This window comes from Pseudomonas kairouanensis, from assembly GCF_004682055.1.
In the GTDB taxonomy this organism is placed as follows: Bacteria; Pseudomonadota; Gammaproteobacteria; order Pseudomonadales; family Pseudomonadaceae; genus Aquipseudomonas; species Aquipseudomonas kairouanensis.
In genome coordinates this window covers 344,695-460,037 of record NZ_QUZU01000001.1, presented here as the reverse complement: position 1 = coordinate 460,037, position 115,343 = coordinate 344,695, and the positions used below count along the sequence as shown (strand labels likewise).

At 60.6% G+C, this 115,343-nt stretch carries 96 protein-coding genes (2 of these 96 only partly in view); 46 read left to right on the top strand and 50 right to left on the bottom strand.

Translation table 11 applies throughout. The features are described 5' to 3' along the window. The 4 genes in view from DYL59_RS02075 to DYL59_RS02060 are tightly spaced (each overlapping or abutting the next) and all read left to right on the top strand, a layout consistent with a single transcriptional unit that may run on beyond the window. Positions 1 to 176, top strand: partial view of a hypothetical protein gene (locus tag DYL59_RS02075; RefSeq protein ID WP_135287662.1) — the 3' portion only. The gene continues 109 nt to the left of window position 1, outside the view; only the last 176 of its 285 coding nucleotides appear in the window; its start codon lies off the left edge, out of view; its stop codon occupies positions 174 to 176. After that, complete coding sequence (locus DYL59_RS02070; RefSeq protein WP_135287661.1) at positions 173 to 1,918, top strand: DNA cytosine methyltransferase; 1,746 nt, start codon at positions 173 to 175, stop codon at positions 1,916 to 1,918. The genes DYL59_RS02075 and DYL59_RS02070 overlap by 4 nt, the downstream gene beginning before the upstream one ends. After that, a complete protein-coding gene (locus DYL59_RS02065) occupies positions 1,915 to 2,112 on the top strand; it encodes an excisionase (protein ID WP_135287660.1) in 198 nt (65 codons plus the stop codon). The genes DYL59_RS02070 and DYL59_RS02065 overlap by 4 nt, the downstream gene beginning before the upstream one ends. Further along, on the top strand, positions 2,079 to 3,332 hold the full coding sequence (locus DYL59_RS02060) for a site-specific integrase (protein ID WP_135287659.1): 1,254 nt from the start codon (positions 2,079 to 2,081) through the stop codon (positions 3,330 to 3,332). The genes DYL59_RS02065 and DYL59_RS02060 overlap by 34 nt, the downstream gene beginning before the upstream one ends. A gap of 20 nt (positions 3,333 to 3,352) precedes the next feature. Here the strand turns inward: DYL59_RS02060 and DYL59_RS02055 are convergent, their stop codons facing one another. The 3 genes from DYL59_RS02055 to DYL59_RS02045 are packed head-to-tail and all read right to left on the bottom strand — an operon-like array spanning position 3,353 to position 5,285. After that, positions 3,353 to 3,853, bottom strand: a complete 501-nt coding sequence (locus DYL59_RS02055; RefSeq protein WP_135287658.1) for a hypothetical protein — start codon at positions 3,851 to 3,853, stop codon at positions 3,353 to 3,355. A 3-nt stretch (positions 3,854 to 3,856) separates the two neighbouring features. After that, a complete protein-coding gene (locus DYL59_RS02050; RefSeq protein WP_135287657.1) occupies positions 3,857 to 4,177 on the bottom strand; it encodes an STAS-like domain-containing protein in 321 nt (106 codons plus the stop codon). After that, positions 4,170 to 5,285 carry a hypothetical protein gene (locus tag DYL59_RS02045; RefSeq protein ID WP_135287656.1) on the bottom strand — a complete coding sequence of 372 codons (1,116 nt, stop codon included), beginning with the start codon at positions 5,283 to 5,285 and terminating at the stop codon, positions 4,170 to 4,172. Before DYL59_RS02045 ends, DYL59_RS02050 begins: the two co-directional genes overlap by 8 nt. 266 nt (positions 5,286 to 5,551) lie before the next feature. Between DYL59_RS02045 and mutS the strand changes: the two genes are divergently transcribed. Both mutS and fdxA read left to right on the top strand, forming a co-directional pair. After that, entirely contained in the window at positions 5,552 to 8,131 is a 2,580-nt protein-coding gene (mutS, locus tag DYL59_RS02040; protein WP_167496646.1) for a DNA mismatch repair protein MutS, read from the top strand. A gap of 142 nt (positions 8,132 to 8,273) precedes the next feature. Beyond that, entirely contained in the window at positions 8,274 to 8,597 is a 324-nt protein-coding gene (fdxA, locus tag DYL59_RS02035; RefSeq protein ID WP_003208688.1) for a ferredoxin FdxA, read from the top strand. A gap of 440 nt (positions 8,598 to 9,037) precedes the next feature. Here fdxA and apbC read toward each other — a convergent pair whose 3' ends face one another. Beyond that, complete coding sequence (gene apbC / locus DYL59_RS02025; protein WP_135287653.1) at positions 9,038 to 10,132, bottom strand: iron-sulfur cluster carrier protein ApbC; 1,095 nt, start codon at positions 10,130 to 10,132, stop codon at positions 9,038 to 9,040. Positions 10,133 to 10,303: 171 nt separating this feature from the next. On the opposite strand from apbC, the gene metG reads away from it, so the two are divergent. The 4 genes from metG (at position 10,304) to DYL59_RS02005 (ending at position 14,643) form a co-directional block, all read left to right on the top strand. Then, on the top strand, positions 10,304 to 12,355 hold the full coding sequence (gene metG / locus DYL59_RS02020; RefSeq protein ID WP_135287652.1) for a methionine--tRNA ligase: 2,052 nt from the start codon (positions 10,304 to 10,306) through the stop codon (positions 12,353 to 12,355). 113 nt (positions 12,356 to 12,468) lie between these two features. Then, on the top strand, positions 12,469 to 13,632 hold the full coding sequence (gene rsxB / locus DYL59_RS02015) for an electron transport complex subunit RsxB (protein ID WP_135287651.1): 1,164 nt from the start codon (positions 12,469 to 12,471) through the stop codon (positions 13,630 to 13,632). Between the two features lie 82 nt (positions 13,633 to 13,714). Then, complete coding sequence (nth, locus tag DYL59_RS02010; protein ID WP_135287650.1) at positions 13,715 to 14,353, top strand: endonuclease III; 639 nt, start codon at positions 13,715 to 13,717, stop codon at positions 14,351 to 14,353. Between the two features lie 107 nt (positions 14,354 to 14,460). After that, entirely contained in the window at positions 14,461 to 14,643 is a 183-nt protein-coding gene (locus DYL59_RS02005; protein WP_135287649.1) for a PA3496 family putative envelope integrity protein, read from the top strand. 84 nt (positions 14,644 to 14,727) lie between these two features. Here the strand turns inward: DYL59_RS02005 and DYL59_RS02000 are convergent, their stop codons facing one another. From DYL59_RS02000 to DYL59_RS01990, 3 genes are all read right to left on the bottom strand, one after another. After that, positions 14,728 to 15,360: a response regulator transcription factor gene (locus DYL59_RS02000; protein ID WP_135287648.1), complete on the bottom strand. Its 633-nt coding sequence runs from the start codon at positions 15,358 to 15,360 to the stop codon at positions 14,728 to 14,730. Positions 15,361 to 15,954: 594 nt separating this feature from the next. Further along, positions 15,955 to 17,172 (bottom strand): argininosuccinate synthase, encoded by a 1,218-nt coding sequence (locus tag DYL59_RS01995; RefSeq protein ID WP_012722490.1) that lies wholly within the window; start codon positions 17,170 to 17,172, stop codon positions 15,955 to 15,957. Between the two features lie 129 nt (positions 17,173 to 17,301). Further along, entirely contained in the window at positions 17,302 to 18,210 is a 909-nt protein-coding gene (locus DYL59_RS01990) for a flagellar protein MotY (protein ID WP_135287647.1), read from the bottom strand. A gap of 156 nt (positions 18,211 to 18,366) precedes the next feature. On the opposite strand from DYL59_RS01990, the gene pyrC reads away from it, so the two are divergent. Further along, on the top strand, positions 18,367 to 19,413 hold the full coding sequence (gene pyrC, locus DYL59_RS01985) for a dihydroorotase (protein ID WP_135287646.1): 1,047 nt from the start codon (positions 18,367 to 18,369) through the stop codon (positions 19,411 to 19,413). Continuing rightward, positions 19,410 to 20,081, top strand: coding sequence for a ribonuclease T (gene rnt / locus DYL59_RS01980; protein ID WP_135287645.1), 672 nt, complete (start codon positions 19,410 to 19,412; stop codon positions 20,079 to 20,081). The genes pyrC and rnt overlap by 4 nt, the downstream gene beginning before the upstream one ends. Positions 20,082 to 20,146: 65 nt before the next feature. On the opposite strand, the gene DYL59_RS01975 is transcribed toward rnt, so the two are convergent. Then, on the bottom strand, positions 20,147 to 20,749 hold the full coding sequence (locus tag DYL59_RS01975) for a peroxiredoxin (protein ID WP_071487543.1): 603 nt from the start codon (positions 20,747 to 20,749) through the stop codon (positions 20,147 to 20,149). Between the two features lie 243 nt (positions 20,750 to 20,992). On the opposite strand from DYL59_RS01975, the gene DYL59_RS01970 reads away from it, so the two are divergent. Both DYL59_RS01970 and bfr read left to right on the top strand, forming a co-directional pair. After that, positions 20,993 to 21,211, top strand: coding sequence for a bacterioferritin-associated ferredoxin (locus tag DYL59_RS01970; RefSeq protein ID WP_010564137.1), 219 nt, complete (start codon positions 20,993 to 20,995; stop codon positions 21,209 to 21,211). A gap of 201 nt (positions 21,212 to 21,412) precedes the next feature. After that, on the top strand, positions 21,413 to 21,886 hold the full coding sequence (gene bfr / locus DYL59_RS01965) for a bacterioferritin (protein ID WP_135287644.1): 474 nt from the start codon (positions 21,413 to 21,415) through the stop codon (positions 21,884 to 21,886). 70 nt (positions 21,887 to 21,956) lie between these two features. Here bfr and grxD read toward each other — a convergent pair whose 3' ends face one another. Together grxD and DYL59_RS01955 are read right to left on the bottom strand one after the other, a co-directional pair. Then, entirely contained in the window at positions 21,957 to 22,295 is a 339-nt protein-coding gene (gene grxD / locus DYL59_RS01960; RefSeq protein ID WP_135287643.1) for a Grx4 family monothiol glutaredoxin, read from the bottom strand. A 77-nt stretch (positions 22,296 to 22,372) separates the two neighbouring features. Next, complete coding sequence (locus DYL59_RS01955) at positions 22,373 to 24,481, bottom strand: molybdopterin oxidoreductase family protein (RefSeq protein WP_135287642.1); 2,109 nt, start codon at positions 24,479 to 24,481, stop codon at positions 22,373 to 22,375. Positions 24,482 to 24,915: 434 nt separating this feature from the next. On the opposite strand from DYL59_RS01955, the gene argF reads away from it, so the two are divergent. Both argF and DYL59_RS01945 read left to right on the top strand, forming a co-directional pair. Next, positions 24,916 to 25,836: an ornithine carbamoyltransferase gene (argF, locus tag DYL59_RS01950; RefSeq protein WP_135287641.1), complete on the top strand. Its 921-nt coding sequence runs from the start codon at positions 24,916 to 24,918 to the stop codon at positions 25,834 to 25,836. Further along, entirely contained in the window at positions 25,833 to 26,942 is a 1,110-nt protein-coding gene (locus DYL59_RS01945; RefSeq protein WP_135287640.1) for an ABC transporter ATP-binding protein, read from the top strand. Before argF ends, DYL59_RS01945 begins: the two co-directional genes overlap by 4 nt. A gap of 160 nt (positions 26,943 to 27,102) precedes the next feature. On the opposite strand, the gene ybaK is transcribed toward DYL59_RS01945, so the two are convergent. Then, positions 27,103 to 27,573 carry a Cys-tRNA(Pro) deacylase gene (gene ybaK / locus DYL59_RS01940; protein WP_057021816.1) on the bottom strand — a complete coding sequence of 157 codons (471 nt, stop codon included), beginning with the start codon at positions 27,571 to 27,573 and terminating at the stop codon, positions 27,103 to 27,105. A gap of 327 nt (positions 27,574 to 27,900) precedes the next feature. Between ybaK and DYL59_RS01935 the strand changes: the two genes are divergently transcribed. The 11 genes from DYL59_RS01935 to DYL59_RS01885 all read left to right on the top strand — a co-directional run bounded on the left by DYL59_RS01935 (position 27,901) and on the right by DYL59_RS01885 (position 40,402). Beyond that, positions 27,901 to 28,758, top strand: a complete 858-nt coding sequence (locus tag DYL59_RS01935; RefSeq protein ID WP_135287639.1) for an MIP/aquaporin family protein — start codon at positions 27,901 to 27,903, stop codon at positions 28,756 to 28,758. 77 nt (positions 28,759 to 28,835) lie between these two features. Next, a complete protein-coding gene (gene glpK, locus DYL59_RS01930) occupies positions 28,836 to 30,341 on the top strand; it encodes a glycerol kinase GlpK (protein ID WP_135287638.1) in 1,506 nt (501 codons plus the stop codon). Positions 30,342 to 30,424: 83 nt separating this feature from the next. Then, complete coding sequence (locus DYL59_RS01925) at positions 30,425 to 31,180, top strand: DeoR/GlpR family transcriptional regulator (protein ID WP_135287637.1); 756 nt, start codon at positions 30,425 to 30,427, stop codon at positions 31,178 to 31,180. A gap of 303 nt (positions 31,181 to 31,483) precedes the next feature. Next, positions 31,484 to 33,022 (top strand): glycerol-3-phosphate dehydrogenase, encoded by a 1,539-nt coding sequence (gene glpD / locus DYL59_RS01920; protein ID WP_135287636.1) that lies wholly within the window; start codon positions 31,484 to 31,486, stop codon positions 33,020 to 33,022. Between the two features lie 367 nt (positions 33,023 to 33,389). Then, entirely contained in the window at positions 33,390 to 34,316 is a 927-nt protein-coding gene (locus DYL59_RS01915) for a glutamate/aspartate ABC transporter substrate-binding protein (protein ID WP_135287635.1), read from the top strand. A 194-nt stretch (positions 34,317 to 34,510) separates the two neighbouring features. Further along, entirely contained in the window at positions 34,511 to 35,257 is a 747-nt protein-coding gene (locus tag DYL59_RS01910; RefSeq protein WP_065906793.1) for an amino acid ABC transporter permease, read from the top strand. Continuing rightward, a complete protein-coding gene (locus DYL59_RS01905; protein ID WP_135287634.1) occupies positions 35,257 to 35,928 on the top strand; it encodes an amino acid ABC transporter permease in 672 nt (223 codons plus the stop codon). Before DYL59_RS01910 ends, DYL59_RS01905 begins: the two co-directional genes overlap by 1 nt. Then, positions 35,925 to 36,659 (top strand): amino acid ABC transporter ATP-binding protein, encoded by a 735-nt coding sequence (locus DYL59_RS01900; RefSeq protein ID WP_017526340.1) that lies wholly within the window; start codon positions 35,925 to 35,927, stop codon positions 36,657 to 36,659. The genes DYL59_RS01905 and DYL59_RS01900 overlap by 4 nt, the downstream gene beginning before the upstream one ends. Before the next feature lie 169 nt (positions 36,660 to 36,828). Further along, complete coding sequence (gene aauS, locus DYL59_RS01895; protein ID WP_135287633.1) at positions 36,829 to 38,730, top strand: two-component sensor histidine kinase AauS; 1,902 nt, start codon at positions 36,829 to 36,831, stop codon at positions 38,728 to 38,730. After that, positions 38,727 to 40,064: a two-component response regulator AauR gene (gene aauR / locus DYL59_RS01890; RefSeq protein ID WP_135287632.1), complete on the top strand. Its 1,338-nt coding sequence runs from the start codon at positions 38,727 to 38,729 to the stop codon at positions 40,062 to 40,064. Before aauS ends, aauR begins: the two co-directional genes overlap by 4 nt. Next, positions 40,064 to 40,402 carry a GlpM family protein gene (locus DYL59_RS01885; RefSeq protein WP_135287631.1) on the top strand — a complete coding sequence of 113 codons (339 nt, stop codon included), beginning with the start codon at positions 40,064 to 40,066 and terminating at the stop codon, positions 40,400 to 40,402. Before aauR ends, DYL59_RS01885 begins: the two co-directional genes overlap by 1 nt. Before the next feature lie 123 nt (positions 40,403 to 40,525). On the opposite strand, the gene DYL59_RS01880 is transcribed toward DYL59_RS01885, so the two are convergent. From DYL59_RS01880 to DYL59_RS01855, 6 genes are all read right to left on the bottom strand, one after another. Beyond that, positions 40,526 to 41,923, bottom strand: a complete 1,398-nt coding sequence (locus DYL59_RS01880) for a sigma-54-dependent transcriptional regulator (RefSeq protein ID WP_135287630.1) — start codon at positions 41,921 to 41,923, stop codon at positions 40,526 to 40,528. Beyond that, positions 41,913 to 43,682, bottom strand: coding sequence for a HAMP domain-containing sensor histidine kinase (locus DYL59_RS01875; protein ID WP_135287629.1), 1,770 nt, complete (start codon positions 43,680 to 43,682; stop codon positions 41,913 to 41,915). Before DYL59_RS01875 ends, DYL59_RS01880 begins: the two co-directional genes overlap by 11 nt. Further along, on the bottom strand, positions 43,682 to 44,806 hold the full coding sequence (locus DYL59_RS01870) for a GNAT family N-acetyltransferase (RefSeq protein WP_135287628.1): 1,125 nt from the start codon (positions 44,804 to 44,806) through the stop codon (positions 43,682 to 43,684). The genes DYL59_RS01875 and DYL59_RS01870 overlap by 1 nt, the downstream gene beginning before the upstream one ends. Positions 44,807 to 44,967: 161 nt before the next feature. Next, positions 44,968 to 45,846, bottom strand: a complete 879-nt coding sequence (locus DYL59_RS01865; protein WP_135287627.1) for an alpha/beta hydrolase — start codon at positions 45,844 to 45,846, stop codon at positions 44,968 to 44,970. Beyond that, positions 45,843 to 47,237 (bottom strand): aspartate aminotransferase family protein, encoded by a 1,395-nt coding sequence (locus tag DYL59_RS01860; RefSeq protein ID WP_135287626.1) that lies wholly within the window; start codon positions 47,235 to 47,237, stop codon positions 45,843 to 45,845. The genes DYL59_RS01865 and DYL59_RS01860 overlap by 4 nt, the downstream gene beginning before the upstream one ends. After that, positions 47,230 to 47,931 (bottom strand): MtnX-like HAD-IB family phosphatase, encoded by a 702-nt coding sequence (locus DYL59_RS01855; RefSeq protein WP_135287625.1) that lies wholly within the window; start codon positions 47,929 to 47,931, stop codon positions 47,230 to 47,232. The genes DYL59_RS01860 and DYL59_RS01855 overlap by 8 nt, the downstream gene beginning before the upstream one ends. 227 nt (positions 47,932 to 48,158) lie before the next feature. On the opposite strand from DYL59_RS01855, the gene DYL59_RS01850 reads away from it, so the two are divergent. Next, on the top strand, positions 48,159 to 48,929 hold the full coding sequence (locus tag DYL59_RS01850) for a MipA/OmpV family protein (protein WP_135287624.1): 771 nt from the start codon (positions 48,159 to 48,161) through the stop codon (positions 48,927 to 48,929). A gap of 129 nt (positions 48,930 to 49,058) precedes the next feature. Here the strand turns inward: DYL59_RS01850 and DYL59_RS01845 are convergent, their stop codons facing one another. The 5 genes from DYL59_RS01845 to DYL59_RS01825 all read right to left on the bottom strand — a co-directional run bounded on the left by DYL59_RS01845 (position 49,059) and on the right by DYL59_RS01825 (position 52,665). Further along, positions 49,059 to 49,451, bottom strand: coding sequence for a DMT family transporter (locus tag DYL59_RS01845; protein WP_135287623.1), 393 nt, complete (start codon positions 49,449 to 49,451; stop codon positions 49,059 to 49,061). Beyond that, complete coding sequence (locus DYL59_RS01840; protein WP_135287622.1) at positions 49,448 to 49,828, bottom strand: DMT family transporter; 381 nt, start codon at positions 49,826 to 49,828, stop codon at positions 49,448 to 49,450. Before DYL59_RS01840 ends, DYL59_RS01845 begins: the two co-directional genes overlap by 4 nt. Then, on the bottom strand, positions 49,825 to 50,745 hold the full coding sequence (locus DYL59_RS01835; RefSeq protein ID WP_135287621.1) for an arginase family protein: 921 nt from the start codon (positions 50,743 to 50,745) through the stop codon (positions 49,825 to 49,827). Before DYL59_RS01835 ends, DYL59_RS01840 begins: the two co-directional genes overlap by 4 nt. Before the next feature lie 191 nt (positions 50,746 to 50,936). Further along, complete coding sequence (locus DYL59_RS01830) at positions 50,937 to 51,590, bottom strand: DsbA family oxidoreductase (protein ID WP_135287620.1); 654 nt, start codon at positions 51,588 to 51,590, stop codon at positions 50,937 to 50,939. A 55-nt stretch (positions 51,591 to 51,645) separates the two neighbouring features. After that, positions 51,646 to 52,665 carry an alpha/beta fold hydrolase gene (locus DYL59_RS01825; RefSeq protein ID WP_135287619.1) on the bottom strand — a complete coding sequence of 340 codons (1,020 nt, stop codon included), beginning with the start codon at positions 52,663 to 52,665 and terminating at the stop codon, positions 51,646 to 51,648. Positions 52,666 to 52,847: 182 nt separating this feature from the next. Here DYL59_RS01825 and metR point away from each other — a divergent pair, with 182 nt between their 5' ends. After that, entirely contained in the window at positions 52,848 to 53,765 is a 918-nt protein-coding gene (gene metR / locus DYL59_RS01820; protein WP_135287618.1) for a transcriptional regulator MetR, read from the top strand. 52 nt (positions 53,766 to 53,817) lie between these two features. Here the strand turns inward: metR and DYL59_RS01815 are convergent, their stop codons facing one another. The 3 genes from DYL59_RS01815 to DYL59_RS01805 form a co-directional block, all read right to left on the bottom strand. Next, entirely contained in the window at positions 53,818 to 54,324 is a 507-nt protein-coding gene (locus tag DYL59_RS01815) for a GNAT family N-acetyltransferase (protein WP_135287617.1), read from the bottom strand. Further along, positions 54,321 to 54,728 carry an NUDIX hydrolase gene (locus DYL59_RS01810; protein WP_135287616.1) on the bottom strand — a complete coding sequence of 136 codons (408 nt, stop codon included), beginning with the start codon at positions 54,726 to 54,728 and terminating at the stop codon, positions 54,321 to 54,323. Before DYL59_RS01810 ends, DYL59_RS01815 begins: the two co-directional genes overlap by 4 nt. Before the next feature lie 204 nt (positions 54,729 to 54,932). After that, entirely contained in the window at positions 54,933 to 55,205 is a 273-nt protein-coding gene (locus DYL59_RS01805; protein WP_135287615.1) for a type B 50S ribosomal protein L31, read from the bottom strand. A 208-nt stretch (positions 55,206 to 55,413) separates the two neighbouring features. On the opposite strand from DYL59_RS01805, the gene bglX reads away from it, so the two are divergent. After that, positions 55,414 to 57,651, top strand: coding sequence for a beta-glucosidase BglX (bglX, locus tag DYL59_RS01800; protein ID WP_135287614.1), 2,238 nt, complete (start codon positions 55,414 to 55,416; stop codon positions 57,649 to 57,651). Between the two features lie 81 nt (positions 57,652 to 57,732). Next, positions 57,733 to 59,352 carry an FMN-binding glutamate synthase family protein gene (locus DYL59_RS01795; RefSeq protein WP_135287613.1) on the top strand — a complete coding sequence of 540 codons (1,620 nt, stop codon included), beginning with the start codon at positions 57,733 to 57,735 and terminating at the stop codon, positions 59,350 to 59,352. On the opposite strand, the gene DYL59_RS01790 is transcribed toward DYL59_RS01795, so the two are convergent. Genes DYL59_RS01790 through DYL59_RS01780 form a run of 3 tightly spaced genes read right to left on the bottom strand, consistent with a single transcriptional unit; the run spans position 59,349 to position 62,289 of the window. Further along, on the bottom strand, positions 59,349 to 60,959 hold the full coding sequence (locus tag DYL59_RS01790; RefSeq protein WP_135287612.1) for a glycosyltransferase family 39 protein: 1,611 nt from the start codon (positions 60,957 to 60,959) through the stop codon (positions 59,349 to 59,351). The two genes, DYL59_RS01795 and DYL59_RS01790, sit on opposite strands and share 4 nt — an antisense overlap. Further along, on the bottom strand, positions 60,956 to 61,918 hold the full coding sequence (locus DYL59_RS01785) for a glycosyltransferase family 2 protein (protein ID WP_135287611.1): 963 nt from the start codon (positions 61,916 to 61,918) through the stop codon (positions 60,956 to 60,958). Before DYL59_RS01785 ends, DYL59_RS01790 begins: the two co-directional genes overlap by 4 nt. Continuing rightward, positions 61,915 to 62,289 carry a GtrA family protein gene (locus DYL59_RS01780; protein ID WP_135287610.1) on the bottom strand — a complete coding sequence of 125 codons (375 nt, stop codon included), beginning with the start codon at positions 62,287 to 62,289 and terminating at the stop codon, positions 61,915 to 61,917. Before DYL59_RS01780 ends, DYL59_RS01785 begins: the two co-directional genes overlap by 4 nt. Before the next feature lie 226 nt (positions 62,290 to 62,515). Between DYL59_RS01780 and DYL59_RS01775 the strand changes: the two genes are divergently transcribed. Both DYL59_RS01775 and DYL59_RS01770 read left to right on the top strand, forming a co-directional pair. Beyond that, positions 62,516 to 63,631: an OpgC domain-containing protein gene (locus DYL59_RS01775; protein WP_135287609.1), complete on the top strand. Its 1,116-nt coding sequence runs from the start codon at positions 62,516 to 62,518 to the stop codon at positions 63,629 to 63,631. Positions 63,632 to 63,700: 69 nt separating this feature from the next. Beyond that, positions 63,701 to 70,213, top strand: coding sequence for an NEL-type E3 ubiquitin ligase domain-containing protein (locus tag DYL59_RS01770; protein WP_135287608.1), 6,513 nt, complete (start codon positions 63,701 to 63,703; stop codon positions 70,211 to 70,213). Positions 70,214 to 70,216: 3 nt separating this feature from the next. On the opposite strand, the gene DYL59_RS01765 is transcribed toward DYL59_RS01770, so the two are convergent. Continuing rightward, positions 70,217 to 71,635: an amino acid permease gene (locus DYL59_RS01765; protein ID WP_135287607.1), complete on the bottom strand. Its 1,419-nt coding sequence runs from the start codon at positions 71,633 to 71,635 to the stop codon at positions 70,217 to 70,219. Positions 71,636 to 71,927: 292 nt separating this feature from the next. On the opposite strand from DYL59_RS01765, the gene DYL59_RS01760 reads away from it, so the two are divergent. From DYL59_RS01760 to DYL59_RS01745, 4 genes are all read left to right on the top strand, one after another. Next, positions 71,928 to 75,041 (top strand): transglycosylase domain-containing protein, encoded by a 3,114-nt coding sequence (locus tag DYL59_RS01760; RefSeq protein ID WP_135287606.1) that lies wholly within the window; start codon positions 71,928 to 71,930, stop codon positions 75,039 to 75,041. A 98-nt stretch (positions 75,042 to 75,139) separates the two neighbouring features. Next, entirely contained in the window at positions 75,140 to 79,978 is a 4,839-nt protein-coding gene (locus DYL59_RS01755; protein ID WP_135287605.1) for an NEL-type E3 ubiquitin ligase domain-containing protein, read from the top strand. A 45-nt stretch (positions 79,979 to 80,023) separates the two neighbouring features. After that, the gene (locus tag DYL59_RS01750) at positions 80,024 to 80,545 is read left to right on the top strand and encodes a PadR family transcriptional regulator (protein ID WP_135287604.1); all 522 of its coding nucleotides are present in this window, start codon (positions 80,024 to 80,026) and stop codon (positions 80,543 to 80,545) included. Then, a complete protein-coding gene (locus tag DYL59_RS01745; RefSeq protein ID WP_135287603.1) occupies positions 80,542 to 81,309 on the top strand; it encodes a siderophore-interacting protein in 768 nt (255 codons plus the stop codon). Before DYL59_RS01750 ends, DYL59_RS01745 begins: the two co-directional genes overlap by 4 nt. Positions 81,310 to 81,420: 111 nt before the next feature. Here DYL59_RS01745 and DYL59_RS01740 read toward each other — a convergent pair whose 3' ends face one another. Both DYL59_RS01740 and DYL59_RS01735 read right to left on the bottom strand, forming a co-directional pair. Continuing rightward, a complete protein-coding gene (locus DYL59_RS01740) occupies positions 81,421 to 82,047 on the bottom strand; it encodes a Pr6Pr family membrane protein (RefSeq protein ID WP_135287602.1) in 627 nt (208 codons plus the stop codon). Positions 82,048 to 82,051: 4 nt separating this feature from the next. Next, complete coding sequence (locus DYL59_RS01735; RefSeq protein ID WP_135287601.1) at positions 82,052 to 82,285, bottom strand: VF530 family protein; 234 nt, start codon at positions 82,283 to 82,285, stop codon at positions 82,052 to 82,054. Between the two features lie 149 nt (positions 82,286 to 82,434). On the opposite strand from DYL59_RS01735, the gene DYL59_RS01730 reads away from it, so the two are divergent. Both DYL59_RS01730 and DYL59_RS01725 read left to right on the top strand, forming a co-directional pair. Then, positions 82,435 to 84,453, top strand: a complete 2,019-nt coding sequence (locus tag DYL59_RS01730; RefSeq protein WP_135287600.1) for a TonB-dependent receptor — start codon at positions 82,435 to 82,437, stop codon at positions 84,451 to 84,453. 474 nt (positions 84,454 to 84,927) lie between these two features. Then, positions 84,928 to 87,345, top strand: coding sequence for a glucose/quinate/shikimate family membrane-bound PQQ-dependent dehydrogenase (locus DYL59_RS01725; protein ID WP_135287599.1), 2,418 nt, complete (start codon positions 84,928 to 84,930; stop codon positions 87,343 to 87,345). A gap of 92 nt (positions 87,346 to 87,437) precedes the next feature. On the opposite strand, the gene DYL59_RS01720 is transcribed toward DYL59_RS01725, so the two are convergent. From DYL59_RS01720 to DYL59_RS01680, 9 genes are all read right to left on the bottom strand, one after another. After that, positions 87,438 to 89,774 carry a putative bifunctional diguanylate cyclase/phosphodiesterase gene (locus DYL59_RS01720; RefSeq protein ID WP_135287598.1) on the bottom strand — a complete coding sequence of 779 codons (2,337 nt, stop codon included), beginning with the start codon at positions 89,772 to 89,774 and terminating at the stop codon, positions 87,438 to 87,440. A gap of 195 nt (positions 89,775 to 89,969) precedes the next feature. Then, entirely contained in the window at positions 89,970 to 91,142 is a 1,173-nt protein-coding gene (locus tag DYL59_RS01715) for an ABC transporter substrate-binding protein (RefSeq protein ID WP_135287597.1), read from the bottom strand. Further along, the gene (locus tag DYL59_RS01710) at positions 91,139 to 92,113 is read right to left on the bottom strand and encodes a CobW family GTP-binding protein (protein ID WP_135287596.1); all 975 of its coding nucleotides are present in this window, start codon (positions 92,111 to 92,113) and stop codon (positions 91,139 to 91,141) included. The genes DYL59_RS01715 and DYL59_RS01710 overlap by 4 nt, the downstream gene beginning before the upstream one ends. Before the next feature lie 110 nt (positions 92,114 to 92,223). Continuing rightward, entirely contained in the window at positions 92,224 to 92,526 is a 303-nt protein-coding gene (locus tag DYL59_RS01705; protein WP_135287595.1) for a hypothetical protein, read from the bottom strand. 13 nt (positions 92,527 to 92,539) lie between these two features. Next, positions 92,540 to 93,289 carry an SDR family NAD(P)-dependent oxidoreductase gene (locus DYL59_RS01700; protein ID WP_135287594.1) on the bottom strand — a complete coding sequence of 250 codons (750 nt, stop codon included), beginning with the start codon at positions 93,287 to 93,289 and terminating at the stop codon, positions 92,540 to 92,542. A gap of 137 nt (positions 93,290 to 93,426) precedes the next feature. Further along, on the bottom strand, positions 93,427 to 94,188 hold the full coding sequence (locus tag DYL59_RS01695) for an SDR family NAD(P)-dependent oxidoreductase (RefSeq protein ID WP_135287593.1): 762 nt from the start codon (positions 94,186 to 94,188) through the stop codon (positions 93,427 to 93,429). A gap of 10 nt (positions 94,189 to 94,198) precedes the next feature. Continuing rightward, positions 94,199 to 95,539: an MFS transporter gene (locus DYL59_RS01690; RefSeq protein WP_135287592.1), complete on the bottom strand. Its 1,341-nt coding sequence runs from the start codon at positions 95,537 to 95,539 to the stop codon at positions 94,199 to 94,201. Positions 95,540 to 95,681: 142 nt separating this feature from the next. Beyond that, positions 95,682 to 96,560: a polysaccharide deacetylase family protein gene (locus DYL59_RS01685; protein ID WP_003210406.1), complete on the bottom strand. Its 879-nt coding sequence runs from the start codon at positions 96,558 to 96,560 to the stop codon at positions 95,682 to 95,684. A gap of 11 nt (positions 96,561 to 96,571) precedes the next feature. Continuing rightward, on the bottom strand, positions 96,572 to 97,894 hold the full coding sequence (locus DYL59_RS01680; protein WP_135287591.1) for an amidase: 1,323 nt from the start codon (positions 97,892 to 97,894) through the stop codon (positions 96,572 to 96,574). A gap of 337 nt (positions 97,895 to 98,231) precedes the next feature. On the opposite strand from DYL59_RS01680, the gene DYL59_RS01675 reads away from it, so the two are divergent. From DYL59_RS01675 to DYL59_RS01660, 4 genes are all read left to right on the top strand, one after another. Further along, entirely contained in the window at positions 98,232 to 99,221 is a 990-nt protein-coding gene (locus tag DYL59_RS01675) for a GntR family transcriptional regulator (RefSeq protein WP_135287590.1), read from the top strand. 222 nt (positions 99,222 to 99,443) lie between these two features. Then, complete coding sequence (gene lon / locus DYL59_RS01670) at positions 99,444 to 101,864, top strand: endopeptidase La (protein WP_135287589.1); 2,421 nt, start codon at positions 99,444 to 99,446, stop codon at positions 101,862 to 101,864. A gap of 202 nt (positions 101,865 to 102,066) precedes the next feature. Next, the gene (locus DYL59_RS01665; protein ID WP_135287588.1) at positions 102,067 to 102,456 is read left to right on the top strand and encodes a protease inhibitor I42 family protein; all 390 of its coding nucleotides are present in this window, start codon (positions 102,067 to 102,069) and stop codon (positions 102,454 to 102,456) included. 1 nt (position 102,457) lies between these two features. Next, positions 102,458 to 103,096 carry a lysoplasmalogenase gene (locus tag DYL59_RS01660; protein WP_135287587.1) on the top strand — a complete coding sequence of 213 codons (639 nt, stop codon included), beginning with the start codon at positions 102,458 to 102,460 and terminating at the stop codon, positions 103,094 to 103,096. Between the two features lie 11 nt (positions 103,097 to 103,107). On the opposite strand, the gene DYL59_RS01655 is transcribed toward DYL59_RS01660, so the two are convergent. Next, complete coding sequence (locus tag DYL59_RS01655; protein ID WP_135287586.1) at positions 103,108 to 103,476, bottom strand: hypothetical protein; 369 nt, start codon at positions 103,474 to 103,476, stop codon at positions 103,108 to 103,110. Between the two features lie 228 nt (positions 103,477 to 103,704). Here DYL59_RS01655 and DYL59_RS01650 point away from each other — a divergent pair, with 228 nt between their 5' ends. From DYL59_RS01650 to cmoB, 3 genes are all read left to right on the top strand, one after another. Next, the gene (locus DYL59_RS01650; RefSeq protein WP_135287585.1) at positions 103,705 to 104,127 is read left to right on the top strand and encodes a hypothetical protein; all 423 of its coding nucleotides are present in this window, start codon (positions 103,705 to 103,707) and stop codon (positions 104,125 to 104,127) included. Between the two features lie 143 nt (positions 104,128 to 104,270). Then, positions 104,271 to 105,014 carry a carboxy-S-adenosyl-L-methionine synthase CmoA gene (cmoA, locus tag DYL59_RS01645; RefSeq protein WP_135287584.1) on the top strand — a complete coding sequence of 248 codons (744 nt, stop codon included), beginning with the start codon at positions 104,271 to 104,273 and terminating at the stop codon, positions 105,012 to 105,014. Beyond that, positions 105,011 to 105,967: a tRNA 5-methoxyuridine(34)/uridine 5-oxyacetic acid(34) synthase CmoB gene (gene cmoB, locus DYL59_RS01640; protein WP_135287583.1), complete on the top strand. Its 957-nt coding sequence runs from the start codon at positions 105,011 to 105,013 to the stop codon at positions 105,965 to 105,967. The genes cmoA and cmoB overlap by 4 nt, the downstream gene beginning before the upstream one ends. A gap of 75 nt (positions 105,968 to 106,042) precedes the next feature. Here cmoB and tadA read toward each other — a convergent pair whose 3' ends face one another. From tadA to lptG, 9 genes are all read right to left on the bottom strand, one after another. After that, the gene (gene tadA / locus DYL59_RS01635; RefSeq protein ID WP_135287582.1) at positions 106,043 to 106,540 is read right to left on the bottom strand and encodes a tRNA adenosine(34) deaminase TadA; all 498 of its coding nucleotides are present in this window, start codon (positions 106,538 to 106,540) and stop codon (positions 106,043 to 106,045) included. Then, on the bottom strand, positions 106,540 to 107,916 hold the full coding sequence (locus DYL59_RS01630; RefSeq protein WP_135287581.1) for a multicopper oxidase family protein: 1,377 nt from the start codon (positions 107,914 to 107,916) through the stop codon (positions 106,540 to 106,542). Before DYL59_RS01630 ends, tadA begins: the two co-directional genes overlap by 1 nt. Positions 107,917 to 108,190: 274 nt before the next feature. Then, positions 108,191 to 108,934, bottom strand: coding sequence for a pyridoxine 5'-phosphate synthase (gene pdxJ, locus DYL59_RS01625; protein WP_135287580.1), 744 nt, complete (start codon positions 108,932 to 108,934; stop codon positions 108,191 to 108,193). 51 nt (positions 108,935 to 108,985) lie between these two features. After that, a complete protein-coding gene (recO, locus tag DYL59_RS01620; RefSeq protein WP_135287579.1) occupies positions 108,986 to 109,669 on the bottom strand; it encodes a DNA repair protein RecO in 684 nt (227 codons plus the stop codon). Positions 109,670 to 109,811: 142 nt separating this feature from the next. Further along, a complete protein-coding gene (gene era, locus DYL59_RS01615) occupies positions 109,812 to 110,714 on the bottom strand; it encodes a GTPase Era (RefSeq protein ID WP_028618988.1) in 903 nt (300 codons plus the stop codon). Continuing rightward, positions 110,707 to 111,396, bottom strand: a complete 690-nt coding sequence (gene rnc, locus DYL59_RS01610) for a ribonuclease III (RefSeq protein ID WP_012722401.1) — start codon at positions 111,394 to 111,396, stop codon at positions 110,707 to 110,709. The genes era and rnc overlap by 8 nt, the downstream gene beginning before the upstream one ends. 147 nt (positions 111,397 to 111,543) lie before the next feature. Beyond that, positions 111,544 to 112,398, bottom strand: a complete 855-nt coding sequence (gene lepB, locus DYL59_RS01605) for a signal peptidase I (protein WP_135287578.1) — start codon at positions 112,396 to 112,398, stop codon at positions 111,544 to 111,546. Positions 112,399 to 112,403: 5 nt separating this feature from the next. Next, positions 112,404 to 114,203 carry a translation elongation factor 4 gene (lepA, locus tag DYL59_RS01600; protein WP_003188853.1) on the bottom strand — a complete coding sequence of 600 codons (1,800 nt, stop codon included), beginning with the start codon at positions 114,201 to 114,203 and terminating at the stop codon, positions 112,404 to 112,406. Between the two features lie 151 nt (positions 114,204 to 114,354). After that, positions 114,355 to 115,343, bottom strand: partial view of an LPS export ABC transporter permease LptG gene (gene lptG / locus DYL59_RS01595; protein ID WP_135287577.1) — the 3' portion only. It continues 91 nt past the right edge of the window; the window shows 989 of its 1,080 coding nt (coding positions 92-1,080); its start codon lies beyond the right edge, outside the window; it ends in the stop codon at positions 114,355 to 114,357.

Below are 115,343 nucleotides of genomic sequence, written 5' to 3'. Positions count from 1 at the left end.
CTGCTTCTCTCAGCGCCACTGCCGAGGCACTTGTACCCCACGAAAAGCTGCGCGGGGCAGCGCTCGCTGATGCAACGCTGAACGCTCAGAAACGCGCGCCCGCGCAGCCTGCCGTGGGGTATATGCGCTCTCAATCAGCGGTTGCAGGGCCGATTCTGGATGGGGGTGGCGCATGACAGCCTTCAATCCACGCCCAATCTCATCCGCCGTCAAAACACAGTTCGGCCTCGACTTCGCCGGCGAGATCCGCGTTGACCTCTTCGCCGGCGGAGGCGGTGCGACCATGGGCCAAGAGATGGGCACCGGTATGCCGGTGGACATCGCCATCAATCACAACCCCGACGCCATCAGCATGCACAAGCGCAACCATCCCAGCGCCGAGCACTACATCACAGACGTCTATGACGTGTGCCCACGCTTGGCGACACGTGACCGCCCAGTTGCGCACCTGCACGCCAGCCCTGAATGCACCCACCACAGCCTTGCTGCCGGCGGACAGGCGCGTAGCACCACCAGCCGCTCCCAATCGTGGGTCATCCTCAAATGGGGAGGCCAAGCCAGCCCACGCATGATCACCATGGAAAACGTCGTGCAGATCCTCCAATGGGGTCCACTGATCGCAAAGCGCTGCTCCAAGACTGGCCGAGTGATCCGCCGGGATCTGACCGTTGCCGCTGCCGGCGAGCGAGTGCCGGTGCAGGATCAGTACCTGGTGCCCGATCCAAAGCGTAAGGGACAGACCTGGCGTCGTTTCGAAAGCATCCTGCGCTCCATGGGTTACGACCTGATGTACGGCAAACTCAAGGCTTGCGACTTCGGCGCCGCTACCACCCGCGAGCGCTTGTTCCTGATCGCACGTCGTGACGGACAGCCACTGCGCTGGCCGGAACCAACGCACTTCAAGAACCCGGTCAAGGGGCAGTCTGGGTACCGCACCGCCGCCAGTTGCATCGACTGGTCGATCCCATGCCCGAGCATTTTCCTTACCAAGGAAGAAGGCCGTGCTGCTGGCGTCAAGCGTCCACTGGTGACCAACACGATGGAGCGCCTGCGCAAAGGCGCTAAGCGCTACGTCATCGAGCACAAGACCCCGTTCATCGTCAGCGTGAACCACACAGGCAACGACCTAGCGCGCTGCCAATCTGTGGACGACCCTGCAAAAACAATCACCGGCGCCCACGGGTTTGCCCTTGTCACGCCGCAACTCGCGCCATTCATTACCGAACATGCCAATGGCAGCATTCAGCGCAACATGCCGGGTGATGATCCTCTACGTACCATCTGCAGTGGTGTTAAGGGGGGTCACTTCGCACTGGCCGTTGCCTATGTTGCACAACACAACGGCGGGTACAACGAGACGCCCGGACATCATCCCGTAAAGCCCCTGACTGCCATCACCACCACAGGCAGCCAGCAACAGATCGTCACCGCCCACCTTTCGACTCTTCGCAGGAACTGCGTAGGCAAGGGTATGGACGAGCTGGTGCCCACAATCACGGCCGGCGCCGAACATCACGCCCTGGTCGAGTACAAGCTCGCACCAGAAGTCGAGGCCGGGGCCATGCGCGTCGCCGCCTTCCTGATGGGTTACTACGGCAGCGACAACACCTACGACCTGCGCGACCCAGCCGCAACCATCACCACGCGGGACCGCCTTGCTCTTGTAACAGTGACAATCAAGGGCATGCCGTATGTGATCGTCGATATCGGCATGCGCATGCTCACCCCGCGTGAGCTTTACCGTGCGCAGGGCTTCCCCGACAACTACGTGATCGACCGTGGGCACGACGGACGGAAGTTCAGCAACAAGACCCAGGTGCTGATGGTAGGTAACTCAGTTTCACCGTGGCCGATGATGGCGCTGATCAGTGCCAACAAAGACGTGGACGAAAGTGAACTGATGGGAGAAGCCGCATGAGTTTTCCCCGCTGGGTAATGATCAGCCGCGCTTCCGAACTCACCGGCTACAGCGAAGACGCTATCCGCCACAAAGTGAAGAACGGCACCTGGGCCCAAGGTCGTGTCTGGCGCAAGACGCCGGACGGCCGCATTGCAATCAACATGACGGAGTATGACAAGTGGGCCGAGAGCGCACCTCAGGAAGCGGCCTAGAAATCGAGCTGGCAAAGCACAAGGGCATTGAGATACACGGCGGATATCTGCGCCTGGTATTCATGTGGCGGCGTATACGCTACCGCGAATCCCTTGGTCTTCCGATCACTAAAGCCAATATCAAACACGCCGCCCTTTTAAGGGCGGCGATACTTCACGAGATCAAAACTGGGCGTTTTGACTATGGCAGACACTTTCCGGACTCGAAGCAGTCAACCAGCTACAGCAGTGTGAAAGACGAAAAACTCGGGGCATTGCTGGAGCGATACAAGCCGCTGAAGGCTGTCGACATCACGCCAATGACCGAGGAAAAGTACGGTTATGCCTTGGACATATGCACCGAGTTGGTCGGCATAGATCGCCTTGCTGGCGTGTTGCTACCTGAAGATATCCAGTTGTTGCGAACAATGCTGATCGCCGATAGAGCTCCTTCAACCGTTAACCATTACCTGGCGACATTTGCCGGGTTCTTGAACTGGTGTGAAGCAAATGGGTACTGTCGTAAGGGTTTATCAGAAGCTTGCAATCGTTTTGCCATGCAGGGTCAAGAGCCAGATCCGCTTACTCGTGACGAATTCCAGCTGCTGGTAGATAAAGGATGCCTTCACCCCCAGGACTCTGCAGCGATCACATTGGCGGTTTATACCGGGCTTCGACCGGGTGAACTATGCGCACTTGCCGTTGAAGACATCGACCTGGACGCGGGGCAGATCAACATCACACGCGCCATAACCGCAAACGGCACGTTCAAGGTTCCTAAAACGGGAAAGCCGCGAACTGTTTTATTAATGCCGCCGGCCATCGAGGCCTGCCGGGTTCTGATGTTGCTAGTTGTTGACCACCCTAAGCAATCTATTGAGATTTTCCAAAACAGGCATGAGAGCCGAAAGGATAAAGTTACTCCACTGCTTTCTCCCTCCACCCAAGCACGCAAAAAAATCATCAATACTTGGTACGTCCCCACAGCGTGGAACACAAAGTGGGCAGCCATTCAAAAACGCTCTGGAATACGCCCTCGGCGACCGTACCAAACTCGGCACACCTATGCCTGCTGGTGTCTGACTGCTCGTGGTAATCTCGCATTCATTGCAAAGCAAATGGGTCACAAGGACTTCACCATGCTGGTCGACGTTTATGCGAAGTGGATGGATGATGAGTCAGAGGATGAACTACGCCTCATATGGGCTGGGATCGCGCACGCCAAGAACCGTAGGCCATAAAAAAGCCCGCAACGCGGGCTCTACTTTTGAAAAGTTTTAGCATATGCCGCTTCTAGGGCTGCTATCAGCTCTGCAAAAGCAACATTAACTTGATAAATCGTTGCACAGTCGGGCGCAAGTGCGACTTTCTTAGCGGCTAGCCACGCGTTGTGCCCGGTGACTTTTTCACTAACAGCAATAGCATTGATGGAAGAACCATGCTCACCAGGAAGGTTGAGATGAGATAGCGCTTTCTCAACCCGCATGAGTGCCGGGCCGATCTTTGAGCTTAACCTCTGAGCCTCCGCCTGGCTTGCCGTAAGAAAATAGGATACTGAATCACCCTCAATTTCTTCCAACAGCATTATAGTTCTATCTAAAAACTGACGATTCTCCTTTCGTGTTTCTCGACGGTTGTTATCTCTCGAAACATAAAACCACCCCAGCATAACTAACAGAGCAGGAACCAAAACCCTAGCCAGCTCCCAACTCAACTCCCAGTACTCAAACTGCACCACAACACTCGCTGCTTGCTCAGCCACTCTCTATGCTCTCCGTGCACCATCAATCCGACGCCAAATATCATCGATATAGCTTTGCAACTCAAATCGTATTTCCAGCCGCTTATGCAGTTCTCTGGCGGTAAATCCGTGATTTCGCACTAAACCTGCAAAAGCTTCATCTAAAAACGAAGAACCTAACGCCAAAACGCCTCTCAAATCGACTATGACTTTCGAGTCACTCTTGAGGGCAGGCAAAAGCACGTCCTCTCGAAACTCTTGACCTGAAAAATCACCATCGTCTCTGTTACGGACACATGGCATTTTAGTAAAAGTTTGGCTCACATTGATCATAATGTCACTCATTTATCCCGTCCTGACCAGCGAGATTGAAGGCCGCCACAGGGACCCTCCATTGCACTACTGTACCCATAATACTTTCTGGCTCACTACGGCCGTATGTGCGCGCCGTAGGACCGTCATGACTATAGACACCACTATTACTGTAAATCCCTAAATTCCCAACCCTTTGGGTTGTTACAACCTTCAAAATATCTTTAAGACCTTGACCACGATGATTCAAATTAGTTCTCGACCTACCAAGCTTCATCGCAAACTTTATGAGCTGGTGATCTTCCCGTTTTTTACCAATCATGGTCTTGACAAAATTCTCTAACTCTTCACCTCGAGTCTCAGGAAGCGAACCAGGAATACCCACACCCAGATCACAAATAATCAGGTGGATTTCTTTGTTTTCCTGCTTCGCGAAAATCCACCATTTTTTCGGAGAGTCAATCGCCATACCATCTGGGCGTGCAGAAATGTAGGCATGCTCGCTAGAGTTGGCAACCGCCTCTGCCATCCCACTATTCACCGCGATACGGAGTTCCATATTTCGGCCACTAGTAAGCAGAGCAGGGAGATTACCCACTACCGAATCTAAGTTACCCTCAGTCCCACTTTGATAAAGCCATACAACGACCTTCTCACTGTCGATTGTTTTTATTCTCGGCGGACAACCAAGCTTTTCCAATATAGCTACATGCTGAAAAAGCTGCTCAACAACCTCATCCTCTGGGTATATGGCAGATATCCTAGAGTTATACTTAGGATCTTCCAGGAATCGCTCCAACTCTGCAATTAGCAGAATTGTACCGCAGGGCAATAGCTGGGTAACCTTGGAAAAATCTATAGTAACCATAGACACATTTTTATTACTCAAGTGTTCTCTGAGCAAACTCAAAGCATCTAACAGCAACCCCCGATTATCCGAACGATTGAGACCGATTTCTGCAGGCAGCACGACCTTCCGATTGCTGAATGTCCTATTGCTTCGCTCAGACGCCCGCTCGCGAGCCCTCTCGCTACGCAAGCTCGATTTAGCTTTGCGCATCTGCCGCCGCCAAGCCCTAACCGGCTCAAGCCTTGTCAACCGTTTCAGGCGATTCCTTTCACACTTATCGAGGCGTTTCATACGCTGACCAAAGCTAATTTAAAATGGGCTGATTTTACGCAATCCTACCATGCAGTCAGCCGTTTGTAGTTCCCAGAAATGGGTAGCAACACCATATCTGACGAAAGAGGAGATAGTCGGTCGTGGTAGAATCCGAACCGGGTTCGAAACCGAGGAGCGGATAATGCTGCACGACGATGCCGGAGCACTGCCAATCGTCCGCGTTTTGCCCCATAATTGCCCCACGAAACCTCACAAAAGTCTCCAACTCTTTGATGAACAAGGCAATTACCGATCTGTCCTCCCACACCCCGATGATGCAGCAGTACTGGCGCCTGAAAAACCAGCACCCTGATCAGTTGATGTTCTATCGCATGGGCGACTTCTACGAGATCTTCTATGAAGACGCGAAGAAGGCCGCCAAGCTGCTGGACATCACCCTGACGGCGCGCGGGCAGTCGGCTGGGCAGTCGATTCCGATGTGTGGCATTCCTTACCACTCGCTGGAAGGTTACCTGGTCAAGCTGGTGAAGCTGGGCGAGTCGGTGGTGATCTGTGAGCAGATCGGCGATCCGGCCACCAGCAAGGGGCCGGTGGAACGTCAGGTGGTGCGCATTATCACACCGGGCACGGTCAGTGATGAGGCGTTGCTGGATGAGCGTCGCGATAACCTGATCGCTGCCGTGCTGGGGGATGAACGCCTGTTCGGCCTTTCGGTGCTGGATATCACCAGCGGCAATTTCAGCGTGCTGGAGATCAAGGGTTGGGAGAACCTGCTGGCGGAGCTTGAGCGCATCAATCCGGTTGAGCTGTTGATTCCGGATGACTGGCCCAAGGATCTGCCGGCGGAAAAGCGTCGTGGGACCAAGCGTCGCGCACCGTGGGATTTCGAGCGTGATTCGGCGCTCAAAAGCCTCTGCCAGCAATTCTCCGTACAGGACCTTAAAGGCTTCGGTTGCGAAACCCTGACCCTGGCCATTGGCGCCGCCGGTTGCCTGCTCAGCTACGCCAAGGAAACCCAGCGCACCGCCCTGCCCCATTTGCGCAGCCTGCGCCATGAACGCCTGGATGACACCGTCGTGCTCGATGGCGCCAGCCGTCGCAATCTGGAGTTGGACACCAACCTGGCTGGCGGGCGCGATAACACTCTGCAATCGGTGGTCGACCGTTGCCAGACCGCCATGGGCAGTCGTTTGCTGACCCGCTGGTTGAACCGCCCGCTGCGGGACTTGAGCGTGCTGCAAGCGCGTCAGACCTCTATTACCTGCCTGCTGGACGGCTATCGCTTCGAGAAACTGCAACCGCAGTTGAAGGAAATCGGCGATATCGAACGCATCCTGGCGCGCATCGGCCTGCGCAATGCGCGGCCTCGCGACCTGGCACGCCTGCGCGATGCCCTCGGCGCCTTGCCACAGCTGCAAGCCGCGATGACCGACCTGGACACCCCGCACCTGCAACAACTGGCCGTGATCGCCAGCACCTACCCGGAGCTGGCTGCGCTGCTGGAAAAGGCCATCATCGACAACCCGCCGGCGATCATCCGTGACGGCGGCGTATTGAAGACCGGTTACGACAGCGAGCTGGACGAACTGCAAGCGTTGAGCGAAAACGCCGGGCAGTTCCTGATCGACCTGGAAGCCCGCGAAAAAGCCCGCACCGGGCTGGCCAACCTGAAAGTCGGCTACAACCGCGTGCATGGCTACTTTATCGAGTTGCCGAGCAAGCAGGCCGAGTCGGCCCCCATCGACTACCAGCGCCGCCAGACCCTCAAGGGCGCCGAGCGTTTTATCACCCCGGAACTCAAGGAGTTCGAAGACAAGGCACTGTCGGCCAAAAGCCGTGCCCTGGCGCGGGAGAAAATGCTCTATGAAGCCTTGCTCGAAGACCTGATCAGCCAACTGGCGCCGCTGCAAGACACCGCCGCCGCCCTGGCCGAACTGGATGTATTGAGCAACCTCGCCGAACGCGCGCTGAACCTGGACCTGAACTGCCCACGCTTCGTGAGCGAGCCGTGCATGCGCATTGTGCAGGGGCGCCACCCGGTGGTGGAGCAGGTGTTGACTACACCGTTCGTCGCCAACGACCTGTCACTGGACGACGATACCCGCATGTTGGTGATCACCGGTCCCAACATGGGTGGTAAATCCACCTACATGCGCCAGACCGCGTTGATTGTGCTGCTGGCCCATATCGGCAGCTTTGTACCGGCAGCCAGTTGCGAGTTGTCCCTGGTGGATCGCATCTTCACGCGGATCGGTTCCAGCGATGACCTGGCCGGTGGCCGTTCGACCTTCATGGTGGAAATGAGCGAAACCGCCAATATCCTGCACAACGCCACCGAGCGCAGCCTGGTGCTGATGGACGAAGTGGGCCGTGGCACCAGCACCTTCGATGGCCTGTCCCTGGCCTGGGCGGCGGCCGAGCGCTTGGCACACCTGCGTGCCTATACGCTGTTTGCCACCCACTACTTCGAGCTGACCGTGCTGCCGGAAAGCGAGCCGCTGGTCGCCAACGTGCACCTCAACGCCACCGAGCACAATGAGCGCATCGTGTTCCTGCACCATGTGCTGCCAGGGCCTGCAAGCCAGAGCTACGGCCTGGCCGTGGCCCAACTGGCCGGCGTACCAAACGACGTGATTCTGCGCGCCCGCGAGCACCTCAGCCGCCTGGAAACCACGGCCCTACCCCACGAAACCGTGGTCGCCAGCCCAACCAAAGCCTCCAGCAAACCCGCAGCGCCGCACCAGAGCGACATGTTCGCAAGCCTGCCCCATCCGGTGCTGGAAGAACTGGCCAAGCTTGACTTGGATGACATGACGCCACGCAAAGCGCTCGAAATGTTATATGCACTGAAGGTTCGGATATAACGCTCAGCCTTGCAAGCTGGTAGACTCTCGCGCGGTTTGGGATGCTGCAGGCTTTTAGCCTGGCCTGCAGACTATCGCTCCCGAACCTCGCGAGCCCTGCCACAAAGGGTTTCGCTGCCGCCGCCTGAGGAGAGAATTAGAAATGACCTTCGTCGTCACCGACAACTGCATCAAGTGCAAGTACACCGACTGCGTGGAAGTATGTCCGGTGGACTGCTTCTACGAAGGCCCGAACTTCCTGGTCATTCACCCGGATGAGTGCATCGATTGCGCCCTGTGTGAACCAGAATGCCCGGCCGTCGCCATTTTCTCCGAGGACGAAGTCCCGGCAGAGATGCAGGAATTCATTCAGCTGAACGTCGAGCTGGCGGAAATCTGGCCGAACATCACTGAACGCAAAGATCCGATGCCAGACGCAGCGGAGTGGGATGGCAAAAAAGGTAAGATTGCAGACCTCGAACGCTGATAGCGTCGTCGCCCCCAAAAGGCCCCTTGCGGGCCTTTTTGCGTTTCTGGAGAGTGGGTTTCACTTTCCTGCGGGCAAAAAAAAGGGGCGGTTTGACCCGCCCACATTTTTTCCCTAGTCCCTGTATTCCTTTTCATCATCCTGATGAATCGCATCCTGCGACGTTCCTTCAAACCATCGGTCCTTGATGGCTGTGTCAGTCCGTAGACACAGGGCTGATGTTAGAGGGTTCCAAAAGAAGTTCAACGGCATGCAACGTCGGAACTGACAGGCCACGGCGTTAGCACACCGCTAAATATTTGTTCTATTTCAATAGGATAGAAAAATCTCGCGATGCTTCGAGTCGCTCTTGTCGCTTTAAAAAACCATTCGCTTACCCAAAAGTAAGCGAATGCTTACACCAGCAATTGCGTAAAAGCGTAACAAGCACCTGTTCTCACTCAATCGTCGCTGACAGTGATCGTCGGCATCGCCGGCGCTGCGGCTTCCTGCAGCACAATTCGTGCACCGACGTGGCGGGCCAGTTCCTGATAAATCATCGCGATCTGGCTGTCCGGCTCAGCGACCACGGTGGGTTTGCCACCGTCGGCTTGCTCGCGGATCAGCATCGACAGCGGCAGCGAAGCCAGTAGCTCGACGCCGTACTGGGTGGCGAGCTTCTCACCGCCGCCTTCGCCGAACAGATGCTCGGCGTGGCCGCAATTGGAGCAAATGTGCACCGCCATGTTTTCCACGACACCCAACACCGGGATATTGACCTTGCGGAACATCTCCACGCCTTTTTTCGCATCGAGCAGGGCCAGATCCTGAGGCGTGGTGACGATGACCGAGCCGGCCACCGGAACTTTCTGCGCCAGGGTCAGCTGGATATCGCCCGTGCCTGGCGGCATGTCGATCACCAGGTAGTCCAGGTCGCCCCACGCGGTCTGGGTGACCAACTGCAGCAGGGCACCCGAAACCATTGGCCCGCGCCAGACCATCGGCGTGTTGTCATCGGTGAGGAAGGCCATGGACATGACTTCCACGCCCAGGGATTCGATGGGCATAAACCACTTCTGGTCCTTGACCTTCGGTCGCGTGCCTTCGGCGATGCCAAACATCACGCCTTGGCTCGGCCCATAGATGTCTGCGTCGAGAATCCCCACCCGTGCACCTTCACGGGCCAGGGCCAGGGCCAGGTTGGCCGCAGTGGTGGATTTACCCACGCCACCCTTGCCCGATGCCACGGCGACCACGTTCTTGACGTTGGCCAGGCCTGGGACCTGCGCCTGGGCCTTGTGCGCAGCAATCACGCACTGGATGTCGACCTTGGCGGCACGCACACCGTCCAGGCCTTCAATGGCCATTTGCAGCATCTGCGCCCAGCCGCTCTTGAACAGGCCTGCGGCATAGCCCAATTCCAACTGGACCGACACCTGGTCCCCCTGCACCTCAATGGCGCGGACACAGCCGGCACTGACCGGGTCCTGGTTCAAATAGGGGTCGGTGTACTGGCGAAGAACGGCTTCCACCGCTGCGCGATTGACGGCGCTCATGGGCTACTCCCGAAAAAGACTGACTGAAACAGGCGGCTATCCTAACCGTTCCAGCCGCCCAGCGGCACGCTTTCGCAGGCAATGACGATGCGCAAACAACGCCACGGGGTGAAATATATTTCCCGGCGCTTTATAGTGGCCGACCTCCGTTTCATCAAGTAGCCGAGCCCCATGTCCGAGCCACGCAAGATCCTCGTCACCAGCGCCCTGCCCTATGCCAATGGTTCCATCCATCTTGGCCATATGCTTGAGTACATCCAGACCGATATGTGGGTGCGCTTCCAGAAGCATCGCGGCAATCAATGCATTTATGTCTGCGCGGACGACGCCCACGGTTCGGCCATCATGTTGCGCGCCGAAAAGGAAGGGATCACCCCGGAACAACTGATCGCCAACGTGCAGGCTGAACACAGCGCCGACTTTGCCGAGTTCCTGGTGGATTTCGATAACTTCCACTCCACCCATTCCGAAGAAAACCGCGAGCTGTCGAGCCAGATCTACCTGCGCTTGAAGCAAGCCGGGCATATCGACCAGCGTTCGGTCACCCAGTACTTCGACCCCGAAAAGAAAATGTTCCTGGCCGACCGCTTCATCAAGGGCACCTGCCCTAAATGCGGCACCGAGGACCAGTACGGCGACAACTGCGAAAAATGCGGTGCAACCTACGCGCCGACTGAGTTGAAGGATCCGAAGTCGGCGATCTCCGGTGCTACGCCGGTGCTCAAGGACTCCCAGCACTTCTTCTTCAAGCTCCCGGATTTCCAGCAGATGCTGCAAACCTGGACCCGCAGCGGCACCTTGCAGGATGCCGTGGCCAACAAGCTCGCCGAATGGCTCGACAGTGGCCTGCAACAGTGGGACATCTCCCGCGATGCGCCGTACTTCGGCTTCGAGATCCCTGGCGAGCCGGGCAAGTACTTCTATGTGTGGCTGGATGCGCCGATCGGCTACATGGCCAGCTTCAAGAACCTGTGTGACCGCACGCCGGAGCTGGACTTCGATGCGTTCTGGAACAAAGACTCCACCGCCGAGCTGTACCACTTCATCGGCAAGGACATCGTCAATTTCCACGCCCTGTTCTGGCCGGCGATGCTGGAAGGCTCGGGCTACCGCAAGCCCACCGGCATCAACGTGCATGGCTACCTGACGGTCAACGGCCAGAAGATGTCCAAGTCCCGTGGCACCTTTATCAAGGCGCGCACCTACCTGGACCACCTGTCGCCGGAATACCTGCGCTACTACTACGCCGCCAAGCTGGGCCGTGGCGTTGATGACCTTGACCTGAACCTGGAAGACTTCGTACAGAAGGTCAACTCGGACCTGGTGGGCAAAGTCGTCAACATCGCCAGCCGTTGCGCCGGCTTTATCCACAAGGGCAACGCCGGTCTGCTGGTGGCCGAAAACGCCGCGCCGGAACTGACCGATGCGTTCCTGGCCGCCGCGCCAAGCATTGCCGATGCCTATGAAGCTCGCGACTTCGCCCGCGCCATGCGCGAGATCATGGGCCTGGCCGACCGCGCCAACGCCTGGATCGCCGACAAGGCCCCCTGGTCGCTGAACAAGCAGGAAGGCAAGCAGGCTGAAGTCCAGGCGATCTGCGCCACCGGCGTCAACCTGTTCCGCCAGTTGGTCATCTTCCTCAAGCCGGTGTTGCCGTTGCTGGCGGCTGATGCCGAGGCGTTCCTCAATGTCGCGCCGCTGACCTGGAACGACCACGCCACCCTGCTCAGCAACCATCAGCTGAACGAGTTCAAGCCGCTGATGACCCGTATCGATCCGGTCAAGGTCCAGGCCATGACCGACGCCTCGAAAGAGGACTTGGCCGCCAGCCAGACCGACACGGGCGAATCGGCACCTGCCGGCAATGGCGAACTGGCCAAGGACCCGCTTTCCCCGGAAATCGAGTTCGATGCCTTTGCTGCTGTTGACCTGCGTGTGGCGTTGATCATCAAGGCCGAAGCGGTGGAAGGTGCCGACAAGTTGCTGCGCCTGACCCTGGACATCGGTGACGAGCAACGCAACGTGTTCTCCGGTATCAAGAGTGCGTACCCGGACCCGTCCAAGCTCGATGGTCGCCTGACCATGATGATTGCCAACCTCAAGCCGCGGAAAATGAAGTTCGGCATCTCCGAAGGCATGGTGATGGCGGCGGGCCCTGGCGGTGAAGAGATCTACCTGCTCAGCCCTGACAGCGGCGCCAAGCCGGGTCAACGTATCAAGTAAGCCTGTAATAAAGCCCTGTCGTGCAAACGACAGGGCTTTTACGCTAGTCCCCCCTTCTCGCTTGCCGGATAATCAGGCCCTGTTTGTTTAACCGGCATGCCAGTGATCACAGCATGAACCTCATTCAACGTATCGACGCACTGCTGCCGCAGACTCAGTGTGGCAAGTGCGGGCACCCGGGCTGCAAGCCCTACGCGCAGGGCATCGCCCAAGGCGAGGCCATCAACAAGTGCCCACCGGGTGGGCAAGAGACTATTGCCGGCCTGGCGCAGCTGCTGAGCATTCCAGTTCTAGAGCTGGACACTACGCGCGGCGAGGCACCTGCGCAGATTGCTTATATCCGTGAAGCAGAATGCATCGGATGCACCAAATGCATCCAGGCGTGCCCTGTGGACGCAATTGTCGGCGCCGCCAAGCTGATGCACACCGTGATCGTTGACGAATGCACCGGCTGTGACCTGTGTGTGGCGCCCTGCCCCGTCGATTGCATCGAGATGCGCCCACTGGCGACCGTGGTGCCGATCGTGGGTGGCCTGGCGAGCACGGATCACGAGCGTCGTGAACGTGGGCTCAAGCGTGATCGCGCCAGACGCCGGTTTGAACAACGTAACGCACGCCTGCAGCGCGAAGAAGAACACAAGCTCGCGGAACGCCTGGCGCGCGCCAAGCGCTCGGCGCCTGTGGAAACACCGCAAGAAGATACCCATCAAGCGGCAAACGACGCGGCCATCAAGAAGGCCAAAATCGGTGTTGCGATGAGCCGTGCCCAGTTGCACAAGTCCTTAAAGGCATTTGGCCACCCGCCGACCTTTGAGCAGCAATCCCAGTTGATCCTCCTGCAGCAACAGTTCGAAGCAGCAGAGCAAGCACTTGCCGTGCTGGAAGCGAACAGCCCGCCCCTGCCCACGAAAGCCAAAGACCCTGAGCTCAAGCGCGCAAAAATCCAACTGGCCATGCGACGCGCCGAACTGAAAAAGGCCCAGGACCAGAACGCAGACCCGCAACAACTGGCCACCCTGAGCGCTGCACTGGCCGTTGCGGATCAAGCCCTGCATGCTGCAGAGGCGATCTCGGAGCAACCTTTGCCGGACTTACAGCGTATACAAAAGCGCCCCATCGACAGCGACCTGCGCCAACTAAAGACTGCCTTGGCCTACGCACGCGCCGATGTCAGCAAGCTGCTACGCCAACCAGGGGTCAGCGTGGATGAGCTCAACGCCGCCCAGCACAAGCTCGAAGAAGCACAGCGCCGGGTCGACGCCCATGTTGGAGACTGACGGGTAGCGTGTTACCCCCCATTGATAGCTGTCGGGCTTGACCCGGCATTCCGCTGACCGCCTGCAAGGAACCCTCAGCCCCATGAACGCCGCCAAACGCCTGGAAATTTTCCGCAGACTTCACGAAGACAACCCAGAACCCAAGACCGAACTGGCGTACTCCTCGCCGTTCGAGTTGCTGATTGCGGTGATTCTGTCGGCCCAGTCCACAGACGTTGGCGTAAACAAGGCCACGGCCAGACTGTACCCAGTGGCCAACACCCCGGAAGCTATTTATGCCCTGGGCGTGGAAGGTTTGTCGGAGTACATCAAGACCATTGGTTTGTATAACAGCAAGGCCAAGAACGTCATCGAGACGTGCCGCCTGCTGGTGGAGTTACACGGGAGCCAGGTGCCCCAAACCCGTGAAGCACTCGAAGCCTTGCCGGGTGTGGGCCGAAAAACCGCCAACGTGGTGCTGAATACCGCCTTCCGACAACTGGCCATGGCAGTGGACACGCATATTTTCCGTGTGAGCAACCGAACCGGAATCGCCCGTGGCAAAAACGTCGTGGAAGTGGAAAAGCAGTTGATGAAGTTTGTACCCAAGCCCTATCTGCTGGACTCCCACCATTGGCTGATCCTGCATGGGCGCTATGTTTGCCAGGCCCGCAAGCCACGTTGCGGCAGCTGTCGCATCGAGGATCTGTGCGAATACAAGGACAAGACCTCTGACGATTGAGGGATCATTGTTTTTTTCGATCAGTCGATTGAAAAAATCTTTTTTACCCATTCATGGATTATCGTTATAAGGAGCGCCAACGGCAGTCTTAGTCCGGAGTGAACCTTATGAGCACTGGCAAAGAACAACTGGAAGTGGAAGACGATCTCGTTGAGTCGGATGACGATGAGGCACAAGCCCCTGCGGCAGAGGTGGCCAAGACCAATCTGAGCAAACGCCGCACTATCGATAACCTGCTGGAAGAGCGACGCTTGCAAAAACAACTGGCCGATTACGACTTCGACTTCTGAATCGCGTAGTCGACCGCCGGAAGCCTCCCTGACGGAGGCTTTTTTTGCCGTTTGATGAGGCTATGCGGTGTGCGATGCCCTTTCCTAGACCAACCCGTTGCGCTGGGCCAGCTCGATCAGGTCCACGAGTGAACGGGCATTGAGCTTGAGCAGCAGGCGGGTCTTGTACGTGCTGACGGTCTTGTTACTCAGAAACATACCGTCGGCGATCTCCTTGTTGGTCTTACCCCGAGCCAATTGCTGCAATACCATCATTTCCCTGCCCGAAAGGCGTTCGACCATGTCGGCTTCACCGGCATTGCCCATGGTGGAGCGTACCGAGTTGAGCGCCTGGTTCGGGAAGTAGCTATAGCCAGAGAGCACCGCCTTGATCGCACTGAGCAGTTCCGTCAGGTCCTGCTGCTTGCACACGTACCCGGCAGCCCCCGCCTGCATGCAGCGCATGGAGAAATGACCTGGCGCCTGGGACGTCAGCACCAGCACCTTGAACGGTGCAGGTTGTTTAGTGGACGACAGCCGACAAATAACTTCCAGGCCATCGAGTTTGGGGATTCCAATATCCAGTATGACAATGTCCGGCATATGCTCCCGCGCAAGTTGCAACGCATCGACACCGTTATCGGTCTCTGCAACGACCTCATAACCGTGACGTTCCATTAGCATACGTACAGCAAGACGAATGACGGGATGATCATCCACGATCAGCACTTTATTCATGTGAAAGTCCAATTTCGCTGTTCGAATTATTTAGAGCAAGCACAATAGCCTAGTCGTTTCCTAGTTGGCATAGCATTCCCCCCCAGGCAACAGCAAGCAGAGACCCAACCCACAACGATAAAGGAAACAGCCTACAAAAAAACACTGCCCCAGATGTATCTAGTTTTATGCAGCCTTTCAGACCTTTCCGGAGACGTACATATTTGGAGTTAATTCCCTGGAGAACCCATAGGGCTGGGTAAGGGTGCCGCACAGGGCTTTCAGGAAATGCCCCTTGCGGGGCTCCCGAGTGCAGGAGAGCGGGCGGGTAAAACCCGATGATTTCAGTTCCATCAAACATATTTATTTACACCCTTAATTCCTACAGAATTTTCGGCAACTTACCGACTTACTGCACTCTGATGAGTGAATTTTCTGTAAGACTAGTTCCTACGCAGGTGTAAAAATTTCATTCCCACTAAAGAATTACGCAGCGCGTCCGAGAACGCCTACGAATGTTTAACAACTATAAACACCACGTTCTATTCTAAATTTTCCAGCCAAAAAAAATGGCCCCTTGAACAAGGGGCCATTTCTTCACAACACACCTACCAATTAGAACAACGAGCGGCCTTTATTGGCGGCAATGCGCATGCGCAATGCGTTCAACTTGATAAAGCCTGCTGCGTCCGCCTGGTTGTAGGCGCCGCCGTCTTCTTCGAAGGTGGCGATATTGGCGTCGAACAGCGAATCATCGGACTTGCGACCGGTAACGATCACGTTGCCCTTGTACAGCTTCAGGCGTACGACGCCGTTCACGTGGGCCTGGGAAGCGTCGATCATCTGTTGCAGCATCAGACGCTCTGGGCTCCACCAGTAGCCGGTGTAGATCAGGCTGGCGTACTTGGGCATCAACTCGTCTTTGAGGTGAGCCACTTCGCGGTCCAGGGTGATGGACTCGATAGCCCGGTGGGCGCGCAGCATGATGGTGCCGCCCGGGGTCTCGTAGCAGCCACGGGACTTCATGCCCACGTAACGGTTCTCGACGATGTCGAGGCGGCCGATACCGTGTTCGCCACCGATACGGTTCAGGGTCGCCAGTACGGTGGCCGGGGTCATTTCGACACCGTCCAGCGCGACGATGTCGCCGTTGCGGTAGGTCAGTTCCAGGTACTGCGGCTTGTCTGGAGCGTTCTCCGGGGAGACGGTCCACTTCCACATGTCTTCTTCGTGCTCGGTCCAGGTGTCTTCCAGCACGCCGCCTTCATAGGAGATGTGCAGCAAGTTGGCATCCATCGAGTACGGGGACTTTTTCTTGCCATGACGTTCGATCGGGATTGCGTGCTTTTCAGCGTAATCCATCAGCTTTTCACGGGACAGCAGGTCCCACTCACGCCAAGGGGCAATCACTTTCACGCCTGGCTTGAGGGCGTAGGCGCCCAGTTCGAAACGCACCTGGTCGTTGCCCTTGCCGGTGGCGCCATGGGAAATGGCGTCAGCGCCGGTTTCGTTGGCGATTTCGATCAGGCGCTTGGCGATCAGCGGACGTGCGATGGAGGTACCCAGCAGGTACTCACCTTCGTAGACGGTGTTGGCGCGAAACATCGGGAAAACGAAATCGCGGACGAATTCTTCGCGCAGGTCGTCAATGTAGATCTCTTTGACGCCCATGGCTTGCGCCTTGGCGCGTGCAGGTTCGACCTCTTCGCCCTGACCCAGGTCAGCGGTGAAGGTCACCACTTCACAGTTATAAGTATCCTGCAGCCACTTGAGGATCACCGAAGTGTCCAGGCCGCCGGAATACGCGAGAACGACCTTGTTTACGTCGGCCATGCCATCACTCCACGGGGTTGTACGGAAAGGCGACGATTCTACCGACCAAAACCGTGAATTTACAGGGGCGCGACAGCAAATGAAGATAAAGCGACAGATTATGTCGAGAGGGCGACCGGTGGTCGCACCTTAAGACGTTGCGGCCGGGTTACTCGGTGCGGCGGCCTGGGGGGCCGGTTTCTCGGGGGCTGCCACCCGTTCGAGCTGAATACTAACCCGGCGGTTGCGCGCCCGGTTCGCGGCATTGGTGTTGGGGACCAGTGGGTAGCTTTCGCCATGGAAGCGCAGGGTGATCTGCGATTCCTGGATGCCGTTGGCCTTGAGGTAGTCCATCACCGCCAGCGCACGACGCCGCGAGACATCACGGTTGGTCAAACGGTTGCCGCTATTGTCCGAGTGGCCATTGAGCTCGATATGGTTAACCGTGGGATCGGCTTTCATGTAAGCAAGGATCACCGACAGCTTCTGCTTGGCCGCCGCGTCCAGCTCAATGCCTGCGCCAGGGAAACCCACCGTAGTCTGCTTGACCTGGTCGTAATTCATTGCCAGTAGCTTGGTGGTACACAACTGGTAGTCGTTGTAGGCCTTGTTGAATTTGACCGGCAACAAGCGAATTTCCGAATAGCCTCCTTCGCGCCCGTAATGCCGCACGGTGGGACTGCGACCTTCCAGCAAGCCCGTGAACAGTCGACCGGCCTGGGCTTGCGAGCTATTAAAAAGCACATCGCCACTGCCCACACGCACCGCTCCAAGGTTGATATCACCTCGCCCAGGCTGCCAGGGTGCAGCGGCAGCCAGCAACGTGGCCGAACCTGCGCCCAATGAGCCGTTGTAGGCTTTCAGACGAAACGTGGCCTGCTCGCCGGCCCGGCGTACGAACTCACCCGAGCCGAAATCGGTGATCGGCTGGGTGAGGCGGCACTCGAACTGATCACCCTCTACCTTCCACTCAATATTCTCCAGGCGTGTCTGGAACGTGAGGGCCATCGCGGGCAGGCTGGCGAACACACTGAGCAGGGCTAGATATTGCTGGCGCACGGGAGGCTCCACTGGTTTCTACAACACTTCAAAGCGTCATACATCGAAAAGGCATACAAAAGGCTATCGGATGCATCCTGCAAAACTTGATAGCGAGTGCCTGCAAGAGTCTTTTCCGGTAGCATTCGCCCCAGATTGACCCGCCTGGAATCCCCAATGTCCGACCGCCTGACCCTGCTGCGTCCCGACGACTGGCATATTCATCTTCGCGATGGTGCTGCGTTGCCCCAAACCGTGGCCGATGTGGCGCGCACGTTTGGCCGTGCCATCATCATGCCTAACCTGGTACCTCCGGTGCGAAACGCCGCTGAAGCCGACGCCTACCGCCAGCGTATTCTCGCTGCGCGGCCGGCCGGCAGCCGCTTCGAACCGTTGATGGTGCTCTACCTCACCGACCGCACCCAGCCCGACGAGATTCGCGAGGCCAAGGCCAGCGGCTACGTGCACGCCGCCAAGCTGTACCCGGCGGGCGCGACCACCAACTCCGATTCCGGCGTGACCAGTATCGACAAGATCCTGCCGGCCATCGAAGCCATGGCCGAAGTCGGTATGCCACTGTTGATCCATGGTGAAGTCACCCGTGGCGACGTGGACGTGTTCGACCGCGAGAAGATCTTCATCGACGAACACATGCGCCGCGTGGTCGAGCTGTTCCCGACCCTCAAGGTGGTGTTCGAGCACATCACCACGGCCGACGCCGTGCAGTTCGTTACCGAGGCTTCGGCCAACGTCGGGGCGACCATCACCGCGCATCACCTGCTGTACAACCGCAACCACATGCTGGTGGGTGGGATTCGGCCGCACTTCTATTGCCTGCCGATCCTCAAGCGCAACACCCACCAGGTGGCCCTGCTGGATGCCGCCACCAGCGGCAATCCGAAGTTCTTCCTCGGCACCGACTCGGCGCCCCACGCCCAGCACGCCAAGGAAGCCGCATGCGGTTGTGCAGGTTGCTACACCGCGTTTGCGGCCATCGAGCTGTACGCCGAAGCGTTCGAACAACGCAATGCCCTGGACAAACTCGAAGGTTTCGCCAGCCTCAACGGCCCGCGTTTCTACGGCCTGCCGGCGAATACCGACCGCATCACCCTGGTTCGTGAAGACTGGACCGCCCCTGCCAGCCTGCCGTTTGGCGAGCTGACTGTCATCCCGCTGCGCGCCGGTGAAACACTGCGCTGGCGCCTGCTGGAGGAAAGCAAGTGAGTGAAGACCATTACGACGACGAACACGAGCACAGTGGTGGCGGCTCCCGTCATCCGATGGCCGAGCGGTTCCGCGGTTATCTGCCGGTTGTCATCGACGTAGAAACCGGTGGTTTCAATTGCGCCACCGACGCGCTGCTGGAAATTGCCGCGACCACCATCGGCATGGATGAGCAGGGCTTTGTGTTCCCCGAACACACCCACTTCTTCCGCGTCGAACCGTTCGAAGGCGCGAACATCGAAGCCGCCGCTTTGGAGTTCACCGGGATCAAGCTCGATCACCCACTGCGCATGGCGGTGAGTGAAGAAGCGGCGCTGACCGATATCTTCCGTGGCGTGCGCAAGGCGTTGAAGGCCAATGGCTGCAAACGCGCCATCCTGGTCGGCCACAACAGCAGCTTCGACCTGGGCTTCCTGAACGCGGCTGTGGCGCGCCTGGACATGAAGCGCAACCCCTTTCACCCGTTCTCCAGCTTCGACACCGCCACACTTGCGGGCCTGGCTTATGGCCAGACCGTGCTGGCCAAGGCCTGTCAGGCTGCCGGTATCGACTTTGACGGTCGTGAGGCCCACTCGGCGCGCTACGACACCGAGAAGACAGCCGAGCTGTTCTGCGGCATCGTCAACCGCTGGAAGCAGATGGGCGGCTGGGAAGATTTCGGCGACTGAGATTATTTCCCGCACATAAAAAAACCGGCCTTCTCAGGCCGGTTTTTTTGTACCTCGATTCTGGCTTACAGCTTGCCAGCATTCTCGGTCAGGTAAGCCGCAACGCCTTCTGGCGAAGCGTTCATGCCTTTGTCGCCTTTTTTCCAGTTGGCTGGGCAGACTTCGCCGTGCTCTTCGTGGAATTGCAGGGCGTCGACCAGGCGGATCAGCTCTTCCATGTTACGGCCCAGTGGCAGGTCGTTAACGATCTGGGAGCGAACAACGCCTTTGTCGTCGATCAGGAAAGCGCCACGGAAAGCCACGCCGCCTTCGGACTCAACGTCGTAGGCCTTGGCAATCTCGTGCTTCAGGTCGGCTGCCATGGTGTATTTGACTTTGCCGATGCCGCCATCATTGATGGCAGTGTTGCGCCAGGCGTTGTGGGTGAAATGGGAGTCGATGGAAACGGCCACCACTTCAACGTTGCGCGCCTTGAAATCGTCCATGCGGTGGTCCAGAGCGATCAGCTCCGAAGGGCACACGAAGGTGAAGTCCAGCGGGTAGAAGAACACCAGGCCGTATTTGCCTTTGATGGCTTCAGACAGTTTGAAGCTGTCTACGATTTCGCCATTGCCGAGGACGGCTGGTACGTCGAAATCCGGGGCTTGTTTGCCGACGAGTACGCTCATTGGGTATCTCCTGATGTAAGGGTGACGATTGAAGTAAAAGGACCGCCTCCAGCCTGCCCTATATAAGCGACAGCCCTGTGACGCAGTCACGCTTCGTAAAGACCGACCATCATACACTGAAAAAACCGTTCGTCAGTGCGGGCGCTTTGCCAGCCAATACCCTACGAATCTACTTTGACAATCATTCTCGTTAACATTAAGATCCATCGCACTTAAGCCTTAAACCCGCGACGGTTCTCCCTTATGTATGTGTGCCTCTGTACTGGCGTCACCGACGGACAAATCCGCGAAGCAATCTATGAAGGTTGCTGCAGCTACAAGGAAGTGCGTGAAACCACAGGCGTTGCCAGCCAGTGCGGCAAATGTGCTTGCCTTGCCAAGCAAGTGGTGCGGGAAACCCTGACGCAGTTGCAAACAGCCCAGGCTGCGCTCCCCTATTCAGCAGAATTTACACACGCCTGATTGGGCGTGTTTTAAAGAACCGGACTTAGTGTCCGGTTTTTTTATGCCCGTAATTCAATTAGTTAGCGCCAAGACGCGGAACACAAACATTCTTATTCCGATTAATTTTCATTTATTATTCAATAACTTAGGTTTGACACTAGGGTTTTCGCCGCTCAAACTCCGCCTTATATACAGCTATTACAGGGCAGGACCCCAGTCATGAAAGGCGACATCTCAGTCATCCAGCAACTCAATAAAATCCTTGCCAATGAACTGGTCGCGATCAATCAGTACTTTCTGCATGCGCGCATGTATGACGATTGGGGCCTGGAAAAGCTGGGCAAGCGTGAATACAAAGAATCCATCAAGGCCATGAAGGACGCCGACGCGCTGATCAAGCGCATCCTGTTCCTCGAAGGCCTGCCGAACGTGCAAGACCTGGGCAAGCTGAACATTGGCGAGCACACCCAGGAAATGCTCGGCAGCGACCTGGGCTTTGAGCGCAAGAGCCACAGCGATCTCAAGGCCGCCATCGCTCACGCAGAAATCAAAGCTGACTTCGGTAGCCGTGAACTGCTGGAAGATATCCTGGAAGACCAGGAAGAACATATCGACTGGCTGGAAACCCAACTGGGTCTGATCGACAAAGTCAGCCTTGAAAACTACCTGCAATCGCAGATGGGCGAAGAATAAGCCCCCAGCACGCAGGTACAAAAAAAGCCCCGCTCTCTCACGAGAAGCGGGGCTTTTTATTGCAAGCGCATCAAGCGTCGGTCTTGGCCGCCGCGTTTGCTGCTGCTTCTTTGATCAGCGTTTGCAGCGAACCATCAGCCGCCATCTCAACGATGATGTCGCTACCGCCGACCAGTTCACCGGCGACCCACAGTTGTGGGAACGTTGGCCAGTTGGCGTACTTTGGCAGGTTGGCGCGGATTTCAGGGTTTTGCAGGATATCCACGTAAGCGAACTTCTCGCCACACGCCATGATGGCTTGGGATGCCTTCGCGGAGAAACCGCACTGAGGAGCGTTTGGCGCGCCCTTCATGTAAAGCAGAATGGTGTTGGCAGCAATCTGCTCTTTGATCGTTTCGATGATATCCATGGAACACCTCGGCTGGAACTTTGCGACTCACAGGTCGGCACGGTGGCGCATTGTAACGCAAAATTCCAGCATGGTGCTCAGGCCGCTGCGACCTGCACCGGTACACCATTGAGCGCTGCATTGCCCGATAGCTCATCCAACTGCCGCTCGTCGGTCAGATCATTGGCACTCGCCCCCGGCTGGCTACTGGCGATGGTCATCTGCACGCCAGGCCGGCCGTGGCCCCAGCCGTGGGGCAGGCTGACCACGCCGGGCATCATGTCCAGGCTGGCGACCACTTCCACCTCGATCATGCCGATGCGCGAACTCACTCGCACCCGCTGCCCATCACTCAACTGCCGACTGGCCAGGTCGTCAGGATGCATCAGCAACTGATGCCGAGGCTTGCCCTTCACCAAACGGTGATAGTTATGCATCCAGGAATTGTTGCTGCGCACATGGCGGCGCCCAATCAACAGCAGTTCGTCGGCGACAGGCGCCGGTTGCGCCGCAAAACGCGCCAAATCGGCGAGGATCACCGCCGGTGCTGCCTGCACCTTGCCATCTGCGGTCTTGAGGCGCGGGGCGAGATTAGCCTTGAGCGGCCCCAGATCCACCCCATGTGGATGATCTGCCAGCATCGCCACCGACAACTTATGCTCGGACGCATCACCGTACACCCCACCCCGCAGCCCGAAATCGATCATCTGCGCCGGCGCCATGGTCGGCTTGAGCACCACACCCGTCTGCGCCGCAAATGCCTGGGCCAGGCCCACAAAGATTTCCCAGTCATGCAACGCACCCTGTGGTTTGGGCAAAATCGCACGATTGAAACGGGTGACGTTGCGCACCGCAAACATATTGAAAGTCGTGTCGTAATGATCGTTTTCCAGTGCCGAGGTGGACGGCAGGATCAAGTCGGCATAGCGCGTGGTTTCGTTGATATAGAGGTCGACGCTGACCATGAACTCCAGGCCATCCAGGGCCTGTTCCAATTGACGACCGTTGGGCGTGGACAACACTGGATTGCCGGCCACGGTCACCAGCGCGCGGATTTGCCCCTCGCCTTCGGTGAGCATCTCTTCAGCCAGGGCAGATACGGGCAGCTCACCACCATATTCCGGGCGCCCCGAAACACGGCTCTGCCAGCGATTGAAATGCCCACCGCCGGTAGACGCCACCAGGTCCACCGCAGGCGTGGTACACAGCGCCCCGCCGACGCGGTCCAGATTGCCGGTCACCAAATTGATCAACTGCACCAACCAATGGCACAAGGTGCCGAACGCCTGGGTCGAAACCCCCATGCGCCCGTAACACACGGCCTTGTCAGCCGCTGCAAAGTCCCGCGCCAACTGGCGGATCTGTTCAGCCGGCACCGCACACTGATGGCTCATGGCCTCGGCGGTAAACCCGGCAATGGCGCGCCGCACATCGTCCAAGCCTTCTACCGGCAAATGACTGTCGCGGGTCAGCTTCTCGCCGAACAAGGTGTTGAGCACCCCGAACAACAGCGCGGCATCCCCTCCGGGGCGCACAAACAGGTGCTGGTCCGCCATTGCCGCCGTCTCGCTGCGCCGGGGGTCGACCACCACCACTTTGCCGCCACGGGCCTGGATGGCCTTGAGACGTTTTTCCACATCGGGCACGGTCATGATGCTGCCGTTGGACGCCAACGGGTTGCCGCCCAGGATCAACATGAAGTCGGTGTGATCGATATCGGGGATCGGCAGCAACAAGCCATGGCCGTACATCAGGTGACTGGTGAGGTGATGGGGCAACTGGTCTACCGACGTTGCGGAAAACCGATTGCGTGTCTTGAGCTGGCCCAGGAAGTAGTTGCTGTGGGTCATAAGCCCGTAGTTGTGCACGCTGGGGTTGCCCTGGTACACGGCCACGGCGTTCTGCCCGTGACGGGCCTGAACCCCCGCCAGCCGTTCGGCGACCAATGCAAAGGCGTCTTCCCACGGGATCGGCTGCCATTCGCTGCCCACCCGCAGCATGGGCTGGTGCAAGCGGTCCGGGTCGTTCTGGATGTCCTGCAGCGCCACCGCCTTGGGGCAGATATGCCCACGGCTGAAGGTGTCCAGCGCGTCGCCCTTGATCGAGGTGATCGCCAGGCTGCCGTCGTCGGCTTGGGTGGTTTCCAGGGTCAGGCCACAGATGGCTTCACACAGATGGCAGGCACGGTGGTGGAGAGTCTTGGTCATGGCCAGTCTCTTTATCAGGGCTTTGAACTCACTATGGGCTGCGACCGGAGCAGGCACCAGTATCGTTCGTCCCGTGAATCGCCAGGCATCAGGCCAAGCCATGGGTAAGCGTGAGCAAATGTTTCAAGGGCCTGCCACACCTCCCTGAAACCGACGCAAGCTGATTCAACTGCGTCCCCGCGCATTGCAAAAGGTTGCGAGGCCAGTGTACAAATGCCCCGCTGCTGTCTGGTAATTGTCTTCAAAAGCGCTTCCGCGCCCTTCTTGAACACCCTTAAAAACCGTAGCCCTATTGGTAAGACGCGACATTTAATTATAAGATCGCGCCTTCCCCTATTTCGTCGCCCCGTGCGGCTTTCGCCGCAGGTCTCGCCCGTTGTAACAATAAACAAGGCTTTGAGTATCTGCGGTCTGTTGCAAAAAGGTAGTTAATGATGAGCGCAAGGCACTTTCTCTCCCTGATGGATTGCACGCCCCAAGAGCTGGTCAGCGTAATCCGTCGAGGCATTGAGCTTAAAGACCTGCGTAACCGCGGCGTACTGTTCGAGTCTTTGAAAAACCGCGTGCTCGGCATGATTTTCGAGAAATCCTCGACCCGTACCCGTGTGTCCTTCGAAGCCGGCATGATTCAACTGGGTGGCCAGGCCATCTTCCTGTCGTCCCGTGACACTCAACTGGGCCGTGGCGAGCCGATCGCCGACAGCGCCATCGTCATGTCGAGCATGCTCGATGCGGTGATGATCCGCACCTTTGCCCACAACACCGTGACCGAATTTGCCGCCCACTCCCGCGTGCCAGTAATCAACGGCCTGACCGACGACCTGCACCCGTGCCAGTTACTGGCCGACATGCAAACGTTCCTGGAACACCGTGGCTCGATCCAGGGCAAAACCGTGGCCTGGATTGGTGACGGCAACAACATGTGCAACAGCTATATAGAAGCGGCGATCCAGTTCGACTTCCAACTGCGTGTTGCCTGCCCGAAAGGCTACGAGCCTGACGCACGCTTCCTGGCCCAAGCCGGTGACCGCGTGACCCTGGTACGCGACCCGCGTGATGCCGTAGTCGGTGCACACCTGGTGAGCACCGACGTCTGGACCTCCATGGGCCAGGAAGACGAAACCACCAAGCGCCTGGCCCTGTTCGCCCCGTATCAGGTGAACCGCGCCCTGCTCGACCTGGCCGCTCCAGACGTGTTGTTCATGCACTGCCTGCCGGCCCACCGTGGCGAAGAAATCAGCCTCGACTTGTTGGACGATCCTCGCTCGGTCGCCTGGGACCAGGCTGAAAACCGCCTGCATGCGCAAAAAGCCCTGCTGGAATTCCTCGTCCCGCCGTCGTACCACCACGCATGAGCCAGCCAACACTGCTGAACCTGCGCAATCTGGCATGCGGTTATCAAGACCAACGGGTCGTGCAGAACCTCAACCTGCACCTCAACGCCGGTGATATCGGCTGCCTGCTGGGTTCCTCGGGGTGCGGCAAGACCACCACCCTGCGAGCGATCGCCGGTTTTGAGCCGGTGCACGAAGGCGAAATCAGCCTGGCGGGCGAAGTGATCTCCAGCGCCGGTTTCACCCTGGCACCGGAGAAACGTCGCATCGGCATGGTGTTCCAGGACTACGCGCTGTTTCCCCACCTTAGCGTGGCGGACAACATTGCCTTTGGCATTCGCAAGCACCCGCAAAAAGACCGCGTGGTCGCCGAACTGCTGGAGCTGGTCAACCTGAAGAACCTGGGCAAGCGCTTCCCCCACGAGCTTTCCGGCGGCCAGCAACAACGCGTTGCCCTCGCCCGCGCCCTGGCGCCCGAGCCGCAATTGCTATTGCTGGACGAACCCTTCTCCAACCTCGACGGCGAACTGCGGCGCAAGCTCAGCCACGAGGTGCGCGACATTCTCAAGGCGCGGGGCACCAGCGCGATCCTGGTCACTCATGATCAGGAAGAAGCGTTTGCGGTGAGCGACCAGGTAGGCGTCTTCAAGGAAGGTCGGCTTGAGCAGTGGGACACGCCCTACAACCTTTACCACGAACCGCAGACACCTTATGTCGCGAGCTTTATTGGCCAGGGTTATTTCATCCGTGGCCAACTGAGCTCTCCGGAGTCTGTGAGCACCGAGTTGGGCGACCTGCGCGGTAACCGTGCATACGCCTGGCCGACCGGTGGCGCTGTGGATGTGTTGCTGCGTCCGGACGATATCGTCTATGCGCCAGACAGCGCGTTGAAAGCGCGGATCGTGGGCAAGACGTTCCTAGGCGCGTCGACCTTGTACCGCCTGCAACTGCCGACCGGCGCGCAGTTGGAGTCGATTTTCCCCAGCCATGCCGACCATCAGGTCGGGGCGGATGTGGGGATTCGGGTGGCGGCGGAGCATCTGGTGCTGTTCAAGGCATCGGGCAGTGTGGCGGCGCAAATCCCGCAGTCGGACTCTGGCGTGCGGCGCTACAGCCCAGCTAACTGATTACCTGAAGAAACCGGGTCAACATGTGGGAGGGGGCTTGCTCCCGATGGGGGGAGGGACAGCCACTAAATTAGGTGACTGATACACCGTCATCGGGAGCAAGTCGAATCGTCGCACCGCCCCTCCCACATTGGTTTTGCATAGGTTCTAAGAAAGGTGATCAGGCCCGGCCAATCGGCGCAAATTTGGCCTGGGTATGCTCGGCCAGCACCGCCGCCGGCAACTCCACTTCCAACCCCCTTCTCCCCGCACTCACAAAAATGGTCGCGAACGGCTGCGCCGTCTCATCGATAAAGGTGCGCAGGCGCTTCTTCTGCCCCAGCGGGCTGATGCCCCCCAACAGGTAACCGGTGGAACGCTGCGCCGCTGCCGGGTCGGCCATTTCGACTTTCTTGACGCCAGCAGCGTGCGCCAAGGCCTTCAGATCCAGACTTCCGACGACCGGCACTACCGCTACCAATAATTCGCCCTTTTCACTACTGGCCAGCAAGGTCTTGAACACCTGCGCCGGATCCAGCCCCAATTTTTCCGCGGCCTCCAGGCCATAGGACGCCGCCTTGGGATCATGTTCATAACTGTGGATGCGATGTTCGGCGCGAACTTTTTTCAACAGGTCCAATGCAGGGGTCATGCTGGCTCCAGGCGTGGCAAACAGATGGCCAATTCTAGGCCAAGCCCACGCAAAACGCTCTAGTGCGCCCACTCTTAAGGTGCTCGCCCTTTGTGACAAGCGTGATCATTCACCAGACCAATAGTTTCAAAGTGACTAGCGGTTCACTTTCGACCTTTGACAGCGGTCATTCTTGTCTATATTTTTTCGTTTCCGAATACTGTAGGAATAGTCCTGCAGCAATCGAGCAGCAAGCCGTGGCCAGGATGGGGATCCTTCCTACGGTGAAAATCGCGCAACGCTCCGTTGAGAGGGTGCGCCAGACAAGAACAACAACTGAGGTTTTCCATGACTACTGCTCTTCAACAGCCTTCACTTTCGAGCCAATGCATGGCCGAATTCCTGGGGACTGCGCTTCTGATCTTCTTCGGTACAGGATGTGTCGCTGCGCTCAAGGTTGCGGGTGCCAGCTTTGGCTTGTGGGAGATCAGCATCATCTGGGGGGTGGGCGTCAGCATGGCGATCTACCTGAGCGCCGGTATTTCCGGAGCGCACCTCAACCCGGCGGTGAGTATCGCCCTGTGCATTTTTGCCGATTTCGAAAAGCGCAAACTGCCCTTCTATATCCTCGCCCAGATCGCCGGCGCCTTTTGCTCCGCGGCCTTGGTGTACACCCTCTACAGCAATCTGTTTTTCGATTACGAACAAACCCACCACATGGTCCGTGGTTCACAAGCCAGCCTGGAATTGGCGTCGGTGTTCTCCACCTATCCCCATGCGCTGCTGAGCACCGCCCAGGCGTTCCTGGTGGAAATGGTCATTACCGCGATCCTGATGGGCGTGATCATGGCACTCACCGATGACAACAACGGCCTGCCACGCGGCCCGCTGGCCCCACTGCTGATCGGCCTGCTGATCGCGGTGATCGGCAGCGCCATGGGCCCACTGACCGGCTTTGCCATGAACCCGGCGCGGGACCTGGGGCCCAAGCTGATGACCTTTTTCGCTGGCTGGGGTGAAATGGCCTTCACCGGCGGGCGCGATATTCCTTATTTCCTGGTGCCGATTTTCGGCCCGATTGTGGGTGCATGCCTGGGGGCTGCGGCCTACCGTGGGTTGATTGCCCGCCATCTGCCGAGCGCCGCACCTGCTATAGCTGAAGAAACACCTGACACGGCTGTCAACGGCAAGACCCGTATTTCCTGATAGCGCCAGCCTGGAGACGTCTGCCCTTTTGTCGCCCAGGCTGATTACCGATTTTCTTATTTTCCAAGGCATTCGACATGACCGACATTCAGAATAAGAACTACATCATCGCCCTCGACCAGGGCACCACCAGTTCCCGCGCGATCATTTTTGATCGTGATGCCAACGTGGTCTGCACCGCGCAGCGCGAATTCGCCCAGCACTACCCACAGGCAGGCTGGGTCGAACACGACCCGATGGAAATCTTCGCCACCCAGAGCGCGGTAATGGTCGAAGCCCTGGCCCAGGCCGGCCTGCACCATGACCAGGTCGCCGCTATCGGCATCACCAACCAACGTGAAACCACCGTAGTCTGGGACAAGGTCACCGGCCGCCCGGTCTACAACGCCATCGTCTGGCAGTGCCGTCGCAGCACCGAGATCTGCCAACAGCTCAAGCGCGACGGCCACGAACAATACATCAGCGACACCACCGGCCTGGTCACCGACCCGTACTTCTCCGGCACCAAGCTCAAGTGGATCCTCGACAACGTCGAAGGCAGCCGCGAACGCGCACGCAACGGCGAGTTGCTGTTCGGTACCGTCGACAGCTGGCTGATCTGGAAATTCACCGGCGGCAAGACCCACGTCACCGACTACACCAACGCCTCGCGCACCATGCTCTTCAACATCCACACTTTGGAGTGGGACGCGAAGATGCTGGAGATCCTCGACATTCCGCGCGAGATGCTGCCGGAAGTGAAGTCGTCGTCGGAAATCTACGGCCGTACCAAAAGCGGCATCGCCATCGGCGGTATCGCCGGTGACCAACAGGCCGCCCTGTTCGGCCAGATGTGCGTCGAAGCCGGCCAGGCCAAGAACACCTATGGCACCGGTTGCTTCCTGCTGATGAACACCGGCGACAAGGCGGTCAAATCCAAGCACGGCATGCTCACCACCATCGCTTGCGGCCCCCGTGGCGAAGTGGCTTACGCCCTGGAAGGCGCCGTGTTCAACGGTGGTTCCACCGTGCAGTGGCTGCGCGATGAGCTGAAAATCATCAACGACGCCCACGACACCGAGTACTTCGCCGGCAAGGTCAAGGACAGCAACGGCGTATACCTGGTACCGGCCTTCACCGGCCTGGGCGCGCCGTACTGGGACCCGTACGCCCGTGGCGCACTGTTCGGCCTGACCCGTGGCGTACGCGTGGATCACATTATTCGCGCAGCCCTGGAGTCGATTGCCTACCAGACCCGCGACGTGCTCGACGCCATGCAGCAGGACTCGGGCGAACGCCTCAAGGCCTTGCGTGTAGACGGCGGCGCGGTGGCCAACAACTTCCTGATGCAATTTCAGGCCGACATCCTCGGCACCCAGGTCGAGCGCCCGCAAATGCGCGAGACCACAGCACTGGGCGCCGCCTACCTGGCGGGCTTGGCCTGCGGCTTCTGGGGCAGCCTGGACGAATTGCGCGGCAAGGCAGTGATCGAGCGCGAATTCGAACCACAACTGGAAGAAAAGGAAAAAGAGAAGCTCTATGCCGGCTGGCAGAAAGCCGTCAGCCGCACCCGTGACTGGGAGCCCCACGAAGGCGCCGAATAAGCCAAGGTCTGGTTGTAACTGGTAGGGAGCAGATTCCTGCGTCATCATGGGCCACTTTTGTATGGCAGCCCAAAGGACGCCCCATGAATCTGCCTCCCCGCCAGCAACAAATCCTCGAACTGGTCCGCGAACGCGGCTACGTCAGTATCGAGGAAATGGCGCAGTTGTTCGTTGTCACCCCGCAAACCATCCGCCGCGATATCAACCAGCTGGCGGACGCCAATCTGCTGCGCCGCTACCACGGCGGCGCGGCCTATGATTCCAGTGTCGAAAACACCGCGTACGCCATGCGTGCCGACCAGATGCGCGACGAAAAACAGCGCATCGGCGAAGCCATTGCGGCGCAAATCCCCGATCACGCCTCGCTGTTCATCAACATCGGCACCACCACCGAATCCATCGCCCGTGCGCTGCTCAACCACAGCCACCTGAAAATCATCACCAATAACCTCAACGTCGCCACCATGCTCAGCGCCAAGGATGACTTCGACGTGCTGCTGACCGGCGGTAACGTGCGCCGTGACGGCGGGGTGGTGGGCCAGGCCAGTGTGGATTTCATCAACCAATTCAAGGTGGACTTTGCCTTGGTGGGCATCAGCGGTATCGATGAAGATGGCAGCCTGTTGGACTTTGACTATCAGGAAGTGCGGGTATCCCAGGCGATCATTGCCAATGCGCGCCAGGTGATCCTGGCGGCGGACTCCAGCAAATTCGGGCGCAATGCCATGATTCGCCTGGGGCCGATCAGTTTGGTGGATTGCCTGGTGACCGACCAGCAGCCGGTGCCGGCGTTGGTGCAGTTGCTCAATGAGCACAAGGTACGGCTGGAAGTCGTCTAAAGCTTCGGTATCCCAAGCGCCTGTACCGCCGTCTTCGCGAGCAAGCCCGCTCCCACATTCGACCGCATTCCCATGCTGGAACTCGGTCAAATGTGGGAGCGGGCTTGCTCGCGAAAGCGATTTATCTGATACCTGATTTCTCGAATCACACCCAAGCTCATGTTCACAATTTTTCCTTTTCCCACCCTTCGATGAGTTTTTTCAATCGAAGTCGGGTGGCTGTGCCCGCGTTTATCAGCTACCATTTTCGCAAATGAACATTAATGTTCGAATTCCAAGACGAAAAATTCGCGAGGCCAGCCGATGAACCCTTCCACCTTGCCTGCTCCACCGCTCGCCGAAGTCTATGACGTGGCCGTTATCGGCGGCGGGATCAACGGCGTCGGCATTGCAGCAGACGCAGCCGGGCGCGGTTTGTCGGTATTCCTTTGCGAAAAGGACGATCTGGCCAGCCATACCTCTTCGGCCAGCAGCAAGTTGATCCACGGCGGCCTGCGCTATCTTGAACATTACGAATTCCGTCTGGTACGCGAAGCCCTGGCCGAGCGTGAAGTGCTGCTGGCCAAAGCCCCGCACATCGTCAAGCAAATGCGTTTTGTATTGCCGCACCGCCCGCACCTGCGCCCGGCGTGGATGATCCGTGCTGGCCTGTTCCTGTATGACCACCTGGGCAAACGCGAAAAGCTCGCAGGCTCCAAAAGCCTCAAGTTCGGTGCCGACAGCCCGCTTAAAAGCGAAATCACCAAAGGCTTCGAATATTCCGACTGCTGGGTCGACGACGCCCGCCTCGTGGTATTGAACGCCATGGCTGCCCGCGAAAAAGGCGCGCACATCCACACCCAAACCCGTTGCATCAGCGCCCACCGCAGCAAGGGCCTGTGGGAAATGAACATGGAACGTGCCGATGGCAGCCTGTTCTCGATCCGCGCTCGCGCACTGGTGAACGCGGCCGGCCCGTGGGTGGCCAAGTTCATCAAGGACGACCTCAAGTTGGATTCGCCCTACGGCATCCGCCTGATCCAGGGCAGCCACCTGATCGTGCCGAAACTGTACGAAGGCGCCCACGCGCACATCCTGCAAAACGAAGACCAGCGCATTGTCTTCACCATTCCGTACCTGAATCACCTGACCATCATCGGCACCACCGACCGCGAATACACCGGCGACCCGGCTGCAGTTGCGATCACCGAAGGTGAAACCGACTACATGCTCAAGGTGGTCAACGCGCACTTCAAGAAACAACTGAGCCGCGACGATATCGTCCACACCTACTCCGGTGTACGCCCACTGTGCAACGACGAATCGGACAACCCGTCGGCCATCACCCGCGACTACACCCTGGCGCTGTCTGGCGGCACGGGCGAGGCGCCAATCCTGTCGGTGTTCGGCGGCAAGCTGACCACCTATCGCAAGCTGGCCGAATCGGCGATGGCACAACTGGCGCCCTATTTCACCCAGATGCGTCCAAGCTGGACCGCCACCGCCAGCCTGCCCGGCGGCGAAGACATGACCACGCCTGAGGCCCTGGCCGACGCTATTCGTAGCAAATTCGACTGGGTGCCGAGCGAAATCGCCCGTCGCTGGTCCACCACCTACGGTAGCCGTACCTGGCGTCTGCTCGAAGGCGTGCAATCGCTGGCCGACCTGGGCGAGCACCTGGGTGGCGGCCTGTATACCCGCGAAGTCGACTACCTGTGCGCCGAAGAGTGGGTGACCCAGCCAACGGACGTGCTGTGGCGCCGCACCAAGCTCGGCCTGTTCACTACGCCTGAAGAACAGGACAACGTGCAGCGTTACCTGTCCAAGGTTGAGCAGAATCGCGGCAAGATCGAAGCCGCCTGACCCCTCCCCCTGTAGGAGCGAGCTTGCTCGCGAAAACCTCGAGAGCGCCGCGTTCATTCAGAATGAACGCGGCGTTTTTGCGTTGTTCGCGAACAAACGCGCTCCTACACCAAAGGCATTCGGATTTCCGAACGCAGTGGTAGCCATGATTCGGTTTGCCGGATCGTTTGTAGGAAAGTTCGCCGAAGTAAAAAGTTAATCACCATATAAATCAAATGCTTAACCTTTTGCTTCTGGCCTGGCACGACTCATGCTCTACACTCCGTAACGATTGCCTGAGACGCCTCAGGAGCCGTTACGGGCATTCGCTGTACAAGAGAGCCGTTTAGCCGGCTTCATAAAAAAAACAAATGTCGAGGAAGTATTGATGCGCATCGTTCCCCATATCCTGGGCGCAGCTATCGCTGCTGCTCTGATCAGCACTCCAGTTTTCGCCGCCGAACTCACCGGTACACTGAAGAAGATCAACGACTCCGGCACCATCACCCTCGCGCACCGCGACAGCTCCATTCCGTTTTCCTACATCGCGGATGGTTCGGGCAAACCCGTGGGTTACTCCCATGACGTTCAGCTGGCTGTGGTTGAAGCCCTGAAAAAAGACCTGAACAAGCCCGACCTGAAGGTCAAGTACAACCTGGTGACCTCGCAGACCCGTATCCCGTTGATCCAGAACGGTACTGCGGACCTCGAATGCGGTTCCACCACCAACAACGCCGAGCGCGCCCAACAAGTCGACTTCACCGTCAACATCTTCGAAATCGGCACCCGTCTGCTGGTCAAGAAAGACAAGGAAGGCAAGCCGTCCTACGCTGACTTCGCCGACCTCAAGGGCAAGAACGTCGTGACCACTGCGGGCACCACGTCCGAGCGCATCATCAAGGCGATGAACGCCGACAAACAGATGGGCATGAACGTCATCTCCGCCAAAGACCACGGCGAATCCTTCCAGATGCTGGAAAGCGGCCGCGCCGTTGCCTTCATGATGGACGACGCCCTGCTGGCCGGTGAAGAAGCCAAGGCCAAGAAGCCGGACGACTGGGTCATCACCGGTACTCCGCAATCCTTCGAAGCCTACGCGTGCATGGTTCGTAAAGACGACCCGGCCTTCAAGAAAGCTGTAGATGACGCCATCGTTGGCCTGTTCAAGTCCGGCGAGATCAACAAGATCTACAGCAAGTGGTTCGAAAGCCCGATCCCACCGAAGGGCCTGAACCTGAACTTCCCGATGAGCGAAAAGGTGAAGGAGCTGATCGCCAACCCAAGCGACAAGCCAGCGCCTGACGTAAAAATCTGATACCTGACTAAGCTTATCTCCTGAGGGAGCCAACCCTCCCTCAGGCGTCTGTTACTACCTGCTGGCTTTATTTTGGAACACTCGACCTGGCGGTTTTCGAGCCGATCGCGTGTGCCTGGCGTTCATCGCCGGGCGGGAATGGATTTTCCCCAAGCGGGTGCTTGTACATCGATCGATCTCGAGGGGAGACCCTAATGAATTACAACTGGGACTGGGGCGTGTTCTTCAAGTCCACCGGCGTGGGCAGCGAGACTTATCTCGACTGGTACATCGCCGGCTTGGGCTGGACCATCGCCATCGCCGTGGTGGCGTGGATTATCGCCTTGCTGCTGGGCTCCATTCTGGGGGTCATGCGCACTGTGCCAAACCGCATCGTATCGGGCATCGCCACCTGCTACGTGGAACTGTTTCGTAACGTGCCGCTGCTGGTGCAGCTGTTCATCTGGTACTTCCTGATACCCGACCTGCTGCCGCAAAACCTGCAGGACTGGTACAAACAAGACCTCAACCCGACCACCTCGGCCTACCTGAGCGTCGTGGTGTGCCTGGGCCTGTTCACCGCCGCCCGCGTGTGTGAACAAGTGCGTACCGGTATCCAGGCGCTGCCACGCGGCCAGGAATCCGCCGCGCGCGCCATGGGCTTCAAGCTGCCGCAGATCTACTGGAACGTGCTGCTGCCCCAGGCCTACCGGATCATCATTCCGCCGCTCACCTCCGAATTCCTCAACGTCTTCAAGAACTCCTCCGTGGCGTCCCTGATCGGCCTGATGGAACTGCTGGCGCAAACCAAACAGACCGCCGAGTTCTCGGCCAACCTGTTTGAAGCCTTCACCCTGGCCACGTTGATCTACTTCACCCTGAACATGAGCCTGATGTTGCTGATGCGCCTGGTCGAGAAGAAAGTCGCAGTGCCCGGCCTGATCTCCGTGGGGGGTAAATAATGGAATTCGATTTCAGCGGCATCATCCCCGCTATCCCAGGCCTGTGGAACGGCATGCTCATGACCTTGCAACTGATGGTCATGGGCGTGGTCGGCGGTATCGCGTTGGGCACCGTGCTCGCACTGATGCGCCTGTCGTCCAGCAAACTGCTGTCCAATGTGGCCGGCGCCTATGTGAACTACTTCCGCTCGATCCCGCTGCTGCTGGTGATCACCTGGTTCTACCTGGCGGTGCCGTTCGTGTTGCGCTGGATCACCGGCGAAGACACGCCAATCGGTGCGTTCACCTCCTGCGTCGTGGCCTTCATGATGTTCGAAGCCGCGTATTTCTGTGAGATCGTACGGGCCGGCGTGCAGTCGATCCCCAAGGGCCAGATGGGCGCCGCGCAAGCGATGGGCATGACCTATGGCCAGACCATGCGCCTGATCATCCTGCCTCAGGCGTTCCGCAAGATGACCCCGTTGCTGCTGCAACAGTCGATCATCCTGTTCCAGGACACCTCGCTGGTCTACACCGTGGGCCTGGTGGATTTCCTCAACTCCGCCCGCTCCAACGGCGACATCATCGGCCGCTCCAATGAGTTCCTGATCTTCGCCGGTGTCGTCTACTTCATCATCAGCTTTTCCGCCTCGCTGCTGGTCAAGCGTCTGCAAAAAAGGTTTGCCGTATGATCTCTATCAAGAACATCAACAAGTGGTATGGCGACTTCCAGGTGCTGACCGATTGCAGCACTGATGTCAAAAAAGGCGAAGTGATCGTGGTGTGCGGGCCGTCCGGCTCGGGTAAATCCACCTTGATCAAGTGCGTCAACGCACTGGAACCGTTCCAGAAGGGTGACATCGTGGTCGACGGCACCTCCATCGCCGACCCGAAGACCAACCTGCCAAAACTGCGTTCGCGCGTGGGCATGGTGTTCCAGCACTTCGAGCTGTTCCCGCACCTGACCATCACCGAGAACCTGACCATCGCGCAGATCAAGGTGCTGGGCCGCAGCAAGGAAGAAGCCACCAAGAAAGGCCTGCAACTGCTTGAGCGTGTCGGCCTGTCGGCCCATGCCCACAAGCACCCGGGCCAACTGTCGGGCGGCCAGCAGCAACGGGTGGCGATTGCTCGCGCCCTGGCCATGGACCCGATCGTCATGCTGTTTGACGAACCCACCTCCGCCCTCGACCCGGAAATGGTCAACGAAGTACTGGACGTGATGGTGCAGCTGGCCCAGGAAGGCATGACCATGATGTGCGTGACCCACGAAATGGGCTTTGCCCGCAAAGTGGCCGACCGCGTGATTTTCATGGACGCCGGCAAGATCATCGAAGACTGCCCGAAAGAAGAGTTCTTCGGCGACATCAGCGCCCGCTCCGAACGCGCGCAGCACTTCCTTGAGAAAATCCTGCAGCACTAAGCCCTACACTGCTCCTCCTGTAGAAACCGGGCCAATGTGGGAGGGGACTTGCTCCCGATAGCGGTGATTCAGTGATAGCTATACCGACTGACACACTGCGATCGGGGGCAAGCCCCCTCCCACATGGACCGCGCAGGCTGCAAGCTCTGGTTGACCCAAGGCATCTGTGATGAAATGCGACCCCAACCAATTTCGCGCCGCGCCGCCATCACTTGCCGTGAAGCCTCGTCTGATCCGCCAACTGTTCCTGCCGCCGTTGATCATCGCTCTGATGATCGGCCTGGGTTTCATCGGCTTCTGGGTCAGCGAGTACTATGGCATCCGCACCCTCAGCGACACCGGCGAGCGTCAGCTGGAGCTGCATGCCCGTACCGTCGAAAGCGAACTGAGCAAATACACCTACCTGCCCAGCCTGCTGGAGTTGGAGTCCAGCGTATCGACGTTGCTGGCCGACCCGAACCAGGAAACCCGCAAGACCGTCAACGATTACCTCGAAGGCCTGAACCGACGCAGTCGCAGTCGGGCCATCTACGTGATGGACACCACCGGCCGCGTACTGGCCACCAGTAACTGGCGCGATGCCGACAGCTACCAAGGTGAAGACCTTTCCTTCCGTGCCTATTTCCAGAATGCCGTGCGCGGCCAACCGGGCCGTTTCTACGGCATCGGCAGTACCAACGGCGAACCTGGCTATTACCTGGCCCATGGCCTGGAGGAGCATGGCAAGATCATCGGCGTGGCCGTGGTCAAAGTGCGCCTCGAAGCCCTCGAAGAACGCTGGCAACGGGCCCGCCTCGAAGCCTTTGTGAGCGACGAGAACGGCATCATCATCCTGTCCAGCGACCCGGCCCGTCGCCTCAAGGCCGTGCGTCCGCTGAGCGATGACACCAAGGACCGCCTGGCCCACAGCCTGCAATATTACTGGGCCACGCTCAACGAACTGGAGCCCCTGGCCCGCGAACGCCTCAACGAAGGCACCGAGAAGCTCACCTTCCCAGCCAACAGTGAAGTGGTCAACGACCAGTACGAAGTCAGCTACCTGGCGCAAACCCGTCCGCTCAACGACACGCCGTGGAACTTCACCCTGCTGACGCCCTTGAATGACCTGCGCCGCGCCGCCATCAACCAGGGCATCCTGGTGGCCGTGGCCTTTGGCTTGGTGGCATTCCTGCTGATCGCCTGGAACGAGCGGCGCAAGGTCATCGCCACCCGCCTCGCCGCACGGGAAGCCCTGCAGGAAGCCAACAGCCAGCTGGAGCGACGGATTGCCGAACGCACCGCCGACCTGCGCGCCAGCAACGAACGGCTCAAGGGCCAGATCCGCGAGCGCCGCCAGGCCGAAGAAACCCTGCGCCGCGCCCAGGACGAACTGGTGCAGGCCGGAAAATTGGCGGCCATCGGCCAGATGTCCACCAGCATTGCCCATGAATTGAACCAACCCTTGGCCGCGCTGCGCACCTTGTCCGGCAACACCGTGCGTTTCCTGGAACGCGGTGCCCTGGACACCGCCAGCGCCAACCTCAAGACCATCAACGAACTGATCGACCGCATGGGCCGCATCACCGCCAGCCTGCGCTCATTCGCCCGGCGCGGTGATGACCAGGGCGAAGCCAGCCTGGGCAAGGCGGTGGAGGCTGCATTCCAGGTGCTCGGCGCCCGCCTGGACAGCCTGCCGCTGACCCTTCATCGCGATTTTGCCCCTGCACAACTGCAAATCGACCAGACGCGTCTGGAGCAGATCCTGGTCAACCTGATCGGCAACGCCCTCGATGCCATGCAGGCCCAGCCGCTCCCGCAACTGTGGCTGGAAGGCAGCAGCAGCGAGGGCAAATACCGCCTGCAGGTGCGCGACAACGGCCACGGCATCGACCCCGAGGCGCGCAAGCATCTGTTCGAACCGTTCTTCACCACCAAACCCGGCGAACAAGGCCTGGGCCTGGGGCTGACCCTGTCCGCCAGCCTCGCTGCGGCCACCGGCGGCAACCTTGCCGTGGAACACCCCGCCAGCGGTGGTACTGCCTTTGTCCTGTGCCTGCCATTGGCGGGTACTCAACACGCTGAGTCGACATGAATACTGACCCGAAAGACCTCACCGTCCTGATTGTCGAAGACGATCCCCATGTACTGCTCGGCTGCCAGCAAGCCCTGGCCCTGGAAGATATCCCCAGCGTCGGCGTGGGCAGTGCCGAAGAAGCCTTGAAGTGCATCGGCGAAAACTTCGCCGGCATTGTCATCAGCGATATCCGCCTGCCGGGCATCGATGGCCTGGAATTGCTCACTCGCCTCAAGGCCTTGGATAAAAGCTTGCCAGTGGTGCTGATCACCGGGCATGGCGATATCTCCATGGCGGTCGGCGCGATGCGCAATGGCGCTTACGACTTCATGGAAAAACCCTTCTCCCCCGAGCGCTTGGTGGATGTCGCCCGCCGTGCCCTTGAGCAACGCGGGCTGGCCCGGGAAGTCTGGTCGCTGCGCCGTCAACTGGCCGAGCGTGACTCGCTGGAAGGCCGCATCATTGGCCGTTCGCCGGCCATGCAGAACCTGCGCGAATTGATCGCCAACGTCGCCGACACCTCGGCCAACGTCTTGATCGAAGGCGAGACCGGCACCGGCAAGGAACTGGTTGCCCGTTGCCTGCATGACTTCAGCCGTCGCCACAGCCACCAGTTTGTCGCGCTCAACTGCGGCGGCCTGCCGGAGAACCTGTTCGAAAGCGAGATTTTCGGCCACGAAGCCAACGCCTTCACCGGCGCCGGCAAGCGCCGCATCGGCAAGATCGAGCACGCCCATGAAGGCACGCTGTTCCTCGACGAAGTGGAAAGCATGCCGATCAACCTGCAGATCAAATTGCTGCGGGTATTGCAGGAGCGCACCCTGGAACGCCTGGGCTCGAACCAGAGCGTGGCGGTGGATTGCCGAGTGATCGCCGCCACCAAGTCCGACCTCGACGAGCTGAGCCGCGCCAGCCAGTTTCGCAGCGACCTGTACTACCGCCTCAACGTGGTCACCCTGGAACTGCCGCCCCTGCGCGAGCGCCGTGAAGACATCCTGCAACTGTTCGAACACTTCCTGCAGCAGTCCTCCCTGCGCTTTGACCGCACCGTGCCGGAGCTGGATAACCAGACCCTGTCGAGCCTGATGAGCCACGACTGGCCGGGCAATGTGCGCGAGCTGCGCAACGTTGCCGAACGCTTCGCCCTGGGCCTGCCCGCCTTCAAGAAAAGCGGCGCCGGCAGCGGCAGTGGTGGCGTGGCCTTTACCGAAGCGGTGGAAGCCTTCGAACGCAACCTGCTCAACGATGCCCTGCAACGCAGCGGCGGTAACCTGACCCAAGCGAGTCAGGAACTGGGGATGGCCAAGACTACCCTGTTCGATAAAGTCAAAAAATACGGATTGAGCCACTGATGGATCTGGTATTGAAGGCTGCCCTGGGTGCGGCGGTGGTATTGATATTGGCCGCGCTGGCCAAGACCAAGAACTATTACATCGCAGGCTTGGTGCCGCTGTTTCCGACCTTTGCGCTGATTGCGCATTACATCGTCGGCAAGGGTCGTTCGGTGGAGGACTTGAAGACCACCATCCTGTTTGGGATGTGGTCGATCATTCCGTATTTTGTGTACCTGGCGACGCTGTATGTGATGGTAGATCGGATGCGGTTGGAGGCATCGCTGGCCGTTGCAGCTGTCGCCTGGTTGATCGCTGCGACCATCCTGGTCAGCGTCTGGGTACGTCTGCACTCCTGACACAACTCAGTTCAAAATGTGGGAGGGGGCTTGCTCCCGATAGCGGTGGGTCAGTCACCTTATCTTTAACTGACCCAATGCTATCGGGAGCAAGCCCCCTCCCACATTTTGATCTCTGTTGTGTCAGCGAACTATTTTATCGACTTGGATGCCCAGCTTTTTCAGGCGATACCAGAAGCTTCTTTCCGATATCCCGATCTTCTGTGCCGCCGCAGCCTGCACCCCATTGCTCTCCTGCAACGCCGCCAGAATGTAAGCCTTCTCCACCTCCGCCAGCGCGGCATCCAGGTCCTGGGGAATGCCCGGCCCGTCGCTGAGAATCGTCGTCACCCCGCCCTCGCTCGGTTTGGATGCAAACAGATACCCCGGCAAGTCGATATCCTCGATCACAGGTGAGGCCGCCACGATGGTCGCCCGCTCCACGCAGTTTTGCAGCTCGCGGATATTGCCCGGCCAGTGATAAGCCGCCATCGCCTGCAACGCCTCGGCGCTGAACCCCGTGATGCGCTTGCCCGCAGTAGCACTCAGGGTCTGGGCAAAGTGCCGGGCCAGGGGCGCGATGTCTTCCACACGCTCGCGCAGGGCCGGCAACGGGATGGGGAACACATTGAGGCGGTAATACAGGTCTTCGCGAAACTCCTTGTTGGCCACCGCGTCCAGCAGGTTCTTGTTGGTGGCGGCGATCACCCGCACATCCACCTTGCGCTCGCGGGGGTCGCCCACCGGCTCGATCACGCGTTCCTGCAAGGCACGCAGGATCTTGGCCTGCAACGCCAGCGGCATATCACCCACTTCATCCAGAAACAGCGTGCCCTTGTCGGCCTGCTGGAAGCGCCCTACCCGGTCCGACACCGCGCCGGTAAACGCGCCCTTGCGATGGCCGAACATTTCGCTTTCCAGCAAGCCTTCGGGGATGGCTGCGCAGTTCACTGCCACAAAGGGCTGGTCGGCGCGGCTGCCATGTTTGTGGATGGCGCGGGCGACCATTTCCTTGCCGGTGCCGCTTTCGCCGGTCAACAAGATGGTGGCCGTACTGTCGCGTACCGAGTCCACCGCTTGCAGCACTTTGCGAAACGCGGGGCTGTCGCCCACCAGGCTGTCGAACTGCGCATGCTCATCCAGCTCGGCGCGCAGGCGCGCGTTGTCGCGCATGATGTCGCGAAACTGCAGGGCCTTGGCCACGGTGATGTCCAGTTCGTCGATATCGAATGGCTTGGCGATGTAGTCGTAGGCGCCGTTGCGCATCGACTGCACGGCGTTTTTCACCGTGCTGTAGGCCGTCATCACGATCACCGGCACATGGGGGTAGCGCACCTTGATCTCGGCCAGCAACGCCGGCCCGTCCATGCCGGGCATGCGCCAGTCGCTGATCACCAGGTCGATGTCTTCCTGCTCCAGCACCTTGAGGGCATGCAGGCCGTTGCCGGCGACAAACACCTGCACGTCGTTCTGGCCAAGGGCCGAGGCCAGCAGATCGCAGAGCTTGGGTTCGTCGTCGACTACCAGAATGTTATGCGTCATGACTGTCCTCGTCGTCTTCGCCAATCGCCGGAATGTACAGGCTGAACGTGGCGCCGGCATCTTTCTCGCTGGTGCATTCAATACGGCCGTCGTGACTTTCCATGATCGAATAGACTTTGGCCAGGCCCAACCCCGTGCCCGACGCCTTGGTGGTGACGAACGGGGTGAAGATGCGCTCGATCATTGGCGCGGGGATACCCTGGCCGGTGTCGGTGATGCTGATCAGGGTGTAGTCGCCCACGCTGCGAATGCCCAGGGTCAGGCGCCCGCCTTCCGGCATGGCATCGATGGCGTTGAGGATCAGGTTGAGGCAAGCCTGCTTGAGTTGTTTAGCATCGGCGTAGATCAACGCACCCGGGGCCTGGTCATCGATATGCGCATCGATGGTGTGGGTGGTGAGTTGCGGCGCGCAAAAGCCCAGGATCTCATCCACCAACGGGCGCGCCGGCTGCACGGCACGCAGCGGTGGGTTGGGCTTGGCAAAATCGAGAAACTCGGTGATCAGCTCATTGATGCGGCTGACTTCACTGATCACATACTCCAGGTGACGCTTGTCGGTTTCCGCCAGGTCGGCGCGGCGGTGCAACAACTGGGTCGCGGTCTTGATGATGCCCAGCGGGTTGCGGATCTCGTGGGCCAGGCCCATGGCGACTTCACCCAGGGCGTGCAGGCGGTCACGCCGGCGCAGTTGGGCCTCAAGGTGATGCAACTCCCCCAGGCGCTCGGTCATGTGGTTGAAGGTGCTGCTCAACTGCGCCAGCTCATCGCCGCCGCTGACCTGCACACGGTGCTCGTAATTGCCCGAGGTGACCGCGCTCACCCCCTGGGACAGATCCCGCAGCGGCCGGGTAAGGCGCCGTGATACCAGCACCCCGGCCGCCAGCGACAACGCCGAGCTGAGCAGGAAGATCAATACGAACAGATTGCTCTGGTTCACCAGCCCCACCAAGCTGGTATGGCGCAGCAGGCCGCTGAAAATCACGCCCTGCAGCTCGCCGGCGTCGTTGAAGATCGGCCAGTACAACCCGCTGTAGTTATTGGTGAACTGCTCGCTGGGTTGCTTGGTGCTGCGCATCAGGGTTTCGATGTTCTTGGGGATGCGCGAGGGGTGATCCTGGAAACGCTGGGTCGAGAAAATTTCCGAGAACCCGTCAGGGTTGGCCAGGTACAGGCGCAGGTCCAGGGAGTGCACATCGGCCACGCTGGTGAGAAAACTGCTGTCCAGGTAGGTGGCCACCAGCAACAGGTAATCCACCCCGTCCTCGGTGGTGTCGAAGGTGGACACCACGATGCCCGTGCTCACGCCCGCCACCTGCACGGTCTGCAACGCTGCATTGCTGGTAAGGCTGATCTGGTTGACGATGTCGTCGGCCGCGGTACTGAACACGGTCTTGTGGTCACTGACGCGAATCAGCGCCACCACATCGATATCCGTGGCATCGGCAATGTCGGCGGTAAGCCGGTCGTGCCGGGCCGCCTGCTTGCTGGACGGCGGGCTGGTGTAGCGCAAAAACAGCTTGGCCATGCGTGCATTGTCATGAAGGATGTCACCGATCTCGTCCTTGACGATCTTGGTCGACTCTTGCAGCCAGATGCGCACGTTGCTGTCGAAAATCTGCGACAAGGTGGTGGCGGCCAACTCTGCCGCGATCATGGTGGGGATCACGCTGACCAACCAGAACGCCAGCACCAGCTTGCGCTGGACACTCCAGCGCGAAATGGCAAAGGGGCGGGCTTTCTGGCGGGTCTTGGTGATCATCAGGTTTCGCTTATCGCAGCAGCCATGGCAGGGTCGGAACGATCCGGTCGAATAAACAGTTTTACAAGCGTGAGCAGGCCGTTGACCAGCCGGTTGCGGTGCCGGAAAAACACCCGGTTGCCCTGGAACTCGCAGCCCAGGCGCAGCTTACTGGCATACCCGGCCTGTCCGCACTCGTACAGCGCAATATTGTGCTCAATACAGTAGTCGACATTGGTCAGCCAACTGCGAAAGTACAGGTTGTAGTCGCGGGTGAACTCGACGTCATGCCCGAAGAACTTGTCCACCAGGCGGTGCTCGTCCACCAGCAGCAGGTTGAACGCCACCAGTTGCTCGTCCACCCAGTAAAGAACACACACGGCACGTTCTCCAAGGCGTTCGAGCACGCCGGTGAAATAGCCGGCAGGCAGGCGTTCAAACTGCAACTCGGCACGGGCCAGCGTGGCTTCGTACAGGCGCAGGATCTGGGGCAACACATCGTCGATGTTGCGCCGCCACTCCACCGCCGGCCCCGGTGCGCGCAGCTTGCGGCGCAAGTCCTTGCGGGTGGATTTGCCCAGTGAACCCAAGTAGGCGTCTACCGAACCGTAAGGCAACGGCAGCACGCCCGTGGGCAGGCTCGGCATGTTTTGGAAGCCAGCGGCGCGGCAGCTGGCCGCCCAATGCGGGTCGTTGCTCGGTGCGTCCTTGACCGCCAGCAAGCCGATGCCAAAGTCGTCGGCATCCTGGCGTGCGGCAGCGAGCAGATGCTTGAGCAACAACGGACGACGCGCTTCAGGCATGCCGCTGGCAAAACCGGCATCGCAGCGCTCGGCCACCGGCGAGCCGATGGCGTACAGCCCCAGTTGCAACAGCCCCGGCCACAGCCGCTCTACGCGTTCGGTCAAACGTTTGCCGGCGCCCGACACCGTGGTGTCGAGGCGGTAATGGGTGATGAACGCGGCCGCCACGGCCACCAACGTTCCGTTTTCATAGACCGCCAGGTAACGCCACTGGAAATCAGCGATAGCGGCGTTTTCCACGGCACCGTAGTAGTCCCAGTCCTCCAGGGCACCGGGGAAGCAGTCGTTCCAGTCACTGCGCTGGATGGCCCGGATAGTGGGGAAGGCTTGCGTCGTGATCACGTATTTCCCGTCCTTCTATGACGATCGCCGATCAAATGTGGGAGCGGGCTGCTCGCGAATGCGGTGGTTCAGCCAATGAATGTGTTGACTGATACACCGCATTCGCGAGCAAGCCCGCTCCCACATTTAAACTGAGGTCGGCGGACAATTTCGGTTGGCTGTCAGCCCGCCATCGCCTGTAAACCAACATCGACCTGCGCCGGCCAGGAAGACGGAGCAAGGTGTTTGACGAACTCAGCACTCAACTCGATCACCCGCCGGTATTGCAGGTCGACGGTGATCATGTGGTAGCAGTTGTCCAGCAGGATCTTGGTCACCGGCCCACCGAGGTGGCGCTCCACGTAATCGGCATTCCAGCGGCTGGTGATGTCGTCTTCAATGGAGTGCAGCACCAGCGCCGGGACGTTGATCGACGGCATGCGTTTCTTGACCACCGCGTTCATCCAGTGCAACTCACGCACGGTCACGCCTTCCATCGTCAGCAAGCCCGCCTCGCTGCTTTGGCCTTCTTTCATCTGCCGTTCAACAATGGCCCGCAGCCGTTCGTTCTTGATGCCGTAGGGGGGCTTTTCGGTGAATCGAAACAGCCGTACCCCAAACGGAATGCGGATCAGCAGTGGCGTGATGAACGCCATTTTGCTGATGCTCCAACCGTCGTACTTCAGCGTGGTGGAGTACATCAACAACCCGGCAACCTGGCCCGGATGCTCCGAGGCCAGGTACATCGACATCACTGCGCCCATGGACAAACCACCGACAAACACCTGCGCATGCCGCTGCCTGATCTGCACAAAGGTCTTGCGCACGCCTTCGTACCAGTCGCGCCAGCCGGTGGCCTGCAGGTCGCTGTTATCGCCGCAATGCCCAACCAACGTGGGCACATACACCGTGCAGTTACCCGCCTTGGCCAGGCCCTTGGCAACCTGGCGCAATTCCGTCGGAGTGCCGGTCAGGCCGTGGATCAACAGGATCCCGACCGGACCTTCACCGAGAACGAAACCGGCATCACCTTCACCGAGGTCGATCTCAACCTGACTCACCGCTGGGTTGCCCGCACCAGCAGTTGCTCCAGCAGCTTCAGGCCCAGGTCGATTTCCGGGTAGCTGATTTCCAGGGACGGCGCCAGGGTGATCACGTTCTTGTAGTAACCGCCCACGTCGAGGATCAAGCCGAGTTTTTGGCCATCGACGATCATGTCGCCTTTCATGCCTTCCTCCACCATGTAGTCCAGGGTCGCCTTGTCTGGGGTGAAGCCGTCCGGGCCGCAGATTTCGCAGCGCAGCGCCAGGCCCAGGCCGTCCACGTCGCCGATAATCGGGAAGCGCTTTTGCAGGTCTTGCAGGCCTTCGAGGAAGTATTTGCCCTTGGCCATGACCATCGCGCCGTAATCGACCTCGTTGGTCATCTTGAACATTTCCAGGCCTACCGCCGTGCCCAGAGGGTTGGAGGCGAAGGTGGAGTGGGTGGAACCTGGTGGGAAGATCTTCGGGTTGATCAACTCTTCACGGGCCCAGATACCGCCCAACGGGTTCAAGCCATTGGTCAGTGCCTTACCGAATACGATCACATCCGGCTGCACGTCGAAGTGCTCGATGGACCACAGTTTGCCAGTGCGGTAGAAGCCCATCTGGATTTCATCGCTGACCATCAGGATGCCGTGCTGGTCGAGTACATGCTTGAGCTCGCGGTAGAAGTTCATCGGCGGGATCACGTAGCCGCCGGTGCCCTGGATTGGCTCGACGTAGAACGCGGCGTATTCGCTGGAGCCGACTTTGGGGTCCCACACACCGTTGTATTCGGTCTCGAACAGACGGGCGAATTGCTGCACGCAGTGGCTGCCGTATTCTTCCTTGGTCATGCCTTTAGGGCCGCGGAAGTGGTACGGGAACGGGATGAACTGCGCGCGCTCACCGAAGTGGCCGTAGCGGCGACGGTAGCGGTAGCTGGAGGTGATCGACGAGGCACCGAGGGTGCGGCCGTGGTAGCCGCCTTCGAAGGCGAACATCAGGCTTTTGCCGTTGGTGGCGTTGCGCACCACTTTCAGGGAGTCTTCGATGGACTGGGAACCGCCGACGTTGAAGTGCACACGACCGTCAAGGCCGAATTTCTTCTTGGCGTCCACGGCGATCATTTCCGACAGCTCGATCTTGCCTTTGTGCAGGTACTGGCTGGCGATTTGCGGCAGGGTATCGATCTGCTGCTTCAGCGCATTGTTCAGGCGCGGGTTGGCATAGCCGAAGTTGACCGCCGAGTACCACATTTGCAGGTCGAGGTAGGCCTGGTCTCCGGTGTCCCACACGTAGGAGCCTTCACAACGGCTGAAAATACGCGGCGGCTCGATGTAGTGAACGGTGTCGCCGTAGGAGCAGTACTTGGCTTCTTTATCCAGAAGGATCTGGTCTTCGGCGGTAGCGATGCGGATATCAGACATGGTGGAAGAGTTCCTGGTTGTCGGCAGCAGTAAAGGAGGTGGCGTTGGCGGCAATGCCCTGGGGCAGTTGGGCCAGCAGCGCAGGCACTTGGGCAAAGGTGTCGAAGCGCGCATGGGGAATCTGGTTGGCCACGCAGTAGTCGGCGAGGCTGCCTTTGGCGAACACAAAATCAGCGGTGCAAGCCACGCACATGTCGGACTTGCCATCGCCGATCACCAGCACGCGTTTGTTGCGTGGGGTGGACTTGCACTTGCAGTTGCCGGAGGCGGCGCGGCAGGCATCACTGGAATAGGGGAAGTCGATGCGCCAGCTGTTCTGATCGACCTGGCGCAGGCGGTTGGCGAGGATCGGCAGCAGGGTCACGTAGTGGCGCGACAGGATGCGGGCGATGCCTTGCTCAATGCCGTCGCTGACCACTTCGAGGGTGGCGCCCAGGCCCATGACGTGATCGACAAAGTCGGGGAAGTCGGGGTCGATCTCGACGCTGTCGAAGTACGCCAGCAACTCGGCGGGTGTGGCCTTGATCAGCGCCAGTTGGCGGCTCAGGCATTCGCGCGAACCGATATGCCCATCCAGCCATTCCTGTTCGATGGTTTCCCACTCGGGGCCGGCGAAGCGTTGGAGGACGTTGTCGATGACATCGGTGGGGGTAATGGTCCCGTCGAAGTCACACACGATATGCCAGTGGATCATCAGTGTTTACCTTGGAGGAGCGCGCTGTGTGCGCTTGCCCCAGGGGTAGAGCAGGGAGTGTGCCAAGTGGGCCTGGCCCAGCGGGGCTGGGGTTTTGCGTGATCTGGCGGAGGATATGTGTCGTGGCAGCTACAATTTTTGTAGCTTGCTACAAACAAGATGAGTGCTTGCGCCAGCGGGGCGCTTCGCGCGTTCATGCGCGAATGTCCCGAGAAGGAAACCGCTCCATGCGCAACGTCACTTCTGCTGTACTCGCCGGTTTGCTTGGGCTGTGGGGCTATTGCAGCACCGTTCAGGCCGACCCGATCACCGGGGAAGTCGGCGCGGGCGTCAGTTATCAACCCCATGACCCGACCGGCAGCCGCTACGAAACGCGTCCCGTGCCCTATGTGGACCTGGACTGGGGCGCTGTCAGCCTGAGTACCGATGACGGCCTGACCTGGAGTGCGCTGAACAGCAATGGCTTTACCGCTGGCCCGTATCTCAATTACCTCCAGGGCCGCACCTCCAATGGCTCACTGCAAGGACTGCGCAATGTGTCGGACATGGCCGAAGCGGGCGGTTTCATCCAGTACGCCCCGGCCGACTTTTGGCGCGTGTATGCGCGGGTGGGCCAAGCCGTTGGCGGCGGGCATTCGCAGAGCGGCGCGCTGGGTAAGGTCGGCGGTGAACTCGGATACCCGCTGGGGGGCGGCATCATCGGCAGCAGCGGCCTGGCAGCGAACTTTGCCGATTCGCGCCAGACACAGACCTATTTCGGCGTAGACGCCAATGAGTCTGCGGCCTCGGGCTTTAAGCCCTATAACGCCCGCGCGGGTTTCCAGAACCTCACGCTGACGCAAAGCTTCGAGTTTCCGCTGGCGTCTGACTGGTCGTTGCTGACCAGTGCCAGCTGGGTGCACCTGATGGGTTCGGCGGCCAATAGCAGCATCGTCAAGGAAACTGGCGATGTGAACCAAGGCCAAGTACAGACGGCCATCAGCTACAAATTCAACTGATTCAACTGGATCAAAATGTGGGAGCGGGCTTGCTCGCGAATGCGGAGTGTCAGTCAATACATCTTTGACTGATCCACCGCATTCGCGAGCAAGCCCGCTCCCACATTTGATTGCATTTCAAGGTTGGAATCAGTTTTCTTCGCCCTCCGCTAGCAGCGCAATCCCACCAATAATCACCGCCACCCCCACCCAGTGCAGCGGGCTGATATGTTCCCCCAGCCCCAGCCACGAACCGAGCAGCACCACCACAAACACCAGCGAGCTCAGCGGAAACGCCAGGGACAAACTGCTGCGCCGCAGGATCAGCATCCACACGAAAAACGCGCCGATGTAGCTGGCAATCGCCGCCAGGATGCCGGGGTTGCGCGCCACCTCCCCCAGCCACTGCCAGTTGAAATCCATCTGCCCCACTTGGTCCCCGGCCACCTTGGTAAACAGCTGGCCGGCGCTCTCGGTACAGATCAGCAACGCCCACAGCACAACGGTGCCGAAACGCCCGTGCAACCACGTCTGCGTACTCATGCCTGACTCCCCGCAATCGCCACCAACATCACACCCAAGGTAATCACCAACGTTCCCAGCCAACGGCGGCGGCTGACGGTCTCGCCCAGCACCACCTTGCCCGCCAGCACCACCCCGCAATACGCCAGCGCAGCCGCCGGGAACAGCAGGCTCAACGGTGCGCGGGACAAGGCTTCGAGCCACACGAAAAACTCCACGGCATAAGCGCCGATCCCCGCCCACAGCAACGGCGCATTGAACACCTGGCCCCAGAACGCATTCAGGCGAAAGCCGCCTTCCAATTCGGGCAAGCGGTCCAGGCCGAGCTTGAAACACAACTGGCCGATCACATCGAGCACGATGGAAAACGCCACCAGCAACACCACGGTCAGGGTCACGGGAACAGCTCCTCAAACAGGTCGATCAGGGCTTGATTGGTGGCGGCATTGCGTTGCAGGTCCTGGGCACTCCAACGCTCTGGCGGCGGCTGATCGGACTTGGCCTCCCAGCGCTTGAATGCATTGCTGAACGCCGGTGTTGCGAACTCGCCGCACACGTCGATACCGATGATGCGTTTACGCGCCGCCAACGCTCGCAGGGCTTGCAGCAGGTGAGTCAGGCGCATGCCGCCCTGGTCCCAGTTGGTAGCGGCGTCTTCGCTGGCGAGTACGTCCTTGTCGATGGTGATCCAGATCGCTTCGGTGGGCAGGCTGGCGATCATTTGGTCAAGAAACGCCGCCCAGTCCACCTCCGCCAGGTTGCGCCAGTGCAGGTGGTTTTCCTGCTGCCGGTGACCGGCGCCATCCCCTACCCGGCCCCAGACTTTCGACGGCGGATGCTGCCAGGGAAACAGCTGCAAATGCCCGCGCTTGAGGGCGCCCAGGTTGCCGCCACGCAGTTGCGGGTTGTGCAGGTCATCGCTGCAGGGCCCAAGGGTGACGATGCGTTTGATCGCCGGCATCTTCAGCGCGCGGTTGACCCACGAACCACAGTGGAGCTTGGGCGCAAAGCGCACCCAGTCGGGGTGGTTGTCGAAGTGAATCAGGCTGATGGGCTCTTTGAGATCGGCAAGAAAGGCCGGTGTGAGGTGGTGGTAATCACCGGAGCCGACAAACAGGATCTCTGGCCGCGCATCCACCGGCCGGGGGCGTTGGGCCAGGCGTTCGGCGAAAGCCTTCCAGGTTTTTTCGGTGGACCACAAACGCAGTTTGGGGCCCAGGTCCAGCAGGTCGAGGCGCGTGGCCCGGCCGCTGGCCAAGCGCCGGGCAATGGGTGCCTGGCTGGTGAGGCTGTGGTCGAGGTCGAGAATGTTCAAGGCAGAGGTTCCCCCTTTATGGCTTCAGGGGGTCACTGCAAGGGACGGGCCAGCGTTTATCTCAAGAACAATGAGAAACAAATGTGGGAGGGGGCTTGCTCCCGATGGCAGAGTGTCAGTCACTGTATTGGTTGACTGGCCCACCGCTATCGGGAGCAAGCCCCCTCCCACATTTGGAACTGTGTTCGGCTTTAGTTTTTGGACTCGTTGATGATCTGGCGAATAGCCCCCACAAACGCTTCAGCCGGTTGCCCGCCGCTCACCGCGTACTGGTCGTTGAACACGATGGTCGGCACCGACGTCACGCCACGGGACACCCACAGTTGCTCCTGCTCACGCACCTCAGCGGCGTACTCATCGCTGGCGAGAATCTCAGCCGCACGCTTCAAGTCCAGCCCAACGCTCTCGGCAATGATCGCCAGGGTGGCGTGGTCGGAAGGGTCCTGGCCATCGGTGAAATACGCCTTGAACAGCGCTTCCTTGAGGTTGTATTGCAAGCCTTCAAGCCCAGCCCAATGCAGCAGGCGGTGAGCATCAAAGGTGTTGTAGATACGACTCTGGCCATCGGTGCGGAAAGCAAAGCCCAGCGCAGCCCCCATGTCGCGAATGCGCGCCCGGTTGGCCTGGGATTCTTCGGCAGTGGAGCCGTATTTTTCGGTGATGTGCTCGACGATGTTCTGCCCTTCGGCGGGCATGTTCGGGTTCAGTTCGAACGGCTGGAAATGGATCTCGGCCTGCACCTCGGCGCCCAGTTGGTCGAGGGCTTCGGTGAGGCCGCGCAGGCCGATGATGCACCAGGGGCAGGACACATCGCTGACGAAATCGATTTTCAGGGGAGTACTCATGACAGGCAACCTCGCAGGCGCAAATGGGCCACAAAGGTTGCACGATACACCAATGTCACAGCACCTTCGAAGGCTCGCCCAGGTCAATCTGCGCCCAGTGCGCGGCGTCTTCGCGATGGGCTTGCAGGTACGGCAACACCGCCGTCAGCAGCGGCGCCTTGAAGGCCTCCTGGAAACGATGGGCCATGCCGGGAATCAGCTTCAACTCGCTGCCCTGGATATGCGCCGCCAGGTGCACGCCGTGCATCACCGGCAACAGTGGGTCGGCGGTGCCGTGCACCACCAGGGTCGGCACGCGCAATTGGTTGAGCAACGGCACGCGGCTCGGCTCGGCGAGGATCGCCATGATCTGGCGCTTCACGCCGTCCGGGTTGAAAGCACGGTCATAGGACAACGCCGCCTGGTGCAGCAAGGCCTGGCGATCATCCTTGATATCCGGGCTGCCCAGGGCCGCCAGCAAGTCGGCTTGTTGCTCCAGCGCCACCGCGCGGTTGGGCGCACTGCGCCGTGACAGCAGTTGCACCAGCGCCGCACTCGGGGCCGGCAGGCCTTCGGCGCCAGAACTGGTCATGATCAACGTGAGGCTTTCCACGCGCTGCGGCGCCATGGCGGCCAGGTGTTGGGCGATCATGCCGCCCATGCTGGCACCCAGTACGTGGAATTGCCGGATCTGCAAGGCATCCATCAAACCCAGGGCGTCGTCAGCCATATCCGTCAGCGTGTACGGCGCCGACACTGGCAGGCCGAGCTTGTAGCGCAGCACCTCAAAGGTCAGGTTGGCGCTGGCCGGTGCCTGGCGCCAGCTGGACAGGCCGACATCGCGATTGTCATAGCGGATCACCCGAAAGCCCTGTTCGCACAGCGCCTCCACTACCTCATCAGGCCAGTGGATCAACTGCCCGCCCAGCCCCATCACCAGCAGCAAGGCCGGGTCGGACGCACGGCCGATGCTCTGGTAGGCGATGCTCACCTGGGCCAGGTCGACCGTTTGGGTCGGAACATTGACATCACATCGAGAAGCCGCAAAAGACGGCAGGCCGAACACAAGAGCGGCCAGTAAAAGCAACACGCGCATGAAAAACACCGAAACGCAGAACCCCAGTAGAGCGCGAGTCTGATGAAGTTTGTTCAAGCGCGCTGCCACAGTTCCATGACAGTTTGATGAAGAGTGCCCAGTGGTCATGGTCGACACGCTTTGCAACATGAGACAAACTCACGCTATTCCGATTCGCCACAAATTGCCTTCATGGAGAGCCCGTGCTCGAAATCCGCCATCTCAAGACCCTGCACGCCCTGCGCGAAGCCGACAGCCTGGTGGAAGCCGCCGAGCGTTTGCACCTGACGCAGTCGGCACTGTCCCACCAGTTCAAAGAGCTCGAAGAGCGCCTGGGCATGCCACTGTTCGTGCGCAAGACCAAGCCGCTGCGCTTCACCAGCGCCGGTTTGCGCCTGCTGCAACTGGCGGACGCAACCCTGCCTTTGCTGCGTGGCGCCGAGCGGGATATCGCGCGCTTGGCGGGCGGTACTGCGGGACGTTTACACATGGCCATCGAGTGCCACAGCTGCTTCCAGTGGCTGATGCCCACCATCGACCAGTTCCGCGATGCCTGGCCGGAAGTCGAGCTGGACCTGGCTTCCGGCTTCGCCTTTGCCCCGCTGCCGGCGCTGGCCCGTGGCGACCTGGACCTGGTGGTGACCTCCGACCCGCTGGAACTGCCGGGTATCACCTATGTGCCGCTGTTCACCTACGAAGCCATGTTGGCGGTGGCCAACCAGCATGCGCTGGCGAACAAGCCCTATATCGTGCCGGAAGACCTGCTGACCGAAACCCTGATCACCTACCCGGTGGAGCGCGACCGGCTGGATATCTTCACCCGCTTCCTGGAGCCGGCCGACGTCGAGCCTGCGCAAGTGCGCACCTCGGAACTGACGGTGATGATGATGCAACTGGTGGCCAGCGGCCGTGGCGTGTGCGGGATGCCCCATTGGGCCCTGCATGAATACAGCTCGCGCGGCTACGTGAAGGCCAAGCGCCTGGGCGAGAAAGGTCTGTTTGCGACGCTGTATGCGGGAATTCGCGCAGATATGCTGGATGCGCCGTACATGCGCGATTTCTTGCTGACGGCCAAGGACACGTCGTTTTCCACGTTGGACGGGGTCAGCGCCGTACGCTGAGTGGGCAAGCAATGACAGTGAACCTGCGGGAGGGGTTTTTCACAGGTGGGTATCAGTGGGTCTTGAGCTCGCGCCACATGTGAATCTTGTCGAAATACTCGACCCCTACCCGTACCGCCAGCGGCTCCAGGCCGTATTGGATAAAACCGCAGCGCTGGTACAGCGCAAACGCCGCATCATTACCGGCGGTGACGGTCAGTTGGATCAGCTTCAGGCGCGGCTGTTTGCGCGCCTCATCCAGTGCCGCCTCGACCAACCGGCGGCCCAGGCCCTGTTGCTGATGGCCGGCGTTCACATACATGCCAAACAACGTCACCTTGTGCCGCGCCTTCTCCCGAGGTTCGAACGCCAGGCCGACGATGCCGACCAGGTCATCTGCGTCAAACGCCCCAAGCAAGTGGTCCAGCGGGCTTTCCAGGCGTTTCTCCCACCAGCTCAACGGCATCGCTGCGCGCTCGGCCACGCTGGAGGTGAACGCCTGGGGGTACACGCCATAGGCCTCAAGCATCAATGCCCGATAGGCCTGGGCGTCGCTGGCCACCAGCGGGCGAATCATCATGCGCTCAGCGATTGGCGATAAAACGGCAGGATCAGGTCGCGCGTCAGCGGCGCCAACGGCAAGCCACCATCGCCCGCCGGGTCGATCCAGCGCACTTCTTCGATCTCGGCAGCGGGGCTTACCGTGACGTCGATATGCACTTGGAACAGTTCGGCTTCAACCGTGAAACCTGGCTCGTTCGCGGCCGGTGCGCAGAACTTGCCCAGGTAGATTGCAGCAGCCGGGTCGATACGCAGGTTGAGCTCTTCGTGCAGCTCGCGGGCCAGGGCTTGGGCGGGTTGCTCACCGGCATCGATCTTGCCGCCCGGCTGCATGAACGCCTGGGTGCCGCGTTTGCGCACCAGCAGGGTCTGGCCGTCGCGGCCGATCAAGAGGGCGGCGGCGATGCGGATGGTGGAGGGCATGGGAGGGCTTCCTTAGCGGCAAAGGGCGTAAGGATCACATGACCTCAAGCGCATCGCAATCCATGGGCAAGCTGGGGTTGATGGGAGGGGTTTGCCCTCATACCCCTCCTTGAAGCAGCACAAAGGTAAAAGCAACTTGGGGGTATCAACGTAAAAAAGCCGCCCCTGAACTCGGAGCGGCCCTTGAATTGAAGCCTGCAAGGCTCACGCGTCGGCTTTTTTCGCAGCGGATCCAAACGAAGCAAAACGCTTGTTGAACCCGGCAATGCGGCCTTCTGCCTGGGTCTTGCGCTGTTGGCCGGTGTAGATCGGGTGCGAGGCACTGGACACGTCCAACGGCATGTACGGGTAGGTGTTGCCGTCACTGTGGGTATAGGTGCGGTCAGTGTCGGCGGTGGAGCCGATCAGGAAGTACACGTCGGCGGCAGTGTCGTGGAACAGCACGGTGCGGTACTCAGGGTGAATGCCAGGTTTCATGTGGGCCTCCGGGGCGTCTGGGTGCAAATAATACGTTATACAATAACATAAACAATGCACCTAAACGAGAACCGATTGCAATAAGCATAGCGCACTGGCTGCTAAGGGCCGCTTATCGGTTTACTCACGCCTACTGTCAGTTCTGACAGTAGACGGCTAGACCGGCGCGCCAAACACTCCAGGCTCATTCCTTGCTGGGAAGCACGCCATGCTTGCTCGCCTGCTGCTGCTCACGCTCGCCGTCACCTCGCTGCTGGCAAGTGCTGAAGAGGACCGGGTTGAACAGCTGTTGACGCAGATGACGCTTGAGGAGAAGGTCGGCCAATTGAGCCAACTCGGCATTCAGAACACCCTGAGCGGCCCTGCCATTGACCCAGGTGAACTGACGCACTTCCCGATCACCCAGGTAGGCTCGGTCCTCAACGTCTACGGTGCCGAACACACCCGAAAAATGCAGGAACAGGTCGTGCAGGGTTCGCGCCTGCACATCCCCTTGCTGTTTGCCTACGACGTGATCCACGGTTTTCGTACCATCTTCCCGGTGCCCCTGGCCGAAGCCAGTGCCTGGGAGCCTGAATTGTCCCGCCGCGTTGCGCGCGTCGCCGCCATCGAAGCCACGGCCAGCGGCATCCATTGGACCTTCGCGCCCATGGTCGACATCGCCCGCGACCCACGTTGGGGGCGCGTGGTGGAAGGCGCAGGCGAAGACCCGTTCCTGGGCTCGGCCCTGGCCGCAGCGCGGGTGCGGGGCTTCCATGGCCACGGGCCGCCCGATCTGTCATCGATGATGAGCACCGCCAAACATTTCGTGGCATATGGCGCGGCCGAAGGTGGCCGGGACTACAACGTCGCCGACCTGTCCGAGCGTACCTTGAGGGAGGTTTACCTGCCGCCGTTCCATGCGGCTGTCGAGGCAGGTGTGGAGGCCGTCATGCCCGCGTTCAACGAGCTGGCCGGTGTGCCCATGCACAGCAACAACGCGCTGTTGACCGGACTGCTGCGCAACCAGTGGGGGTTCACTGGGCTGGTCATCAGCGACTTCAACGCCGTTTGGGAGTTGATCCCGCAAGGTCTTGCCCAATCCCCGGCCAATACCGCGCAGTTGGCGTTCAACGCCGGTGTGGATATGGAAATGGCCAGCCAATCCTACCGCCAATACCTGCCGACGCAGGTGGGCAGCGGCCAGGTTTCCCGGCAGTCCCTGGATGATGCCGTGCGCCGCGTGCTCAAGGCCAAGGAGCGCCTGGGTCTGTTCGACGCGCCCTACCGGTACAGCGACGAGGCCCGCGAAAAAGCCAGTATCCTCACGCCACAACACCGCGCGCTGGCCCGCGAGGCAGCGCAAAAATCCATCGTGCTGCTGAAAAACGCTGGCTCGCTGCTGCCGCTGCCAAAAAGCCTGGGCACCGTGCTGGTGGTCGGCAGCCTGGCAACCGATGCACAGGCCACCCTCGGCCCCTGGGCCTGGGCAGGTCACCCACAGGACTCGGTGACGGTTCTGCAAGGCATACAGCACGCGGTTTCAGCAGATACCCAGGTGATTTACCTGCCAGGCGCATCTCCCGACAGCCCAGGCACTCAAGGCATAGCGGCCGCCCAACAGGCCGCCCACGACGCGGATGTTGTCATCGCCGTGCTCGGAGAAACCGCCGACCAGAGCGGCGAAAGCCGCAGCCGCGCCGAACTGGGCCTGCCGGGCGCGCAAGACCGGTTACTGCGGGCGCTGCTTGAAACCCGCAAACCCCTCATCGTTGTCCTGATGAACGGCCGACCGCTGGTGCTCAGCACCAACGTCCAGCGGGCGCCGGCATTGCTTGAAACCTGGTTCCTGGGCAGCGAAACAGGGCACGCTGTCGCGGATGTGTTGTTCGGCGATGTGAACCCCAGCGGCAAACTGCCGATCACCTTTGCCCGTAGCGTCGGACAGATCCCCCTTTACTACGCGCACAAAAACACCGGCCGCCCGCCACTGGGGGACGCCGCGTTTGAATCCGCCTACATCGATGTACCCTGGACGCCGCTGTACCCCTTCGGTTTCGGCTTGAGCTACACCACCTTCGCCTACTCCCCGCCACGCTTGAGCACCACACGACTGGCCTCGACCCAGACGGTCGATGTGGAGGTCACCGTCACCAATACCGGCCAGCGAGCCGGGGATGAAATCGTGCAGCTGTACCTGCGCGATGACGTCGCCAGCGTGACTCGGCCAGTGCGCCTGCTGCGCGGTTTTCGCAAAGTGCACCTGGCGCCCGGCCAGGCACGGCACCTGACGTTCACCTTGGGCCAAGAGGACTTCGCCCTGCTGGACGAACGGTTCATACCCGTGGTGCAAGCCGGCACGTTTACCGTATTTGTCGGCGGCGACTCGACCACGCAGAACCAGGCCCGGTTCGAGGTGACAGACAGCCGCCGATTGTCTACACCGGGCCCTGGCGCCCCAAACTGAATACACCTACAGGTTGTCTGGCGTTTCCTTACAGGCGCAGAATGCCGGACCGACCGAAGAGTCCGAACCCAAGGAAACCGTATGAGCCTGTCCTTGCTAAGCCGTTACGCCTTCTTTGCTGTGTGTGTCATTTTCACCCTCGCCAGCCTTCCGTTCATCGAACATGAATGGCTGTGGCCGATCACCGTGATCACCGGCGTGTTGAGCCTGATCGGCCTCTTCGACCTGCTGCAAAGCCCCCACGCCGTGCGCCGCAACTACCCGATCCTGGGCAATATCCGTTACCTGGTGGAGGCCATCCGCCCGGAAATCCGCCAGTACCTGCTCGAATCCGACAGTGACGCCCTGCCCTTTTCCCGGGCCCAGCGCTCGCTGGTGTATTCGCGGGCCAAGAACGAAACCGCCGACAAACCCTTCGGCACCCTGATCGATGTGTACCAGTCAGGTTTCGAATTTATCGGCCACTCCATGCGCCCCGCGCCGTTGAGCGACCCCAGCGCATTCCGTGTGATGGTCGGTGGCCCGCAATGCACACAGCCGTATTCGGCGTCGGTGTTCAATATCTCGGCGATGAGTTTTGGCTCATTGAGCGCCAACGCCATCCGTGCTCTTAACCAAGGCGCCAAACTTGGCAACTTCGCCCACGACACCGGCGAAGGCAGCATCAGCCCCTACCACCGCGAGAACGGCGGCGACCTGACCTGGGAACTGGGCAGCGGCTACTTTGGCTGTCGCACCAGCGACGGCCGTTTTGACCCGGAGCGCTTCGCCGTGCAGGCGCAGAACCCGCAAGTGCGCATGATCGAAATCAAGATGAGCCAGGGCGCCAAGCCCGGCCATGGCGGGATCCTGCCCAAGCACAAGGTGACCCAGGAAATCGCCGACACACGCGGGATCATGATGGGTGAGGACTGCATTTCGCCCTCGCGCCACAGCGCGTTTTCCACCCCTGTCGAGCTGATGCAATTCATCGCCCAACTGCGTGAACTGTCCGGCGGCAAACCGGTGGGTTTCAAGTTCTGCCTGGGCCACCCGTGGGAATTCATGGGCATTGCCAAGGCCATGCTGGAAACCGGCATCCTCCCGGACTTTATCGTGGTGGACGGCAAGGAAGGCGGTACCGGCGCGGCCCCTGTGGAGTTCACCGACCATATCGGCGTGCCCCTGCGTGAAGGCCTGCTGTTTGTGCACAACACCTTGGTAGGCCTGAACCTGCGGGACAAAATCAAGCTGGGCGCCAGCGGCAAGATCGTCAGCGCGTTCGACATCGCCAGCGTACTGGCCATCGGCGCCGACTGGGCCAACTCGGCACGCGGATTCATGTTTGCGATTGGCTGCATTCAGTCCCAGAGCTGCCACACCAACAAGTGCCCTACGGGCGTTGCCACCCAGGACCCTCTGCGCCAACGTGCGCTGGTGGTGCCAGACAAGGCCCAGCGGGTGTTCAACTTCCACCGCAACACCCTCAAGGCCCTGGCGGAAATGCTTGCGGCTGCCGGGCTCGATCACCCGTCGCAGTTGTCGGCCAAGCATCTGGTTAGGCGCATGTCGGCCACCGAGATCAAACTGTTCTCGCAGTTGCATGTGTTCCTCAAGCCTGGCGAATTGCTCACCGGCGAGGTGAATGGCGAGTTCTATTCGCGTATGTGGCAAATGGCACGGGCCGATAGTTTTGAGCCGCAGGAAGTGGCGGCAGCTTAATCGCGATACCGCCCCAAACCGTCGAGGGCGCTTGGCGCAGGTGGGCAGCCCGCGCCTGTCGGGGCGAGGGCCGCCTGGTAAAGGCGCAGGTTCAATTCGCCAGCCGGGAATTCGTCCACGGGTTGCCACTTTCCTCGATAAGGGATGTAGACATCCAGGTGGGGGTTTCCCGTAAGCCACCACATCCGCCGGGTGCCCGCAGGGAGAGCATCAACATCGTCAAGGTGATGGTCATCCCATGTGTCATACATCAACGTGGAAGCGCCGTAGCCACTGGGGCGGTTCCCGGTCGCGCGGAATACCGGGGGATCGTAGAGGTACATGCCCTGGTCGGTACGATTGTAAAAAACCGCACTGAAATAAAAGAACCCGCCACCGACTACGATAATGTCCCCTTCTCGACGGTGCGCGTGGATGTAGTCGAACGCGTCTTGCAGCCGGGTAATCTCGGCACTCTTCACGTACCCCATTTCACCTTGCTGACGATAGGTCACCTTCAAGCCGACCCACTCAAGCCCAATCACGGCGACAAACAACAGCGCCGCCAGGGCCAAGCGTTTTTCACTCAAGCCGGCTACCGCTACTGCCAGCAGCATGGGCACCCCCACCGCAGAAAATGCCACGTACCGTTCAAGGTAGGCAGGCATGAGCAGCGACAGGCAAAACAGTAACCCCATTGGAATGAAGGAAAACAGCGCCAACAGCAGGGAGAAGCGGTACTTCGTTCGATCCCGCCAAACCACCCACGCAGTGATCAGCACGACTGCAAACGGCATACTCCAATACCCTAGTACCGAAGAGCCGAGCGAAGACTTCAGCGTAAAAAATTTCCACAGCGTGCCAGGCAATGTGTAGACGGTGCCCACGTCCAACCAGGCCACGCTTCCGGCGGCTTCGATCAGTGCGTAGTGCCTGATCAAATCGACCAGGCTGATCAACCAAGGGATGTAAGCCAGCGCTATCAACCCATTGCACGCCCACCAGGTCGCAGCGGTGACGTGGGGCGCCCTGACCGAGGGATGAAGTCTAAGCACGATCAGATAAAGCCAGTGCACCACTGCCGCCAATATTGCGTAGTAGTGGGTGTACAGCGCCGCCACCATACAGGCTGCATACGCCAGGCAATAAGCGTAGTGCCCTGCACGCTTGACCCAGTAGACCAGCGCCACCGTCGCCCCCACCAGAAACAGCCCCTCCAGTGCATACATGCGGGCTTCCTGACTCAATCGGACAGCAGCCGGAAACATCGCCAGAAAAACGCCGCTGATGGCTGCAGCCCGATCATTGGCGATGCGCCGCATCGCGACCATGCACAGCGCGACTGTCAACGTCCCTGCAATGGCGCTCAGGCTCCTGATCGCCAGAGGACTGTTCCCAAACCACCCCATCCAGACATGGAGCACTAAATAGTAGAGCGGAGGGTGGACATCCCGGCCGGTATGAAACCAGATAGCTTGCGGCGTCAATGCGCTTATCCAGACGCTGAACGCTTCGTCATACCAGACGTAGGCGTCCGTCATTGCATAAAAACGAAGGCCAGCGGCCAAGGCGATAATCAACAAGCCAATGACGATTCGCGAAGCCCCATTGTCCCTGATCACGCTCATCGTCCACTCCCTGCGGCTCGGTCCCTCGATTGCACACCGCCCCCGACCACCTCTGTTACCACGTACCTGGGTCTGTGCTTGGCCTCCATGTAAATGCGCCCCACATACTCCCCCAGTATCCCGATCCCGATCAGTTGCACGCCGCCCAGAAACAGTATCGCCGTCATCAACGACGGGTACCCCGGCACAGGGTTGCCAAACAGCACTTTGTTCATCACCAAGTAACTGGCATACCCCAACGCGACCAGGGAAATACAGCCGCCGATGTAACTCCACAGCCGCAACGGCAACGTGCTGAACGAGGTAATGCCATCCAGCGCCAGGTTCCACAGTTTCCAGCCGTTGAACTTGCTTTGGCCTACCGCACGTGGCGCCCGGTCGTACTCCACAATGGCGACGTTGAAGCCAGCCCACGACAGCACCCCCTTCATGAACAACTGTTGCTCCGGCAGCGCCTTGATCACGTCCACCACCTTGCGATCCATCAAGCGGAAGTCACCGACGTTTTCTTCAATGTGCGTGTAGGAAATGCGATTGAGCAGGTGATAGAACAACGACGCACTGTGGCGTTTCAAATAGCCGTCACTGGCGCGATTGCGCCGCTTGGCCAGCACCACGTCGGCGCCCCGGCGCCAGCGCACGATCAACTGCGCGATCACCTCGATGGGGTCTTGAAGGTCGACATCGATGGGCACTACCGCATCGCCCCCTGCGTACTCAAGCCCGGCAAACAGCGCGGCCTCCTTGCCGAAGTTGCGAGAAAAATTGATCAGCACTACGGCCTCGTCAGCCAAGGCGATGGCCTTGATGAATTCGCCGGTGTTGTCCGTACTGCCGTCATTGACGAACACGATCTCGACCCGGTGCGGTTGCAACGACGGTTCGCCGCGCACTGCCCGATAAAACCCGCCCACGGCCTGTTCTTCGTTGAATACCGGCACGATCAGCGAGAGATTCATCGGCGACGCTCGCGAAACACCACCCACTTGGCGAGCAGGAACCCGCACACCAGGCTCAGCAGGGAGAACACCAGCACGGTCACAAGCCCGGGTAAGCGCCAGCGATCCGCCAGCCAGCCCACCAGCAGACTCAACCCACCCAGGCATCCCATGAACAACAGATAGCGAACCCACGAAGCCTGCACGCTGAAGGTGTAAAGGGTATTCATGTAAAACGAGAACGAAGCAGCCATGCAAAAGGCCAGGAAATTGCTCAGGGCCTGGCTGAAATCAAACGCTGAACGGAACACGAAAAACAGTTGCCAATGAATCACCGTGTTGGCGACACCAATCACGGCGTAGCTGGAGAAACCCTTCCACAGTCTGGTCATCGGCGGGCCCTGTTTCGGCGTCCTCTCAGCAGGCCACGGCACTGGGCGCTCGTCTACTGTCAGAATTAACAGGTGGCGACGAATGGCAAGGTTGAGACATTCAGTAATATCCAACCTTTGCAATTGCTTACAAATACCGCCAACCTGCGCCCGCCGGCCGTGCGGCGTGAGACACACGCCACATCCGACACTCTTCACTAAACCATTTGTACAAGAGCCCGCTGCCATGCTGAACGGACGCGACCCGCGCATCGATTTCTTTCGGGGCCTGGCGTTGATCTTCATTTTCTGGGATCACGTCCCCCACAACCCCCTCGGCCAGATCACCCTGCGCAACATCGGTTTCAGCGATGCGGCGGAGGTCTTTGTGTTCCTGGCCGGCTTTGCTTCGGTGATGGCCTACGGCAAAGTCATGCAACGGGAAGGCTACTGGATGGCCTGCCTGAAAATCCTGCGGCGCACCTGGGTGCTGTACGTGGTGCATATCTTTTTGCTGGCGATGCTGATGGGCATCGTGTTTTTCGCCAACAGCCATGTGGAAACCCGAGACCTGGTGCAGGAAATGGGCATGACCCACTTCATCACCCACCCGCAACAAGCCTTGCTCGATGAACTGTTGCTGCGCTTCAAGCCCAACCTGATGGACCCCTTGCCGCTGTACATCGTCTTGCTGGCCAGCCTGCCGTTGGTGCTGCCGCTGATGCTGCGCAAGCCCCTGCTGGTGGTGCTGGTGTCGCTGACGGTGTACCTGCTGGCGCCGTGGATGGGCTGGAACCTGCGGGCCATCGAGGACGGCGTGTGGTATTTCAACCCAGTGACCTGGCAGTTGCTGTTTGTACTTGGGGGTGCGGCGGCGATTCGCAGCCAGCAGGCCAAACCCGTTGAAACCCGGCCGCTGTCGCGCCAGCCGTTGTTTATCACGGCAGGGGTGTACGTGTTGGTGGCCGGGATTCTGACCCTGTCGTGGCGTTGGCCCCAGATTCATGATGCGCTCATGCCGTCGGTGATCAGCGACCTGATCTACCCCATCAGCAAGACCGATCTGTCGCCGCTGCGCCTCCTGCATTTCCTGGCCCTGGCGTATGTCACTGCCAAGCTGCTACCGGGCGATGGCTGGACGCGAAACCCAGTGTCTGCCCAGGTGTGCCGTATGGGCCGCTACTCCCTGGAGATCTTCTGCCTCGGGGTAGTGCTCGCGCCCTTGGCCGACATGCTCAACGCCATGGCCGGCGATGCCCTGGCCATGCAATTGCTGACCGCAACGGTCGGTGTGCTGCTGATGGCTGCACTGGGTGCCTGGCTGGAGTTGAACAAGCGCTTGAATCAGGCCAGCGCTAAATAGGTAGCGCCCTCCATAGTCGAACGGATGGTTCCATTTCCTTCCACGTATCCATGTGAAAGGAAATGGTCCATGCCCACCCCCTCCCCCCTCAACGGTCTCTCAGGCCACCTGCAGTCAAGCGATTCATGGGGCCAGCAACAGGCCCTGGAACTGTTACGCCAGATCCTCACCCAGTCGATGGCTAGCCTGACCCCCACCCAACGACGCGACTATGTGCGCCTGCAACGGGAGGCCATCGACGCGCTCAAGGCAGTCGAAACAGAAAACACAACCCAGGTCGAACAGTTCAAGACCCGCGGCCTGGCCCTGCTGCGCGGCAAGCTTGGCGGCCTGGACCCGGAAAACATCTTCATCAACACCCGCTACCTGGAAAAGCTCGATACCCCCCCGCCCTGGGAACCGCGCAAAAGCAGCATCGCCGGGTTGACCCAATCGCCGCGCTTTCGCCGCGCCGTGGATGAATGGAAATACCGCGCCCACGTCTCAAGGCTGTCGTTGTGGGAAGCCGCCTGCCTGAATTTCGACTTCGCCACCGGCAACCCGCAACAGTCCGGGCACAGCTATGTCGACGCGTCCTACTTGACCGGCGTGGACGAAAAACAGCTGAGCGTCAGCCAATTCATCGCCATCTGCCGCGAACTGGACCTGGGCGGCAAACTGCACATCGGCTTGGCCGCCACCCTGGGCACAGGCGGCAGGCTGCACGGTTTGATCGAAACCAGCGCCCGCGCCCACCTGCGCTTCGAAGCGCTGGAGGCCTACCGCAACCGTGCCAGCAGCGGCGTCACGCAGGCCATGTACGAAGCCCTGGTGGATGCCATCGATGGCAAAGGCCCCGCACTGCCCTTCGACACCTTGAGCATGGACATCGACCGCACCCTCCTGCCCGCGGTGCCATTCACGACCTCCGGCACCAGCGTCCCGGTACCGTTGCTGCTGATCCATGTGGGCAGCCTGGGGGTGGTGTCCTATTTTCCATTCCGTCCTGGTGGCGCCATGCGCTATGACGTGGATGCGCAACGCGCCGGCGCGCAGTTTCTGGATGACCTCAAGACCAGTCACGCAGCAGGCGACCTGGGCTGGTTCTCCCGGCAGTTGCCCATCACCGAGATCAACCAGTTCAGGGACCTGCTGCGCGAGGAGCCGCGCCCCGAAGGCCTGAGCCTGGTGGCAGGCTACCTCTATGACGGTTTTCACAGCCTCTTCCCGCCCAAAACCCTGGAACACATCCGCTTCGTCCTCGACCCCAAGCCGGCGCGCGCTCCAAGCCTTGTACAAGCCCTGACTTATCGGCAAATCCGGCACTACCAGACCAACCTCGGCATGCTCGCCACTCAGCGTTCGGAGCGCGACTTGCAGGGCGTCATCGACGGGGCGGCGGCCATCGCCACCGAGATCATGGAACTGTTGATGACCCCCGTGCCCGGTGGCGTAACCGGACTGAATCGATTGATGCAGTTGGTGGTGTTCGGCAACCTGGCCTACAGCCTGATCATTGGCATCAACGAGGCCGCCAAGGGCCAGGCCAGTGATTTCGCTGCGGCCATGGCCGATGTGGCGGACCTGGCCATCAATGGTCTGTTGATCTCCACCGCCGGCCGCGTGCATCGCCAACGCATGGAAGGCCTGCTGCAACGCCTGGGCGGCCCGCGCAAAGTCGCTCGCAGTGACGGCACCTTCGATCTGTGGAAACCCGACATCGCGCCTTACGCCATTGCCAACCAGAGCCTGCTCGACGGCCAGATGCCCAACGCCCAGGGCCTGTATTTGATCAACGGCGGGCAGTACGCGCGCGTGCAACAAGGCTCGTTGAACGTGGTGGCACAAGTCACCGCCAACCCCAAGACCCTGGGCTTCGTGCTCAAACGCAAAAATGGCGACGGCTTTGCCGCACCCGTGGTGTTCGACCCCAAGCTGCAAGCCTGGGTATTGGACCTGCATGGCGCCGGCCAACTCACCGACGCTCAACTGATCGGGCAAATGCTGCCTAACGGCGAAGCCCCAGTGCCCGCCGAGCAAGTGCGTAACCTGCTGCGCAGCACCGCCGTGCCTCGCGCCACCCTGGACAAGATCTGGGCCGGCGAACCGCCGCCGGTCAACCTGGTTGAAGCCAGCCGGCGAGTGCAGGTTGACCGGGTCATCGAGCAACTGAGCAGCGGTTTTCATCGCAGCGGTTCGATGCCTGCCCATGCCGGCAGTGCGGTATTCGGCCTGCTGGTGCAACTGCCGGGCTGGCCCGCCATTGCGGCCATCCATGTACACGATCAACAAGGCCAGTTACTGGAAAGCCACGCGGCGAACGACAACGCGACGCACGCCATCAACCTCAAGCGCAAGGACGACGGCACCTACATCGCCCTCGACGCGCCGGCCACCACCGTGCCAACCCAGGAAGCGCTGTTCGAGCTGATCATCCGCCAGCAGCCCACCAACTCCACCCTTGGTAAAGAAGGCAGCCCCCATCTCAACGAGGCCCAGCGCATCGCGCGTCTGCGCCTGCAAATCAGCGCCCTGGCGAGCAAGGAACGCATTGTCTTGTTCCGCGCCCTGACCCGCTACGCCGGCCAGGCCCGGCACCAGGTCCCGGACAACGATCCGGCGCGGTTTTTCGTGCCGGTCAAGGCCAGCATCGAAGGCCTGCAAGTCACTCCCCTGCTGAGCAAACTGCAGGCCCAATTCCCCCCCTTGAGCCCGGCCAACCTGTATCAGTTGTTGGAAAAAACACCCCTGGACCCTGCGCAGCAAAGCGCCTATCTCAAGGACGCGAGCTTGCCGGCCCACGTGCGCGAACACCTTGAGCAACACCGCACTGCGTTGCGTATCGACGCCGTGATCGACGGCCTGTACCACCCCCGTGCGTTCAGCCACGACACCGACCAGTGGGCACGGGAGTTCACCACCAGCCTGCTGCTGGAACGTCTGAATCGTCATTTCACCGTCACCGAGATCGTCAACGGCCAAGCGCAAAACCGCTACCAGAACACCGGCCCCGATGACACCACCGTCGAACTGCTGCACTACGGCGACGGGCGCTATGAAGCCTATGACATACGCAACGCCGGAGCGATCCCGGTATCGCCGGCCGTCGACAGTTTTTACCTGGCCATCGCCTCGGTGCTGCACCCCCACGAACGCACTTTGCTCGGCATGACCTCGGCCAGCGACGCCCAGGGCTTGCGCAACACCTTGGGTGACCTGATGAGCGAACGCCGCAGCCCTGCTGGCCTGGTGAGCCTGCTTGATTACTCTCTGGGCCAGTACCAGCAAAACCTGATACTGCCCCTCGACCTGCAACCCAACCCCGAAGGTTTGTACGATTGGGAGGGCAACCAACTGCTGCCCCTGTACGGCGCGTTCTACCCAGTGACTTACGATCAGAGCGTGCGCAAGTGGCGCCTCAAGCACCCGCAAAAAGTCGGGGTCGATACCCCACGCCTTGAACACAACCGTCACGGCGCCTGGCGCCTGGAAAGCGAAAATTCGCTGGCATGGGATGACCATCACCTGTTCTCACGCCTGGGCAGCGTCGACTTCAACGTCGACCAACCGACCGCCGCGCGCATCCTGAAAGTCACCGACACGCCCACGCGAGCCCTGCGTGAAGTGCATTGTGCCGCGCTGCCACCGCCCCCCTTGCTCAAAGACAGCAGCAAACGCTTTGGTATCGAGCGTCAGATCCTGCATTTCATCAAGGCCATGACCACCTATTCGGCCACTCGCACCGCGCGGCCCTCCCTGCAATTGCTGCTGGTGTGCGGGCTGCCCCAATGGCCCCGCAGCCATGTGCTCGAACTGCACGATGACACCGGTCGCACCGTCGCCCATTACCCTGCGGCCAACGCTGCCGCACCGCAGAAAGTCCGGCTGTCCCAGCAGCAGAGCCGCAGCCTGGAGCCGCTGACCCATCTTGTACGTGACGACGCACTCACCCGCGCCCTGCTCGATGAATTGCCCAAGGGCCAAGAGGAGCGCTTGTTCAAACTGGCAAAAAAAATTGCCGAACATGCCTACCGCGAACGTGACCAACTGTTCGACACCCTGTATGCCCAGAGCGAGCGCAGCAGCAACGCCCTGCACAACCGCTTGCGCGGTCATTTCCCACAGTTACCCATCAGTGCCATCCAGGCCCTGCTCGACCACGCCACCCCCAAGGAGCAGAAACAACTGAGCGACAAGGACCAAGTGCCGCTGCGTCTTAAGGAACAGGCCAGGCTGACCGCCAATGACCTGCGCCTCAATCGTGCATTCGAGGGCTTGTACCTGACCACCTTGAGCAACCCCGACAGCGAAAAAATCATCCTGCATGCACTCAAACTGGTGCCCGGCTGGCCCAAGGATCTACGGGTCGACATTCATCAAGGCAGCGCCACCGGCCCCTTGCTGGAAAGCGCCGGCTACCTGACGGGCAGCCAACGCAAAATCCTCGCGCGGGTCGACGGGCGTTACCAGGCCTACGATGCCGAGGGCAAGCTGATTACCGCTGCTGGGGATATCACCACCGATTTGCTCACCGCCCTGTGGCGCACACTGAACGACAGCCAGCTCACCGCCATTGGCCTGGACGACAGCGGCGACCTGACACCACTGCGCACCAGCATCGCCGATCTGGCCCTCAACCAACGCGTGGCCATCAAAGACCTGCTGGGCTTGCCGCACATCCCCTATTGGCTGCAGCCACCCATGCCCGTGCACAGCACCTTCACCGCCTACCCGTTCAGCCTGCGCGATCTTTGGCCATTCGGCGGTACCCAGGCGGCGGACCTGGTCAACAAGGTCCGCGAGCTTTACCCAAGAATGAGCCGGGCCGATGCCAGCCAATTCATCGACTCCCTGAATATGAGTGAACCGGCGGCACTGCTGGAGCTGGAACGGCGCAAAGCGGAATACCAGGCCCTGGAATTCGGCCTCGATCGTTGGGCGAACACTGAGTCCGACATCGATGCCAATGACCCACTGGGCCTGAACCTTGGGCGACGACGGCTGGCAGCGCAGCAGATTCTGCGCGCCTGGCGGCGCGAGACACGGCGGACAATCTACGGCGGCTTGTTCGATGCCTATGGTCTTGAACTGCAGCTGGACGGCAATAACCTGCCGGATGCGGACTTTATCCTGGGCACCCGAGGCTTCGCGCATATCGAATACCTGAAGATATCCGGCGACGCCTTCACGCCCGCAGGCAACGACTTCCTGGGCAAATTCATTGGCCTCAAATCGCTGCGGCTGGACTGCATGCTCACCGAAATGCCCACCAGCGTCACCGATATGCTGCAACTGGAGCAGCTCGACCTGAGCGACAACAACATCACGCTCACCGAAGACTCACGGCAGAGATTGGCCGGCATGACGCACATGGAAGAGTTGAACCTGAACGGCAACCCACTGGGCTTGACGCCGGACGTATCAGCTATGCACCACTTGCTCAATCTGAGCCTGCAGCAGACCGGTATCAGCCAGTGGCCCATCGGCGCCGAACGCCTTTCCCATTTGCACAGCCTGCTGCTACAGGAAAACCAGATCACCACCGTCCCCGAGGCATTGCTCACCAATGCCGCCATGCGCATGGCCAATCGCGGCACCATCTTGCATGGCAACCCGTTGAATGCCGCCACCTTGCAACGCTTGACCGAATACCGCCTGCAAACCAATACGGTGCTGGGCGGCACGATGCCAGGCACCTTGCATGTACAGCCGACGCCGACTGATTTGAATGCCTGGCTCGAAGGTGTGCCCACACGCGACCATGCACAACGCAAAACGGTGTGGGAGCAACTCCAGAACCATGAGGGTGCCAGCTCCGATGATGTGTTCCGCGTTTTGCGAGACCTGACCCTGGCCCACGACTACAAAACGCCCGCAAGGCGAGCGACGCTGGTGACGCGGGTGTGGCGAGTGATGCACGGCATGGCCGAATCCCACGAACTGCGCGAGACCATATTCCTCAACACCTACCTGGCAGGCACTTGTGGCGACGGCGCCATCCTGGCCTTGAGCAATATGGAAATCCTGCACCGCCAACACCAGGCCATGGAGCGTCCCAACTCCAACCAGGCCAACCGAGATCTGCTGGCATTGGCCGAGGGCCTGTTTTACCTGCGCAGCCTGGACCGACTGGCCGACGACCACCTGATTGCGTTGCGCAACGAGCGAGGCCCGCAAGGACAGGAGCCGGATGACGTGGAGGTCAAACTGTACCTGCGCCTGCACTTTCGCGAAGCCTACAACCTGCCGTTGCAGCATGAAGAACGGCTGTACGCACCGGGTAACGACCTGACCAACCAGGCCCTGGCTCGAATCACCCGGGCAATGGTCGCATTGAAGGCCACCAACGGCGCCGCGAACTCGGTATTGATGGAGGAATTCTGGATCAAGTACCTGGCACGCAGCCTGCCGGAGCCCTTCGCAACCGTCGAGGAGGTGACGCGCTACAAGCTCGAAACGCTGAAACAGGAAGTACCCGACACCCGCTCCATGGATTATCAGGAGCGGCGCCAGTCCATCAAGGAGGAAAAAGAAGCCGAGCTCAATCGCCTGGTCAGCCAGTTGACCCGCGCGGCCCAAAGTGGCGCGCAACGGGCCGATTGAGCCTCACAGCGATTGCGCGGCGACCTGGTCTGCGTTGGTCGGTTGCAGCTTGAAGACGTAGAACAGCACCGTCAGCAACACCAGGAAGGCAGGCCCCACATACAGTGCCACACGGGTATCCGGGAAATACGCCATCAGGCCCACCACCAGCACCAGGAATGCCAGGGCCAGGTAGGAACTGACCGGATACAGCCACATGCGGTACTTGAGCCCTGCCTGTTCGGCCGGGCTCAGGCCTTTGCGGAACTTGAGCTGGGCCAGCAGGATCATCAGCCAGGTCCAGATCGCACCGAAGGTGGCAATGGAGGTGACCCACACAAACACCTGATCCGGCACCAGGTAGTTGAGCAGCACGCCCAGCAACAGGGCGAAGATCGACAACAGCAATGCCTTACGCGGCACGCCATTGCTGGAAGTGGTGCCGAAGGTGGCCGGGGCCTGGCCGTTCTGCGCCAGGCTGTAGAGCATGCGCCCGGTGCTGAAGATGCCGCCGTTGCATGAAGACAGCGCGGCGGTAATCACCACGAAGTTGATAATCCCGGCGGCGGTCTTGATGCCCAGCCGCTCGAAGGTCATCACGAACGGGCTGCCCTGGGTGCCGATTTCATTCCACGGGTAGATCGACAGAATCACGAACAACGCTCCCACGTAGAACAGCAGAATGCGCCAGAACACCGAGCCGATGGCGCTGGGAATGGTCTTCTGTGGGTTGCGTGCTTCACCGGCGGTGAGGCCGATCATCTCCACGCCCAGGTAGGCGAACATCACCATTTGCAGAGACATCAATACACCCTGCACACCGTTGGGCATGAACCCGCCATGGGCCCATAGGTTGGAAATACCCAGCGCCACGCCGTCGTTGCCAAAGCCGAATGCAATGATGCCCACGCCGCCGATGACCATCGCAATGATGGTGACGATCTTGATCAGCGCGAACCAGAACTCGAACTCACCGAAGGCTTTTACCGCGATCAGGTTGATGGTACCCATGCTGATCAACGCCGCCAGGGCCCAGATCCAGCGTGGCGTGTCGGGAAACCACACGCCCATGTACACGGCGACGGCGGTGATCTCTGCAACGCAGGTCACCAACCACAGGAACCAGTAGTTCCAGCCCGTGAGAAAGCCCGCCAACGGGCCGAGGTAATCCTGGGCATAGCGGCTGAACGAGCCGGCGACGGGGTTGTGCACCGCCATCTCGCCGAGGGCGCGCATGATCACCAGGATCGCCAGGCCGCCGATGATGTACGACAGCATGATCGCCGGGCCGGCCATTTCGATGGCCTTGGCCGAGCCGAGGAACAGACCGACACCGATGCAGGCACCGAGGGCCATGAGGCGAATGTGCCGTTCACCGAGTTCGCGTTTGAGCGGGCCGCCTTGAGCGGTCTCGCCATGGGGCAGTGGGTTGCCGACTGGCATAAGGGATACAACCTCATTTTGTTATTGGAGTGTCCGCCATAGGCAAGCAGGGCGGGGCGTGCAGTATAAAAAGCCGGGGTCAGGGCGTTTCACTATAAAAACGAGGCAATTTAGTGAAAGCACCCGATAAAAACTGATTTTACAGGAGCATATTACCTACCTTGCGCGACGAAACGTCGCAACGCCTCTTGTGCAAACATCCTACAAACAAAACAGAATTCCCTCACAAACAGCCCCCAGCGACTAAGCTTGCAGCAAGTCCGATCAATCTGCGTGCAGGGATCAATCGACTATGGGCGCACTGTGGCAAACCGAATCGAGCAAGGCTGCGAAAGTACAAGGCAGTTCGGACCCAGCGCCTTTACCCAAACACAAACCCCGGCCTCGCTACGGGTTGCGGCTGTTCGGGTTGATCGTGTTGCTCGCGCTGATTGCCTTGGGTTTGGCGGCCAATAAAGAGATGCGCACCTCACGCCTGCAGGCCCAGGAACTGAGCCGCCTGGCCCGCGACCTCACTTACCAGGTACAGCCCGGTGCCAGCGATGCCATGGTGTATCCCGGCGCGGGCCCATTCGATCGGCGCCTGGGCTACAGCGACCTGGGGACCTTCCTGCCACGCTTGCTCAAGCGCGGTTATGTGATCCAGGCCCAGGCGCGCTTCTCGCCCGAACTGATGGACTACAGCAGCCAGGGCCTGTTTGTGCCCTATGCGGAAAAGATCCAGGCGGGGCTATCCATCACCGATTGCCGTGCGGTGCCGCTCTATCAATACAACTACCCGCAACAGCTGTACGACAGCTTTGCCGCAATCCCCCCCCTGGTGGTCAACAGCCTGTTGTTTATCGAAAACCGCGACCTGCTCGACCCCGCCCAACCCCAGGCCAACCCGGCGGTGGACTGGCCGCGTTTTGCCAAGGCCGCGTGGTCGCAAGTGGCCAAGCTGTTGCACCTGCCGGGCCAGAGCGCCGGCGGCAGTACCCTGGCCACCCAGTTGGAAAAGTACCGCCACTCGCCCGATGGCCTGACCCTGTCGGGCGGCGAGAAACTGCGGCAGATGTTTTCCGCCGCCGTGCGCGCCTACCAGGACGGCCCCGACACCCTGCCTGCACGCAAAAATATCCTGCGCGACTACCTCAACAGCGTGCCGCTGTCGGCCGTGCCCGGGCATGGTGAAGTGCACGGCATGGCCGAAGGTTTACGGGTGTGGTACGGCGCCGATTTCAACCAGGTCAACCAGGCGCTGCGCGGCCCTGTGAACGCAGAGCAAGGCCTGGCCCTGCGCCAAGTATTGTCGTTGATCATCGCTCAGCGTAGACCGTCCCATTACCTGGCCAAGGGTCGCAATGAACTGGCGCAGCTCACCGACAGCCACCTGCGCCTGCTGGCCCAGAACGGTGTGATCGAACCGGCACTGCTCAAGGCCGCCCTGGCGAGCACAGTCACTTACCGCGACTGGGTGCAACAACCCACCGTGCAACCCATCGAGACCAACAAAGGCATCAGCGTGGCCCGCAGCCGCTTGGCCGCCCTGCTCGACCGACCGCTGTACGACCTCGATCGCCTCGACCTGTCCGCCACCTCAACCCTGAACGCCGAACTGCAAGGCCAGGCCAGCGCCTACCTCAAGCACCTTGCCGACCCGGAATACGCGCGCCAGATCGGCCTGCTCGGCGAGCGCCTGCTCACGCCTGCCAGCACCGCGCAGGTGCGCTACAGCTTCACCCTGTTCGAGCTGACCCCCGACGGTTCGCGGGTGCGGGTGCAAACCGACAACACCGACCAGCCCTTTGACATCAACGAGGGCAGCAAGCTGGAACTGGGCTCCACAGCCAAATTGCGAGTGCTCACCACCTACCTGCAAATCATCACCGAGCTGCACGCCAAGTACGCCGCCCAAGCCCCCGCCGCGCTGAGAAAAGTCGTGGTGGACGACCAGGACCGCCTGAGCCGCTGGGCCCTCGACTACCTGATTCAGGCCCCGGACACCTCCCTGGCGAAAATGCTCGACGCGGCGCTCGACCGCACCTATTCGGCCAGCCCCGGCGAGCGTTTTTTTACCGGCGGCGGCCTGCACACCTTTCACAACTTTCGCAGCCAGGACAACGGCCGCAGCCCTACCCTGCGCGATGCCCTGCGCGAGTCCATCAACCTGCCGTTCATTCGCCTGATGCGCGATGTGGTGCGCTATGTCACCTACTCTGGGGAAAACAACAGCGCCGAACTGCTCAAGGACGACAGCGACCCGCGTCGCCAGGAATACCTCGCCGGGTTCGCCGACCGTGAAGGAACGACGTTCCTGCGCAAATTCTGGAAGAAGTACCAGAAGAAAGACACCCAGGCGCGCCTGGAAACCTTCCTCGACAGCCTGCGGCCCACGCCGATTCGCCTCGCGGCCGTACACCGCTACCTGCTGCCCAATGCCAGCCAGGACAGTTTCAATCGCTTCGTACGCGCCCACCTGACCGGGTCCAAGAGCAACGAAAAACTCACCGACGAGCGCCTGGAAAAACTCTACACGGCGTATGGCCCCGGCACTTACGACCTGCCCGACCAGGGCTATATCGCCAAGGTGCATCCGCTGGACCTGTGGCTGCTGGGCTACCTGCTCAACCATCCCGACGCCACCTTCAGCGAGGCGGTCAAGGCCAGCCAGTTCGAACGCCAGGAGGTCTACAGCTGGCTGTTCAAGAGCCGACATCAAAGCGCGCGGGACAGCCGCATCCGCACCATGCTGGAGATCGAGGCATTCCTGGATATTCATCAGCGCTGGCAAGCCGTGGGCTACCCGTTCGACCACCTGGTGCCGTCACTGGCCACCGCCATCGGCAGCTCGGGCGACCGCCCCGCCGCGCTGGCGGAGCTGATGGGGATCATCCTCAACGACGGCGTACGCCCTCGGGTGTTGCGCATCGACAGCCTGCATTTTGCCGCCGATACGCCCTATGAAACCCAGGTGGTCAACGACCCCACGCCGGGCAAGCAAGTGCTCCCGGTGGAAGTGGCCAGAGCCTTGCGCGGCGCTCTGTCGCAAGTGGTGGATGCCGGTACCGCCAAACGGGTGGCCGGCAGTTTCAAACTGGCCGACGGCACACCGCTGGCCATGGGCGGCAAGACCGGCACCGGTGACAATCGCATCGAAGCCATTGGCGCGGGCGGACGGATCCTCAGTTCCAAATCCATCAACCGGACCGCCACCTTTGTGTTTTATCTGGGCGAGCACCACTTCGGCACACTGACAGCCTTCGTACCTGGGCAGTCCGCAGAACACTTCACCTTCACGTCGGCACTGCCGGTGCAGGTTCTCAAGGGCATGGCGCCGATCCTGTTGCCCTACCTGCAGCCGGGTGAACAGACCCAATGCCTGCCCACGGCCTTACCTGTTGCCGGGGCAGGTTCCGATAACTAGCGCCGGGGGGCCTCTGTGAAGGTCTAATTATCTAATCCCAGCAATAGATCCACCGTCCCTAGGCTGATGACCTTGTCCCCGATTCAAGGTCATCCGCCATGCCTAAAGGCCCGCACTACCCGCTGATCCAACGCAACCTGCCCGACTGGCTGCACGCCACCACCTGGCCTCGGGCACAGGCGTTGAGCCAGGTACCGCTGACACGCCTGCCCACCCTGTTGCGCACCGCCGACCAGGACCACGCCCCCATCAAGGCCGCCAACGCGCGAGCCTGGCGCGCACAAAACAACGTCGACAAACGCCTCGCACAACTGCAAGACCTGCACGCGTTCGCGGCGCCCTTGCTCACCCGTGCACTGCAGCAACGCTACGGGCTCGACCTGGATGTGCGTGCCACGCATCTGTTTTTGGTGATCGCCAAGGGCACGCTGCTCAAGGGCAGCACCAGCCGCACCCTGTCGCTGCTGGAGGCGGCGCTGCAAAACTTCGCCAGCGACGAAACCTTCACCGACAGCTCCAGCTACATCACCCGACCGGATGCACGCGGCCACTTCATGATCGAGGCGCACAAAGAGCACATGAGCATCGCGCAGTTCGTCAGCCTGTGCCGCGAACTGGACCTGGGTGCGCAGTATGCGCGGCACTTGCAACAACACCTGCTAGATGCGCCTGGCCTGCAGTCCGAGGTGATTGCCAGCCAGCAGGCTGCCCTCGACAACGCGTCGCACCTGGCCTTGCTGCAGGGTGATATCCCGCCGTCCACCTTTCACCTGCTGCAGCGCACTGTAAAAGGTGAACGGGGTGTGATGCAGTTTTACCGGTTGGGCATGCAAGACACGCTGCTGACCGGCATCCTGATGATTGCTGCCGACCTGGACCAGGCCAGCACCGTGGTGCCGGTGGTGGTGTATATCCCTCACGACCCCAACGGCGCGATCCAGACGTTTGCCAGCACCCAAGCATTGCGAACGGCGCTGGTGGAACGTTTGAAAGCCCCTGCCTATCGCCAGTTTTTCAGCCAATTTGTCGACCATCCACAACGCGCGACTTTTTTTGGCAGCCTGCAACAGCGCCCGACTTTTTCCGCCGTGCGTATCGACGGCGACTTATGGCCACAGCTCTACCAGGCGGCGTTGAATAAAATCCTCAACGATGGCCGCGCCCTTGCCGTCTCCACCGCCGATGCCGACCGCCGTGCACGTTGGGCCTGGTGGGATTCGCTCAGTCAAACCCTGGAGGGCGTGCTGAACGTGGCGCTGCTGGTCATCACTCCGTTTGTGCCGTTGCTGGGTGAAGTGATGCTGGCCTACACCGCCTACCAACTGCTGGATGAACTGGTGGAAGGCGTGGTCGACCTTGCCGAAGGCCAGGCACTGGAAGCGGCCGGGCACTTTGTGGGGGTGGTCGGTGACGTGGTGCAACTGGCTGCGTTTGGTGTCGGCGGCCAGTTGGCACAATCGGCGTTCGTCAACGGCCTGCACGCGGTCGAGGTCAATGGCAGGACGCGCCTGTGGCACCCCGACCCGCGCCCCTACCAGCAAGCGCTGCAACTGCCCGCCGATTCCCGTGCCGATGCCCTGGGGTTACATAGCCACGGCGGGCAAAAAATCCTGCCGCTGGACGGTGCGAACTACGCGCTCACATTCGACGCCGCCAGCGGTGAACACCGCATCCAGCACCCCAACCGCGCCGACGCGTACGCTCCCCCCATCCGCCACAATGACGGACCACGCGCTTGGGATGACCAGCGCCGCCTGCAGGCATTAGGACCGTTCGATACAACAGCACACGAACAGATTCTGCGCACCAGCGGACTCGACCATGACCGCTTGCGCGCTGTTCAGGCCGACGACCAACCGGCACCGCTGCTGGACGACACCCTCAAACGCACTCGCCTGCAGCAGCAAGCCGCCGAGTTACCGCAGAAACTGCGGGCCGGCGAACCGGTGGACCACGACACCTACTGGAGCCCACACATCGCCCGCGAGCTGCCGGGCTGGCCCGAGGGTCACGCGATACTGGTGTTTGAAAGCAGCAACCTGAGCGGCGAGCACCTACGTTTTGGCGAACCAGACGCGCCCCATACCCTGGCCATCAGCCGCGACGACCTGAACCTGGGCCGGCTGCCGGAGCGCCTGGTGGACTTCCTCGACGAGCAGCCGTTGACCACCCTGCTCGGCACCCTGCCCGAAGGCCGCGCGGCGCAGACTGAAGCCCTGCGCAATCGCATGGCCGATCAACTCGCCCAGCGTCAGGGTTCGTTGTTCGCCTACCTTTACCGCCACAGCGAAGACCTCACCAGCGAGCACGCCCTGCGCGTGCGCCAAGCCTGCCCCGGCCTGCCGAAAAGTCTCGCAGAGCACGTTGTCGCCCAGGCGCGGGCGGACGAACTGGCGATCATGGACAGCGAAAAGCGCGTGCCCCTGCGCCTGAAAACCATCGCCCGTGAACTGCAGGTGCAAGCCCATGGTGCCCATGCTTACCAGGGTTTTTACCACCCTCACTTGTTTGGCCCGGCCACCGAACAAATGGTGCTCGACACCCTGCGCGTATTCAGCGACAACCTGGCCGACAGCCGCATTGAGATCCGCCAGAACACCCCCATTGCCACCCTGCGCGCCAGTGCCGGGCCAGAGCTGGCAAGCCGGCAACGGCTGCTGCTGAAAACCGATGGGCTCTACGCGCTATACGATGACCAACTGCATCGCCTGCAACCTGCCATGGATTTTTTCGCGGCCCTGCACCAAGCCTTGGCTGCGGCCAAACGCAACGCCTTTGCCAATGGTCCTGCCCTCAAGGCCTGGGTGATGGACAACCTGCGCAGTACCGATGCGCGACGTACTGTGCTGGCAGAGCCACCCAGCAAACCACGCCTGCACACGCAGCATCTGCTGCAAAAACCCATGCACGGTGTACAACACTGGAGCAGCCGCCTGTTCCCCGGCACCCTTGAACAGCGAGTCAAGGCCTTGTACCCCTACGCCGAACCAGAGGTGATAGCCACCTACCTGACCACGCTGGAAGACCCACTGCAACGGCAACGCTTCGAAGCCCGAGAAATCGAAAAAACCGAGTTGCAGGCGGATCTCAGCAACTGGATCAACGCCGCCCCTATGGACGAGCCCCCAGGCCCAGGTCATCAGCGTGCTTACCTGGCCAAGGCCCTGCTGCGCACCTGGGAAGAAAACCTCGACGCCGACGAAACCGGCATCCGTCTGAACCTGCAAGGCGTGCGGCTGACCGGTCTGCTCGACAACCTGCGCCTGCGCGCCAACTTCAAGCATGTGCTGCACATGGAATTGATCGATGCCCAACTGCTCAACAGCGACATGCGCTTTCTCGACAGCTTCCCGCAACTGATCAGCCTGAACCTGCGCAACAATCAATTGAGCCAGGTGCCCACGGCCTTCACGCGCATGACCTCGCTCACTCATCTGAGCCTGGAGAGCAACCCGATTCTATGGCACGCCGACAACCTGGAAAAAATCAGTGGCCTGACCCATTTGCGCCAGTTGTCCCTGGCGTACAACCGCCAACTGACGCAGTCGCCGGATGTGGCACGCTGGCCGCACCTGGAAGCCCTGTCCCTGCGTAACACCGCGATCAACGATTGGCCTACTGGCCTGTTCGAGCGATCCAGGCCTTGGGGGTTTTACCTGGATGTGCAAAACACCGCGATCAACAGCCTGCCGCAGTTTTTGCCATGGCAACCCGAAGCCGAACTGCTCGCACGGGCGCGCCTGGACCGTAACCACTTGAGTGCAGAAGCCGAACAGCGTCTGGTGAGTTATCGCCTGGAAGCCGGCCTGGACCCTTATCGCAGCTACCCACCCAGAGGCGATGCCGGGTTCTGGCTGGAACAGGAAGAGCCCCACCACCGCCCCTGGATGCAGGCGCTGTGGAACGATGTTGAGGCCGAACACGGCTCCCAAGGCTTTTTCGAGGTCATCAAAAGCCTGGAACCCTCAGCGTTTTTTGAAGAGGCTCAGGACGCCGCGCAGTACGAGCAAAGCCGCGGCGACCTGACCGACAAAGTCTGGCGCATGTTGCTGACCATGGAAGCCGACAGCGACCTGCGAGCGCGGCTGTTTCAAATGGCAAGCAACCCGGTGACCTGCGCCGATGCCGGGGCGCATATCTTCAATGCGATGGGCCTGGAGGTGCAGTTGGTGGAGATCGACCGCGACCTGCGCGGCGCCCTGCGGGAGTTGAAACTGGCCCACCTGGCGCGGGGCAAGTCGCGCCTGGACCGCCTGAACCGCGCCGCCCAGGCCGACATCCGCCAGCGCATCAAACCCCGGGAAGATGGCGGCCAGGGCCTGCGTTTCAGCACCGAGGTGATTGACGGTGTGCCGGGCACGGTGGATGAAGTGGAGGTGTACCTGGCTTATCACACCGGTTTGAAAACCCGCCTGAAACTGCCATGGGTCGCGCCCTACATGCACTATCGCAGCACCGCCGATGTCAGCCCCATCCACCTCAACAGCGCATTCGACACGGTCATGCGCGGCGAAGCCAGTGACGGGCTGGTGCAGGGCATGCTGGGGCAGCCGTTCTGGGACCGCTACCTGCGCACCACCCATGCGACGCGGTTCCAGGCCAGCCTGGCGCGCGCCAACGAACTGATCGACCCCCTCGACGATTTGCTGTTCGCCCAGAACCAATGGGCCAACGCCGACACCGCCGAACGCGAGCGCCTCAAGCCGCGCCTGCTGGAACTGGCCGACGCACTGAACGTGCCCCACGCCGAAGTGCTCAGCGGCCAGCCAATGAGCAGCGAAGCTTACGAGCGCATCCTGGCGGCGGGTTTTACCGAAGAGGTGCCCAGCGAAGCCGCCCTGGCCAGCAACTTGACGCGCGAGGTGTTGCACAAATTGGAGGCTTATGAGGCCTCAGCAGACACGACCGCCGGTCGGGAGATATTGCCACAGCAATAAGATATATCTTACGTTATATCTAGACACACACAGAGGCTCCTACCTATGCGAGACCATCCTCATCAGCGCGACGGCTTTGACCCGCGCGCAGGCCGCGGTCGCGGCCCTCGGGTATTTGCACCCGGCGATCTTAAATTGTTGTTGCCGGCGCTGATCGCCGAGCAGCCATGCCATGGCTATGACCTGATCCGCCGCATCGAAGCCTTGTTCGACGGCGCCTACACCCCCAGCCCCGGCGTGATCTACCCGACCCTGACCTTCCTGGAAGAAAGCGATCTGATCCAGGGCGACGCCGACGGCGGAAAAAAGCGCTACACAATCACCGACGCCGGTCGTCTCTTCTTAAGCGAGCAGCAAGTGGCGCTGGACGGCGTGCGCATGCGCATCGACGTGAGCAAACGCTCCCTGCGCGGCCATGACCGTCCGCCAGAAATCCATGAAGCCGTGCACAACCTGCGCCATGCCTTGCACTCGCACCACGGGCGCTGGAGCCCGGAAGAAATCGTTCGTGTCGCGGCGCTGCTCAACAGCACCGCTCAATCCATCGCCGACGGGAAAGACCAATGAATAGCCAAGTGATCCACCGCGTCAGCCACGAAATCAAACGTCGCCGCCTGGACGTATTGCGGGTGGTCGATATTACCCCGCGCATGCGCCGCATCACCCTGGGTGGTCCGGAGCTGGCCGGGTTTATCAGCCTGGGCAGCGACGACCACATCAAACTGCTGTTCCCGCAGAACGCCGCCGAGCAGGCCGCGCTGCAAAGCCCCACCTTCAGCATCAAGGGTGACGGCCCGCAGCCGGCCATGCGCGACTACACGCCACGGCGCTACGACCTGAGCATCGGCGAGCTGGACATCGACTTCGTGCTGCACGGCGATGGCCCTGCGTCCACCTGGGCCGAGCAGGCGCAGGTCGGCCAGCACCTCTACATCGGTGGGCCACGGGGCTCGATGATCGTGCCGGATATCTTCGACAGCTACCTGCTGATCGGCGATGAAACCGCCCTGCCCGCCATCGCGCGGCGCCTGGATGAACTGCCTGCCGGGCGCAGGGTGCTGGCGGTGATCGAGATCGCCGATACGGCGGAAAAGCAGGCACTGCAAAGTGCGGCAGATGTCGAGGTGATCTGGGTGATTCGCGGCCAGGATGACCTGCTGGACACCGTGCAGAAACTGACGCTGCCAGCTGGCTCGCTGTACAGCTTTGTGGCGATGGAAACCAAGCAATCGCGCCAGGTTCGCCGAGTGTTGCTGGACACCCACAAGGTCAACGAGGAATTCCTCAAGGCCGTGGGCTACTGGCGCGCAGAAGGCAGCGAAGAAGCCTAATACCTGTGGGAGGGGGCTTGCCCCCGATGGCGGTGTATCAGTACCCGATGTGCTGACTGACACCCCGCTATCGGGGGCAAGCCCCCTCCCACAGTTGGACCTGTGTCCAACCTAAGTTCGGGGTGACTTCAAGGACTTATCCAACCCCACCACCGCTAAAGCAACCAGCACAAACCCCGCCAAAATCCCCCCGGCATTCACAAACACCTGCGGATAACCCAGGGTGCCCACGTCGATAAAAGGGTACTGATACTGCCCAAGCAAATCCCCCCGCAACAGCACGTAAGCGAAATACACCAGCGGGTAAATCACCCAACCCGCGATGTGTTTTAGGCGCAAGCTGCCCTTGGGCACGCACTGCCACCAATAGATGAAAAACAGCACCGGCATCACGTCGTGCAGCAGTTCATCGGCGATAAATTGAAAGCCTTCTGGCTGCCACAAATGCCGCAGCAACAGGTTGTAGGCCAGGCCGACCACCAGGATGCTCACGGCAATGCCACTGCTGACCTTGGGCGCGAGAAAAAACCGCTTCGCGGTGCAGTCCCGATCAACCAGGGCATAACTCAATACCACCACCGCCAAGGTATTGGTCAGCACCGTGAAGAAGCTGAAAAAGTTGACCAGCCCACCCAAAAGGCTCGCGCCGGACTCCCAACGCGAATAAAAAATCAGGTATTGCTGGACCGCCAGCCCCGCCCAACCCGCCAGCGCCGCTGCCGCTACGAACCGCTTCATGGGGTCAGTCCAGCGGGCGTTTGGTGCGCATAAGCTTCACGTACAAACCTTCGACTTTTTCCCGCGCCCAGGGGGTTTTACGCAGGAACGTCAGGCTCGACTTGATGCTCGGGTCACTCTTGAAACAGCGGATGTCGATGCGCTCGGCCAGGCCGGACCATTCGTAATGTTCTACCAGCGTGGTGAGGATGTGTTGCAAGGTCACGCCGTGCAGGGGGTCGTTGCTTGTCGCGGTCATGCCGGGCCTATCAGAAATGGGTCTTGAAGGCGCACACCTTAACACCCCGCCCACCCGGTTATAAAAAGTTCCCGTTCCCAGCGAAAAAGAGATGTTATATTGTAACTATAGCTTTCAAATCTTTTCGCCGTTTTGCCAAGGAATGTCCGATGTCTCTCTCTTCTCTGTGGCGCTTGACCCCGCTTGCCGCCGCCCTGCTGATCAGCTCCGAAGCCCACGCCCTTGAGCTGCAACCCCAAGTCATCACCGGCAATCCACTGGGCAGCGAGCAGCTCGCCTCGCCCACCACGGTACTGGAAGGCGACGATTTGACCCTGCAACAGAAAGGCAGCCTGGGCGAAACCCTGAACAAGCAACCGGGCGTGTCGTCGTCGTACTTTGGCCCAGGCGCCAGCAGGCCGATCATCCGCGGCCAGGACGGCGACCGTATTCGCATCCTGCGCAACGGCGTGGGTGCACTGGATGCGTCGTCACTGTCCTATGACCACGCGGTGCCGCTGGACCCGGTCAACGTCGACCGTATCGAAATCGTGCGCGGCCCCGCCGCCCTGCTGTACGGCGGCAGCGCCATCGGTGGCGTGGTCAACACCTTCGACAACCGCATCCCCACCGAGGCCATCGAAGGCATCCACGGTGCCGGTGAGTTGCGCTACGGCGGCGCCGACACCACCCGCAGCAGCGCGGGCAAGCTGGAAGCCGGCAACGGCACCTTTGCCTTGCACCTGGACGCCAACGCGCGGGAATTCAACGACCTGAAAATCCCAGGCCAGGCCCGCAGCCGCCACGCCCCGGCAACCGATGATGCCCCCGGCAAAAACGGCCGCCTGGGCAACAGCGACGGGCGCCAGGACGGTGGCGCGGTGGGCGGTTCCTACACCTGGGATGACGGTTACGCCGGGCTTTCCTACAGCAGCTACGACGCCAACTACGGTTCTCCTGCCGAGCAGGACGTACGCATCCGCATGAAGCAGGACCACTACGCCTTCGCCTCCGAAGTGCGCAACCTGCAAGGCCCGTTCACCTCGGTGAAGGTGGACGCGGGCTACACCGACTACGAACACCGCGAAATCGAAGGCGGCGAAACCGGCACGATTTTCAAGAACAAGGGCTATGAAGCCCGCGTCGAAGCCCGCCACCAACCCATCGGCCCGTTCGACGGCGTGGTCGGCGCCCAAGTGACCCGCAACGAATTCTCGGCCCTGGGCGAAGAAGCCTTCGTGCCGCAGACCGACACCAATGCTGGCGCGCTGTTTATCCTTGAAGAAATGCAGGCCACCGAGCGCCTCAAGCTCAGCCTGGGCGGGCGCCTGGAGCACACCAGCGTCGACCCGGATGCCAAAGGCAACGAACGCTTTGCCGGAGCCGATAAATCCAATAACTTCACCGCCGGCAGCCTGTCGTCGGGCGCGGTGTACAGCCTCACGCCAGTCTGGTCCCTGGCTGCCACCCTGGGCTACACCGAACGCGCGCCGACCTTCTATGAGCTGTACGCCAACGGCGCCCATGTGGCCACCGGCACCTATGAGCTGGGCGATGCCAACCTGAAAAAAGAAAAAGCCGTGTCCAGCGACCTGGCCCTGCGTTTTGACAATGGCACCCACAAGGGCAGCTTCGGCGTGTTCTACAGCCACTTCTCCAATTACATCGGCCTGCTGGGCAGCGGTCGTACACTCAACGATGAAGGTGAAGAAGACGCAGACGGCATCCCTGAGTACAAATACTCCGGCGTACGTGCCCGATTCGCCGGCTTCGAAGCCCAAGATCATTGGAAGCTGGGGGAAGGCGCTTACGGCAAGTTCGCCCTGGAACTGTCGGGCGACTATACCCGCGCCACCAACCTGGACACCGGCGAAGCCCTGCCCCGCATTGCCCCGCTGCGCCTGAACAGCGGCCTGTTGTGGGAACTGGACCGCTGGCAAGCGCGGATCGACGTGGAACATGCCGCAGGCCAAGGCCGCGTGCCGGATAACGAAAGCGGCACCGACGGCTACACCACCCTGGGCGCCAGCGCGGGCTATCGCTTCAACGTAGGCGGCAGCCAGTGGCTGGCGTTTGTGAACGGCGAGAACCTGACCAACCAGACCGTGCGCTATGCCAGCTCGATCCTGCGCGATATTGCGCCGGCGCCGGGCAGAAGCGTGCAAGTCGGCATCCGCACCACCTTCTAACACACACCACCAATACCCCTGTGGAGCAGGGTTTGTGTGGGAGCGGGCTTGCTCGCGAAAGCGGCGGATCGGTCACTCAAGTATCGACTGGCACTGCGCATTCACGAGCAAGCCCGCTCCCACACAAGCCCCCCCTCCCACACTGTTTTTGCAGCGACACTTAGTCACTGTTACCAATTCAGAAATGATGCATATCGCGATTCGTCCTTTCTCTCCAAGGCAACTCCCTTTATCCTTACCGGCAACAATCTGAAACGTTTCACCTCCGGTCGACCCCATCTTGCCGAATATCCCTTCACGCAAAGACAGCGCTGTCTTACACCCCTCCGCGCCTGGGGATAAATCGCCCGCCTGTGGATAACCATGCTTATCCACAGAAAAACCAATTAACGCTGAACCAAGCCTGTGCCGAATCGTCATCTACAGTGAAGAAGCATCGGGTTACATAATTCCAACGTCACGGAGAAACACACTATGAGCACTGATGGTGCTTCGAGCCAAAGCCGCCTGCTGCCCAGGCTGCTAGGCGTCTTGCTGCTGATCATGGGCCTGGCCTTGCTGGCCGGGGGTATCAAGCTGACGATGCTCGGCGGGTCGCTGTACTACCTGCTGGCCGGTATCGGCATTGCCCTGACCGGGCTGCTGCTGTTGGCAACCCACCGCGCCGCACTGGGCCTGTACGCACTGGTGCTGTTTGCCAGCACCGTGTGGGCCTTGTGGGAAGTCGGCCTGGACTGGTGGCAGTTGGTGCCGCGCCTGGCCCTGCTGTTTGCCCTGGGCATCGTCATGCTGCTGCCGTGGTTTCGCCGTCCGTTGCTGCGCACCCAGCCTGCTCCGGTGGGCACCGGCGCGCTGAGCATCGCCGTGGTGCTGGCGGGTGTTACCGCCCTGGCCAGCCAATTCACCAACCCCGGTGAAATGGTCAAGACCGGTCAACTGGACCGCGACGCCGTCCCAGGCATGGCCAGCGCCGCACCGGCGCAGCCCGATGGCGACTGGAACTCCTACGGCCGTTCGGCCTTTGGTGACCGTTACTCGCCCCTGGCACAGATCACACCGCAAAACGTGAGCAAGTTGGTGCCAGCCTGGACCTACCGCACCGGTGACATCCCTGGCCCGAATGATCCAGGCGAGACCACCGCGGAAAACACCCCGCTGAAAGTCAACGGCATGCTCTACGTGTGTACTCCGCACAGCCAAGTGATTGCCCTGGACCCGGACACCGGCAAGGAAATCTGGCGCTTCGATCCGAAGATCAGCAGCCAAGGCGCTGAGAACTTCAAGGGTTGGGCGCACATGACCTGCCGTGGCGTGTCGTATCACGATGACGCTGTGTACGCTTCCGAGCAGAGCCCTACCGGCAGCGCCAGCCCGGCCGCTGCGCCGACGGCCTGCCCGAAACGCATCTTCGTACCGACCGCCGACACCCGTCTGATCGCCCTGAACGCCGACACCGGCAAGATGTGCGAAGACTTCGGTGACAAAGGTCAAATCGACCTGCGTGCCAACATCGGCAGCTTTGCCCCAGGCGGTTACTACTCCACCTCGCCACCGGCCGTGACCAAGAACCTGGTTGTGATCGGCGGTCACGTGACCGACAACGTCTCCACCGACGAACCAAGCGGCGTGATCCGCGCGTTCGACGTGCACACCGGCAAGCTGGTGTGGAACTGGGACAGCGGCAACCCCGACGACACCACGCCGTTGGCCGAAGGCAAGACCTACACCCGCAACTCGCCGAACATGTGGTCCATGTTCTCGGTGGATGAAAAACTCGGCATGCTCTACCTGCCGATGGGCAACCAGATGCCCGACCAATACGGCGGCGACCGTACCGAAGATTCGGAAAAATACAGCGCCGGCCTGACCGCCCTCGACATCGACAGCGGCCATGTGAAGTGGACCTTCCAGTTCACGCACCATGACCTGTGGGACATGGACGTAGGCGGCCAGCCTACCCTGATCGACATCAAGACCGCTGACGGCGTGAAGCCATCGGTGATGGCGTCGACCAAGCAGGGCAGCATCTACGTGCTGGACCGCAGCAATGGTCAGCCGGTGGTACCGATCAACGAAATCCCTGTACCCCAAGGTGCAGTGGCCGGTGATCACACGTCCCCGACCCAACCCAAGTCCGACCTGAACTTCATGCCGCCGCCGTTGAAAGAACGCGACATGTGGGGCGTGACTCCGTTCGACCAACTGATCTGCCGGATCGATTTCAAGTCGATGCGCTACGACGGCCCGTTCACTCCGCCATCGCTGCAAGGTTCGATCGTTTACCCAGGTAACTTTGGTGTGTTCGACTGGGGTGGCATTTCCGTCGACCCAGTGCGCCAGATTGCCTTCGTCAACCCAAGCTACATGGCGTTCAAGTCCAAGCTGATCCCGGCTGCCGACATTGCCAAGCAAGGTCCACGGGTGAGCGAAACCGAAGGCGTACAGCCGAACAAAGGCGCGCCGTACGGCGTGATCCTCGAAGCGCTGCTGTCGCCGATGGGCCTGCCGTGCCAGGCTCCGGCCTGGGGTTATGTGGCCGCGGTTGACCTGACCACCCACAAAACCATCTGGATGCACAAGAACGGCACCGTGCGCGACAGCTCGCCGGTTCCAATCCCGCTGACCATGGGCGTGCCTAGCCTGGGCGGTACGTTCACCACCGCCGGTGGCGTGTCGTTCCTCAGCGGCACCCTGGACCAGTACCTGCGTGCCTACGACGTGAAAAACGGCAAGCAACTGTGGGAAGGCCGCCTGCCAGCAGGCGCGCAAACCACACCGATGACCTACACCGGCAAGGACGGCAAGCAGTACGTGCTGGTCGTGGCGGGCGGTCATGGTTCCCTGGGTACCAAGCAGGGTGATTACGTGATGGCGTTTAAACTGCCGGATTAAGCTTCACTGGCGGTCAAACAAAGGCGGCTACCCTCACAGGTAGCCGCCTTTTTTCATGCCCGGCGCGGGCAGGTTCTTGTAGTGCGCGGGCTTCAGATCGGGGCGCGCTCGCGACGCATCCACATTTCAAACGCCATGGCATTCAACGGCCGACTGATCAGGTAACCCTGGGCCGTGTCGCAATTCCACAGCTTGAGCAGTTTGAGGCTGGGCGCGAACTCCACCCCTTCGGCCACCACCTTGAGCCCCAGGTTGTGGCTCATCTCGATGGTCGAGCGCACGATCACGCCATCACCGCTGGTGCTGTCGAGGTTGCGCACAAACGACTGGTCGATCTTCAACTCCTGCACCGGCAGGCGCTGCAATTGGGCGAGCGACGAATACCCGGTGCCGAAGTCATCCACCGACAGGCTGATACCGCAACCACGCAGTTGCTCCAGCACACTGAGGGCCTGTTGCGGGTTGTGCATGATCGCGCTTTCGGTGATCTCGAAAATAAGTTGCTCGGCCTCCACCTGGTACTGCATCAACAAGGCTGTGACGCGAATGGCCAGGTCATCATCGGCCAAGTCATCCACCGAAATATTCACCGACAACTGGATCAGCATGCCGCGCTGCGCCCATTCGCCGATCTGGCGAATGGCTTCCTCGATCACCCACAGGGTCAGGCTGCCCATGCTGCCGGTGCGCTCGGCCAGGGGAATGAATTCGGCAGGCGACACCAGGCCCAGGGTTGGATGTTGCCAACGCAGCAAGGCTTCGGCCTGGCGGACATGGCCGTGCTTGAGGTCGAGCTTGGGCTGATAGCACAGGTACAGCTCGCCTTCGACGGCTGCGCGCCGCAGGTCGCGGATCAGGGTGATCTGGCGTTGATGAGCCAGGTCGCGGTCCTGCTGGTAGATCTGCAAATGCCCTGGCAGGCTCGCCGCATCATGCCGGGCGATGGCCGCGCGGCTGATCAACTCTTCCACCTGCTGGCCGTCATCGGGGTAGGCGGCGATGCCGATGCTCACCTCATGGCGCAGCTCGTCGTTGCCGATGCGCTGGGGTTCGGTCAGCAACGCATACAGGCGGTCGGCGCGGGCCACGGCGCGGTCGATCTCGGTGTTCTCCAGCAACACCAGGAACTCACTGCCGGCGATACGTGCCGCCGTGTCACTGGCCAACAGGCTCATGGACAGGCAGCGACTGGCTTCGCGCAGCATCTCCTCCACGCCTTCGGGCCCAAAGCCTTCGTTGATCACCCGGTAGTTCTCGATGCCCAGGTACAGCAGCACCACCGGCCGCCGCGCACTGATGGCACTGCCCAGGCGCTCCATCGCCAGGGCACGATTGGGCAGGCCGGTGAGCGGATCATGCAGGGCGTTGTGGGCCAGTTGCCGCTCGCGCATGGCGATGCCGCTTTGCATGGCATTGAACGCACGAGCCAGCAAACCGAACTCATCGTGGCTGCGTACTCGTACCGGCGTGCGGTAGTCACCGGCACCAATGCGCTCGGCGGCCTGCACCAACGCATTGAGCGGGCGTGACACCCTTCGCGCCAAAAACAACGCCCCGGCCAACGATACCAGCAGCACCGCCAGGGCAATCCCGAGGAACTGCCGGTCCAGCGGGGCAAAGGACTCCAGGGCATGGTCCAGCGGGCTTTGCAGCAATACCCGGACTTCATCGCCGTCGCCGGTATTGGCCAGCGGCAATACCTGGCTGAGCACCCGCTGCCCGTAAAACAGGTTGAACTGGGCATTCGGGTTGATGTGCGTATCCCGCAGCAGGCTGGTGATGGTGGCTTGGTAAGCGTCCGGATGGGTGCTGAACAACGGGCCGGGCTGGCCGTTCTGTACGCTGAGGAACGACACCTCAAGGTTACTCATGGAGCGCAGTTCGTTGGCGAACAGCTTGTCCATGGGAAAGCCCATCACAATGCGCGCGATGGGCATAGGGTCGAGCACCTCATCCTGCACCAGCAGATACGGGCGTCCATCCATGGCCACGATCAGCATCTGCAGGCCACTGCGCCGTGCATGGCGCAGGGCATCGTCATAGGGAAAAAACTGGCCACGGGTGAAGAGGGGCAAGGTGCTGACCATGACCTTGCCGTCCAGGCCCAGCACAAACACTTCACTGGCCCGGATACCGGTACCGTGGCGTCGCAGCGCCGCAAGGATCGGCACCGTCTGGCCTTGGGCCACGGCGTGTTTGAAGGGCAGATCCACGGTGAGCCAGTCCAGGCCGTATTGCAGGCGGCGCCCGCGCAGGTCCAGCAGGCGTTCGAACACCTGGGTACCGGTTTTCAGTTGGACTTGCGCCTGGTTTTCCACCGCCCGGGAGGTGGCAACCTTGACCGCAAAGTAAGTGGCGGCCACCACCACCAACAGCAACAACGCCAGCACCCCGGCAATACGGGTTTGGAACGTGTGGCGCCACTTCATTACAGTGCCCCTGGGCACCGCTCGCCGCTCTGCGCCACTGCGTCCCTTCTTCATATGCTTTCCTGGCAGGAGGCCTAACCGTCAAAAAAATATCCATTTGAATTGAATATTCGGTTTGAGCAGATTAGCTGGGACATTGGATATGTGCACCCAATAAAACCAGGGATTTCACCGCCATTTTATTGGCGACAAGGATCAGCCCCGCGCGCGCATAAAGTCCCCCCAGCGCCGCACCAGATAGTTGTGTTCATCCATCACCGAGTTCCACACCGCGATATGCCCCATGCGCTGCTCATAAGAGCCCCCGTCACGCACTTCGCCGATATCGATCAGCGGCAGGCCATCGCTGCCCAGCAGCTCTTCGCGCGCAGGCTTGCCCGCGTACCAGTAGTCCCACTCGGCGCTACTGAGGTGGTCGCGACTGCGGGCCGGGTTGCCGATGTAGTACCCCTGCCGAGCCATCACCGCGCCGGGCCAGCCCGACAGCCACCAGTTGAGATAGGCATAGGCCGCATCCAGCACCGGGCCTTGGGCGTGGCGCGACAACGACAAGCCGCCGAACCAGGCGCGGTAGCCTTCGCGCGGCACCGCCAGGCGGTATTTGACCCCGGCGCGGTGCAGGCGCATCAGGGTCGGAGACCACAGGCTTTGGATATCGATGCTGGGGCTGAGCATCAATTGCGCGGCCTCTTCGTCATCGGACCAGAACGCGGCAAAGTGACCCTCTTTCTGTTTGCGCACGAGGATGTCAGCGAGCACGTCGATCTCCTCGATGCTCATGTTGCCGATGTCGTTGAACTGCGCCAGCCCCGCACCTTGCACCGCCAGTGCGGCATCCAGGGCGCCAATGGCGGCGTCGCTTTGCAGCGCGGTACGGGCGCTCCAGGCGGGGTCCAGCAGCCAGCCCCAGCTTTCGTTGCCGTGGCAAAAACCGTCGGGCAGGCGCTCGGGGCGGTAGGCGAAGCTGTCGGCGTTGTGGGTCAGGGGCAGCATGCTGATGCGCTCGGTCACCGTGCTGCCGAGGCTGCCATCGTGCTGCACGAACAGGCGCTCGCTAGGCACGCTGCCGCTGCCCAGGCGGTCGGTGGGCGACAGCCGCCCGCGCTTGGGCAGGTCGTTGATCTCGTGCCACAGCGCAATGCGCCGGGTGTCGATGGGCTGGATCGCCCGCGCCGGCCACACGAAATCGACGTTATGGAACCACTGGTCGTACAGGTCATAGCTGTGGGGTTGCATCACCGCGATGCGCTGGGCCTGCTCGACGTCATGCACCTGGTACACCAGGCGAATACCCAACTCCTGTTCGGCGCGCTCACGCAAGCATTCCAGCAAGGTCACCGACGTGCCCAGTACACGCAATGTGATCATGCCGCGAACCGCCGCGAGAAGGCTTCAAACGAGCGGCGCAGCAGCGCAGGGTCGAGGCCGCGCAGGATAAACACCAGGCGCGATTGCCGATCACTGCCCGGCCAGGCAGGCAGGTGGACCGGCGCATGCAGGCAATGCTGCACGCCATGGATGACGATGGGGGCGTTACTGGCATTCACGTTGAGCAGTCCTTTGACCCGGAGGATTCGTTCGCCGTGGCATCTTAACAGCATCGACAACCACACCCCGAAACCCACCCAGTCCAGCGGCTGGTCGAAAGTAAGGCTGCACACTTGCGCGGCGCCATGGGTGGCCGTGGTGGATCGATGCAGTTGCCAGCGACGGACTTCCACAGCAGGTTCGGCGCTGCGCAGGCCCTCGCCGAGCAGCAGTTGGTCGCCGCTATGGATGTCCTGGGTGTTGAGGATCGGCGTACCAGCGTTGAGCGCCTGCAAGTGCGTGCGCAGCACCGTGCAATCACCCGCCAGGTCGGTCTTGCTCAGCAGCAGGCGATCGGCTGCGGCTACCTGGGCCAGCCATTCCGGGTGCAGGCGCTCTTGCAGTTGCGCGTGGCTGGCGTCCACCAGGGTGATCACCAGGCCAATATGAAAACGCCCGCGCAGTTGCACATCGTTGTTCAAGGTGGCGAGGATCGGCGCCGGGTCGGCCAGGCCGGTGGTCTCCAAAATCACCCGTTTGAACGCCGGAATTTCACCGCGCTCGCGGCGTTGCAACAGCCCGAGCAGCGCATCTTTCAGCTCGCCGCGAATCGAGCAACAGACGCAACCGCTGGGCAGCAACACGGTGTCGGGCGCGACTTCTTCCACCAGCAGGTGATCGATGCCGACATCGCCGAATTCATTGATCAGCAAGGCCGTGTCGCCCAGGCTTTCGCCTTGCAGCAGGCGCTTGAGCAAGGTGGTCTTGCCGCTGCCGAGAAAGCCGGTGATCACATTCAGCGCAATACTCATAGTTACCTCCGCCCCTGTAGGAGCGAGCTTGCTCGCGAAAAACTCAAGGCCGCCGCATTCATCCAGCAGGCTCGCGTCATCGTTGACGATTTTCGCGAGCAAGCTCGCTCCTACAGTGGGTTGTATTCCAAGTGGTCGAGCAGTTGGGGGTCAAGGGGATCCAACGGGCGACCGAGCATGGTTTCGGCAGCCTGCCAGAGTTGATCCAGGCCGCTGGCCAGTGCCTGTTTGCCGGTGGCGCCGAGCAGCAGGTATGAAGCGCCCTGAAAGTCCTCGACCTTGAGCCGGAACACCGTCAGCACCTGGTTGATCGCCGCAATCCGGCGCAGACGCTCGCGGCGCCTGGGCAACTCATCGCCCAGGGGGTCGCTCCAGTGCAGGTCTTCACCCAGCAGCCCGCAAAGTCCGCACATGGCTACACCTCGCTCATGGCATGACATCGCCGGAGTTCGGGCCCAGGGTCTGGCCGACAAACAGATTGCCGCCCGGCTCACTGGCCAGCAGCACAGCGGTGGGCGCCACTTCATCGGCCAGGCCAAAGCGGCCCAGGGGCAACTCTTTGGCCTTGGCGCGTTTCCAGTCGTCGCTGATGCCGCCGACCAAGGGGGTTTCAATCGGGCCGGGGGCGATGGCGTTGACCAGCACATTGTCCTTGGCCACTTCCAGGGCCAGGGACTTGGTGAAGCCAATCACGCCGGCCTTGGCGGCGGCGTAGTGAGTGAGTTCAGCGCCGCCCTTGATACCCAATTGGGACGCCACGTTGATGATGCGCCCCCAGCGCTGCGCCAGCATGTGCGGCAAGGCGCGCTGGCTGGCAACGAACACGCTGGTGAGGTCGACGCGCAGCATGTCGTTCCACATCTCGAGGGTGAGGTCCACGCAACGCGCCTGAGTGAGCATGCCGGCGTTGTTGACCAGGATGTCGATGCCGCCGAAGCGTTCGACGCAGGTATCCACACTGGCCTGGGCGCCTTCGACGGTGCCCACATCGCCCAGGCATTCGAACACCTCGGCGCCCAGGTTGCGGCAGGTGATCGCGGTTTCGGCAAGGCTCGCGGCGTTGCGGTCGGCCAGCACCAGGCGTGCGCCTTCGGCGGCGTAGGCACGGGCGATGGCGGCACCGATGCCGCTGCCGGCACCGGTGATCACAGCGCGGCGGTTGGTCAATTGAGGCATGTACACAACTCCTAAATTCAACATATATCTAATGTGGGAGGGGGCTTGCCCCCGATAGCAGTGGTTCAGATAGAACACCTGTGACTGACACGCCGCTATCGGGGGCAAGCCCCCTCCCACATTTGGACCCAGTACATTCAGTCCGGCCAGCGCACGGTCAAGCCACCGTCGATGACGATGCTTTGCCCAGTCAGATAACTCGACGCCTCACTGGTCAAAAACTGCACCAACGACGCCACTTCATCCGCCCGCCCTACCCGGCCCAGCGGGATCGCCCGCGCCGCTTTGGCCAAGCCTTCCGGCCCCAACGAGTTTTTCGCATCCAGCGACTGCGGCGTCTCGATCAACCCCGGAATCACCGCATTGCAACGAATGCCCTTGGCCGCCAATTCCACCGCCAGCGAGCGGCACAGCCCCGGCACACCGGCCTTGGCCGCCGCATAGTGGCTGTGTTCCTGCCAGCCATACACGCCGCCGGCAATCGACGAAATCGCCACCAGCGCGCCGCCTTCGCTCATGTGTCGGGTGGCCGCACGGAAGGTGCGCATCACCCCCGTGAGATCCACATTGAGCATCTCGTCCCACAGCGCATCAGTCATTTCCAACAGCGGCGCGCGACGCAGTAAACCAGCGTTGGCCACCGCGTAATCGAGGCGACCGAAGTGCTGCACGGCCTGTTCGGCCAAGGCGTCCACCGAGGCGGTATTGCCGACATCCAAAGGCAGCATCAGGCACTCGCCACCGGCCTCTTGCACCAACGAAACGGTGGCCTGCGGGTCATGGGGATCGGCCGGGTAATACCCGCCGACCACCGCCACGCCAATCCGCGCATAGGCCACGGCCAGGGCTTGGCCAATACCGCTGGCGGCACCGGTAATCAAGGCAACTTTACGGCTCATCACACACTCCTTACTGAACGGTTTCCGGACGCACATGGCGTGCGGCAAACATCAACATGCCGGACAGGAAGCACGGCACCGCGCCAAACCACAGCGCGGCGGTCTGCCAGTCGCTGCCGGCGGACAACACTTGCGTCGCGCCAAAGCCTGCCACCACCGCACCAATCGGGCCCATGGCGTGGATGATCGCGCCACCGGTGGCACGGATGCTGGTAGGGAAGCTTTCACTGATAAAGAACAACGCCGCCGAGTACGGCCCGATCAGGAAGAACAGGCCCAGGCTGTACAGCCCCACCACCATCGCCATATTGCTCGGCCCAAACAGCATGCCGGCGAACGACAACCCGCCGAGCATCCAGCCCAGGCCGATCACGTTGCGACGGCCGATCTTGTCACCCATCCAACCGTGGCTGAGGTAACCGCAGTAACCCACCAGGTTCGACAGCACGAGGATGATCAGCGAGTTCTCGAACGAGATGTGGTGCACGCTGACGATCACCGAGGTGCCCAACACACTGAACACCTGGATCGCCGCCCAGTTAAGCAACAACGCTGCACCGATCACCAAGGTGGCACGGCGGGCCGGGCCCCGGAACGCGGCTTTAAGACCCGCCTTGCTGTGTTCGTCGTAGTCCACGCCGTAGGTGACGGCGACGTTTTGCGCTTCGGTCACTGCGCCGCTTTTGCGCAGTTGGCTGATGCGTTCATGGATCTGGAACTGCGGGCTCTCTTTGAGCTTGCGCGCCATGATCGCAATCACCACCGCCGGGATCGCGGCGAAGATAAAGCAGCCCTGCCAGCCAATGATCGGCAGCAACAGTGCGGTCAAGCCGGCGGCGATCAATGCCCCCACCGGCCAGCCGCCTTGCACCAGGCTGTAGATAAACCCACGGCGCTTGGTCAGGCGCGGGTCTTCGGAGGCGCCATACAGCTCGGTCAGATAGGTGGCATTGACGGTTTCCTCGGCGTAACCCAGGCCGCCCAGCGAACGGATCAGAATCAGCGGCGACTTGCCCCACGCGCCGCCGATTGCGGTCAGTGCCGAGCACAGTGCAGAGCCGGCCACGGTGAAAATAATGCCTTTGCGGCGCCCCAATTTATCGACGATAGGGCCGATAGCCAGGGCAACCACGGCGGTACCCACCGCCACCCAGGTCGCGATCTCGGCCTGCTCCACTTCACCCCAGCCAAAGTGCCGGCCGATCTCTGGTAGCAAGGTGCCGAAGAGGATGAAGTCATACACCGCAAACACCCAGGCGAAAAACGCGATCCAGGTGGCAAAACGCACTTCCTTGGAGGTGAGTTGCCGGGGTTTCCAGCCAGTCAGGTCAAGCTTGTTGTAGATGGACATGGGTCACGCCTCAGAAGACAGGGGGATAGCCTTCTGTAGGAGCGAGCTTGCTCGCGAAGAACGCATAGACACCGCGTTCATCCAGGATGCGCGCGTTATCGTTAACGATTTTCGCGGACAAGCCCGCTCCTACAGGGGGGTGTCAGGTACGCGGTTGGCGGCGGATAAAGTCATCGGCGATTTCGTCAAAAGTGACGAAGCGCACGCCGGCATGGCTCTGGATGTGTTCGATCAACCGCTCCAGCATCAGCAGCACTTGCGGGCGGCCGGACACGTCGGGGTGGATGGTCATGGTGAACACCGCGTGTTCGTGTTCGCGGTAGACCCAGTCGAACTGGTCGCGCCACATTTCTTCCAGGTGGCGCGGGTTCACGAAGCCGTGGCTGTTGGGGGCTTTCTTGATGAACATCATCGGCGGCAGGTCGTCCAGGTACCAGTTGGCCGGGATCTCCACCAGGTCGGTTTCTTCGCCACGCACCAGGGGTTTCATCCAGGTGTCGGGGTGCTGGCTGTAGTCGATCTTGGTCCAGGTGTCACCCTTGCGCACGTAGTAGGGGTGGAAGTCGTTGTGCATCAGGCTGTGGTCGTACTTGATGCCCTTTTTCAGCAGCAGCTCGTTGGTGACCTTGCTGAACTCCCACCACGGCGCCACGTAGCCGGTGGGGCGCTTGCCGGTGACTTGGGTGATCAGCTCGATGGACTTGTCGAGCACGATCTCTTCCTGCTCGGCAGTCATCGCGATGGGGTTTTCGTGGCTATAGCCGTGCACGCCGATTTCATGGCCGGCGTCGGCCACGGCTTTCATCTGCTCGGGGAAGGTTTCCATCGAGTGGCCGGGGATAAACCAGGTGGTGCGCAGGCCGTAGCGCTCGAACAGTTTGAGCAGGCGCGGCGCGCCGATTTCACCGGCGAACAGGCCGCGGGAGATGTCGTCCGGCGAGTCTTCGCCGCCGTAGGAACCGAGCCAGCCGGCGACGGCGTCAACGTCAACGCCAAATGCACAGAGGATGTCTTTAGCCATGGTGTGTCTCCTTAAACGTTAAGTACGGATTCGACGGACAACGCGGCGCGCAGCAGGCGCGCGTCTTCCCCCACCGGGGCGCTGAGCAGCAGCCCGGTGGGCAGGCCCTGGGCATCGCGGCCGCTGGGCAAGGTCACGCCGGGCATGTCCAGCAAACTGCCGGGCATGGTCAGGCGCAGGGTGGCGAGGTTGGTTTTGACGAAGAGATCATCGTCGGCCTCCAGCGGCGCCAGGGCGGGCGCGACGTGGGCGACAGTGGGGGTCATCAGGATGGCGCCGTCGAGGTCGTCCACCAGTTGCTGTTGCAGGCGACGGCGGGCGTCGAGCAGGTGCAGCAATTGGCTGGCGGGCAACGCGCGCGCCGCTTCGAGGCGGCGGCGTACGCGGGGGTCTAGTTGCTCAGCGTCGGGGCTGTCGAGCAGGGTTTGGTGCAGGGCGAAGGCTTCGAAGGCGCCGAGCCAGCCGTGGTGTTTGATCAGCTCAAGAGTGGCTTGGAAAGGCGCGCATTCACGCTCTTCGATCAACGCGCCCTGGGCCTTCAATTGTTCAACGGCACGCAGCAGGTTGTTGCCCACGGCGGGTTCCACGTCCTGCTGCGCCAGTACAAAGCGCTGGCCTTTGAGGCTGCGGGCGGTGTGGCTCTGGCGGCGGCCATGGAGCAGGTCGTCGATGGCCAGGGCATCGCGCACGCTGCGGGTCAACGGACCGAGGCTGTCGAGGGTGTGGGCCAGGGGGAATACGCCGTCGCGGCTGTAGCGTCGGCTGCTGCTGCGGTAGCCCACCAGGCCGTTGAACGCTGCTGGAATGCGGATGGAGCCGGCGGTGTCGGTGCCCATGGCAATGGGCACGATCCCGGCCGCGACGGCCACTGCGGAACCGGACGACGAGCCACCGGGAATACGCGGCTGGTCGCTGCCATGGGGGTTGTGGGGCGTACCGAAATGCGGGTTCAGGCCCAGGCCGGAATACGCCAGTTCACTGAGGTTGGTCTTGCCCACGCTGACCATGCCGGCGCGGCACAACAGGCCGACGCTGGGGGCATCGAGCAAGGCGGCAGGGGCGTTGCGCCGGTAAGCGGCGCCCGCGGTGGTGACGCTGCCGGCCACGTCGAACAGGTCTTTCCAGGCCAGGGGCACACCATCCAGCGTGCTCAATGGCTGGCACGCGCGCCAGCGGGCGGCGCTGGCCTGGGCTTCACGACGGGCGCGCTCGGCGGTCAGGGAGATGAACACGCTTGCCGACTGATCGACTTGGGCGAGTGCCTGTTCGAGGGCTTGCACCGGGTCGCTGCGACCGCTGGCGAAATCCTCGGCCATTGAAGTGGCGTCCGTCATCAGGATGACCCTCACAAAACGTACATATTAATAAAATGTACATTTTACAAAGGCAGCTTTCGTGCCAGTCTTTATGAGCGGCTTTGGACTGGCTTGTGCTTTTTCGGCTAGAGCTACGGGATAGATGGTTTTGATGGGCGGAAAAAAATCTTGCGCGGCCACCGGGAAACGCCTTCAATGAAATAATGTATCTTTTACAAATAAGTACATTTTGGTGCAGAAAAGTAACATTCCTACATTCAGAGCCCCAAAAAAGTGCCACTGCTGTGGCGCAAGGTGACAGGCGCAACTTATGAGAGAATCCCCGGCCACCGTCCTACAACACCCTGAGAAAGCGATGAAAGCAGTGTCCGCCTCGGCCTCCCGTTACGCGATGATTCACCAGGTATTGCGTGATGCGATCGTCAACGGCACCGCCCGCCACGGCCTGGTGTTGCTGGAAGCACCGTTGGCCGAATTGTTCGGCACCAGCCGCGTGCCAGTGCGCAAGGCCCTGGACCTGCTGCATGCCGAAGGGCTGATTTGCCGCTTCGACGGCCGGGGTTATCTGATCAATCCCGAAGGCCTGGCCATGGAGCCGCTGCGCCTGCCCCTGAGCCACGCGCACCTGGGCCTGAACGGGGAAGATGAGCTGGTGGACACCCGGCCACTGGGGGAACGTATCGTCGAGGAGATCGGCGCAGCGCTGTCCACCTGCATTGCCTTCGGCCATTACCGCCTGGATGAACAGGCCGCCGCCGACCACTACGGCGTCAGCCGCGCCGTGGTGCGTGAAGCGCTGATGCGCCTGCGCGACCGCGGCCTGGTAGAAAAAGAGCCCTACTCCCAATGGCTGGCCGGCCCATTGACCGCACGGGAAGTGACCGAAGACTACGAACTGCGCGCCTGCCTGGAACCCGAGGCCCTGCGCCAGAGCGCGCCGAACCTGGACCGCGAGTTGCTCCAAGCCATGCTGCAACGGGTACTGGATGCACAGGACAGCCCCCACTGCAGCCTGGAAGCCATCGAACAGATCGAAGAGGACTTGCACCAACGCTGCCTGGCCGGCCTGCAAAACCGCAAGATCGCGGCACTGATTCGCCAGGGCCAGAGCCCGATGATCATCAGCCGGATTTTCTACCGGTTACTGGGGATCGGTGCAGATCCTGCGATGTTGGCCGAACATCGGTTGATTCTGGAGTTGTTGTTGCATGGGGCGTTTGATGCGGCGGCGCTCAACCTTCGCGAGCATTTGCAGCGGGCCAGGCAGCGGATGTTGCAGCGGTTGAAGGTGTTGTCGGTGTTGCCGGAACAACCCTTGCCCAGTTACCTGCACAAAATCAGCTGACTCAACACAATTCAAAAGGTGGGAGGGGGCTTGCTCCCGATGGCGGTGTATCAGTCATGAATGTGCTGACTGACACACCGCCATCGGGAGCAAGCCCCCTCCCACATTTGGATTGGGGACATCCCGGAAATTTTGTGCAATATGTTGCTATCTCACCCCCACCATTGAAACCACCGCTGCCCCGCCCCATCTAACCTCCATACTTCCTTATGCAGGTGCCCCATGAGCGACCAGCAAGCCGTCCCCGATTACGACCTGAACGACTACGCCGATCCCGAAAACGCTGAACACCCTTCGTCCAACACCGGCTTGGCCCTGCCAGGGCAGAACCTGCCGGACAAGGTCTACATCATCCCGATCCACAACCGGCCCTTCTTTCCGGCCCAAGTGCTGCCGGTGATCGTCAACGAAGAGCCGTGGGCCGAGACCCTGGAGCTGGTGAGCAAATCCGAGCACCACTCCCTTGCCCTGTTCTTCATGGAAACCCCGCCCGAAGACCCACGCCACTTCGACACCTCCGCCCTGCCGCTGTATGGCACCCTGGTGAAGGTGCATCACGCCAGCCGTGAAAACGGCAAGCTGCAATTCGTGGCCCAGGGCCTGACCCGCGTACGCATCAAGACCTGGCTCAAGCACCACCGCCCACCGTACCTGGTGGAAGTCGAATACCCGCACCAGCCCTCCGAGCCCACCGATGAGGTGAAGGCCTACGGCATGGCGCTGATCAATGCGATCAAGGAACTGCTGCCGCTCAACCCGCTGTACAGCGAAGAGTTGAAGAACTACCTCAACCGCTTCAGCCCCAACGACCCGTCGCCCCTCACCGACTTCGCCGCCGCGTTGACGTCGGCTACCGGTAACGAGTTGCAGGAAGTGCTGGACTGCGTGCCCATGCTCAAGCGCATGGAAAAAGTGCTGCCCATGCTGCGCAAAGAGGTTGAAGTGGCGCGCCTGCAAAAAGAACTCTCCGCCGAGGTGAACCGCAAGATCGGCGAGCATCAGCGCGAGTTTTTCCTCAAGGAACAGCTCAAGGTCATCCAGCAGGAACTGGGCCTGACCAAGGACGACCGCAGTGCGGATGTCGAGCAGTTCGAGCAACGTCTCGAAGGCAAGACGCTGCCAGCCCAGGCGCAAAAGCGCATCGATGAAGAACTGAACAAACTGTCGATCCTGGAAACCGGCTCGCCGGAATACGCGGTCACACGCAACTATCTTGACTGGGCCACCTCGGTGCCGTGGGGCGTGTATGGCGAAGACAAGCTCGACCTCAAGCACGCGCGCAAGGTGCTGGACAAACACCATGCGGGCCTGGACGACATCAAGAGCCGCATTCTCGAATTCCTGGCGGTGGGCGCCTACAAAGGCGAAGTCGCAGGCTCCATCGTCTTGTTGGTCGGCCCGCCGGGCGTGGGCAAGACCAGCGTAGGCAAATCCATCGCCGAGTCCCTGGGGCGGCCGTTCTATCGGTTCAGCGTCGGCGGCATGCGCGATGAAGCTGAGATCAAGGGCCATCGCCGCACCTACATCGGCGCCCTGCCGGGCAAGCTGGTGCAGGCGCTTAAAGATGTGGAAGTGATGAACCCGGTGATCATGCTCGACGAGATCGACAAGATGGGCCAGAGCTTCCAGGGCGACCCGGCGTCGGCCTTGCTGGAAACCCTCGATCCGGAACAGAACGTTGAGTTCCTGGACCACTACCTGGACCTGCGCCTGGACCTGTCCAAAGTGCTGTTCGTGTGCACCGCCAACACCCTGGACTCCATCCCCGGCCCATTGCTGGACCGGATGGAAGTGATTCGCCTGTCGGGCTACATCACCGAAGAAAAAGTCGCCATCGCCAAGCGCCACCTGTGGCCCAAACAACTGGAAAAAGCCGGCGTGGCGAAAACCAGCCTGACCATCAGCGACGGCGCCCTGCGCGCCTTGATCGATGGCTATGCGCGGGAAGCCGGGGTGCGCCAGTTGGAGAAACAGCTGGGCAAACTGGTGCGCAAGGCGGTGGTCAAGTTGCTGGATGAGCCGAACTCGGTGATCAAGATCGGCAACAAGGACCTGGAAAGCTCCTTGGGCATGCCGGTATTTCGCAATGAGCAAGTGCTGTCCGGCACCGGTGTGATCACGGGCCTGGCATGGACCAGCATGGGCGGCGCCACCTTGCCGATCGAAGCGACGCGTATTCATACGCTAAACCGAGGCTTCAAGCTCACCGGGCAGTTGGGTGAGGTGATGAAGGAGTCTGCCGAAATTGCCTACAGCTACATCAGTTCAAACCTGAAGTCGTTTGGTGGTGACGCGAAGTTCTTCGACGAAGCCTTCGTGCACCTGCACGTACCGGAAGGCGCCACGCCGAAGGACGGCCCCAGCGCCGGCGTGACCATGGCCAGTGCGCTGTTGTCACTGGCGCGTAACCAACCGCCGAAAAAAGGCGTGGCCATGACCGGCGAGCTGACGCTGACCGGGCATGTGCTGCCGATTGGCGGGGTGCGTGAAAAGGTAATCGCGGCGCGTCGCCAGAAGATTCACGAGCTGATCCTGCCTGAGCCGAACCGGGGTAGTTATGAAGAGCTGCCCGACTACTTGAAGGAAGGCATGACCGTGCACTTTGCCAAGCGCTTTGCGGATGTGGCCAAGGTGCTTTTCTGATAGTTCTGTAGTGCCTGGGCGGGCCCTTTCGCGAGCAAGCCCGCTCCCACATTTGACCGAGTACATCCTTTGGAACGCGGTCAGATGTGGGAGCGGGCTTGCTCGCGAAGAGGCCAGACCCGCCAACCCAAAAACCCACCCTGTCACACCTTGTCTCATCTTCGGTTATGCTCGCCCTTCGTCGTAAATGAACGGAGCCCCCATGACCGCTGCCCGTCTGCTTCTCCCCTTGAGCCTTGCCCTGCTGGCCGCGTGCGCCAGCGCGCCGAAGCAAAACGTCACCGTGGACACCCAGAGCGCCTGCCCGCTTGCGCTTACATCCGGCCAGAACCTGATTCTCAGCCTGCCCAGCAACCCCACCACCGGCTACCGCTGGGCCATCCAGGACTCCGCCGGCGGCGTGCTGCGCGCGTTGAGCCCCGAGGTCTACAGCAGCGCCGAATCCGGTGTGATCGGTGGCGGCGGTCAGTCCACCTGGCGCTTCCAGGCATTTGCCCAGGGCCAGGGGCGTTTACGCCTGACCTCCCAACAACCCTGGGAGCCCGAAGCCGAACCCGCCGACACCTTCGACTGCACCATTACGGTGAACTGAAATGCCCTGGCTGATCCTTGCATTGATGGGCGCAGGCACCTTTATCTACGGCCTGACCCTCCATGCCACGCTGCTGTGCCTGCTGGTGAAACCGTTGCCGGTACTGGCGCTGCTGGGTTGGTTGCATGATGCGCCGCCTACTGACTATCGACGCTGGATCAGCCTGGGGCTGATTTTTTCCGTGGTGGGCGATGTGCTGCTCGCCTGGCCGGGCGACCTGTTTATCTTCGGCCTTGGCGCTTTCCTATTTGCGCACCTGGCGTATTTGAAAGCTTATTTCAGCGACTGCCGCCGGTTGGCATTACTGCCGCTGTTACTGGCATTGGGGGTCGGGGCTGTGCTGCTGAGCATCCTGATCTCCCATGGCCTCGGCGATCTGCTGATTCCGGTGGTGGTGTACGCGCTGGTAATCAGCGCGATGCTGTGGCGCGCACTGGCGCGGCTGGGCAGCGAGGTGCCGAAGCGTTCAGCACTATTGGCGGCGGCGGGCGCGTCGTCGTTTGTGTTTTCCGACACGCTGATCGGCATCAACCGATTTGTAGTGGCGTTCGATGCGGCGCCCTACCTGTTGATCGCCACTTACTGGCTGGGCCAGTGGGGCATCACGGCTTCGGCGTTTGGCCAGCGCGCCCCCCGTTGATCAGGTGTGACTTACAACTTGCCGAAAAGAAAGTTGTAGCTTTGGAGCATGTAAGCAATCTGGCTCTCGATAGAGTGACGTATCGCGGCCTTCTGGACTTCTTTTTGGGCTTCTTTCGCCGGGTCCTTGTCAGGTACGCCAAAGTCCAGGCGTCGCAGCTCCAGGACCAGCATCTTCAAGCCGTCTACAAAAATATCCGCCGCGTTGCGCTCCACACGCAGGTTGTCCTTGATCGCCAACAATGGAAGGCTATCGATTGCAGTGTCGGCGAAGTCCCGTAACTGGATGAACTCCTTAATATCAAAGTTCTTGTCCTTGTCCATTTTTGTCAAAAGCGATTTCAGCGCTTTGTTATCTATAACCGTCAATTTTAGACTCATGACCCATTCCTCGAAAAATGGCTCATTTCAATCTAGGCCTGATCAGAAAGAGCGTCTACTGTCAGAATTAACAGGTTACCGCTCATCAATTAATAAGCGGGGGTTTTCTAGAATAAAAATGTCTATAGAACTGGTATATCTGACAGTTACGCACATGGGGTGGTTGTCTCTATCGTTCAACGACAACGCACACAATCAGGTGGGCGAATGGGTCATGAGGATTCGATCATGAGCACCCGTAAAGCTTTGCAGAAAGTACAAGGAACATTCACGGCATCCGTCAACGGTGTCGAGAATTTCGTTGCAGATACGGTTTATCTGAATAAAGACGATGTACTGATAAGAGTCGTCGGTGTAGATGACGGCTCAGCCAGCGTCCTGCGTATCATCCAAATTGATATGGACCCCGATATACAGAATGGCACGTACAACTTTCCAGGCGGTCCGATTCGCGCACTCATCGCCGGTGGACAGACTGCACCCTCGCACTATGTAACGATGATCGGACAGGTGGGCATCGACTTCGACCATCAAAATGAACTCTACAACGGCCATTTCAACTTCGATGCAACAAACATCTTTGCGCCAAGAGACAAAATTGTCGTTGACGGTGTTTTTCATATTCAAATGAAGCCGCCAACAAACAAATGACAAGGGTCTCCACTGCCCCCGGCCAACCCGCCGGGGCGGTGAACAATAGCGACTGCCCCACCACGGTTTATCAGACAACCCGCGCACACGAGGGCCAACTTGGCTAAAATGCCGGCCTTTTCCCCATCAATGCCGGAACAACCGTGAGCAAAGAACCCGATCGCCTATTCGCCCAGCCCCTGCCCCAGGTGCCGGACTTCGTCTTTAACGAGGACGTGGTGCGGGTGTTCCCGGACATGATCAAGCGCTCGGTGCCCGGTTACCCCACCATCGTCGAGAACCTCGGGGTGCTGGCGGCGCAGTTTGCCCAGCCCAATAGCGTGCTGTACGACCTGGGTTCGTCCCTGGGAGCGGTCACCCAGGCCCTGCGCCGCCATGTGCGCACCGACGGTTGCCGGGTGATCGCGGTGGACAACTCGGCAGCGATGGTCGAGCGCTGCCGCGAATACCTCAATGGCCAGGACTCGATGTTCCAGGAGTTGCTGCCGGTCGAAGTCGTCGAGGGCGATATCCTCGCGCTGCAGTTCCAGCCGGCCTCGGTGGTGGCGCTGAACTTTACCCTGCAATTCATTGCGCCTGATGAGCGCCTTGGGTTGCTCGCGCGTATCCGCCAGTCGCTGTTGCCGGGCGGGGCGTTGATCCTCTCGGAAAAACTGCGCTTCAATGACCCCGAAGAACACGCCCTGCTCACCGATCTGCACATCGCGTTCAAACGCGCCAATGGCTATAGCGAACTGGAAATTGCCCAGAAGCGCAGCGCCATCGAAAACGTCATGAAACCCGACAGCCTCGAAGAACACCGCGAACGCCTGCTGGCCGCCGGGTTCTCGAAGGTCGTGCCGTGGTTCCAGTGTCTTAACTTTGCCTCGTTGATTGCCTTGCCATGATTGATCTGTCCCCCCTCGCCCGCCACTTGGTCGGCACTCCCCTGGCCGTGTGGGCCCAGGGTCTGCAAGCGCAACTCGATAGCAAGATGGAGAAAGGTCATGGCGACCTGGAGCGCTGGCAGAGTGCGTTGGATGCGCTGCCGAAGATCCAACCCAGCGAAGTGGACTTGCTCAACGGCCTGACCCTCGACACCGATTGCGACGATGCCACCCGTGCTCAAATGCACACTGCGCTGATGGGCCTGAGCCCGTGGCGCAAAGGCCCGTTCAATTTATTCGGCGTGCATGTGGACACCGAATGGCGTTCGGACTGGAAGTGGTCCCGCGTTGCGCCGCATTTGAACCTCAAGGGCAAGCGTATCCTCGATGTGGGCTGCGGCAACGGTTACTACATGTGGCGCATGCTTGGTGCTGGCGCTGACAGCGTGATTGGCGTGGACCCGAACTGGTTGTTCTTCTGCCAGTTCCAGGCGGTGCAGCGCTACCTGTCCGAGCCCAAGGCTTGGCACCTGCCCTTCCCGTTTGAAGACCTGCCGGCCAATCTGGAAGGCTTTGATACGGTGTTCTCCATGGGGGTGTTCTACCACCGACGTTCGCCCATCGAGCATTTGCTGGCGCTGAAGGACACCCTGGTCAAAGGTGGCGAACTGGTGTTGGAAACCCTGGTGGTGGAAGGCGATCAGCAGCAAGTGCTGGTGCCGGAAGACCGTTACGCGCAGATGCGCAACGTGTGGTTCCTGCCTTCGGTGCCAGCGCTGATGCTGTGGCTGCGCCGCGCCGGGTTCAGTGATGTGCGCTGTGTGGATGTGAGCGTGACGACCGTCGAGGAACAACGTGGGACGCAGTGGATGAAGTATCAGTCCCTCAGCGATTTCCTTGACCCAGAAGACCATAGCAAAACCATCGAGGGCCTGCCGGCGCCGATGCGAGCGGTGATCATCGCCAAGAAGTAGCGGTGAGTCTCCCTGAAGAAACAGAGATCAAAATGTGGGAGGGGGCTTGCTCCCACATTTGATCTCCAGTGTTCTTTAGAGGGGTGGCTTGGCCCGGCGGGCCTTGAAGAATTCGCTCAGGACTGTGCCGCATTCCTCAGCCAACACCCCACCTTCAAACAACACCTTGTGATTCAAAAACCCCTGGGTAAAAAACTGCCCCTGGCTCTGCACTATCCCCGCCTTGGGCTCCAGCGCGCCATACACCACCCGCGCCACCCGTGAGTGCACGATCAACCCGGCGCACATGCTGCACGGCTCCAGCGTCACATACAGCGTGCTGCCCACCAGCCGGTAATTGCTGATGGCTTGCGCGGCATTGCGGATGGCGACCATCTCGGCATGGGCGCTGGGGTCGTTGCCGCTGATGGGGCAGTTGAAGCCGCGACCGATGATTTCACCGTTTTGCACCAGCACTGCGCCAACGGGTACTTCGCCCAGTGCGGCGCCCTGGGCGGCGAGGGCCAGGGCTTCGCGCATGAAGTCCTGGTCGCGGCTGCGATCGATGATGGCGGCGGGGCGAATCTGGCGCATCACGCCACCTCGATGGCGGCCATCAGGCCGGTTTCCATGTGGTCGATCACATGGCAGTGGAACATCCATACCCCTGGGTTATCCGCTACCAGCGCCACGCGGGCGCGTTCGTTCTTGCCCAGCAGGTAGGTGTCGGTGAAATACGGGATCACCTTGTGGCGGTTCGAGGCGATCACCTTGAAGCTCATGCCGTGCAGGTGGATCGGGTGCTGGTACTGGGTCATGTTCTTCAATTCGAAAATGTAGCTCTTGCCCTTTTCCAGCTTGGCGATGGGGCGGTCGGCGCAGGTCTTGTCGGTGATGTCCCAGGCCTTGCCGTTGATTTGCCACAGGCTAGGCGGCTTGCCGTCATCCACAGAGACCGTGCCGACCCACTCGAAATTGAAGTTGAGTTTCTCGGCGTTGGCCAGGTCCGGCTCGGCGATGGGGTTGGCGGGCAGTGCCGGTGGCCAGTCAGTGGGCGCATCGATGTTGGCCACCGAGCGGAAGGTACCCAGGCGAACCGGGCCGTTGCGGATCGACAGCTCTTCGCCGGCGGGCGGTGCCTTGATCGCCAGGCAGATACGCATGCCGGGGCCCAGCCAGTATTCCTTGCCCAATGGGCGCGGTTCGATGGGGTTGCCGTCCAGTGCGTAGATCTGCGCTTCAACGTCGGGAATGTTGATGCGATAGGTCAGGGTGTTATCGAGGTTGAGCAAGCGCACCCGGGTAATCTGCCCGGCTGGCAGGTCGATGACCGCCTGGGACACGCCATTGATGGTCGACAAGCGCCCGGCGGTACCGCCTCGTGCCGCTTCGCGGGGGATGCTGAACGCAACAAAGCCGCCCTCTTCATCCACATGCCAGCTTTTGAGGCTCAGGGTGCGTTCGTGCTTGAAGCCGGTGGGCTCGCGCTCCTCGATGATCAGCGGGCCCACCAGGCCACGGCCGAGTTCTTCGCTGCTGTTCACATGGGGGTGATACCAGTAGCTGCCGGCGTCGGGCACGCGGAATTTGTAGTCGAAGTATTCACCGGGCAGTACTGGCAATTGAGAGACGTAGGGCACGCCGTCCATTTCCAGCGGCAGGCGGATGCCGTGCCAGTGGATGGTGGTGGCGACCGGCAGGTGGTTGATAAAGCGCACCCGCAACCATTCACCCTGGCGCACCCGCAGTTCCGTGCCAGGCGCCGACGGGCCGAAGGCCCAGGCTTGGGTCTTGTGGCCCGGTACCAGCTCTACGTCCAGGGGAGCGGCGATCAGTTCGTAGTCGTGCCCGGCCTCGGCCTCGGCGACTTTCCCCAGCCAGTAGCGGTAGGCGCCACCGGCACCGACGCCTACGACGGCCAGGCCTGCAAGACCACCCAGGATTTGTCGACGGGAAAAGGATCGGGACACAACAACCTCACGTATCTGCCGCAGGCCCAGGGCCTGCAAAGGGCAGATACGATACACCTGCATCGGCTAAACAGTAAGGCTTCGCATTGCCGCACGGCTGAATTCAAGGCTTTGATGGGTGGTCACAGTCAGAGCTACACCACATATCAACTGTGGGAGGGGGCTTGCTCCCGATGGCAGTGGGTCAGTCACTTATGTGTTAACTGAACCACCGCTATCGGGAGCAAGCCCCCTCCCACACTTTGAATTTCAGTGTTTGTAAGACCGGGTTCGCTCAGGCCTTGGCGGCAGCCAGGATCAGCGCTTTCATCTCGGCGACTGCGCCTTTGAAACCGACGAACAACGCGTGGGCCACCAGCGCATGACCGATGTTCAACTCGTTGATGCCCTTGATCGCAGCCACGGCTTCGACGTTGTGGTAGTGCAGGCCGTGACCGGCGTTAACAATCAGGCCTTCACGCAAGCCCACCGCGACACCGTCGATGATGCGCTGCAGCTCATCCGCCACTTCGGTCGGCGTGGTGGCATCGGCATAACGGCCGGTGTGCAGTTCGATGGCGGGCGCGCCGACACGGCGGGAGGCCTCGATCTGGCGCTCGTCGGCGTCGATGAACAGCGAGACTTCGCTGCCGATCTGCGACAGGCGATCCACTGCAGCCTTGATCCGCGCTTCCTGGCCGGCCACATCCAGGCCGCCTTCGGTGGTGAGCTCCTGACGGGTTTCCGGCACCAGGCAGATGTGCGCCGGGCGGATGCGCTCGGCGAAGGCCATCATTTCTTCGGTGACGCCCATTTCGAAGTTCATGCGGGTTTGCAGCACGTCCTTGAGCAGCAGCACATCACGCTCCTGGATGTGGCGACGGTCTTCGCGCAGGTGCACGGTTATGCCGTCGGCGCCCGCTTCTTCGGCGTCCAGCGCGGCCTTGACCGGATCAGGGTAACGGGTGCCCCGGGCCTGGCGCAGGGTAGCGACGTGGTCGATGTTGACGCCAAGAAGAATGCGATTGCTGGTGGTCACGGAAGCGCTCCTGAATAGGGAAACAAACGCTGCACAGCATACACGGGGTTGTCAGGGCTTTCGAAACAACTCGCGACTGACCAGCGGCCGTCCGCCCAAGTGCACGGCCAGCGCCTGGCGCATCAAGCGCTTGGCGGCGGACAAGGCACCGGGGGCGCTCCAGTCGGCTTCGCTCATGGCCAGCAACTCGGTGCCCTGGAACAGGCCGGGTTGCAGCAGGTAGACGCGCTCAAGGCCCGCATCCACTTGCAGGCGATACATGCCATCGGCGGCGATGGGTTCGCCGTGCAGGTCGTTGGCCAGTTCGAAGCCGTAGCCCAGATCGTCGAGCAGGCGCCATTCGAAGGCACGCAGCAAGGGCTCCAAAGGCCGACCTTCGGCCAGGGCGAGCAACGTGGCGGCATAGTGATCGAAGACCGCCGGATGCGGGTCTTCGGCGGGCAGCAGGCGGATCAGCAGTTCGTTCAGGTAGAGGCCGCTGAACAACGCTTCGCCATTGAGCCAGGCCGAGGTGCCGACGCTTTCCAGGCGGCCGACGTTTTTCAGCTCGCCTTTGCCTCGAAACTCCACGTCCAAGGCCACGAACGGCCGCGCCTGGGTACCCGCCTTGCCCCGCGCGCTGCGCAAGACTGCGCGAAGGCGACCTTGAGGCGTGAGGAAGTCCACCAGGGCGCTGGTCTCGCGGTAGGCGCGGCTGTGCAGGACGTAGGCGGGCTGGCTGAGGGGTTGGGACATGGGTTCTCTATCTTGAAAACAACCTAAACCTAATGTGGGAGGGGGCTTGCCCCCGATGGCAGTGTGTCAGTCACTTATTCATTAACTGACCTACCGCTATCGGGGGCAAGCCCCCTCCCACATTTTTAGTACTGCGGCGTGCTTACAGGTCGCCGTAGCCCAGCGAGCGCAGTGCACGCTCATCATCGGACCAGCCACCCTTAACCTTCACCCACAGGTTGAGCATGATCTTGGAATCGAACAGCAATTCCATGTCCTTGCGCGCTTCGGTGCCAATACGCTTGATGCGCTCGCCCTTGTCGCCAATGATGATTTTCTTCTGGCCGTCACGTTCAACGAGGATCAGCGCATGGATATGCAAGGTCTTGCCCTGCTGCTTGAACTCCTCGATTTCGACGGTGATCTGGTACGGCAGCTCAGCGCCCATCTGACGCATGATTTTTTCGCGCACCAACTCGGCGGCAAGGAATCGGCTGCTGCGGTCGGTGATCTGGTCTTCCGGGAAGAAGTGCTCGTTCTCCGGCAGGTGCTCGGCGATCACGCGCTCCAGGGCTTCGAGGTTGTGACCGTGCTGGGCCGAGATGGGGATGATCTGCGCGTTCGGCAGTTGTTCCTGCAGCCAACTCAGGTGCGGCATCAGCTCGGCTTTGTCTTCGATGCGGTCGGTCTTGTTCAGCGCGACAATCAACGGGCCGGTAACGTATTGCACGCGTTCGAGGACCATCTGGTCTTCGTCGGTCCACTTGGTGCGGTCCACCACGAAGATCACCACGTCAACGTCTTTCAACGCGGCCGAAGCGGTCTTGTTCATGTAGCGGTTGAGGGCCTTCTCGCCGCCTTTGTGCATACCTGGGGTATCAACGTAGACCGCTTGCACATTGCCTTCGGTCTTGATGCCCAGCATGTTGTGGCGGGTGGTCTGGGGCTTGCGCGAGGTGATCGCCAGCTTCTGGCCCAGGATGTGGTTCAGCAGCGTGGACTTGCCCACGTTCGGGCGGCCGACGATGGCAACATAGCCACAGCGTGTTGCGGTTGAATCAGTCATGGCCATTCTCCACGCCCAGGGCAATCAGTGCTGCAGCGGCCGCTACCTGTTCGGCAATACGACGGCTCACACCCTGACCTCGGCTTTTTTCGTTCAGTAAGGTGATTTCACATTCCACGAAGAACACGCGGCAATGGGGCTCACCCTGGATATCCACCACTTCATAGCGTGGCAGTTCGCAACCACGGGACTGCAGGAACTCCTGCAGGCGGGTCTTGGGATCTTTGTTGGTGTCGACCAGCGTCAGGCTCTCGATCTCGGAGGTCAGCCAGGCGGTGACCCGCTCCTTGGCCGCTTCCATGCCGGCATCGAGGTAGATCGCACCGATCAACGCCTCAAGAGCGTCGGCCAGGATCGATTCACGCCGGAAACCGCCGCTCTTCAACTCGCCGGAACCCAGGCGCAGGTACTCGCCCAGGCCAAAACCGCGAGCCAGTACGGCCAGGGTTTCGCCCTTCACCAAGCGTGCGCGCAAACGCGACAGCTGGCCTTCACGGGCTTGGGGGAAACGCTCGAACAGCGCCTCACCGGCAACGAAGTTGAGGATGGCATCACCGAGGAATTCCAGGCGCTCGTTATTACGCCCTGCAAAACTGCGGTGTGTGAGGGCAAGGACCATCAATTCCTGGTCCTTGAAGGTGTAGCCGAGCTGGCGCTCGAGACGTGCTAGAGAAACGGTCACGGTTTATCCATATCTAGTTGGTGGCACCGGCGGCCATCGACGATTGACGCAGTGTTCAAATTCAAATCCTGGTTGGTGCCGCATGAGGCCGAGAAATCTCCAAGCCCCAGAAAAGCATTCGGCGCTGTGTAAACAGCGCCGCCTGTATTACTTGATCAGCCCGACCCGCGAGAAGTTCGGCAGGTGGCTGAGCTTGGGCTCCGGCCAACTCATCCAGACCGCAAAGGCCTTGCCGACAATGTTCTCGTCGGGAACCATGCCCAGCAGGTCCTTGGGAATGGCGGGGTCATTCCAGTACCGGCTGTCGTTGGAGTTGTCGCGGTTGTCGCCCATCATGAAGTAGTGCCCGGCCGGCACTTTCCATTCACCGTCAGGCTGTGCCCGGTAGCGCGTCATTTCCTTGCGGATTTCGTGCTCTACCGCACCGAGTTTTTCCTGATACAGCTCGGCGCTGCCCAGGGAGTTGGGCTCGGAGCCGATCAACGTCTCAGCCACCGACTCACCATTGATGAACAGACGCTTGTCGGCGGTGTAGCGAATCACGTCACCCGGCAGGCCGACCACACGCTTGATGTAGTTGACGTTCGGGTCGCTTGGGTAGCGGAACACCATCACATCACCGCGCTGCGGGTCACCGACTTCGATGACCTTCTTGTCGATCACCGGCAGGCGGATCCCATAGGAAAACTTATTCACCAGGATGAAGTCGCCCACATCCAGGGTAGGTTTCATCGACCCCGACGGGATCTGGAACGGCTCCACCAGGAACGAACGCAGCACCAGCACGATGAACAACACCGGGAAGAACGACTTGCCGTATTCAACCAGCAAAGGCTCTTTGTTCAGCTTCTCGACGACCACGGCATCGGGCTGGCTGACGCTGCCCTGATAGGACGCGATAGCCGCCCGACGACGCGGGGCGAAGAACACCAGATCGAGCAACGCCAACAGGCCGCAAACGGCAACGGCGATGACCAGCAACAGCGGGAAATTTAGTGACATAGGACCTAACTATCCAACCTGAGCACCGCAAGGAAGGCTTCTTGTGGAACTTCCACGTTGCCTACTTGCTTCATGCGTTTTTTACCGGCCTTTTGCTTCTCAAGCAGCTTGCGCTTACGGCTTACGTCACCGCCGTAGCATTTGGCCAGTACGTTCTTTCTGAGAGCCTTGACGGAGGTCCGCGCAATGATCTGCCCGCCAATGGCGGCCTGGATCGCGACGTCGAACATCTGGCGCGGAATCAGTTCTTTCATCTTCTCGGTCAACTGGCGACCTTTGTAGTGCGCGTTGTCCTTGTGCACGATCAGTGCCAGGGCATCCACCTTGTCGCCGTTGATCAACACATCCAGTTTCACCAGATTAGCCGATTGGTAACGGTCGAAATGGTAATCCAGCGAAGCATAGCCGCGGCTGGTGGATTTGAGGCGGTCGAAGAAGTCCAGGACCACTTCGTTCATCGGCATGTCGTAGGTCACTTGCACCTGGGTACCGAGGAACAGCATGTCGCGCTGGACACCGCGCTTCTCGATACACAGGGTAATGACGTTGCCCAGGTGCTCCTGCGGCACCAGGATATTGGCCCGCACGATAGGCTCGCGCATGTCTTCGATGGCCGACAGGTCCGGAAGCTTGGACGGGTTGTCGACGTAGATGGTTTCACCGGTCTTGAGCAACAGCTCGAAAATTACGGTCGGCGCGGTGGTGATCAGGTCCAGGTCGTATTCGCGCTCAAGGCGCTCCTGGATGATCTCCATGTGCAGCATGCCCAGGAAGCCGCAACGGAAGCCGAAGCCCAGGGCGTCGGAGCTTTCCGGGGTGTACTGCAGCGACGAGTCGTTGAGAGTCAGCTTTTGCAGGGCTTCGCGGAAGTCTTCGAAGTCATCGGAGCTGACCGGGAACAGACCGGCGTAGACCTGTGGCTGGATGCGTTTGAAACCGGGCAGCACGTCGACGTCAGGCGTGGAGCTCAAGGTCAGGGTGTCGCCTACCGGTGCACCGTGGATGTCCTTGATGCCGGCGATGATAAAGCCTACTTCACCGGCTTTCAGATCAACGGTCGCGGTGTGCTTGGGGTTGAATACACCGACGCTGTCCACCAGGTGGATCTTGCCGGTGGATTTGACCAGGATCTTGTCGCCCTTCTTCACACGGCCATGGCGTACACGCACCAGGGAGACAACCCCCAGGTAGTTGTCGAACCAGGAGTCGATGATCAACGCTTGCAGCGGATCTTCGTAGTTGCCGGTAGGCGCGGGGATGGTGTGCACCAGGCGTTCGAGCACTTCGTCGACACCCAGGCCAGTCTTGGCGCTGCAGGTGACGGCGTCGGTGGCATCGATGCCGATGATCTTCTCGATCTCTTCCTTGACGCGCTCAGGCTCGGCCTGTGGCAGGTCGATCTTGTTGAGCACGGGCATGACTTCCAGGCCCTGCTCGATCGCGGTGTAGCAGTTGGCAACCGATTGCGCTTCAACGCCCTGGCCGGCGTCTACCACCAGCAGCGCACCTTCACAGGCCGCCAGGGAACGGCTGACTTCGTAGGTGAAGTCAACGTGGCCTGGGGTGTCGATGAAGTTGAGCTGGTAGGTAATGCCGTCTTTGGCTTTGTAGTACAGCGTGACGCTGTGGGCCTTGATGGTGATCCCGCGCTCGCGTTCGAGGTCCATGGAATCCAGTACCTGGGCTTCCATTTCACGCTCGGCAAGGCCGCCGCACATCTGGATAAATCGATCGGCCAGCGTCGACTTGCCATGGTCAATGTGGGCGATGATGGAGAAATTGCGGATATGACTCAAATCACTCACGGATCAACACTCAAAAAGGCTGCAGGCAGATTGCCCGCTGAAAAATAGCCGGGAATTGTACCTGATGCTCAGGCCAGACGTCATCTTTGCTGACCAGAACAAAAATGCCCCGATCTCTCGACCGGGGCATTTTTTGAACATAAGCGCCGTATCAACCGGCTCGGCGCAACAGCCAGAACCCGGCCAGGGCGCAGATGGCGGTGGGTACCAGCACCGCAAACAGCGGCGAGAAACCGAACACCAGGCTGGACGGACCGAGCAGGTCCTGGGCGATGCGGAAGGTAAAACCTACCAGCACACCCGTAAACACGCGCTGACCGAGGGTCACGGAGCGCAGCGGGCCGAAGATGAACGAGATTGCCATCAGCACCAGCGCGGCGGTGACCACCGGCTGCAGCACCTTGACCCAGAAGGCCAGCCAGTAACGGCCGTTGTTCAGGCCCTGGTCCTTCAGGTAGTGGATATAACCCCACAGCCCGGAGATCGGCAGGCTTTCAGGGATCATCACTACGGTATTGAGCAATTGCGGCTTGAGGGCGATGTCCCACTCCTCGCTTGGCACATTGATCACTTCAGTGCTGGCCTTGGTGCCTTGGCCGATATTGCGGAAATAAGTGGTAGTAATATCGCTCAGCTGCCATTTTTCGTCACTGTACTGCGCACGTTTGGCGAAGCTCGACGACAGCAGGTGGCGTTCCTTGTCGAAGGTATAACGCGTCACACCAATCAACAGGCCGCCGGGCTGCACGGCGTTGATGTGGATGAATTCATCACCCTGACGGTGCCACAGGCCGTGCTTGGAGCTTTGCGCGTCACCCGACCCCTGGGCCAGGGCACGATTGGCCTGGGCAGTGGTTTCGGCAGGCGGCGCCACGTATTCGCCGATCAGCACGCTGCAGGCCATCAGCAGCAACATGGGCTTCATGACCGCCCAGACGATACGACCGATAGAGACACCGGCGGCACGCATGATGGTCAGTTCGCTGTTGCTGGCCAGGCTGCCCAGGCCGATCAGGCAGCCGATCAGCGCGGCCATCGGCATCATGTCGTAGAGGCGGCGCGGCGCGGTCAGGGCCACATAGCTCAGCACGTTCCACACGGTGTAGCTGTCGGTGACATTGCCCACTTCATCGATGAAGG

What these genes read in the sequence shown, in the direction of transcription:
- DYL59_RS02070 (WP_135287661.1), top strand. Translation starts at nt 173, where the DNA reads ATGACAGCCTTCAATCCACGCCCAATCTCATCCGCCGTCAAAACACAG.
- DYL59_RS02065 (WP_135287660.1), top strand. Translation starts at nt 1,915, where the DNA reads ATGAGTTTTCCCCGCTGGGTAATGATCAGCCGCGCTTCCGAACTCACC.
- DYL59_RS02050 (WP_135287657.1), bottom strand. Translation starts at nt 4,177, where the DNA reads ATGAGTGACATTATGATCAATGTGAGCCAAACTTTTACTAAAATGCCA.
- DYL59_RS02045 (WP_135287656.1), bottom strand. Translation starts at nt 5,285, where the DNA reads ATGAAACGCCTCGATAAGTGTGAAAGGAATCGCCTGAAACGGTTGACA.
- fdxA (WP_003208688.1), top strand. Translation starts at nt 8,274, where the DNA reads ATGACCTTCGTCGTCACCGACAACTGCATCAAGTGCAAGTACACCGAC.
- apbC (WP_135287653.1), bottom strand. Translation starts at nt 10,132, where the DNA reads ATGAGCGCCGTCAATCGCGCAGCGGTGGAAGCCGTTCTTCGCCAGTAC.
- metG (WP_135287652.1), top strand. Translation starts at nt 10,304, where the DNA reads ATGTCCGAGCCACGCAAGATCCTCGTCACCAGCGCCCTGCCCTATGCC.
- rsxB (WP_135287651.1), top strand. Translation starts at nt 12,469, where the DNA reads ATGAACCTCATTCAACGTATCGACGCACTGCTGCCGCAGACTCAGTGT.
- nth (WP_135287650.1), top strand. Translation starts at nt 13,715, where the DNA reads ATGAACGCCGCCAAACGCCTGGAAATTTTCCGCAGACTTCACGAAGAC.
- DYL59_RS02005 (WP_135287649.1), top strand. Translation starts at nt 14,461, where the DNA reads ATGAGCACTGGCAAAGAACAACTGGAAGTGGAAGACGATCTCGTTGAG.
- DYL59_RS02000 (WP_135287648.1), bottom strand. Translation starts at nt 15,360, where the DNA reads ATGAATAAAGTGCTGATCGTGGATGATCATCCCGTCATTCGTCTTGCT.
- DYL59_RS01995 (WP_012722490.1), bottom strand. Translation starts at nt 17,172, where the DNA reads ATGGCCGACGTAAACAAGGTCGTTCTCGCGTATTCCGGCGGCCTGGAC.
- pyrC (WP_135287646.1), top strand. Translation starts at nt 18,367, where the DNA reads ATGTCCGACCGCCTGACCCTGCTGCGTCCCGACGACTGGCATATTCAT.
- DYL59_RS01975 (WP_071487543.1), bottom strand. Translation starts at nt 20,749, where the DNA reads ATGAGCGTACTCGTCGGCAAACAAGCCCCGGATTTCGACGTACCAGCC.
- DYL59_RS01970 (WP_010564137.1), top strand. Translation starts at nt 20,993, where the DNA reads ATGTATGTGTGCCTCTGTACTGGCGTCACCGACGGACAAATCCGCGAA.
- bfr (WP_135287644.1), top strand. Translation starts at nt 21,413, where the DNA reads ATGAAAGGCGACATCTCAGTCATCCAGCAACTCAATAAAATCCTTGCC.
- grxD (WP_135287643.1), bottom strand. Translation starts at nt 22,295, where the DNA reads ATGGATATCATCGAAACGATCAAAGAGCAGATTGCTGCCAACACCATT.
- DYL59_RS01955 (WP_135287642.1), bottom strand. Translation starts at nt 24,481, where the DNA reads ATGACCAAGACTCTCCACCACCGTGCCTGCCATCTGTGTGAAGCCATC.
- argF (WP_135287641.1), top strand. Translation starts at nt 24,916, where the DNA reads ATGAGCGCAAGGCACTTTCTCTCCCTGATGGATTGCACGCCCCAAGAG.
- DYL59_RS01945 (WP_135287640.1), top strand. Translation starts at nt 25,833, where the DNA reads ATGAGCCAGCCAACACTGCTGAACCTGCGCAATCTGGCATGCGGTTAT.
- ybaK (WP_057021816.1), bottom strand. Translation starts at nt 27,573, where the DNA reads ATGACCCCTGCATTGGACCTGTTGAAAAAAGTTCGCGCCGAACATCGC.
- DYL59_RS01935 (WP_135287639.1), top strand. Translation starts at nt 27,901, where the DNA reads ATGACTACTGCTCTTCAACAGCCTTCACTTTCGAGCCAATGCATGGCC.
- glpK (WP_135287638.1), top strand. Translation starts at nt 28,836, where the DNA reads ATGACCGACATTCAGAATAAGAACTACATCATCGCCCTCGACCAGGGC.
- DYL59_RS01925 (WP_135287637.1), top strand. Translation starts at nt 30,425, where the DNA reads ATGAATCTGCCTCCCCGCCAGCAACAAATCCTCGAACTGGTCCGCGAA.
- glpD (WP_135287636.1), top strand. Translation starts at nt 31,484, where the DNA reads ATGAACCCTTCCACCTTGCCTGCTCCACCGCTCGCCGAAGTCTATGAC.
- DYL59_RS01915 (WP_135287635.1), top strand. Translation starts at nt 33,390, where the DNA reads ATGCGCATCGTTCCCCATATCCTGGGCGCAGCTATCGCTGCTGCTCTG.
- DYL59_RS01910 (WP_065906793.1), top strand. Translation starts at nt 34,511, where the DNA reads ATGAATTACAACTGGGACTGGGGCGTGTTCTTCAAGTCCACCGGCGTG.
- DYL59_RS01905 (WP_135287634.1), top strand. Translation starts at nt 35,257, where the DNA reads ATGGAATTCGATTTCAGCGGCATCATCCCCGCTATCCCAGGCCTGTGG.
- DYL59_RS01900 (WP_017526340.1), top strand. Translation starts at nt 35,925, where the DNA reads ATGATCTCTATCAAGAACATCAACAAGTGGTATGGCGACTTCCAGGTG.
- aauS (WP_135287633.1), top strand. Translation starts at nt 36,829, where the DNA reads ATGAAATGCGACCCCAACCAATTTCGCGCCGCGCCGCCATCACTTGCC.
- aauR (WP_135287632.1), top strand. Translation starts at nt 38,727, where the DNA reads ATGAATACTGACCCGAAAGACCTCACCGTCCTGATTGTCGAAGACGAT.
- DYL59_RS01885 (WP_135287631.1), top strand. Translation starts at nt 40,064, where the DNA reads ATGGATCTGGTATTGAAGGCTGCCCTGGGTGCGGCGGTGGTATTGATA.
- DYL59_RS01880 (WP_135287630.1), bottom strand. Translation starts at nt 41,923, where the DNA reads ATGACGCATAACATTCTGGTAGTCGACGACGAACCCAAGCTCTGCGAT.
- DYL59_RS01875 (WP_135287629.1), bottom strand. Translation starts at nt 43,682, where the DNA reads ATGATCACCAAGACCCGCCAGAAAGCCCGCCCCTTTGCCATTTCGCGC.
- DYL59_RS01860 (WP_135287626.1), bottom strand. Translation starts at nt 47,237, where the DNA reads ATGTCTGATATCCGCATCGCTACCGCCGAAGACCAGATCCTTCTGGAT.
- DYL59_RS01855 (WP_135287625.1), bottom strand. Translation starts at nt 47,931, where the DNA reads ATGATCCACTGGCATATCGTGTGTGACTTCGACGGGACCATTACCCCC.
- DYL59_RS01850 (WP_135287624.1), top strand. Translation starts at nt 48,159, where the DNA reads ATGCGCAACGTCACTTCTGCTGTACTCGCCGGTTTGCTTGGGCTGTGG.
- DYL59_RS01845 (WP_135287623.1), bottom strand. Translation starts at nt 49,451, where the DNA reads ATGAGTACGCAGACGTGGTTGCACGGGCGTTTCGGCACCGTTGTGCTG.
- DYL59_RS01830 (WP_135287620.1), bottom strand. Translation starts at nt 51,590, where the DNA reads ATGAGTACTCCCCTGAAAATCGATTTCGTCAGCGATGTGTCCTGCCCC.
- DYL59_RS01825 (WP_135287619.1), bottom strand. Translation starts at nt 52,665, where the DNA reads ATGCGCGTGTTGCTTTTACTGGCCGCTCTTGTGTTCGGCCTGCCGTCT.
- DYL59_RS01815 (WP_135287617.1), bottom strand. Translation starts at nt 54,324, where the DNA reads ATGATGATTCGCCCGCTGGTGGCCAGCGACGCCCAGGCCTATCGGGCA.
- DYL59_RS01810 (WP_135287616.1), bottom strand. Translation starts at nt 54,728, where the DNA reads ATGCCCTCCACCATCCGCATCGCCGCCGCCCTCTTGATCGGCCGCGAC.
- DYL59_RS01805 (WP_135287615.1), bottom strand. Translation starts at nt 55,205, where the DNA reads ATGAAACCTGGCATTCACCCTGAGTACCGCACCGTGCTGTTCCACGAC.
- bglX (WP_135287614.1), top strand. Translation starts at nt 55,414, where the DNA reads ATGCTTGCTCGCCTGCTGCTGCTCACGCTCGCCGTCACCTCGCTGCTG.
- DYL59_RS01795 (WP_135287613.1), top strand. Translation starts at nt 57,733, where the DNA reads ATGAGCCTGTCCTTGCTAAGCCGTTACGCCTTCTTTGCTGTGTGTGTC.
- DYL59_RS01790 (WP_135287612.1), bottom strand. Translation starts at nt 60,959, where the DNA reads ATGAGCGTGATCAGGGACAATGGGGCTTCGCGAATCGTCATTGGCTTG.
- DYL59_RS01785 (WP_135287611.1), bottom strand. Translation starts at nt 61,918, where the DNA reads ATGAATCTCTCGCTGATCGTGCCGGTATTCAACGAAGAACAGGCCGTG.
- DYL59_RS01780 (WP_135287610.1), bottom strand. Translation starts at nt 62,289, where the DNA reads ATGACCAGACTGTGGAAGGGTTTCTCCAGCTACGCCGTGATTGGTGTC.
- DYL59_RS01775 (WP_135287609.1), top strand. Translation starts at nt 62,516, where the DNA reads ATGCTGAACGGACGCGACCCGCGCATCGATTTCTTTCGGGGCCTGGCG.
- DYL59_RS01770 (WP_135287608.1), top strand. Translation starts at nt 63,701, where the DNA reads ATGCCCACCCCCTCCCCCCTCAACGGTCTCTCAGGCCACCTGCAGTCA.
- DYL59_RS01765 (WP_135287607.1), bottom strand. Translation starts at nt 71,635, where the DNA reads ATGCCAGTCGGCAACCCACTGCCCCATGGCGAGACCGCTCAAGGCGGC.
- DYL59_RS01760 (WP_135287606.1), top strand. Translation starts at nt 71,928, where the DNA reads ATGGGCGCACTGTGGCAAACCGAATCGAGCAAGGCTGCGAAAGTACAA.
- DYL59_RS01755 (WP_135287605.1), top strand. Translation starts at nt 75,140, where the DNA reads ATGCCTAAAGGCCCGCACTACCCGCTGATCCAACGCAACCTGCCCGAC.
- DYL59_RS01750 (WP_135287604.1), top strand. Translation starts at nt 80,024, where the DNA reads ATGCGAGACCATCCTCATCAGCGCGACGGCTTTGACCCGCGCGCAGGC.
- DYL59_RS01745 (WP_135287603.1), top strand. Translation starts at nt 80,542, where the DNA reads ATGAATAGCCAAGTGATCCACCGCGTCAGCCACGAAATCAAACGTCGC.
- DYL59_RS01740 (WP_135287602.1), bottom strand. Translation starts at nt 82,047, where the DNA reads ATGAAGCGGTTCGTAGCGGCAGCGGCGCTGGCGGGTTGGGCGGGGCTG.
- DYL59_RS01735 (WP_135287601.1), bottom strand. Translation starts at nt 82,285, where the DNA reads ATGACCGCGACAAGCAACGACCCCCTGCACGGCGTGACCTTGCAACAC.
- DYL59_RS01730 (WP_135287600.1), top strand. Translation starts at nt 82,435, where the DNA reads ATGTCTCTCTCTTCTCTGTGGCGCTTGACCCCGCTTGCCGCCGCCCTG.
- DYL59_RS01725 (WP_135287599.1), top strand. Translation starts at nt 84,928, where the DNA reads ATGAGCACTGATGGTGCTTCGAGCCAAAGCCGCCTGCTGCCCAGGCTG.
- DYL59_RS01720 (WP_135287598.1), bottom strand. Translation starts at nt 89,774, where the DNA reads ATGAAGTGGCGCCACACGTTCCAAACCCGTATTGCCGGGGTGCTGGCG.
- DYL59_RS01715 (WP_135287597.1), bottom strand. Translation starts at nt 91,142, where the DNA reads ATGATCACATTGCGTGTACTGGGCACGTCGGTGACCTTGCTGGAATGC.
- DYL59_RS01710 (WP_135287596.1), bottom strand. Translation starts at nt 92,113, where the DNA reads ATGAGTATTGCGCTGAATGTGATCACCGGCTTTCTCGGCAGCGGCAAG.
- DYL59_RS01705 (WP_135287595.1), bottom strand. Translation starts at nt 92,526, where the DNA reads ATGTGCGGACTTTGCGGGCTGCTGGGTGAAGACCTGCACTGGAGCGAC.
- DYL59_RS01700 (WP_135287594.1), bottom strand. Translation starts at nt 93,289, where the DNA reads ATGCCTCAATTGACCAACCGCCGCGCTGTGATCACCGGTGCCGGCAGC.
- DYL59_RS01695 (WP_135287593.1), bottom strand. Translation starts at nt 94,188, where the DNA reads ATGAGCCGTAAAGTTGCCTTGATTACCGGTGCCGCCAGCGGTATTGGC.
- DYL59_RS01690 (WP_135287592.1), bottom strand. Translation starts at nt 95,539, where the DNA reads ATGTCCATCTACAACAAGCTTGACCTGACTGGCTGGAAACCCCGGCAA.
- DYL59_RS01685 (WP_003210406.1), bottom strand. Translation starts at nt 96,560, where the DNA reads ATGGCTAAAGACATCCTCTGTGCATTTGGCGTTGACGTTGACGCCGTC.
- DYL59_RS01680 (WP_135287591.1), bottom strand. Translation starts at nt 97,894, where the DNA reads ATGACGGACGCCACTTCAATGGCCGAGGATTTCGCCAGCGGTCGCAGC.
- DYL59_RS01675 (WP_135287590.1), top strand. Translation starts at nt 98,232, where the DNA reads ATGAAAGCAGTGTCCGCCTCGGCCTCCCGTTACGCGATGATTCACCAG.
- lon (WP_135287589.1), top strand. Translation starts at nt 99,444, where the DNA reads ATGAGCGACCAGCAAGCCGTCCCCGATTACGACCTGAACGACTACGCC.
- DYL59_RS01665 (WP_135287588.1), top strand. Translation starts at nt 102,067, where the DNA reads ATGACCGCTGCCCGTCTGCTTCTCCCCTTGAGCCTTGCCCTGCTGGCC.
- DYL59_RS01660 (WP_135287587.1), top strand. Translation starts at nt 102,458, where the DNA reads ATGCCCTGGCTGATCCTTGCATTGATGGGCGCAGGCACCTTTATCTAC.
- DYL59_RS01655 (WP_135287586.1), bottom strand. Translation starts at nt 103,476, where the DNA reads ATGAGTCTAAAATTGACGGTTATAGATAACAAAGCGCTGAAATCGCTT.
- DYL59_RS01650 (WP_135287585.1), top strand. Translation starts at nt 103,705, where the DNA reads ATGAGCACCCGTAAAGCTTTGCAGAAAGTACAAGGAACATTCACGGCA.
- cmoB (WP_135287583.1), top strand. Translation starts at nt 105,011, where the DNA reads ATGATTGATCTGTCCCCCCTCGCCCGCCACTTGGTCGGCACTCCCCTG.
- tadA (WP_135287582.1), bottom strand. Translation starts at nt 106,540, where the DNA reads ATGCGCCAGATTCGCCCCGCCGCCATCATCGATCGCAGCCGCGACCAG.
- recO (WP_135287579.1), bottom strand. Translation starts at nt 109,669, where the DNA reads ATGTCCCAACCCCTCAGCCAGCCCGCCTACGTCCTGCACAGCCGCGCC.
- era (WP_028618988.1), bottom strand. Translation starts at nt 110,714, where the DNA reads ATGACTGATTCAACCGCAACACGCTGTGGCTATGTTGCCATCGTCGGC.
- lepB (WP_135287578.1), bottom strand. Translation starts at nt 112,398, where the DNA reads ATGTCACTAAATTTCCCGCTGTTGCTGGTCATCGCCGTTGCCGTTTGC.